The 115343-nt window shown below is 49.9% G+C and carries 108 protein-coding genes and 9 tRNA genes (2 of these 117 running past the window's edge); 65 read left to right on the plus strand and 52 right to left on the minus strand.

Features of this window, described 5'->3' with window-relative positions; genetic code table 11:
- The 7 genes from infB to WG68_RS01080 all read left to right on the plus strand — a co-directional run.
- A protein-coding gene (gene infB / locus WG68_RS01050; protein WP_046555792.1) for a translation initiation factor IF-2 crosses the window boundary here: on the plus strand, window positions 1-1997 show its 3' portion. 688 nt of this gene lie to the left of the window's left edge; only the last 1997 of its 2685 coding nucleotides appear in the window; the start codon falls outside the window, past its left edge; its stop codon occupies window positions 1995-1997.
- A gap of 86 nt (window positions 1998-2083) precedes the next feature.
- Window positions 2084-2500 (plus strand): 30S ribosome-binding factor RbfA, encoded by a 417-nt coding sequence (gene rbfA, locus WG68_RS01055; protein WP_046555793.1) that lies wholly within the window; start codon window positions 2084-2086, stop codon window positions 2498-2500.
- Complete coding sequence (gene truB / locus WG68_RS01060) at window positions 2500-3453, plus strand: tRNA pseudouridine(55) synthase TruB (protein ID WP_046555794.1); 954 nt, start codon at window positions 2500-2502, stop codon at window positions 3451-3453. The genes rbfA and truB overlap by 1 nt, the downstream gene beginning before the upstream one ends.
- 99 nt (window positions 3454-3552) lie before the next feature.
- Window positions 3553-3822: a 30S ribosomal protein S15 gene (gene rpsO, locus WG68_RS01065; protein ID WP_046555795.1), complete on the plus strand. Its 270-nt coding sequence runs from the start codon at window positions 3553-3555 to the stop codon at window positions 3820-3822.
- A 185-nt stretch (window positions 3823-4007) separates the two neighbouring features.
- The gene (pnp, locus tag WG68_RS01070; protein ID WP_046555796.1) at window positions 4008-6137 is read left to right on the plus strand and encodes a polyribonucleotide nucleotidyltransferase; all 2130 of its coding nucleotides are present in this window, start codon (window positions 4008-4010) and stop codon (window positions 6135-6137) included.
- Window position 6138: 1 nt separating this feature from the next.
- The gene (nlpI, locus tag WG68_RS01075) at window positions 6139-7038 is read left to right on the plus strand and encodes a lipoprotein NlpI (protein WP_152663004.1); all 900 of its coding nucleotides are present in this window, start codon (window positions 6139-6141) and stop codon (window positions 7036-7038) included.
- Complete coding sequence (locus WG68_RS01080) at window positions 7025-8218, plus strand: hypothetical protein (protein WP_046555797.1); 1194 nt, start codon at window positions 7025-7027, stop codon at window positions 8216-8218. Before nlpI ends, WG68_RS01080 begins: the two co-directional genes overlap by 14 nt.
- 19 nt (window positions 8219-8237) lie before the next feature.
- Here WG68_RS01080 and WG68_RS01085 read toward each other — a convergent pair whose 3' ends face one another.
- The 17 genes from WG68_RS01085 to leuS form a co-directional block, all read right to left on the minus strand.
- Entirely contained in the window at window positions 8238-8594 is a 357-nt protein-coding gene (locus WG68_RS01085; RefSeq protein WP_046555798.1) for a PilZ domain-containing protein, read from the minus strand.
- A 301-nt stretch (window positions 8595-8895) separates the two neighbouring features.
- Window positions 8896-9432, minus strand: coding sequence for a hypothetical protein (locus WG68_RS01090; RefSeq protein ID WP_046555799.1), 537 nt, complete (start codon window positions 9430-9432; stop codon window positions 8896-8898).
- Between the two features lie 48 nt (window positions 9433-9480).
- On the minus strand, window positions 9481-9897 hold the full coding sequence (locus tag WG68_RS01095) for a hypothetical protein (protein ID WP_046555800.1): 417 nt from the start codon (window positions 9895-9897) through the stop codon (window positions 9481-9483).
- A gap of 10 nt (window positions 9898-9907) precedes the next feature.
- Complete coding sequence (locus tag WG68_RS01100; RefSeq protein WP_161796337.1) at window positions 9908-10843, minus strand: RES family NAD+ phosphorylase; 936 nt, start codon at window positions 10841-10843, stop codon at window positions 9908-9910.
- A gap of 299 nt (window positions 10844-11142) precedes the next feature.
- Complete coding sequence (gene lipA / locus WG68_RS01105) at window positions 11143-12108, minus strand: lipoyl synthase (RefSeq protein WP_046555802.1); 966 nt, start codon at window positions 12106-12108, stop codon at window positions 11143-11145.
- Window positions 12101-12763, minus strand: a complete 663-nt coding sequence (lipB, locus tag WG68_RS01110; RefSeq protein WP_046555803.1) for a lipoyl(octanoyl) transferase LipB — start codon at window positions 12761-12763, stop codon at window positions 12101-12103. Before lipB ends, lipA begins: the two co-directional genes overlap by 8 nt.
- Window positions 12764-12828: 65 nt before the next feature.
- On the minus strand, window positions 12829-13110 hold the full coding sequence (gene ybeD, locus WG68_RS01115) for a DUF493 family protein YbeD (protein WP_046555804.1): 282 nt from the start codon (window positions 13108-13110) through the stop codon (window positions 12829-12831).
- A 132-nt stretch (window positions 13111-13242) separates the two neighbouring features.
- Window positions 13243-14406, minus strand: a complete 1164-nt coding sequence (locus WG68_RS01120) for a serine hydrolase (protein WP_046555972.1) — start codon at window positions 14404-14406, stop codon at window positions 13243-13245.
- A gap of 59 nt (window positions 14407-14465) precedes the next feature.
- Window positions 14466-15281 carry a septal ring lytic transglycosylase RlpA family protein gene (locus tag WG68_RS01125; protein ID WP_046555805.1) on the minus strand — a complete coding sequence of 272 codons (816 nt, stop codon included), beginning with the start codon at window positions 15279-15281 and terminating at the stop codon, window positions 14466-14468.
- Complete coding sequence (rodA, locus tag WG68_RS01130; protein WP_046555806.1) at window positions 15274-16395, minus strand: rod shape-determining protein RodA; 1122 nt, start codon at window positions 16393-16395, stop codon at window positions 15274-15276. Before rodA ends, WG68_RS01125 begins: the two co-directional genes overlap by 8 nt.
- Window positions 16388-18256, minus strand: coding sequence for a penicillin-binding protein 2 (mrdA, locus tag WG68_RS01135; RefSeq protein ID WP_200897515.1), 1869 nt, complete (start codon window positions 18254-18256; stop codon window positions 16388-16390). The genes rodA and mrdA overlap by 8 nt, the downstream gene beginning before the upstream one ends.
- A gap of 2 nt (window positions 18257-18258) precedes the next feature.
- The gene (rlmH, locus tag WG68_RS01140) at window positions 18259-18729 is read right to left on the minus strand and encodes a 23S rRNA (pseudouridine(1915)-N(3))-methyltransferase RlmH (protein WP_046555807.1); all 471 of its coding nucleotides are present in this window, start codon (window positions 18727-18729) and stop codon (window positions 18259-18261) included.
- Between the two features lie 6 nt (window positions 18730-18735).
- A complete protein-coding gene (gene rsfS / locus WG68_RS01145; protein WP_046555808.1) occupies window positions 18736-19056 on the minus strand; it encodes a ribosome silencing factor in 321 nt (106 codons plus the stop codon).
- A 63-nt stretch (window positions 19057-19119) separates the two neighbouring features.
- Window positions 19120-19785, minus strand: a complete 666-nt coding sequence (gene nadD / locus WG68_RS01150) for a nicotinate-nucleotide adenylyltransferase (protein ID WP_046555809.1) — start codon at window positions 19783-19785, stop codon at window positions 19120-19122.
- On the minus strand, window positions 19778-20821 hold the full coding sequence (holA, locus tag WG68_RS01155) for a DNA polymerase III subunit delta (RefSeq protein ID WP_046555810.1): 1044 nt from the start codon (window positions 20819-20821) through the stop codon (window positions 19778-19780). Before holA ends, nadD begins: the two co-directional genes overlap by 8 nt.
- Window positions 20821-21294 (minus strand): LPS-assembly lipoprotein LptE, encoded by a 474-nt coding sequence (locus tag WG68_RS01160; RefSeq protein ID WP_046555811.1) that lies wholly within the window; start codon window positions 21292-21294, stop codon window positions 20821-20823. The genes holA and WG68_RS01160 overlap by 1 nt, the downstream gene beginning before the upstream one ends.
- Window position 21295: 1 nt before the next feature.
- Window positions 21296-23881 (minus strand): leucine--tRNA ligase, encoded by a 2586-nt coding sequence (gene leuS / locus WG68_RS01165; RefSeq protein WP_046555812.1) that lies wholly within the window; start codon window positions 23879-23881, stop codon window positions 21296-21298.
- A gap of 132 nt (window positions 23882-24013) precedes the next feature.
- Between leuS and WG68_RS01170 the strand changes: the two genes are divergently transcribed.
- From WG68_RS01170 to metH, 10 genes are all read left to right on the plus strand, one after another.
- Window positions 24014-24508: a zinc ribbon-containing protein gene (locus WG68_RS01170; RefSeq protein WP_046555813.1), complete on the plus strand. Its 495-nt coding sequence runs from the start codon at window positions 24014-24016 to the stop codon at window positions 24506-24508.
- 292 nt (window positions 24509-24800) lie between these two features.
- The gene (locus WG68_RS01175) at window positions 24801-26285 is read left to right on the plus strand and encodes a SulP family inorganic anion transporter (RefSeq protein ID WP_046555814.1); all 1485 of its coding nucleotides are present in this window, start codon (window positions 24801-24803) and stop codon (window positions 26283-26285) included.
- An 85-nt stretch (window positions 26286-26370) separates the two neighbouring features.
- Entirely contained in the window at window positions 26371-27225 is an 855-nt protein-coding gene (locus WG68_RS01180) for a universal stress protein (protein WP_046555815.1), read from the plus strand.
- Between the two features lie 80 nt (window positions 27226-27305).
- Window positions 27306-28757 carry a sodium:proton antiporter NhaD gene (nhaD, locus tag WG68_RS01185; RefSeq protein ID WP_046555816.1) on the plus strand — a complete coding sequence of 484 codons (1452 nt, stop codon included), beginning with the start codon at window positions 27306-27308 and terminating at the stop codon, window positions 28755-28757.
- Window positions 28758-28794: 37 nt separating this feature from the next.
- The gene (locus tag WG68_RS01190) at window positions 28795-30252 is read left to right on the plus strand and encodes an NAD-dependent succinate-semialdehyde dehydrogenase (RefSeq protein ID WP_046555817.1); all 1458 of its coding nucleotides are present in this window, start codon (window positions 28795-28797) and stop codon (window positions 30250-30252) included.
- A gap of 40 nt (window positions 30253-30292) precedes the next feature.
- On the plus strand, window positions 30293-30901 hold the full coding sequence (gene pnuC, locus WG68_RS01195; RefSeq protein ID WP_046555818.1) for a nicotinamide riboside transporter PnuC: 609 nt from the start codon (window positions 30293-30295) through the stop codon (window positions 30899-30901).
- The gene (locus WG68_RS01200; RefSeq protein ID WP_046555819.1) at window positions 30898-31293 is read left to right on the plus strand and encodes a DCC1-like thiol-disulfide oxidoreductase family protein; all 396 of its coding nucleotides are present in this window, start codon (window positions 30898-30900) and stop codon (window positions 31291-31293) included. Before pnuC ends, WG68_RS01200 begins: the two co-directional genes overlap by 4 nt.
- Window positions 31294-31498: 205 nt before the next feature.
- Window positions 31499-32425: a homoserine O-succinyltransferase gene (locus WG68_RS01205; protein WP_046555820.1), complete on the plus strand. Its 927-nt coding sequence runs from the start codon at window positions 31499-31501 to the stop codon at window positions 32423-32425.
- A gap of 27 nt (window positions 32426-32452) precedes the next feature.
- Window positions 32453-33517 carry a homocysteine S-methyltransferase family protein gene (locus WG68_RS19955; RefSeq protein WP_046555821.1) on the plus strand — a complete coding sequence of 355 codons (1065 nt, stop codon included), beginning with the start codon at window positions 32453-32455 and terminating at the stop codon, window positions 33515-33517.
- Window positions 33517-36138: a methionine synthase gene (gene metH, locus WG68_RS01215; RefSeq protein ID WP_046555822.1), complete on the plus strand. Its 2622-nt coding sequence runs from the start codon at window positions 33517-33519 to the stop codon at window positions 36136-36138. The genes WG68_RS19955 and metH overlap by 1 nt, the downstream gene beginning before the upstream one ends.
- 22 nt (window positions 36139-36160) lie before the next feature.
- Here the strand turns inward: metH and WG68_RS01220 are convergent, their stop codons facing one another.
- The gene (locus WG68_RS01220; RefSeq protein ID WP_235357611.1) at window positions 36161-39727 is read right to left on the minus strand and encodes a hybrid sensor histidine kinase/response regulator; all 3567 of its coding nucleotides are present in this window, start codon (window positions 39725-39727) and stop codon (window positions 36161-36163) included.
- Window positions 39728-39989: 262 nt separating this feature from the next.
- Between WG68_RS01220 and WG68_RS01225 the strand changes: the two genes are divergently transcribed.
- The 14 genes from WG68_RS01225 to WG68_RS01290 all read left to right on the plus strand — a co-directional run bounded on the left by WG68_RS01225 (window position 39990) and on the right by WG68_RS01290 (window position 52850).
- Window positions 39990-40751 carry a substrate-binding periplasmic protein gene (locus tag WG68_RS01225; RefSeq protein ID WP_083981754.1) on the plus strand — a complete coding sequence of 254 codons (762 nt, stop codon included), beginning with the start codon at window positions 39990-39992 and terminating at the stop codon, window positions 40749-40751.
- Between the two features lie 204 nt (window positions 40752-40955).
- A complete protein-coding gene (locus WG68_RS01230) occupies window positions 40956-41702 on the plus strand; it encodes a DUF2189 domain-containing protein (protein WP_046555974.1) in 747 nt (248 codons plus the stop codon).
- Between the two features lie 2 nt (window positions 41703-41704).
- Window positions 41705-42172, plus strand: coding sequence for a regulatory protein RecX (locus WG68_RS01235; protein WP_046555825.1), 468 nt, complete (start codon window positions 41705-41707; stop codon window positions 42170-42172).
- 10 nt (window positions 42173-42182) lie between these two features.
- Window positions 42183-44804, plus strand: a complete 2622-nt coding sequence (alaS, locus tag WG68_RS01240) for an alanine--tRNA ligase (RefSeq protein WP_407637662.1) — start codon at window positions 42183-42185, stop codon at window positions 44802-44804.
- Between the two features lie 244 nt (window positions 44805-45048).
- Window positions 45049-45249: a carbon storage regulator CsrA gene (gene csrA, locus WG68_RS01245; protein WP_046555827.1), complete on the plus strand. Its 201-nt coding sequence runs from the start codon at window positions 45049-45051 to the stop codon at window positions 45247-45249.
- A 160-nt stretch (window positions 45250-45409) separates the two neighbouring features.
- Window positions 45410-45499: transfer RNA gene (locus WG68_RS01250), tRNA-Ser, on the plus strand.
- Between the two features lie 13 nt (window positions 45500-45512).
- Window positions 45513-45589, plus strand: a tRNA-Arg gene (locus WG68_RS01255).
- 32 nt (window positions 45590-45621) lie between these two features.
- Window positions 45622-45698: transfer RNA gene (locus tag WG68_RS01260), tRNA-Arg, on the plus strand.
- A gap of 148 nt (window positions 45699-45846) precedes the next feature.
- Window positions 45847-47175, plus strand: a complete 1329-nt coding sequence (locus WG68_RS01265) for a PqiA/YebS family transporter subunit (RefSeq protein ID WP_235357616.1) — start codon at window positions 45847-45849, stop codon at window positions 47173-47175.
- Complete coding sequence (gene pqiB, locus WG68_RS01270; RefSeq protein WP_046555829.1) at window positions 47172-48845, plus strand: intermembrane transport protein PqiB; 1674 nt, start codon at window positions 47172-47174, stop codon at window positions 48843-48845. Before WG68_RS01265 ends, pqiB begins: the two co-directional genes overlap by 4 nt.
- Complete coding sequence (locus WG68_RS01275) at window positions 48842-49405, plus strand: PqiC family protein (RefSeq protein WP_046555830.1); 564 nt, start codon at window positions 48842-48844, stop codon at window positions 49403-49405. The genes pqiB and WG68_RS01275 overlap by 4 nt, the downstream gene beginning before the upstream one ends.
- Window positions 49406-49658: 253 nt before the next feature.
- Complete coding sequence (locus WG68_RS01280; protein ID WP_046555831.1) at window positions 49659-49901, plus strand: oxaloacetate decarboxylase subunit gamma; 243 nt, start codon at window positions 49659-49661, stop codon at window positions 49899-49901.
- 12 nt (window positions 49902-49913) lie between these two features.
- Window positions 49914-51695, plus strand: coding sequence for a sodium-extruding oxaloacetate decarboxylase subunit alpha (oadA, locus tag WG68_RS01285; protein WP_046555832.1), 1782 nt, complete (start codon window positions 49914-49916; stop codon window positions 51693-51695).
- Window positions 51696-51719: 24 nt separating this feature from the next.
- Window positions 51720-52850 (plus strand): sodium ion-translocating decarboxylase subunit beta, encoded by a 1131-nt coding sequence (locus WG68_RS01290; RefSeq protein WP_046555833.1) that lies wholly within the window; start codon window positions 51720-51722, stop codon window positions 52848-52850.
- 29 nt (window positions 52851-52879) lie between these two features.
- Here the strand turns inward: WG68_RS01290 and WG68_RS01295 are convergent, their stop codons facing one another.
- Both WG68_RS01295 and WG68_RS01300 read right to left on the minus strand, forming a co-directional pair.
- On the minus strand, window positions 52880-53962 hold the full coding sequence (locus tag WG68_RS01295) for an anhydro-N-acetylmuramic acid kinase (protein WP_046555834.1): 1083 nt from the start codon (window positions 53960-53962) through the stop codon (window positions 52880-52882).
- A gap of 12 nt (window positions 53963-53974) precedes the next feature.
- A complete protein-coding gene (locus WG68_RS01300) occupies window positions 53975-55315 on the minus strand; it encodes a peptidoglycan DD-metalloendopeptidase family protein (RefSeq protein ID WP_046555975.1) in 1341 nt (446 codons plus the stop codon).
- A 147-nt stretch (window positions 55316-55462) separates the two neighbouring features.
- On the opposite strand from WG68_RS01300, the gene tyrS reads away from it, so the two are divergent.
- Both tyrS and acnA read left to right on the plus strand, forming a co-directional pair.
- Complete coding sequence (gene tyrS, locus WG68_RS01305; protein ID WP_046555835.1) at window positions 55463-56665, plus strand: tyrosine--tRNA ligase; 1203 nt, start codon at window positions 55463-55465, stop codon at window positions 56663-56665.
- A 178-nt stretch (window positions 56666-56843) separates the two neighbouring features.
- Window positions 56844-59561 carry an aconitate hydratase AcnA gene (gene acnA / locus WG68_RS01310; protein ID WP_046555836.1) on the plus strand — a complete coding sequence of 906 codons (2718 nt, stop codon included), beginning with the start codon at window positions 56844-56846 and terminating at the stop codon, window positions 59559-59561.
- A 44-nt stretch (window positions 59562-59605) separates the two neighbouring features.
- Here the strand turns inward: acnA and WG68_RS01315 are convergent, their stop codons facing one another.
- The 6 genes from WG68_RS01315 to WG68_RS01340 all read right to left on the minus strand — a co-directional run bounded on the left by WG68_RS01315 (window position 59606) and on the right by WG68_RS01340 (window position 65237).
- Entirely contained in the window at window positions 59606-60340 is a 735-nt protein-coding gene (locus WG68_RS01315; RefSeq protein ID WP_046555837.1) for a type 2 periplasmic-binding domain-containing protein, read from the minus strand.
- Window positions 60341-60466: 126 nt separating this feature from the next.
- Entirely contained in the window at window positions 60467-61810 is a 1344-nt protein-coding gene (locus WG68_RS01320) for a DUF4397 domain-containing protein (RefSeq protein ID WP_046555838.1), read from the minus strand.
- A gap of 120 nt (window positions 61811-61930) precedes the next feature.
- Window positions 61931-62749 (minus strand): NAD-dependent epimerase/dehydratase family protein, encoded by an 819-nt coding sequence (locus tag WG68_RS01325; RefSeq protein WP_046555839.1) that lies wholly within the window; start codon window positions 62747-62749, stop codon window positions 61931-61933.
- Window positions 62749-64065, minus strand: coding sequence for a mechanosensitive ion channel family protein (locus tag WG68_RS01330; RefSeq protein WP_046555840.1), 1317 nt, complete (start codon window positions 64063-64065; stop codon window positions 62749-62751). The genes WG68_RS01325 and WG68_RS01330 overlap by 1 nt, the downstream gene beginning before the upstream one ends.
- Before the next feature lie 9 nt (window positions 64066-64074).
- Window positions 64075-64977, minus strand: a complete 903-nt coding sequence (locus WG68_RS01335) for an AEC family transporter (RefSeq protein WP_046555841.1) — start codon at window positions 64975-64977, stop codon at window positions 64075-64077.
- Window positions 64977-65237: a GIY-YIG nuclease family protein gene (locus WG68_RS01340; protein ID WP_046555842.1), complete on the minus strand. Its 261-nt coding sequence runs from the start codon at window positions 65235-65237 to the stop codon at window positions 64977-64979. The genes WG68_RS01335 and WG68_RS01340 overlap by 1 nt, the downstream gene beginning before the upstream one ends.
- 90 nt (window positions 65238-65327) lie before the next feature.
- Between WG68_RS01340 and WG68_RS01345 the strand changes: the two genes are divergently transcribed.
- The 3 genes from WG68_RS01345 to WG68_RS01355 all read left to right on the plus strand — a co-directional run bounded on the left by WG68_RS01345 (window position 65328) and on the right by WG68_RS01355 (window position 67824).
- Window positions 65328-66599 carry a DEAD/DEAH box helicase gene (locus tag WG68_RS01345; RefSeq protein ID WP_046555843.1) on the plus strand — a complete coding sequence of 424 codons (1272 nt, stop codon included), beginning with the start codon at window positions 65328-65330 and terminating at the stop codon, window positions 66597-66599.
- Window positions 66600-66709: 110 nt separating this feature from the next.
- Window positions 66710-67117, plus strand: a complete 408-nt coding sequence (locus tag WG68_RS01350) for an antitoxin Xre-like helix-turn-helix domain-containing protein (RefSeq protein WP_046555976.1) — start codon at window positions 66710-66712, stop codon at window positions 67115-67117.
- The gene (locus WG68_RS01355; RefSeq protein WP_235357618.1) at window positions 67111-67824 is read left to right on the plus strand and encodes an RES family NAD+ phosphorylase; all 714 of its coding nucleotides are present in this window, start codon (window positions 67111-67113) and stop codon (window positions 67822-67824) included. Before WG68_RS01350 ends, WG68_RS01355 begins: the two co-directional genes overlap by 7 nt.
- A gap of 11 nt (window positions 67825-67835) precedes the next feature.
- On the opposite strand, the gene ppiC is transcribed toward WG68_RS01355, so the two are convergent.
- From ppiC to aguB, 3 genes are all read right to left on the minus strand, one after another.
- Window positions 67836-68114: a peptidylprolyl isomerase PpiC gene (gene ppiC, locus WG68_RS01360; protein ID WP_046555844.1), complete on the minus strand. Its 279-nt coding sequence runs from the start codon at window positions 68112-68114 to the stop codon at window positions 67836-67838.
- A 144-nt stretch (window positions 68115-68258) separates the two neighbouring features.
- Window positions 68259-69371 (minus strand): agmatine deiminase, encoded by a 1113-nt coding sequence (aguA, locus tag WG68_RS01365; protein ID WP_046555845.1) that lies wholly within the window; start codon window positions 69369-69371, stop codon window positions 68259-68261.
- The gene (gene aguB, locus WG68_RS01370) at window positions 69368-70255 is read right to left on the minus strand and encodes an N-carbamoylputrescine amidase (protein ID WP_046555846.1); all 888 of its coding nucleotides are present in this window, start codon (window positions 70253-70255) and stop codon (window positions 69368-69370) included. Before aguB ends, aguA begins: the two co-directional genes overlap by 4 nt.
- A 163-nt stretch (window positions 70256-70418) precedes the next feature.
- Between aguB and WG68_RS01375 the strand changes: the two genes are divergently transcribed.
- Window positions 70419-71621 carry an FAD-dependent oxidoreductase gene (locus WG68_RS01375; protein ID WP_046555847.1) on the plus strand — a complete coding sequence of 401 codons (1203 nt, stop codon included), beginning with the start codon at window positions 70419-70421 and terminating at the stop codon, window positions 71619-71621.
- A gap of 35 nt (window positions 71622-71656) precedes the next feature.
- Here WG68_RS01375 and WG68_RS01380 read toward each other — a convergent pair.
- From WG68_RS01380 to WG68_RS01410, 7 genes are all read right to left on the minus strand, one after another.
- Window positions 71657-71731, minus strand: a tRNA-Gln gene (locus WG68_RS01380).
- Window positions 71732-71791: 60 nt separating this feature from the next.
- Window positions 71792-71866: transfer RNA gene (locus WG68_RS01385), tRNA-Gln, on the minus strand.
- Window positions 71867-71892: 26 nt separating this feature from the next.
- A tRNA-Leu gene (locus WG68_RS01390) sits at window positions 71893-71977 on the minus strand.
- An 18-nt stretch (window positions 71978-71995) separates the two neighbouring features.
- Window positions 71996-72072, minus strand: a tRNA-Met gene (locus WG68_RS01395).
- 176 nt (window positions 72073-72248) lie between these two features.
- On the minus strand, window positions 72249-73340 hold the full coding sequence (ychF, locus tag WG68_RS01400; protein WP_046555848.1) for a redox-regulated ATPase YchF: 1092 nt from the start codon (window positions 73338-73340) through the stop codon (window positions 72249-72251).
- Window positions 73341-73377: 37 nt separating this feature from the next.
- Window positions 73378-73980 carry an aminoacyl-tRNA hydrolase gene (gene pth, locus WG68_RS01405; protein ID WP_046555849.1) on the minus strand — a complete coding sequence of 201 codons (603 nt, stop codon included), beginning with the start codon at window positions 73978-73980 and terminating at the stop codon, window positions 73378-73380.
- Window positions 73980-74597, minus strand: a complete 618-nt coding sequence (locus tag WG68_RS01410) for a 50S ribosomal protein L25/general stress protein Ctc (protein ID WP_046555978.1) — start codon at window positions 74595-74597, stop codon at window positions 73980-73982. The genes pth and WG68_RS01410 overlap by 1 nt, the downstream gene beginning before the upstream one ends.
- 285 nt (window positions 74598-74882) lie before the next feature.
- On the opposite strand from WG68_RS01410, the gene WG68_RS01415 reads away from it, so the two are divergent.
- The 7 genes from WG68_RS01415 (at window position 74883) to WG68_RS01445 (ending at window position 81138) form a co-directional block, all read left to right on the plus strand.
- Window positions 74883-75440, plus strand: a complete 558-nt coding sequence (locus tag WG68_RS01415) for a hypothetical protein (RefSeq protein WP_046555850.1) — start codon at window positions 74883-74885, stop codon at window positions 75438-75440.
- A gap of 128 nt (window positions 75441-75568) precedes the next feature.
- The gene (locus tag WG68_RS01420; RefSeq protein WP_046555851.1) at window positions 75569-76966 is read left to right on the plus strand and encodes a c-type cytochrome; all 1398 of its coding nucleotides are present in this window, start codon (window positions 75569-75571) and stop codon (window positions 76964-76966) included.
- Complete coding sequence (locus tag WG68_RS01425) at window positions 76950-78707, plus strand: cbb3-type cytochrome c oxidase subunit I (RefSeq protein ID WP_046555852.1); 1758 nt, start codon at window positions 76950-76952, stop codon at window positions 78705-78707. The genes WG68_RS01420 and WG68_RS01425 overlap by 17 nt, the downstream gene beginning before the upstream one ends.
- Window positions 78704-79402 carry a cytochrome c oxidase subunit 3 gene (locus WG68_RS01430; RefSeq protein ID WP_046555853.1) on the plus strand — a complete coding sequence of 233 codons (699 nt, stop codon included), beginning with the start codon at window positions 78704-78706 and terminating at the stop codon, window positions 79400-79402. Before WG68_RS01425 ends, WG68_RS01430 begins: the two co-directional genes overlap by 4 nt.
- Window positions 79395-80069: a cytochrome c oxidase subunit 3 gene (locus tag WG68_RS01435; RefSeq protein ID WP_046555854.1), complete on the plus strand. Its 675-nt coding sequence runs from the start codon at window positions 79395-79397 to the stop codon at window positions 80067-80069. Before WG68_RS01430 ends, WG68_RS01435 begins: the two co-directional genes overlap by 8 nt.
- A gap of 8 nt (window positions 80070-80077) precedes the next feature.
- Complete coding sequence (locus WG68_RS01440; protein ID WP_046555855.1) at window positions 80078-80398, plus strand: cytochrome C oxidase subunit IV family protein; 321 nt, start codon at window positions 80078-80080, stop codon at window positions 80396-80398.
- Between the two features lie 62 nt (window positions 80399-80460).
- A complete protein-coding gene (locus WG68_RS01445) occupies window positions 80461-81138 on the plus strand; it encodes an SCO family protein (protein WP_161796338.1) in 678 nt (225 codons plus the stop codon).
- 55 nt (window positions 81139-81193) lie between these two features.
- Here WG68_RS01445 and WG68_RS01450 read toward each other — a convergent pair whose 3' ends face one another.
- The 3 genes from WG68_RS01450 to lolB all read right to left on the minus strand — a co-directional run bounded on the left by WG68_RS01450 (window position 81194) and on the right by lolB (window position 83653).
- Window positions 81194-82129, minus strand: coding sequence for a ribose-phosphate pyrophosphokinase (locus WG68_RS01450; RefSeq protein ID WP_019674928.1), 936 nt, complete (start codon window positions 82127-82129; stop codon window positions 81194-81196).
- A 70-nt stretch (window positions 82130-82199) separates the two neighbouring features.
- Window positions 82200-83051 carry a 4-(cytidine 5'-diphospho)-2-C-methyl-D-erythritol kinase gene (gene ispE / locus WG68_RS01455; protein ID WP_046555856.1) on the minus strand — a complete coding sequence of 284 codons (852 nt, stop codon included), beginning with the start codon at window positions 83049-83051 and terminating at the stop codon, window positions 82200-82202.
- Complete coding sequence (lolB, locus tag WG68_RS01460; protein ID WP_046555857.1) at window positions 83048-83653, minus strand: lipoprotein insertase outer membrane protein LolB; 606 nt, start codon at window positions 83651-83653, stop codon at window positions 83048-83050. Before lolB ends, ispE begins: the two co-directional genes overlap by 4 nt.
- 80 nt (window positions 83654-83733) lie before the next feature.
- On the opposite strand from lolB, the gene hemA reads away from it, so the two are divergent.
- From hemA to kdsA, 5 genes are all read left to right on the plus strand, one after another.
- On the plus strand, window positions 83734-84981 hold the full coding sequence (hemA, locus tag WG68_RS01465) for a glutamyl-tRNA reductase (protein ID WP_046555858.1): 1248 nt from the start codon (window positions 83734-83736) through the stop codon (window positions 84979-84981).
- Window positions 84982-84999: 18 nt separating this feature from the next.
- Window positions 85000-86091 carry a peptide chain release factor 1 gene (gene prfA, locus WG68_RS01470; protein WP_046555859.1) on the plus strand — a complete coding sequence of 364 codons (1092 nt, stop codon included), beginning with the start codon at window positions 85000-85002 and terminating at the stop codon, window positions 86089-86091.
- Window position 86092: 1 nt separating this feature from the next.
- Window positions 86093-86932 (plus strand): peptide chain release factor N(5)-glutamine methyltransferase, encoded by an 840-nt coding sequence (prmC, locus tag WG68_RS01475; RefSeq protein ID WP_046555860.1) that lies wholly within the window; start codon window positions 86093-86095, stop codon window positions 86930-86932.
- 74 nt (window positions 86933-87006) lie between these two features.
- Window positions 87007-88563, plus strand: coding sequence for a DUF3369 domain-containing protein (locus WG68_RS01480; RefSeq protein ID WP_046555861.1), 1557 nt, complete (start codon window positions 87007-87009; stop codon window positions 88561-88563).
- Window positions 88564-88637: 74 nt separating this feature from the next.
- The gene (kdsA, locus tag WG68_RS01485; protein WP_046555862.1) at window positions 88638-89486 is read left to right on the plus strand and encodes a 3-deoxy-8-phosphooctulonate synthase; all 849 of its coding nucleotides are present in this window, start codon (window positions 88638-88640) and stop codon (window positions 89484-89486) included.
- Between the two features lie 88 nt (window positions 89487-89574).
- On the opposite strand, the gene WG68_RS01490 is transcribed toward kdsA, so the two are convergent.
- Window positions 89575-92337: an ATP-binding protein gene (locus WG68_RS01490; RefSeq protein ID WP_046555863.1), complete on the minus strand. Its 2763-nt coding sequence runs from the start codon at window positions 92335-92337 to the stop codon at window positions 89575-89577.
- Between the two features lie 200 nt (window positions 92338-92537).
- Between WG68_RS01490 and WG68_RS01495 the strand changes: the two genes are divergently transcribed.
- From WG68_RS01495 to WG68_RS01545, 12 genes are all read left to right on the plus strand, one after another.
- Window positions 92538-92613, plus strand: a tRNA-Phe gene (locus WG68_RS01495).
- 63 nt (window positions 92614-92676) lie between these two features.
- A tRNA-Phe gene (locus tag WG68_RS01500) sits at window positions 92677-92752 on the plus strand.
- 194 nt (window positions 92753-92946) lie between these two features.
- Entirely contained in the window at window positions 92947-95109 is a 2163-nt protein-coding gene (locus WG68_RS01505) for a prolyl oligopeptidase family serine peptidase (RefSeq protein WP_046555864.1), read from the plus strand.
- A gap of 236 nt (window positions 95110-95345) precedes the next feature.
- A complete protein-coding gene (locus WG68_RS01510; RefSeq protein WP_046555865.1) occupies window positions 95346-96554 on the plus strand; it encodes a phosphopentomutase in 1209 nt (402 codons plus the stop codon).
- Window positions 96555-96563: 9 nt separating this feature from the next.
- A complete protein-coding gene (gene deoD, locus WG68_RS01515) occupies window positions 96564-97265 on the plus strand; it encodes a purine-nucleoside phosphorylase (RefSeq protein WP_046555866.1) in 702 nt (233 codons plus the stop codon).
- Window positions 97266-97283: 18 nt separating this feature from the next.
- Window positions 97284-97754 carry a xanthine phosphoribosyltransferase gene (gpt, locus tag WG68_RS01520; RefSeq protein ID WP_046555867.1) on the plus strand — a complete coding sequence of 157 codons (471 nt, stop codon included), beginning with the start codon at window positions 97284-97286 and terminating at the stop codon, window positions 97752-97754.
- A gap of 4 nt (window positions 97755-97758) precedes the next feature.
- Complete coding sequence (locus WG68_RS01525; protein ID WP_046555868.1) at window positions 97759-98328, plus strand: nucleoside deaminase; 570 nt, start codon at window positions 97759-97761, stop codon at window positions 98326-98328.
- A 261-nt stretch (window positions 98329-98589) separates the two neighbouring features.
- Window positions 98590-99702, plus strand: coding sequence for an AAA family ATPase (locus WG68_RS01530; RefSeq protein WP_046555869.1), 1113 nt, complete (start codon window positions 98590-98592; stop codon window positions 99700-99702).
- Window positions 99702-100424 (plus strand): hypothetical protein, encoded by a 723-nt coding sequence (locus tag WG68_RS01535; RefSeq protein WP_046555870.1) that lies wholly within the window; start codon window positions 99702-99704, stop codon window positions 100422-100424. The genes WG68_RS01530 and WG68_RS01535 overlap by 1 nt, the downstream gene beginning before the upstream one ends.
- 272 nt (window positions 100425-100696) lie before the next feature.
- On the plus strand, window positions 100697-100870 hold the full coding sequence (locus WG68_RS20005) for an AAA family ATPase (RefSeq protein WP_407637661.1): 174 nt from the start codon (window positions 100697-100699) through the stop codon (window positions 100868-100870).
- Window positions 100871-101051: 181 nt separating this feature from the next.
- Entirely contained in the window at window positions 101052-102404 is a 1353-nt protein-coding gene (locus WG68_RS01540; protein WP_083981756.1) for a serine hydrolase domain-containing protein, read from the plus strand.
- Window positions 102405-102586: 182 nt separating this feature from the next.
- The gene (locus WG68_RS01545; RefSeq protein ID WP_046555872.1) at window positions 102587-102844 is read left to right on the plus strand and encodes a type II toxin-antitoxin system ParD family antitoxin; all 258 of its coding nucleotides are present in this window, start codon (window positions 102587-102589) and stop codon (window positions 102842-102844) included.
- A gap of 83 nt (window positions 102845-102927) precedes the next feature.
- Here WG68_RS01545 and WG68_RS01550 read toward each other — a convergent pair whose 3' ends face one another.
- From WG68_RS01550 to queF, 8 genes are all read right to left on the minus strand, one after another.
- Complete coding sequence (locus WG68_RS01550; RefSeq protein ID WP_046555873.1) at window positions 102928-103152, minus strand: VF530 family protein; 225 nt, start codon at window positions 103150-103152, stop codon at window positions 102928-102930.
- A 79-nt stretch (window positions 103153-103231) separates the two neighbouring features.
- Window positions 103232-104239, minus strand: a complete 1008-nt coding sequence (locus WG68_RS01555) for an isocitrate dehydrogenase (protein ID WP_046555874.1) — start codon at window positions 104237-104239, stop codon at window positions 103232-103234.
- Between the two features lie 159 nt (window positions 104240-104398).
- The gene (locus tag WG68_RS01560; RefSeq protein ID WP_152663005.1) at window positions 104399-106108 is read right to left on the minus strand and encodes a hypothetical protein; all 1710 of its coding nucleotides are present in this window, start codon (window positions 106106-106108) and stop codon (window positions 104399-104401) included.
- The gene (locus tag WG68_RS01565) at window positions 106056-106454 is read right to left on the minus strand and encodes a DUF3192 domain-containing protein (RefSeq protein ID WP_046555876.1); all 399 of its coding nucleotides are present in this window, start codon (window positions 106452-106454) and stop codon (window positions 106056-106058) included. The genes WG68_RS01560 and WG68_RS01565 overlap by 53 nt, the downstream gene beginning before the upstream one ends.
- Window positions 106451-107269: a flap endonuclease Xni gene (gene xni / locus WG68_RS01570; RefSeq protein ID WP_046555877.1), complete on the minus strand. Its 819-nt coding sequence runs from the start codon at window positions 107267-107269 to the stop codon at window positions 106451-106453. The genes WG68_RS01565 and xni overlap by 4 nt, the downstream gene beginning before the upstream one ends.
- Window positions 107270-108628, minus strand: a complete 1359-nt coding sequence (ppnN, locus tag WG68_RS01575) for a nucleotide 5'-monophosphate nucleosidase PpnN (RefSeq protein WP_046555878.1) — start codon at window positions 108626-108628, stop codon at window positions 107270-107272.
- Window positions 108629-108664: 36 nt separating this feature from the next.
- Complete coding sequence (locus tag WG68_RS01580) at window positions 108665-110218, minus strand: GGDEF domain-containing protein (protein ID WP_235357638.1); 1554 nt, start codon at window positions 110216-110218, stop codon at window positions 108665-108667.
- Between the two features lie 422 nt (window positions 110219-110640).
- Window positions 110641-111486: an NADPH-dependent 7-cyano-7-deazaguanine reductase QueF gene (gene queF, locus WG68_RS01585; protein ID WP_046555880.1), complete on the minus strand. Its 846-nt coding sequence runs from the start codon at window positions 111484-111486 to the stop codon at window positions 110641-110643.
- A 63-nt stretch (window positions 111487-111549) separates the two neighbouring features.
- On the opposite strand from queF, the gene syd reads away from it, so the two are divergent.
- A complete protein-coding gene (gene syd / locus WG68_RS01590; RefSeq protein ID WP_235357619.1) occupies window positions 111550-112113 on the plus strand; it encodes a SecY-interacting protein in 564 nt (187 codons plus the stop codon).
- Here syd and WG68_RS01595 read toward each other — a convergent pair.
- Together WG68_RS01595 and WG68_RS01600 are read right to left on the minus strand one after the other, a co-directional pair.
- Entirely contained in the window at window positions 112101-112877 is a 777-nt protein-coding gene (locus WG68_RS01595; protein ID WP_046555881.1) for a DUF2310 family Zn-ribbon-containing protein, read from the minus strand. The genes syd and WG68_RS01595 overlap by 13 nt on opposite strands.
- On the minus strand, window positions 112864-113175 hold the full coding sequence (locus WG68_RS01600) for a hypothetical protein (protein ID WP_046555882.1): 312 nt from the start codon (window positions 113173-113175) through the stop codon (window positions 112864-112866). The genes WG68_RS01595 and WG68_RS01600 overlap by 14 nt, the downstream gene beginning before the upstream one ends.
- 192 nt (window positions 113176-113367) lie before the next feature.
- On the opposite strand from WG68_RS01600, the gene WG68_RS01605 reads away from it, so the two are divergent.
- The gene (locus WG68_RS01605; protein ID WP_046555981.1) at window positions 113368-113736 is read left to right on the plus strand and encodes a DUF3192 domain-containing protein; all 369 of its coding nucleotides are present in this window, start codon (window positions 113368-113370) and stop codon (window positions 113734-113736) included.
- A 43-nt stretch (window positions 113737-113779) separates the two neighbouring features.
- Here the strand turns inward: WG68_RS01605 and WG68_RS01610 are convergent, their stop codons facing one another.
- Complete coding sequence (locus WG68_RS01610) at window positions 113780-114007, minus strand: DUF2789 domain-containing protein (protein ID WP_046555883.1); 228 nt, start codon at window positions 114005-114007, stop codon at window positions 113780-113782.
- A gap of 170 nt (window positions 114008-114177) precedes the next feature.
- Here WG68_RS01610 and WG68_RS01615 point away from each other — a divergent pair, with 170 nt between their 5' ends.
- Window positions 114178-114840, plus strand: a complete 663-nt coding sequence (locus WG68_RS01615; protein WP_046555884.1) for a GNAT family N-acetyltransferase — start codon at window positions 114178-114180, stop codon at window positions 114838-114840.
- A 13-nt stretch (window positions 114841-114853) separates the two neighbouring features.
- Window positions 114854-115171 carry a DUF962 domain-containing protein gene (locus WG68_RS01620; RefSeq protein ID WP_046555885.1) on the plus strand — a complete coding sequence of 106 codons (318 nt, stop codon included), beginning with the start codon at window positions 114854-114856 and terminating at the stop codon, window positions 115169-115171.
- Here WG68_RS01620 and WG68_RS01625 read toward each other — a convergent pair.
- Window positions 115168-115343 carry the 3' portion of a DUF3301 domain-containing protein gene (locus WG68_RS01625; protein ID WP_046555886.1) on the minus strand. It continues 121 nt past the right edge of the window, so only the last 176 of its 297 coding nucleotides appear in the window; its start codon lies off the right edge, out of view — the gene reads right to left on this strand; its stop codon occupies window positions 115168-115170. The genes WG68_RS01620 and WG68_RS01625 overlap by 4 nt on opposite strands.

Below are 115343 nucleotides of genomic sequence, written 5' to 3' on the forward strand. Positions count from 1 at the left end.
CGACTGAAAAAGACGATTATCACCTGACCAGCAATGAGTTTGCCAAGCAGGCTGAAGATGAAGTTGATGCCAAGGAAGAACGGGCAGGACGTCGTGGCGTAGGTAAAAAGGCGCCACCTGCTAAAGGCAAAAAGAAAGATGACGGGAACGATAAAGAAGCCTTTAACCGCGCTAATCGCCATGCCAAGAAAAAGAAAACCCCAACCAGCATGCAGCATGGTTTTAACAAGCCAGCCCAGCCGGTAGAGCGTGAAGTGAAAATCGGTGAAACCATTACCGTTGCTGAACTGGCTGCGAAAATGGCGGTGAAAGCGTCTGAAGTGATTAAAGCCATGATGAAAATGGGCGCTATGGCGACCATTAATCAGGTAATTGATCAGGAAACTGCGGCCATTGTTTGTGAAGAAATGGGCCACAAGTTTACTCTGACCAAAGAAAATGAATTAGAAGAAGCGGTAATGTCAGATCGCGAAGGTGAAGGGGAGCTGGAGCCGCGGGCACCGGTTGTTACTGTTATGGGTCACGTTGACCACGGTAAAACCTCATTACTGGACTATATCCGTAAAGCCAAGGTTGCTGATGGCGAAGCCGGTGGTATTACCCAGCACATTGGTGCCTACCACGTTGAAACGGACCGCGGTATGGTGACCTTCCTGGATACCCCAGGCCACGCGGCATTTACCTCAATGCGTGCTCGCGGTGCTAAAGCGACTGACATCGTCATTCTGGTGGTAGCGGCTGACGATGGCGTTATGCCACAAACCCGTGAAGCGATTCAGCATGCGAAAGCGGCTGGCGTGCCGATAGTGGTAGCGGTAAACAAAATTGATAAGCCAGAAGCAGACCCGGATCGGGTTCGTAATGAATTATCACAGTTTGATGTTATATCTGAAGAGTGGGGCGGCGATACCCAGTTTGTGCAGGTGTCTGCTAAATCTGGCCATGGTATAGATGACCTGCTGGAAGCCATTCTGAATCAGGCTGAACTGCTTGAATTAAAAGCCGTTCGCAAAGGTCTGGCGCGCGGTGCTGTTATTGAATCACGGCTTGATAAAGGCCGTGGTCCGGTCGCATCAATTCTGGTACAGGAAGGTACCCTGAATCAGGGTGACATCGTCTTGTGTGGCTTTGAGTATGGCCGGGTGCGGGCAATGCGCGACGAAAATGGTCGTGACGTCAAAGTGGCAGGTCCGTCTATTCCGGTAGAGATACTGGGCCTGTCTGGCGTGCCACAAGCCGGTGATGAAGTTACCGTGGTAAAAGACGAGCGTAAAGCACGGGAAGTCGCGTTATACCGTCAGGGTAAATTCCGCGATGTTAAGCTGGCGCGTCAGCAAAAAGCCAAGCTGGAAAACATGTTTGCTAACATGGAAGAAGGTGATGTATCAGAACTTAATCTGGTACTGAAAGGCGATGTGCAGGGCTCTGTGCAGGCGATTTCTGAATCACTGGCTAAACTGTCTACTGATGAAGTTAAAATTAAAATCATTGGTAGCGGCGTCGGTGGTATTACTGAAACGGACGTTACCCTGGCTGCGGCTTCGCAAGCCATTATTATCGGCTTTAACGTGCGTGCTGATGCCTCTGCCCGCAAGATGATTGAAGATGAAGGCCTCGACTTACGTTACTACAGCATCATTTATGAGCTGTTAGATGAAGTCAGAGCGGCGATGACCGGTATGCTGGCACCCGAGTTTAAACAGCAGATCATTGGTCTGGCTCAGGTGCGTGATGTGTTCCGCTCACCGAAGTTTGGTGCGATAGCCGGCTGTATGGTTACCGAGGGTGTCATTAAACGTAACGCACCTATCAGGGTACTGCGTGATAACGTGGTGATCTTTGAAGGTGAGCTGGAATCGTTGCGTCGCTTTAAAGACGATGTCAGCGAAGTTAAAAACGGCTTTGAATGTGGTATTGGTGTGAAAAACTACAACGATGTTCGCGAAGGCGATCAGATTGAAGTATTTGAAACCATTCAGGTTGAACGTACTTTATAAAGTACCGCTGGCCAGGTAAAACATAGTACAGGGGCCTTTAGTGCCCCTGTTGTGTTGTTTCTGGCCCCAAATTGGATTAGACAGTAATGGCAAAAGAATTTTCCCGCGTTGACCGGTTATCCCAACATATTAAGAAAGAAATGGCAGTTATTCTGCAGCGCGAAATTAAAGATCCACGATTGCACACGATGATTACCGTGTCTGATGTAGAAGTATCGCGTGATCTGTCACACGCCAAGGTGTTTGTAACCTTTTTAGGTATGGATGACAGTAAGGTTGAAGATAACCTGAAAATTTTAAATGATGCTGCTGGCTTTGTGCGCAGTTTAATTGGTAAGCGCATTCAAACCCGCATAGTGCCGCATATTCGCTTTGCCTTTGATCAGTCATTAAACGAAGGTATCCGGATGGCCAGTTTAGTGGCAACGGTGCGCCAGGAAGACGAGCGCAAGCGCAAAGACGCCGGGCTGGAACCAACAGATAACGACGGAGCTGATGAGTAATGGCTCGTAAAAATGCCAGAGCAGTTAATGGCATTCTGTTACTGGATAAACCGCTGGAAGTGAGCAGTAACGGTATTTTGCAGCGGGTGCGTTGGTTATATCAGGCACAAAAAGCCGGCCATACCGGCGCGCTGGATCCGATGGCGTCGGGTTTATTGCCCATTTGCTTTGGTGAGGCGACCAAATTCAGCCAGTTTTTACTGGACACCGATAAAACCTATTTAGTGACCGCCTGTTTTGGCGTACGCACCAGCACCAGCGATGCCGAAGGCGAGGTGATCAGTGAACGGCCAGTCAGTTTTACTGACAGCGAACTGGAGCAGGCCCTGCAAACCTTGCGTGGTGATATTCTGCAAGTGCCAACCATGTTCTCTGCGTTAAAGTATCAGGGCCAGCCGTTATATAAATATGCCCGCCAGGGTATTACTATTGAGCGTGAAGCCCGGCCTATTACAATTTTCCGGTTTGAACTGTTACAGCGCAGCGCTAACCATGCCGATTTTATGGTGCATTGTTCGAAAGGCACTTACATCCGCACCCTGATTGACGATTTAGGCGAGTTGTTAGGCTGTGGTGGCCATGTCAGCAAATTGCACCGCACCCAGGTTGGGCCTTTTAACGCAGCGCAAATGGTTAAGCCTGAGCAATTAGATGCACTGGCCGAACAATGCCATAGCAGCGCTGACTTTACCCCGTTAGATGCACTGTTGCTGCCACTGGACGCCGGTATTGTAACCATGCCGGCCATAGCGTTAAGTGCTGAGCAACAGCATCAGCTGCAACATGGTCAAAACTGCACTATAGCAGTGGCTGATATTGCCGCGATTAAGCTACTTGGGCCAGGTGAGGTTTTTATTGGTATTGGTCAGGTGCAGCAGGGCGTGCTCAGTTCGCGTCGTTTACTGAACACCAGTGCCGAACAACAGCCGGCTGGGGCGACAAACGCCTTGTAAAAAAGGTGCAAAGTGCTATTATATGCCGGATTTTCTGGGGTCTGCTGGATGAGTGATCGGCGATTCCCTTATTTTAGTTCACTCACATTGGAGTTAAATATGTCATTAAGCGCTGCTGATAAAGCAAAAATTGTTGCTGACTACGCTGTAAAAGAAGGCGATACCGGTTCACCAGAAGTACAGGTTGCCCTGTTAACTGCGTCAATCACTCACCTGCAAGGCCACTTTGCACAGCACAAGCACGACTTCCATTCTCGTCGTGGTTTGTTACGCATGGTTAGCCAGCGTCGTAAGCTGTTAGATTACTTAAAAGGCAAAGATCAGAGCCGTTACACTACTCTGATCGGTCGTTTAGGTTTACGTCGTTAATCGCTAAGCGATAACGCAAAAAAGAGGCTTTCGAGCCTCTTTTTTTATGGGATTTTTTTAAACACTATTTTTACTGAGCTCTTTACTGAACTATCTTTTGTAACAGGTTACAGAGTATACTGTGCAGGCAGAAAACACAGAGAAAAACATCGCAATTCGGCGATTAAGATTAAGGAAATACACACGTGACTCCCATCGTAAAATCATTTCAGTTTGGCCAACATACCTTTACTTTAGAAACCGGCGTTATCGCCCGTCAGGCAGATGCCGCAGTGCTGGCCAGCCTGGGAGATACTTCCGTTTTAGTAACAGTTGTTGGTAAAAAAGAACCTAAACCTGGTCAGGACTTCTTTCCGTTAACCGTAAACTACCAGGAAAAAATGTATGCAGCTGGCCGTATTCCGGGTGGCTTTTTTAAACGTGAAGGCCGGCCAAGTGAAGGTGAAACCTTAATTTGCCGCTTAATCGACCGTCCTATCCGGCCATTATTCCCGGAAGGCTTTACTAATGAAGTGCAGGTTATTGCCACTGTAGTGTCTGTACAGCCGGAAATTCAGCCAGATATCGTTGCCTTAATTGGTACTTCTGCAGCCTTAGCCTTGTCAGGTATTCCGTTTGCCGGCCCTATCGGTGCAGCCCGTGTTGGCTATATTAACAACCAGTATGTGTTAAACCCGTCAGAAGAAGAGCTGAAAAGCTCGAAACTGGATTTAGTGGTTGCCGGTACTCACAATGCAGTGTTAATGGTCGAATCGGAAGCCAACATTTTGTCAGAAGACGTGATGTTAGGCGCTGTCATGTATGGCCACGAGCAAATGCAAACAGCTATTAATGCCATTAATGAATTAGCCGCTGAAGGCGCAAAACCTGCCTGGAACTGGCAGGCACCTGCGAAGAACCTACCGTTAATCGCCAAAGTAGCAGAACTGGCGACAGCTGATATCAGCAGTGCTTATCAGATCACTGAAAAAGCCAAACGTTACGAGCGGATTGCGGAAATTAAAACCGCACTGCATGCTAAGTTAGCAGCAGAACTGGCAGAAGGCGAAGCGCTGGACCAAAATGAATTTGGCGATATTTTCCATGACCTGGAAAGTAAAGTGGTACGCAGCCGCATTACCAAAGGCGAGCCTCGCATTGACGGCCGTGACCCGGAGATGATCCGTGGTTTAAGCGTGATGACCGGCGTGTTACCCCGTACCCATGGTTCATCATTGTTTACCCGTGGTGAAACCCAGGCGCTGGTTACCTGTACTTTAGGTACTGCCCGTGATGCCCAGAATATCGATGACTTATTAAGTCAGAAAACCGATACCTTTATGCTGCACTATAATTTTCCTCCGTACTGTGTCGGTGAAACCGGTATGGTTGGCTCGCCTAAGCGCCGCGAAATCGGCCACGGCCGTTTAGCCAAGCGCGGTGTGTTAGCAGTAATGCCTGATTTTGAAGACTTCCCGTACACAGTGCGCATTGTGTCTGAAATTACTGAATCTAACGGTTCAAGCTCAATGGCGTCAGTTTGTGGTTCGTCTTTAGCCCTGATGGACGCTGGTGTACCTATTAAAGCCTCAGTGGCCGGTATTGCCATGGGTCTGGTGAAAGAAGGCGACGACTTTGTGGTGTTGTCAGATATCTTAGGTGATGAAGATCACTTAGGCGATATGGACTTTAAAGTAGCGGGTACCACTGAAGGTATTACTGCACTGCAAATGGACATTAAAATCGACGGCATTACTCAGGAAATTATGCAAATTGCGTTAAAACAGGCCAAAGCCGCCCGTTTGCATATTCTGAACGTGATGGACCAGGCGATTAGCGGCCACCGTGAAGAAATGTCTGAGTACGCGCCGCGTATTTACACCATGAAGATTAATCCGGAGAAAATCCGTGAGGTTATCGGTAAAGGTGGTGCTGTTATTCGTCAGATCACTGAAGAGTCAGGTACTACTATTGAGCTGGAAGACGACGGCAGCATTAAAATTGCCGCGACCACAGCCAAAGCTGCCCAGATTGCCATTGATAGAATTAACGCCATTACTGCTGACATTGAAGTAGGTGCGATTTATCAGGGTGAAGTAGTGCGGATTGTTGACTTCGGTGCCTTTGTTAATGTGTTGCCAGGTAAAGATGGCTTAGTGCATATTTCGCAAATCTCTGATGAGCGGGTAAGCAATGTTGCTGAACACTTGCAGTTAGGCCAGAAAGTGGCCGTGAAAGTACTGGAAGTGGACAAGCAGGGCCGGGTACGGTTAAGTATTAAAGAAGCGAATACTAAACCAGCCGAAACGGCGGCCAATGCTGAGCAAGACGCTTAAGATGTTAAGTGTTAAATCTGGTGTAACGGCGCTGATATTGGCGCTGTTAATAACCTTAAGCGGTTGTGCTTCCAGCCAACCGTCATCGTCTGCGGCCTGGCTTACGCCAGAGCCGCTGGCGGTACCTTATCGTACTGAACTGGCGATTGCCCGTTTAACCGAAATTCTACAACGTGCTGAGTTATCAGAAGAGCAGTCGGCACGCTTATACTATGACCGTGGTGTGATGTATGACAGTGTGGGATTGCGCTCCTTAGCCCGGCTGGATTTTATGCGGGCGCTGCGCTTTAAACCTGATATGGCCGATGCCTACAATTTTGTCGGTATTCATTACACTCTTAGCGGTAACTTCGATCAGGCTTATGAAGCCTTTGATTCAGCGCTGGAACTTGCGCCCGATTATGAATATGCCTATTTAAACCGCGGTATTGCTTTGTACTATGCTGGCAGGGCTGATTTAGCAGTACCGGATCTGCAGCAGTTTTTGCAGCTGCGACCGGCTGACCCCTATCGGGTGGTATGGTTGTATCTGGTGCAGTCAGACGTATCGGTTGCCACCGCCAGGCAAGGTTTAGTGGCAAATTTACCGCAATTAGATGCAACTGACTGGGCAACGAATATTCCGCGATTTTATAACGGTGAGCTGACTGAGCAGCAACTGTTACAGTCGGTACTTGATGATTTAACCGGGCCACGGCTACTGGCAGAACGTTTATGCGAAGTGTACTTTTATCTGGCCAAGTGGCATGAAGCTCAGCAGCGCCCGGAGCAGGCATTTGAATATTATAAAAAAGTATTAGCAACCAATGTGTTTGAGTTTGTTGAGCACCGCTATGCCAGGCTGGAAATGGCCAGGTTAAGAGGTGAAGCACTGGCCGGTGAAACCGATGGTTTTCACTAAACCGCGCTTGTGTCGTGTCACTAAAAGCCAGCTAGCTGGCTTTTTTGCATTTTTACTGTTGGGTTGCACCCCGCAGACTGCGAATGACAGCCAGCAACAATTAATACAACAGGCAAAGACCGAACCCACTGCTGCCATGCAACTGGCCCGGCAACGCCTGGCCAGCAGTGAGCTTGACAGCGCGTTACGCTGGTTCCGGCAGGCTGCATTGCTGGGGGACCCTGATGGTTTAAACCATGCTTTGCAGTTGCAACAGCGGCTGCAGGGACGGTTGGCCACGGCGCACTGGCTAGAGCGGCAATTAGTGGCTGAACAGTTAGCTGTAACGGCCATCAACGATAGCCAGCGGGCCACCCTGGGCTTATGGCATACTTCGTCATCCACCCTTGCCAATACCGGCTATCAGGCCGCCAGCGGCTGTCAACTGACGATACAGCCGGTTGTCAGCCAGCAAGCCGGTATGGCGCGGTGGCAGCATTTAAACGCGGCCTGGGCGGTTGATCCGCTGCTGAGTCAGTTGCCGGTGTGTTTTAATGATGTGGTGCAAGTGCGCGCGACTGAGCTTAACTGTAGCGACGATGCCGCTAAGCGCATTGAGTGTGATTATTCGGTATTAACCCGGCAGGTGTTAGCAGGCGAGTTCAGCCAGTTGCTGATTATTGCCGGTCAGGGGCTGGCCAGTTACAACAATGGCATAGTGCAACTGCCGGATACCGCCAGCCTGGCGTTATTGCAACATGAGTTTATGCATGCGCTGGGGTTTATTGATGAATATCCGTTAGCGAAAGCAGCCGCTGAAAAGCTGTGCCAGCCCGGCCATTTTGCCGCTAATTTGCTATTTGATAATAGTCCTGCCACCCTGGCAGCCTGGCAACAACGGTGGCAAGTCAAGACTGCTGCATTGGAACTGACCGCGGTGGATACCTGTCAGGCAACCAGACAGCAGGCGTATCGGCTGGTAGCGGGGAGCAACCCTATGCAGTCGTACCAGGCGGCGATGCCAGAGCTATACCAGCAACTGATGACTCAGGCACTGCAACAGCCGGAGCAAATTATGCCGGTACAGTATTATTTTGCCTATCTGGCGCGGCAGCAAGAGGCCTGGCAACAATGGCATGCGCTGATGCAGCTTGCCGCCAGCCATGGTTATGATGAAGCCATTAGTGCACTGCAGTTGTAAGCAGGTAACTGGCCTGGTGTTAGTCTGCCGATAAATCGGACAGCTCGCGACTCAGCAGCTGGCTGTCACCTAAGTTAAGTTCGATAAGTCGTTTCAGGTGGCCGGCGCTTTCCAAATCAATTTTCACGCAGTGCAGGCCCAGCATATCGTCGTGCTGATGGGCAATACTGACCTGCATACTGAAATCCAGTGGGTAATCGCTTAAATGCACCCGCAAGGTCAGTGGGCCCGACACCGCAGGGCCCCAACTTACCGGTACAGTTACCAGAGCACCTTTTAACGATAAGTCGATAACCTGTGTCGGATAGCTGTAATCAGTGGTTTCTAAATGAGCTTTGCCCTGAAAGTTCACCCGGCTAAAACGTCGTTGCTCCATATATCCCCCTAAGCATTACTGCAGCAAGTGTAGCTGTTATAGCCTTAAATAGCACCGCCAAGCAGACAACTGGATAAATTAAAAAAGGCTGCAATATGCAGCCTTGATCGTTGGTAAGCGTAGCGTATTAACTAACTTCAGTGAATAACATTGCTAATTTGTATTAGTAAGAGTAGTGGTAGTCTTCCTCTACAACCTTTACCCGACGTGTTCCCGCAGATTCAGACCTGGCTCAACAGTTGCTAAGCACTCTGGCCAAAGTAGAACGCTGTTCGTGCAAGATTTGCTAAACTGCATTTGATTATGGTTGTTCACCTGGTTGAAAATGTTTAAGCAGCCATCTTTCGTCAATTGGCCCGGTGATACTCTCCTTCAACGGTTGGCCTGGCTTCCAAAAATCCATAAAAGTCAGGTATATGTTTGTCGCCCGATAATCTGTTTTTTTCCACAGTTCAAAATAGTGATGTTTTAGCTCCGGCTCGATATAGTCCATAAATGCTTCTCGAATGCCGTCCATATCCTTGCTTAGGCTTCTGAAGTTTCCAGCGTCAGCCATAACATAGGAAAAATCACCTTGTCGTGCTTTTTCGAGAGCTTCAAGCATTCCTTGCTTCATCCCTAAAAAGTTTGGTTTGACTTTCAGATGCCATAATTCTGCGTCCTTTTTAACCTCAGCGTAATTTGCAACATTTATTGGTTTTACTGGCAGAGCATCATAGTGCTCGAGTGCTAAAAGACCAGTGTCGATAAACTGTGTAAAGTCTTCAACAAATTGCTCTGTGTATTCAAGTGACGAAAACAACCGGATCAGTAATTTCTCTTGTAATTCAGGTGTCATCTTTAATCCTCCCCTACAGCAAAGAGGGGAGTGAATGAGAGTTGCAAGCTAGTCTAGCCACCATATTAACTCGTTGTTGCGTTCCTCTAATTCAGCTTCCTGGCTTTCATCAAACTCTGTTCCATCTTCAAAACGTGGGAAGTTGACATTATTAACAAACAAGTCGAAATGATCTGAACCGCATTCTGGACAGTTTGGTTGAGAGTTTAAGTAACGAGTAATTTTCTGCTTGTAATAAGCCGTGTAATTTGCACCAGACTCAGGCACATGTGCGGGTTTGGGCTCGTTCAAAATCGAATTTTCTCGCGGGTTTTGCCAGACAATGGCATTACATTTAGAACATTGGGCACCTACAGCATTCGCCGTTTCCCACAAAAAGTAACAAAGGCCATGATTCTTCATACCTTTAACGTATGCAGGTATAACACCAACAGTATTTGCATTAATTTTCTTTAAATGGTTCATTCAAATGCCCTTACTTAATTGGTTTGTTGATGATTGGCGTAATTTTAGCTTTATCGAAGCGGCCGCCAAACAAAACTACAGCTTTGTTGCTGCCTTCTTTTCGGGTGCTGTTATACAGAATTCCTTTGTAGCCTGCATTATAAGCCTGATTAGCTACTTGGTTAGTGTATGCGTAAACCTTTTTCTGTTGTACAGGATTATCTACCTTTTGATTTAACTTTGCTAAATCAACATTCATACTCTTAGCGACTTCTTGGTCTGTTAAATCTAGGATGCCATCAATTTCTACCCCCCCTACAAACAGCGATTTACCACTGATATTTTTTCTGACTTCAAAATAAGATGTAGTTACGTTCTCTCCAAAATAAACGTCATTTCCAGTATTTCTGAATGATGGGTCAGAAAACCGATATTGTGCGGTTGGATTTGTGCTCAATGGGTCAAAAGCGGAATCATATATTTTATGAGCGTCCATTTTTACATTCGCGCCAGTTCCCGAAATTATTTTTGGCTCACCAGTACTAGTGTTCTGGGCCTCATGCACCGCTGCTTTGGCTGCTACTGGCTGGACTGCTGTGGTACTGCCGCCTTTGGGTTTGCTGGCGTTGCTGGTAGTTGAAGGGGCTGCGCTTACACTGCCGCCAGCCGCGGGCGTGCTACCTGCCATTACGTAAGGGCCTGTGTGTTCTGGTGGCTTAGCCCAGCCATCGGTCAGGCGCCAGGCCCGCAATTCGCCGCGCTGAAATAAGTCAATCAGCTCATTGACCAGCCGGTCGGTACTCAGGCCGGATAAATCGGTAACCCAGGGTTTGGCGTAGCGGTACAGGTCGCGCATAATGCTATCTTGCTGCCAGTGGGGTTCTATATCATATAGAAAATAGCGGCCGTAAATATCATCGGCGGCATTTCGTACCCAGGCACTGTCTGGCATATCAACATAGGTCATTGGGTTTTTACTGACAAAAAACAATTCGCCCCATCTGCCATAAAACAATCTGCCGTCAAATAACAGTGGCTTTAAATCTGCAGGGATTTCGGCTTCGATCCACATCCATGTCACCTGTATTTATTTACTGCCAGCATGGCAATGGTTAACGATTATTTAAATAATTGTGCATTTTGTTTTCTTGGGTGCGGTTTGTCAATGGAAAAACGTGACTCAGAAAAAAAGCCAGCGGTGTAGTGCTGGCTTCTAGATGGATAGCATTAGCAATGTAGGCATTAATTCTATGTCGCAGCTAAATGTTAGCTGACTTCTTCGCCGGCTGCCTGGCGGTCGGCATGATAGCTGGAGCGCACGAACGGGCCGCAGGCGGCGTGTTTAAAGCCGATGCTGTTGGCAAAGTGTTTAATCTCATCAAACTCGGCCGGCGGCATATAGCGCTTAACCGGTAAGTGATGTTTGCTCGGTTGTAAGTACTGGCCGACGGTCAGCATGTCCACATCGTGCTCGCGTAAGTCTTGCAATACTTGCAGCAGTTCTTCGGTGGTTTCACCCAGGCCTACCATCAGGCCGGATTTAGTCGATACCTGCGGGTGCGCCGCTTTAAAGCGCTGCAGTAAGGTCAGTGACCATTTATAGTCGGCACCCGGCCGAGCCAGCTTGTACAGGCGTGGCGCGGTTTCCAGGTTGTGGTTAAACACATCTGGCGGGCTTTTACTGAGTATTTCCAGCGCCACATCCATCCGGCCACGAAAATCGGGTACCAGTACTTCAATCTTGATATCCGGGCTGTATTTACGAATGGCACTGATGCAATCAGCAAAGTGCTGGGCACCGCCGTCACGTAAGTCATCGCGGTCTACCGAGGTGATCACCACGTATTTTAATTGCATATCGCGAATGGTCATTGCCAGTTTCTCTGGCTCTTCGGCATTGGGTGGCAGCGGCCGGCCGTGTGCCACGTCACAAAACGGGCAGCGACGGGTGCAAATGGCGCCGAGGATCATAAAGGTCGCGGTGCCATGGTTAAAACACTCTGGCAGGTTAGGGCAGGCCGCTTCTTCGCACACCGAGTGCAGACCATGCTTGCGCATGGCGCCTTTGATCTGATCTATGCGCTCGGTGGTTTTTGGCAGTTTTATTTTTAACCAGGATGGCTTACGCAGCATTTCATCAGGTTCGGTTGGCAGTACCTTTACCGGAATTAACGCCATTTTATCGGCGTCACGTAATTTAACACCAGGTTCCATACGCGCTGTTTTAGTCATATTGCCACTCTAATCCTGTTTTAACACTTAATTCGGATACGGCCAGTAGCCGTTGGAAGATGTTGCTGATCTCAGCTTTGGCCTGGCTAATGCTCTGTGGCCCACCAAAATCTTTACTCTGGACCATTTGCATGCCAGCGTAACCGCAGGGGTTAATCCGGCTAAAGGGGCTGAGATCCATATCGACATTTAATGCCAGGCCGTGAAAGGTACAGCCTTTGCGTACCCTTAAACCGAGCGAGGCCACTTTTTTGCCGTCAATATATACGCCTGGCGCATCAGGCCGGGCGTTGCCACTAATGCCGTGTTGTGCTAACAGTTCAATTAATACCTGTTCCAGCAGGGTAACCAGCTCGCGTACGCCGAGCTTACGGCGTTTAATGTCCAGCAGCACGTAAACCACGAGCTGGCCCGGGCCATGGTATGTTACCTGGCCACCCCGGTCGACTTTAACCACCGGAATATCGCCTGGCAGCAACAGATGTTCGGCTTTGCCAGCCTGGCCCTGAGTAAACACCGCCGGGTGTTCTAACAGCCATAGCTCATCAGGGGTTTGCTCATCGCGTTTATCGGTAAAACGCTGCATCGCATGCCACACCTGGGTGTAGTCCTGGCTACCCAGATCGCGGATCACGAGTTGTTGGCTTAAGCTCACGGTATACTCCGCTGAAAAACGCTCTGCATTATAGCGATTTGTGCTGCCAAAGCGAGTTCAGACCATTAAAGAACGTAACGAACCAGCTCAATTTTGCCAAGCTCAGTGTACAGCAATTCAATATGATCCTTGCTGGTCACCGTGACTTTTACCGACACCGAATGGTAGTTGCCTTTGGTGCTGGGCTTAACATTGGGGCTGTAATCGGTAGCATCAGTATGGCGGCAGATCACGCTCATTACGTCGTCTACCAGCGTCGGTTCTGCCAGGCCTAACACTTTAAAGTTAAACTGACAGGGAAACTCCAGATACTGATCAAATTTGGTGTCTTTTACTTCATTAGCCATACGCTTACTCTCATTGACGCTATTGCTGCTGTTCCGCGCACCCGCTTTATACCCCAGGCACGCTATTAACAGGTGTATTGTAACAAAAAATCCCGGCAGCTGCCGGGACTTGTCGTAAAGCGGGTAACTGGTTTAGTTAAATTGCATTTTAACGTAATCAATCATCCGGCTGAAAAAGCCGCCGCGGCCGACATCTTCCAGCGCTACCAGCGGATATTCAGCGATATCTGCGCCGTCCAGTTTTAAGTAAATGGTACCAACCACCTGGCCTTTTTTAATGGGGGCGACCAGTTGCTGATTCAAGCTGACATCAGCTTTCAGGTTGCGGCGCTGCCCGCGGGTAATGGTAATAGGGGTACTTTGCATCAGGCCCAGCTGAATTAGCTCTTTATCGCCTTGCCAAACCCGTTGTTCTGCAAATTTTTCACCGCTTTGGTAGGGCGAAAAGGTTTCAAAAAAGCGAAAGCCGTACGTTAATAATTTTTTATTTTCACTGGCGCGGCTGCGTTCGCTGTCTGCGCCCATTACCACTGATACCAGCCGCATGCCATCGCGGGTAGCAGAGGTAATTAAGCTGTAACCTGCTTCGCGGGTATGGCCGGTTTTAATACCGTCTACTTCCAGGCTGCGATCCCATAACAATGAATTACGGTTGTACTGACGAATATTGTTGTAGGTAAATTCTTTATCCGCGTAGATGGCATACTCTTCCGGCACATCACGGATCATGGCGATGGATAATTTGGCCATATCCCGTGGGGTGGTGTATTGTTCGGCTACCGGCAAACCATGGCTGTTGCCAAAGCGGGTATTATGCATACCCAGGCGCTGGGCATGAGCATTCATTAAATCGACAAAAGCGCTTTCACTGCCGGCAATATGTTCGGCCATGGCAACGCAGGCATCATTGCCGGATTGAATAATAATACCTTTATTCAGATCAGCTACCGAGACCTGAGTACCCACTTCAATAAACATCAGGGAGGAGCCCGGGAAATTCCTGGCCCAGGCTTTTTCACTAATGGTGACTTTATCGTCCAGACTGATATTGCCGTTTTTTAACTCGGTGCCAATAACGTAACTGGTCATCATTTTAGTTAAGCTGGCTGGCGACAATGACATATCGGCATTTTCTTCTGCCAGTACCTTACCGGTATCATAATCGACTAAGATATGGCCTTTAGCGGCGACGCTGGGAGCCTGGGGAGTAACAACCTGCGCTTGCGCACTGGTGGCAAAGCAAAAGCTGCTGATAGCAAAAATGCCAGAGGTAATGATGCGTTTATAACTATTCATGAGACCCGTTCTTTTATTATAGGTAGTAGCGAAAATACTCTTTAACTGCACATCTAGCTTTAACTGCATACTGCGCTGTCAAAGAAATAGGCTCCAGGATATTGATTAGCTTTTAAGGTTGCCAACCAACTCTGGGCTTGCCGGTTATCCTTACTCGGACCTACTAACAAGCGAAAAATTCCATCTGCCGCCTGAATTTGGGTAGGTACTGCCAGCTTTTTTTCGACGTCAGCACGTAGCTGCTGCAGTTTGCCATTATCACTGCTGGCAAAAATCTGGATAAAACATTGTTCTCTGCTGGTTAAGTCCTGTGCCAGCATGGCCGGAGATTTTATGAGTTCTAACTGAACTCTGGCTGTACCTTGTTGCAACATGCCAATTTTACTCGCCGCTGAATAGGATAAATCGATTATCCGGTCGCGGTGAAACGGGCCGCGATCATTTACCCGGACTATCGCACTCTGGCCATTGTCCAGATTGGTTACTTTAACATAAGACGGCAGTGGCAGGGTCTTATGCGCGGCTGTCATGGCAAACATATTATAGGTTTCACCGTTAGACGTCAGGTGACCATGAAATTTACTGCCATACCAGGACGCGATGCCGCTTTGCTGAAACTCAGTTAAATGGGCCAATGGCGAATAATGCTGGCCAAAAATCTGGTATGGCCGGTTGCCGCCCCGACTGAGCGGCTCAGCTTTGGGGGTCGGATCTATCATCTCCAGCAGGGTAGGTAAGCGCTCTGGAATACTGTCTTGCTGTTGCTGGTAGCGCCCGGCATTCGGAGCAGCCGGTTGTGGTTTGGAACTGCAGCCAGCCAGCACCACTACGCCCAACGTCACTGCCAAGGTTACCACACGAGTATTTTTAAACATTTGCTAGCATCCGTTTATGGGTACTGACTGACATTAATACACCGAAGGCCGCCATCAGGGTGACCATAGAGGTTCCGCCATAGCTCACCAGTGGTAACGGTACGCCAACCACAGGTAACAACCCTGATACCATGCCAATATTAACAAAGACATAGACAAAAAAGGTCAGAATAAAGCTGGCCGCGACCAGTTTACTGAAATTATCCTGCGCCCGGCTGGCAATCAGCAAACCGCGGCCAATGATAAACAAGTAAATGGCCAGCAGGATCACCACCCCAATTAAACCAAATTCCTCACTGAGTACCGCAAAGATAAAATCGGTATGCCGCTCGGGCAGAAACTCCAGCTGCGACTGGGTGCCCTGCAGCCAGCCTTTACCATCGACGCCGCCTGAACCAATGGCAATTTTTGACTGAATAATATGATAGCCAGAACCCAGCGGGTCGGTTTCCGGGTTTAAAAACGTCAATACCCGTTGGCGCTGATAGTCACGCATTAAGAAGAACCACATAACCGGGGCGAAAGCTGACACCAGCAGCGCGATAAAGGTGATTAAGCGCCAACTCATCCCGGCCATAAACAACACAAACAAGCCCGACATAGCAATAAGCAGCGAGGTACCCAGATCGGGCTGCTTAGCAATCAGCAGCGTCGGAATGGCACACATTAAAAAACCAACAAACAAATGCCATAATTTGGGGGGCAAATTTTGTGAGGCAATAAACCAGGCTACCGCCAGTGGCACGGCCAGCTTCATAATTTCAGAAGGTTGGAATTTCATAAAGCCCAAATCCAGCCAGCGCTGCGCACCTTTGCCGACATGGCCAAACAGCAGCACGGCTATCAGCATTAATAAGCCAATACTAAACAGCGCAACAGCCCAGCGCCTGAACGTTTGCGGGCTAAGCTGGGCAACGCCAACCATCACGGCCAGTGCGACACCCAGCCGGATGATCTGGGCTTTCATCATGGCTTCACTCTGGCCGGTCGCGCTATATAAAATCACCAGCCCGAATGCCAGCAGGGCAAGTAACCCCAGCAGTAATGGCAGGTCGATATGAAAGGCTGCCAGTTTGCCGCTGCGCTGATTAGGGCTGACCAGGTTGTCATTCATCAGCATTTACTCCGGCCGAAAAGTAATAATCCAGTAACTGGCGACCTATCGGCGCGGCGGTACTGCTGCCACCACCGGTATTTTCTACCGCCACGGCAAACACAATAGTGGGGTTAACGGCAGGGGCATAACCAATATACATCGCATTGTCTCTGTGGCGCTCATCCAGCGAGTCGGCATCATATTTGGCATCCTGGGCAATAGCGACAATCTGGGCGGTACCTGTCTTGCCGCCTGAAGTGTAGCTGGCTGTTCTAAAGGCATTATGAGCTGTACCTTTGAGGGTGCCGACCGTACGCACCATGGTGTCGGCGATAATATCCCAGTTTTTTTCGTCTATAACACTTACGCTGGGTTTCAGCTTGGGTTGGATTAACTCACTGCTGTTTTCGGAACTTAGCTCGGCTGCCATATGTGGCGTGGGCATCATGCCTTTATTGATAATCACGGCAGTAGACAAAGCCAGTTGGATGGGCGTGGCGGTCCAGAAGCTCTGGCCGATACTGAGTGGCACCGTATCGCCCGGATACCAGGGTTGATTAAAGCGGGCGCGTTTCCAGCCACGTGATGGCATATTGGCGCTGGCCTCCTCGTGAATATCAATGCCTGTGCGCTCACCAAAGCCAAACTGGCGCATATAGTCAGAAATACGGTCAATGCCGAGTTTGATGCCCAGGTCATAAAAATAAATATCGCAGCTTTCCACCACCGCACTGTATACATCTACCCAGCCATGGCCGCCCCTTTTCCAGTCACGAAAGCGGTGATCACTGTTTGGCAGGGTAAAAAAGCCCGGATCCCAGATTTTGGTATCCGGTTTAACGGTATTGGTTTCCAGCCCGAGTAAGGCCAGGTGGGGTTTAATGGTAGAGGCGGGTGGATAAATGCCCTGGGTGGCCCGGTTAATCAGTGGCCGGTCTGGCGAGTGCAGTAAGGCATTGTAGTTGCTGCTGCTGATACCATGCACAAACAGGTTAGGGTCATAACTGGGGTTGGAATAAAACGCCAGCACTGCACCGTCGCGTGGGTCCATGGCGACAATAGCGCCACGTTTTTGCTGCAGGGTTTGCTGGGCGGTAAGCTGTAAGCCCACATCCAGGCTTAACCGGATATTCTGGCCGGAACGCGCAGGCACCGAACGTAATACGCGGATCACCCGGCCACGGTTATTTACTTCAACTTCCTGAAACCCCATCGTGCCATGCAGCTGTTCTTCGTAGTAACGCTCCAGCCCCAACTTGCCTATTTCGCGGCTGGCGGCATAGTTAGGCAAACGCTCCTGCTCATCCAGCCGGCGTAAATCGTCAGTATTAATTTTGCCAATATAACCCAGCGCATGGGTAAATAGATCGCCAAACGGGTAATGCCGGGTTAAACGGGCTTCGACGGTAACCCCGGGCAAACGGTGCAGATTAACCGAAATAATGGCGACTTCTTCCTCGTCCAGCCGCTCTTTTAAGGCAATGGAGTTAAAACGACGCTGTTGGCGCACTTGCTGTAAAAAATCGTCTTGCTGTTCAGCTGAGATGACAATTAATTCGGCAAGCTGCGCCAGGGTACTGTTGATATCGCTAATTTGTTCGGGTACCAGTTCCAGCGAAAATACCGGCCGGTTTTCTGCCAGTAAAATACCGTTGCGATCTGTAATCAGGCCACGGTTCGGTGCCATAGGTAGCACCTTGATCCGGTTACCTTCAGAGCGGATCTGGTAATCCTGATATGAGCGTACCTGCAGGTTGTACATGTTAAGTAAAATGATACTGAATAAGCTGCATACTACCAGCATAGCAACCAGCGCCCGGCTGTTAAATAACCGGGTTTCGGCGGCGATATCCTGCATGGCAATACGCTTTTTTAGCATAGCTACTCGCGATGATAAGGATGGTTAGTACTGATGCTCCAGGCCCGGTACAATGCTTCTGCTAACACTACCCGTACCATGGGGTGTGGCAGGGTTAACGCTGACAACGACCACTTTGCTTCGCTAACAGCGATGCAAGCCGGCGCAAGCCCTTCCGGGCCTCCGACCAGCAGGGCGATATCTCGGCCATCTTGCTGCCACTGTTCCAACCGCTGTGCCAACTGTGGGCTACTCCAGTTATCACCGGTTACTTCCAGCGTCACAACTTTGGCACCTTTGGGCACCGCGGCCAGCATTTTCTCGCCTTCGAGTTCTAAAATGCGCTTGATGTCGGCGTTTTTGCCGCGTTTGCCAGCCGCTATCTCTATTAGTTCCAACGGCATGTCGCGACCAAAGCGGCGGGCATATTCGTTAAAGCCATTTTGTACCCAGTCTGGCATTTTCGTGCCAACGGCGATCAGGCTAAGCTTCATACCGACTCAGGCACTCCAGAGTTTTTCCAGCTGGTAGAAACTGCGGGTTTCGTCCAGCATGACATGTACGACTACCGAGTCTAAATCAAGCAGCACCCACTCGCCGCTGCTTTCGCCTTCTATACCCAAAGGCTGAACCCCGACCTTTTTGCACTCTGCGGCCAGATAAGCGGCAACGGATTTAGCATGGCGGGTAGACGTACCAGAGCACACTACCATAAATTCGGTTACGCTGGATTTACCGCGTACGTCTAAGGTTACGATATCGCGACCTTTCAAATCATCAATTTTGTCTGTGACAAAGGCGACCAGTTCGTTCGTTTGCACCTATTTTCCTCAATGCTGACTAAAAGCGGCTATTTTACCACAGTTTTAGCACTGTTATAGCGCTTAGCTTTGATAGAGTCGATGTTGCTGAATATAGTTCAGTACGCTTGGTGCCAGGGTGCTGATATTTTGCTGCTGATTGGCCAGCGCAGCTCTGATAGCTGTGGCACTGGCGGCAAAATCAGGGTTATCCAGCACAACAATATTGCCATGCGGCCTGCGCCTCAGGGCGCTGATATCAGCCCCGAACCCGGCTAGCAGGGCGGGGCAGTCGCCTTCATTGCTGGTATAGCCCGGGCGCTGGCAGACAATCAGATGGCTAAGGCGTAAGATAGTCTGCCATTGATACCACTGCTTAAGGTAGCTCAGTGAATCCATGCCGATAACAAAGGCCAGAGTGCAGTCTGGCATGGCTTGTTTTAACAACGCCAGACTGTCAGCAGTATAAGACGGACTGCTGCGGTCCAGCTCCAGTGGCTGCAATTGCATGCTGGGCTCACCGGCAATGGCCAGCTCAACCATATTTGCCCGGTGCGCGGCGCTGACCCCGGGGCTGGCCCTGTGGGGCGGCAGGTGGCATGGCATAAACTGCAACTGGTCTAGCGCGCAGTGCTCTAACACATAGCGGGCGCAGGCAAGATGGCCCTGGTGCACCGGATCAAAGGTGCCGCCAAATATCCCTATCAGTGGGCTGTTTGCAGGTGATGTTTGAGACGCGGTATCAGTCATCACGATGCTGCTGCAAACTATAAGTACGTGGCACAGGCTTGATAAATAAACAGACCAGATGACTGAGCGCCGTGCTGATATCCGGTAACTTACCGCCCTTGTACAAGCGGTCAAAGGCGGCCAGTTCTTGCAGTAAGTAATCCAGATAGCCTAACGATAAACGCTGCAGCGCCTGCTGATAAAGTGGCTGGCGTTTGGGCCAGATCGCCAGCTGTTTAAATGCCTGGCTAAGGGCAATGCCTTGTTGTTGGTTGCGTTGTAATTGCTGCAGTTGCTGCACGTCTTTTTGCAATTGCCAGATAATAATGGCCGGCTCCAAATCCTGTTGCAACAAACGTTGCAAACGGTGCAGTGCCTGGCTGCCCTCACCAGCGAGAATCGCATCGCCCAACTGAAACACGGTAAAACTGGAATGGTCTGCCAAAAAGCCTGCCAGGGTATCGGCATCTATAGTGTGGTTGGGGTGAGTCAACGCCAGCTTTTCCAGCTCCTGACGCGCTGCCAGTAAGTTGCCGGCGCTATGGTGTTGTAACAGGGTTAAGGCATCGGCTGTCAGCTGCACGTTCTGTTGGCGGGCGCGCTGGGCCAGCCATTGGCCGGCCTGGCGATCATCTAGCGGATAAATGGCTACTTGCACGGCAACGCTTTGCAGTTGTTTAAACCAGGCCAGTTTACTGACTTCGCCAAAGCCACGCTGGCCATGTAACAGCAGCACAATGTCGGGTGACAGGACGCTGGCTAACTGTTTTAGCTGATCACTGGCAGTTGGTGGCAGTTTCTGGCTCAGCTCCAGTTCAATCAGCCGTTTTTCGGCAAATAACGACATGGCACCCAGCTCATTATGTAGCGCAGACCAGTCAAACTGATTATCCACGGTAAAGCTCAGTCTTTCATCATAACCCTGCGTTTTGGCGGCCTGACGCAGCGCATCGATAGCTTCAATTTTTTGCAGCGGTTCTTCACCAAACACCAGATAACAACCGGCTAACCCTTGCTGAAGCTGGGCAGACAGTTGATTAGCGTAAAGCTTTTGCATTACTCCAACCGGGCCAGTTGACGGATGATCCTATTGGCGGCCTGCTGGCGTAACTCACTTAGCAATAAGTCCAGCTCTCGGGCTTTAGCCAGTGCCTGGTTGGGGTCATCCTGATAGTCTCGATACAGCTCAAACTGGTTAAAGGCCGGTTCGGCACCCGGCATAATCACATAATAGCTGACCTTGTAGATCAGCTCGTATTCCGCTACCTGGCCGCTGGGGAACAGCGACAAGGTGCGCCGCTCCAGGGTATCACTTACCAGCTGAATGCTGGGGGCATCGGCCTGCATACTGCTGAGCAGTTGCACATTGTTCTGACTTAAACGCTTGCTAACCAGCTTGGCCAGTTCAGAGTGGGCTTCGCTTTGCACATAAATAGCCGGAAACTGACTCAGTGGTAAGTTGCCGCGCAGATGAAAACCACAGCTGCTCAGCGCCAGCGCGAACGTGACCACTATCAGCGTTTTCAGCATCTCAGCTGACCACCAGATTCAGCAGTTTACCCGGCACATAAATCACTTTGCGGATACTGCCACCTTCCAGAAACCGCTGGACGTTATCTTCCTGCCTGGCCAGCTCCAGCACCTGTTGCTCGGTGGCGGCAGCGTTAACAGTAACTTTAGCCCGTACCTTACCATTAATCTGTACTACCACCAGTTTTTCGTCTTCTACCATGGCAAGCTGGTCTGCCACCGGCCAGGGGGTTTGTTCAATGCCCTGGCTCTGGCCCATTTGCGCCCATAAGTACTGGGCAACATGCGGGGTGATTGGGTTTAACAGCTGCAATAACGCCAGCACCGCTTCATGCATCACTGCTTTGTCCTGCGCTGTTGCCAGACTGGCCCGCTGCAGTTTATTGCTTAGCTCCATAATGGCGGCGATTGCGGTATTAAAGGTGTAGCGCCTGCCAATATCGTCGCTGACTTTAAAAATGGTTTTATGCAGTTCACGGCGCAGGGTTTTTTGCTCATTGTTCAGCTCACTTACTTGCAGTGGCGCCGGATTACCGGCCGCTTTAACATCCTGCACCAGAGTATACACCCGCTTAATAAAGCGATGAGCCCCCTCGACCGCAGAGTCTGACCATTCCAGGGTTTGCTCTGGCGGGGCGGTAAACATCATAAATAACCGCACGGTATCGGCGCCATACTGGTTAATAACCTGTTGCGGGTCAATGCCATTGTTTTTTGATTTTGACATCTTGCTCATGCCGGCAGACAGCACAGGCAAGCCATCGCTTTTTAAAATAGCCTGGGTAATGCGGCCTTTGTCATCGCGCTCTACGCTGACATCCTGGGGGGATAACCACTGCTTGCCGCCATTGTCAGTGTCGCGGTAAAAGGTTTCAGCCAGCACCATGCCCTGGCATAGCAAGCGTTTAAAGGGTTCATCACACTGCACCAGGCCCACATCGCGCAACAGTTTGTGGAAAAACCGGGCATATAACAAATGCAAAATAGCGTGTTCAATGCCACCAATATATTGGTCTACCGGCAGCCAGTAATTGGCCTTGGCCGGGTCCAGCATGGCTTTGTCATGATCCGGGCTGCAATAGCGGGCATAGTACCAGCTCGATTCCATAAAGGTGTCGAAGGTATCGGTTTCATGCAAGGCCGGCGCGCCGTTATAGTCGGTTTTGGCCCATTCAGGGTCGGCTTTAATCGGCGAGGTCACGCCATCCATCACCACATCTTCTGGCAGGCGCACCGGTAACTGGTCTTCAGGTACCGGCACCACTGAACCATCAGCTAAATTCAACATAGGAATAGGCGTGCCCCAGTAACGTTGGCGTGACACGCCCCAGTCTCGCAAGCGGTAATTTACTTTTACTTCGCCACGGCCCAGGCTGGCCAGTTTGGCGGCAATCGCATTGAACGCCTCGGTAAAGGCCAGGCCGTCAAATTCAGCTGAGTTGATCAGGATACCTTTTTCGGTGTAAGCCGCCAGACTTAGATCGGCAGTATCACCACTGCTGGCAAGCACTACCTGCTTAATAGTAAGGCCGTATTTTGTTGCAAATTCATAGTCGCGCTGATCATGGCCAGGTACCGCCATTACCGCGCCAGAGCCGTAATCCATCAGCACAAAATTGGCAACCCAAACCGGCAGTTGTTCACCGGTTAACGGGTGAATAGCAAAAATACCGGTAGCGCAGCCTTTTTTCTCCATGGTAGCCAGCTCAGCTTCCGCCAGCTTACCGCCTTTGCAGTCTTCAATAAAAGCGGCCAGCTCCGGGTTAGTTGCAGCAGCTTGCCGTGCCAACGGATGCTGCGCCGCAACCGCCAGATAGGTGACACCGTATAAGGTATCCGGGCGGGTGGTGTACACCTCAACGTCGGACTGTTGCCCTGCGATGTCAAAACGGATATTGACGCCCTCAGAGCGGCCAATCCAATTTTTCTGCATGGTGCGCACTTGCTCGGGCCACTCAGTTAACTGCTCTAAATCGGCCAGTAACTCTTCGGCATAGGCGGTAATTTTAATAAACCACTGCGCCAGCTCGCGCTGCTCTACCACCGCGCCAGAGCGCCAGCCGCGGCCGTCGATAACCTGCTCGTTCGCTAATACGCACTGATCTACCGGATCCCAGTTAACCGTGGCCATTTTTTTGTACACCAGGCCTTTTTCATACAGCTTGGTAAAGAACCACTGCTCCCAGCGGTAGTACTCGGGCTTGCAGGTGGCCACTTCGCGGCTCCAGTCATAGCCAAAACCCAGCCGCTTCAGCTGAGTTTTCATATAGTCGATATTTTCGTAAGTCCACTTGGCCGGAGCCGTTTTGTGGTTAATAGCGGCATTTTCCGCAGGCAGGCCAAAGGCATCCCACCCCATGGGCTGCATCACGTTTTTACCCTGCATCCGTTGAAAACGGCTAACCACATCACCTATGGTATAGTTGCGAACATGACCCATATGCAAACGACCACTTGGGTAGGGAAACATCGACAAGCAATAAAACTTTTCTTTGCTGGGATCTTCCGTCACCTTAAAGGCGTTAGTTGCTTCCCACTGTTGTTGCAAAGCGGTTTCAATTTGCTGCGGGTCATATTGTTGTTGCATTGACATCTTCCACGATAAAGTTCTGGCAGGGCCGGCAAGGCCGGAAAAAGTGGCTATAGCATACCGCAGCAAGGTTTTGACAACAATAAGTAAGCGCGTTGTCTATACTGGAAAAACCAACAAGGAGACACTATGAGTGATTTTTATAAAAAGTATCAACGCTGGTTAGCCGAATTTAACCAGAATTTGCAGCAAAACCCGGATAATTACGATAATCAGTTGGTAAAGTTTGTTGATACTTTAAAAGCGTATTTACAAGCCGGCAAAGACTTAAGCGCCTATGAAACCCGCTTATTTATTGAAACCCTGAAACGGCAATGGCACGAACAACAGGAGCAGCAAACCGCAACCGACCAAACCGAGCATGAGCAAACGGTACCGTCGCTGTGGCCTGAGGCTTTATGGCAGGAGCTTAGCGGTATTACCGATAAAACCCAGCTGGAATGGCAGGAGCTCACTGAGGATTTTAAGCACCAGGGGGTGTATTTTCAGGGAGAGATGGTCGGCATGGGCCGCTATCGTTGCAGCAATTGTTATCAGCATACCGATTATACCCATCCGTCGGAACTGCTGGCCTGCAGTGAGTGTGGTGCCGTGCAGTTTTACCGCGAAGGTTTGCCAGTGTAATTTGCCGCTGAAGAGGCCGTTAACATAAAAATACCGATTTCTGATATTTTGTTGGGCTGCAAGCCAGTTTAACGCTGTTTTTGCTGGTTTTGTCGCCTGTAAACCCCTATAATGTGCGCTGTTTTTTTAGCTTAGAACAAAAAGTAACCAATGAGGAAGGGCCGGTGTAACTCCCACAACTATTACTAAATTGCTCATAAAGTTCAGCGTGCAGCCTGGGTAAGTAACTTTAAATGCAGTTTATGCTAAACGTCTGTGCTGAATGTCGGAAATTAACTTGTTGGACATATAAATGATTAACACCATCAAACAGAACTGGTTCTCCAATATTAAAGGAGACGTTCTGGCCGCTATTGTGGTAGCGCTTGCCCTTATTCCTGAAGCTATTGCCTTTTCTATTATTGCCGGAGTCGACCCTAAGGTTGGCCTGTATGCATCCTTTGCTATTTGTTTAATTATTGCCTTTGTGGGCGCCCGCCCCGCCATGATTTCTGCTGCCACCGGCGCCATGGCGTTATTAATGATTACGCTGGTGAAAAACCATGGCCTGGAGTACCTGCTGGCTGCCACCTTATTGTGCGGAGTCATTCAGATTGTGTTTGGCCTGTTTAAGCTGGGCGACTTAATGCGCTTTGTCTCGCGCTCGGTCGTCACTGGTTTTGTTAATGCGCTGGCTATCCTGATTTTTATGGCGCAACTACCTGAGCTAAGTGGCACCTACGGTACCGTTACGGTATATGGCATGACGGCGCTGGGCCTGGCCATTATTTACTTATTTCCTTATGTCACCAAGACGGTGCCATCGCCACTGGTATGTATAGTGGTGCTAACTGCGCTGGCTTTGTATTTTGGCCTGGATATTCGCACAGTGGCGGATATGGGCGAGCTACCAGACAGCCTGCCGATTTTCCTGTGGCCTGATGTACCACTGAATTTTGAGACGTTGCAAATTATCTTCCCCTACTCACTGGCATTGGCAGTGGTGGGTATACTCGAGTCACTGATGACGGCCACTATCGTCGATGATTTAACCGATACCAGCAGTGATAAAAACCGCGAATGTGTTGGCCAGGGTGTGGCGAATTTAGGCTCGGGTTTAATTGGCGGTATGGCCGGTTGCGCCATGATTGGCCAATCTATTATCAATGTTAAGTCTGGCGGCCGTACCCGTTTATCTACCCTGTTGGCAGGTGTTATTTTACTGGTGATGGTAGTGTTCTTAGATAAATGGGTGGGCTTGATCCCAATGGCAGCATTGGTGGCAATTATGATTATGGTGTCGATAGGTACCTTTAGCTGGTCGTCGGTAAAAGACTTGCGTAAAAACCCGAAAAGCTCGTCTGTGGTGATGATTATGACCGTTATCGTGGTGGTGGCGACGCATAACCTGGCATACGGCGTATTGGTTGGCGTGCTGTTAAGCGCACTGTTTTTTGCAAATAAGGTGGGGCAGATTTTATATATTGGCTCTAAGCTGTCGGCCGACGGCCACGAGCGCGAGTACACCGTGGTTGGCCAGGTGTTTTTTACCTCAGCCGAACAATTTATCGGCGCCTTTGATTTTAAAGAAGCAGTAGAGAAAGTAAAAATTGATTTGCACCGGGCACATTTCTGGGACATTACTGCCATTAGCTCGCTGGATAAAGTAGTGCTGAAATTCCGCCGCGAAGGTACCGAAGTAGAGCTGGTGGGCTTAAACGAAGCCAGCGCCACTCTGGTTGATAAATTTGCGGTGCATAATCAGCCCGATGCCGTAGCAAAGTTAATGGGGCACTGATTTCAGATAAGTTGATCTTAGATAATTTGCACTCAGCCGAATTGCAGTAGGCTGAGTCGAATACAGGCAACAGGAGACAATAATAATGACAAAAAAAGTAATGGCATGTATTGATGCCTCACCTTATGCCGAAGCCGTATGCGATTACGCGGTATGGGCTGCTAACCGTCTGTCAGTGCCTATGGCCGTTATTCATGTGCTGGATAAAGCCCAGCATACACATACCCCCGACTTAAGCGGCAGTATTGGTTTAGGTTCGCAAGAGGTATTATTGCAGCAACTGGCCGAGCTGGACGAAAAGCACGGCAAGTTAGCGCTGGAACGCGGCCGTTTAATGCTGGATGCGGCCAGAAGCCGGGCCGAGCAAGCCGGTGTTAATGGGGTAGATGAGCGTTTGCGTCACGGTACCCTGGTAGAAACCCTGGTAGAGTTAGAAGAAGAAACCCGCTTACTGGTAATGGGCAAGCGTGGTTTTAGCAGTGCCGATGCCCATGGCCATATGGGGTTGCATGTTGAGCAGGTAATTCGCCGCCTGCACAAGCCGATACTGTTAACCCAGCAAAGCTACAAAGCACCGCAGCGCATTATGCTGGCATACGATGGCAGTGCCACCGCCCTAAAAGGCCTGGAAATGCTGGCAGCCAGCCCGTTGGGCAAAGGCTTGCCAGTGCATCTGGTGATGGCCGGTGCCAATATTGAAGCAGCTCAGCAGCAAATGGAAACGGCAGCCCAGATTTTACGCAATGCCGGTTTTGATACCAGGGTGGCTATTGTCGGTGGCGAACCAGAAGAAGTACTAAATCAGTATCAGCAGGAACATCATATCGACCTGATGGTAATGGGGGCTTATGGCCATTCCCGGATCCGTCAGTTTATTGTTGGCAGTACCACTACTGCCATGATCAGCAAGGCTAAGTGTTCCTTGTTGATCCTTCGCTGATAAAACAGACAACCCGGCGCCCTGCCGGGTTGTCTGTTTTATTGTTTTACTATTGTTGTTTAAATTTGAAGTAGCCAATCATGTTTAAGTTCAGCATCATCCTGTTAAGTTTATTTGCGTTACTGTGTTCCCCTGTTGCTTTTGCTGCCAGCGGCCCGTTGGCATTAACCGCAACCGCCACTGGTTATATTGCCTTATTTATCTTTATCATCGCTTACATTTTGGTGATGCTGGAAGAGAAAATCCATTTACGTAAGTCGAAGCCGGTATTGGTGGCGGCTGGTATTATCTGGGCGCTGATTGGCTGGCGTTATATGCAGGCCGATTTACCGTCGTTAACCGAGGATGCTGTCCGCCATACCTTGCTTGAGTTTGCTGAGCTGATGTTGTTTTTGCTGGTGGCGATGACCTACATTAATGCGCTGGAAGAGCGCAGGGTATTTGATGCGCTGCGCAGCTGGATGGTGCGTAAGGGCTTCAGCTATAAGTCGTTGTTCTGGATAACCGGTATTTTATCGTTCTTTATCTCTCCCATTGCCGATAACCTGACCACCGCCTTACTGATGTGTGCGGTAGTAATGAAAGTAGCAGAGGGCGACAAGAAATTTATTAACCTGTGCTGTATTAACATTGTGGTGGCAGCCAATGCCGGCGGTGCTTTCAGCCCCTTTGGTGACATTACTACGCTGATGGTATGGCAAGCGGGTGTACTGCGTTTTACCGAGTTTTTGGTGCTGTTTTTCCCTGCGGTGGCTAACTATCTGATCCCAGCTATTATTATGAGTTTTTTCGTAGAGAAGCGTAAGCCTTCGGCAGTCTATGAAGAGATTGAGTTAAAACGTGGTGCTATTCGTATTCTCTGCCTGTTTTTACTGACCATTGCCACTGCCGTAGCATTTCATACCGTACTGCATTTACCGCCGGTGCTGGGCATGATGACCGGCCTGGGTTATTTACAATTTTTCGGCTTTTTCCTGCGGGTGACCTTGCCAGGTTCACTGGCGCGCAAAAAAGCCATGGCCGAACGTGCTGGCGATCAGGAGCGGATTAGAGCGCTGGGGCAGGTAGTGCCTTTTGATGTGTTTAACCGGGTGGCGCGGGCCGAATGGGATACCTTGCTGTTCTTTTACGGCGTGGTGATGTGCGTGGGTGGCCTGGGCTTTATGGGCTATCTGGAGCTGATGTCGAACCTGTTGTATACCCAATGGGATGCCACTTATGCCAACATTGCTTTAGGGGTAATATCTGCCGTAGTGGATAACATTCCAGTGATGTTCGCGGTACTGACCATGATGCCGGAAATGTCGCATGGCCACTGGTTGCTGATTACGTTAACGGCAGGGGTGGGCGGTAGCTTGTTATCCATCGGCTCAGCTGCCGGCGTGGCGCTGATGGGGCAGGCCCGAGGCTACTACACCTTTGCCGGCCACCTGAAATGGACGCCGGTGATTTTACTGGGCTATATTGCCAGCATTGCCGTGCATTTATGGTTAAATGCCGCCAGCTTTACGGAGTATGGCCTGGTGAGTTAGCCATGCCCGATGCCACCGCTATAATAAAGGATGGGTTATGAGTACACTAAACGATCAGGGTTTACTGAAAAACTCATCTTATTGGCAAAGCCAGTGGCATGCGGCTGCTAAGGACTTTACCGTTTCTAACCCAGCCACCGGCAAGGTTATTGCCAGGGTGGCTGATGCCAGTGCTGCCGATGCAGAGCAAGCGGTGGCAGCGGCAGATACCGCTTTTGCTGGCTGGGCTGCCAAGCCAGCGGCAGAGCGCTCATCACTGCTTATGCGCTGGCAGCAATTGATGCTGCAACATCAGGACGACCTGGCGTTGCTGTTAACCCTGGAGCAGGGTAAGCCGTTGGCCGAGGCCAAAGGCGAAATTGTCTATGGCGCCTCGTATTTGCAATGGTTTGCAGAAGAAGCCAGGCGGATTTACGGTGATGTTATTCCAGGTCCTGCCAGCGACAAGCGCCTTCTGGTGTTAAAACAACCCGTTGGTGTCGTTGCCGCTATTACCCCGTGGAACTTCCCCAATGCGATGATTGCCCGCAAAGCGGCTGCAGCACTGGCGGCCGGCTGTACCTTTGTGGTCAAACCTGCGCAGCAAACGCCGTTGTCGGCGCTGGCCATGGCGGAACTAGCAGATCGTGCCGGTATTCCGGCAGGGGTCTTTAATGTGGTTGCCGGTACCGATGCCGCCGGTATTGGCCAAGTGCTGACAACCGATGCACGGATTGCCAAGTTCAGTTTTACCGGCTCAACCAGAATTGGCAAGTTGCTGGCGCAGCAGTGTGCGGACAGCATGAAACGGCTTTCGATGGAGCTGGGAGGCAATGCGCCTTTTATGGTGTTTGCTGATGCTGATTTGGATGCCGCAGTAGACGGTTTAATGGCCTCAAAATTTCGCAATGCCGGCCAAACCTGTGTTTGTACTAACCGGGTGTTAATTGAGCAGACTGTGCTGGCAGCTTTTACTGAAAAACTGCAACACGCCATGGCCAAACTTATTGTTGGTGATGGCACCGTCGCAGGCGTAAACATTGGCCCACTGATTAGTGATGATGCCTGTAACAAAGTGGATGAACTGGTGCAACGCGCTGTGGCACAGGGCGCGACACTGCACTGTGGTGGTAAGCGCAGCGCTGCCGCCAGCCTGTTTTACCTGCCAACGCTGCTGAGCGGTGTCAGTAATAACATGGCCATTGCCCGGCAGGAAATATTTGGCCCGGTTGTGGCCGTGCAAAGCTTTAGCGATGAAGCCGAAGCAATACAGCTGGCCAATGCCACTGAATTTGGTTTAGCCGCTTATTTTTACAGTCGGGATATCGGTCGGATCTGGCGGGTCGCCGAAGGCCTGCAGTTTGGCATGGTCGGGGTGAACGAGGGCATTATTTCCAATGCAGCTGCGCCCTTTGGCGGTGTGAAGCAATCCGGTTATGGCCGTGAGGGCTCGAAATATGGTCTGGATGATTATCTGGACATTAAGTATTTGTGCCTGGGTGGTTTAGATAAGTAATAGCCGGCGCCTTGGTGGAAGGCATTAAGGAGGCAATAACATGGAGCTGACTGGATTTACGCTGCGTTATCTTAACCTGGCCCAGCTGGAATACGCCGCCAATGGTTTTTACTTATTAGCAGTATTTCTGGCGGCACGTAATAGTATTCATACCTGGTGGCTGGGCATTATTGGCTGCAGTTTATTTTCGGTGCTGTTTTTTCAGGTGCAACTGTATGCCGAAAGTCTGTTAATGCTGTTCTTTATTGCTACTAATGTTATTGGCTGGTACCAGTGGGGCCGTCCTGGAGGGATTAAGCAGGTCAGCCGTACCCGCGTCGCCCATCTGTTACTGTTCATTGGTATAGCGCTGGTAGTGACGGTTCTGCATGGTTATTTGCTGCATAACCTGACCAACGCCTATGCGCCTTATGTTGACTCGTCTATTTTAATGTTCAGCCTGATTGCCCAGTTTTTACTGATGAACCGCAAACTGGAAACCTGGTGGTTCTGGTTACTGGTTAATACGATTGCCATACCTTTATACCTGTCGCGCGAGCTGTATGTTACCGCCATTGTGTATGGCGGCTTCTGGTTTAATGCCTGGTATGGCTTGTATCTGTGGCGTAAGCTCAGCCAGCGGCCCGCTATGCTGGTTGCAAGCCAATGAGCAGCGATGCTGACCACCACGCGCAGATTAGGCTGATTTACGATGGTGAGTGCCCGCTGTGTCGTAACTTCAGCCAGGCGGTACGCATACGCCAGAGCCTGGGGCAGTTGCAGTTAGTGAATGCCCGAAACCGGCCCGATATCCGGCAGATGTTACAGCAGCGAGAACTGGATATTGACAAGGGCATGGTGTTGCAACTGGGTGCTAGCTGGTATCACGGCGCGGCAGCGCTGCAGATGCTGGCAATGATCAGCAGCCGCAGTGGCGTATTTAACCGCCTTAACTATTGGCTGTTTAAATCGCCCGGCCGCGCCCGGCTGTTATACCCGCTGCTGCGTGCTGGTCGCAATGTATTGCTGAGGTTATTGCGGATAACCAAAATTAATCAGTAGCGAGCTGTTAGCGGGTGCTGCTATCGTCGGCATTGTCTGTCAGGGTAAAAAGACCAAAAGTTTAAGTTTGAGCAGTTGCCAGCAGGTGTGCTGTATGGCAAAGCTGACAACTACACCTCTTATTTGGCCATCTAAACGTATAGAAGTTGACATTGCCGTAAGTTTTGCGCAAAGTAGCAGCTATGTCAGTTAACCGGATATGGCTATGCCTATTAAAGTGATCGATCAGTTGCCGGCGGTGGAAGCGCTGTCGGCAGAAAATGTGTTTGTAATGACCGAAAGCCGGGCGCAGTCACAGGATATCCGGCCACTGAAAATTGCCATTTTAAACCTGATGCCGAATAAAATTGCCACTGAGGTACAGCTACTGCGTTTGCTGGCCAACAGCCCGTTGCAGGTAGATGTAGACTTGCTGCGGATTGACGATCATGTCAGCAAAAATACACCGCCGAGCCATTTAAACTGTTTTTACCGCTATTTTTCAGAAGTTCAGCAGCAAAAGTATGACGGCTTAATTATTACCGGCGCGCCACTGGGCCTGGTCGATTACGAAGATGTGACCTACTGGGAGCAGTTTGGTGATATTTTGCGCTGGGCCGATCACAACGTCACTTCCACCTTATTTTTATGCTGGGCAGCCCATGCGGCGTTGTATCAGTATTATGGTTTGCAGCGGGAAATACGTGGCGAAAAACTGTCTGGCGTGTATTGGCAGCAGGTTAGCCAGCCGCTGTGCCCGCTGGTGCGTGGTTTTGATGATCAGTTTTTAGTGCCGCACTCGCGCTATGCTCAGGTACCTAAGCAAAAGTATCAACAGCATGATGACTTACATATCCTGGCCGAAGCCGATGTTACCGGTGCCTATTTACTGCAGAACAGCAGTGGCAGCCGGGTATTTGTTACCGGCCATCCTGAGTATGATTTATCTACCCTGGATGAAGAGTATCAGCGTGATGTCGCTGCCGGTGCCGCAGCTAAACTACCAGAAAATTATTATCGTAATAATAACCCAGTGCAGGGGCCGCAAAAGCTGTGGCAAAGTCACGCCTTTTTGCTGTTCAGCAACTGGCTGAACTATTATGTTTATCAGGCGACGCCGTTTGAACTAAGCCAGATTGGCCGCAACGCTTAAGTTACCCAGCATTATAACGAGCACTTTATGACAGCAAGACTCACCCCGGAACATTTTCGTCAGCTGCTATCTGAGCGTATTTTTATACTCGATGGCGCCATGGGTACCATGATCCAGCAGCATCGTCTGGAAGAAGCCGATTATCGTGGCGAGGAGTTTGCCAACTGGCCGAGCGATGTTAAAGGCAATAACGATTTATTAGTGCTGACCCAGCCTGATTTAATTGCCGATATTCATCGCCAGTACCTGCTGGCCGGAGCTGATATTGTTGAAACCAACAGCTTTAATGCCACAACTATCGCCATGGCCGATTACCAGATGCAAGGCTTGTCGGCGCGGATTAACCGTGAAGCGGCTGCTGTTGCACGTAAAGTCTGTGATGAGGTGAGTGCACTTCAGCCCGATAAACCGCGCTTCGTCGCCGGCGTACTGGGCCCGACTAACCGCACGGCGTCTATTTCGCCGGATGTGAACGATCCGGGCTTTCGCAATGTCAGCTTTGATGAGCTGGTCGATGCGTATACCGAATCGACCCATGCATTAATCGCAGGCGGCGCCGACATTATTATGCTGGAAACCATTTTTGATACCTTAAACGCCAAGGCGGCGGCTTTTGCGGTACTAAAAGTGTTTGATGAAGTTGGTTTTAAGCTACCGGTGATGATCTCCGGCACTATTACCGATGCCTCTGGCCGCACCCTGTCAGGCCAGACGACCGAAGCCTTTTACCATAGCCTGGCCCATGTTGAACCGGTGTGTTTTGGCCTGAACTGTGCGCTGGGGCCTGATTTATTGCGGCCTTATGTGGAAACCTTAGCCGGCGTGTCTGAGGCCTATGTCTCGGTGCACCCCAATGCCGGCCTGCCAAATGAGTTTGGTGAATACGATTTAGGGGCACAAGAGATGGCAGCAGAAATTGCCGATTGGGCCAAACAGGGCTTTTTAAATATTGTCGGCGGCTGCTGTGGCACTACGCCTGAGCATATTAAAGCGATAGCGGATGCAGTAAAAGATGCGCCGCCGCGCCAGCCCAAAATAGCCGATTACAGCTTTCATTTAGCCGGCCTTGAAGCCTTTTCGGTGGAGTGGTAATGCGACAACAAGCCCGATTTATCAATGTAGGCGAGCGGACCAATGTTACCGGCTCGGCCAGATTTAAAAAGCTGATTTTAAATGGCGACTATGAGGCGGCGCTCGATGTTGCGCGCCAACAAGTAGAAAGCGGCGCGCAAATCATCGATATTAACATGGACGAAGCCATGCTCGACAGCAAGGCAGCCATGGTGCGTTATTTAAGCTTATTGGCATCCGAGCCTGATATTTCACGGGTGCCGATTATGGTCGACTCGTCAAAATGGGAAGTGATAGAAGCGGCGCTAAAATGCATTCAGGGTAAGGCGGTGGTGAACTCTATTTCGCTAAAAGAAGGCGAAGCACCGTTTTTACAGCAGGCGCGTTTATTGCGGCGTTACGGCGCAGCCGTGGTGGTGATGGCGTTTGACGAAAAGGGCCAGGCCGATACCAAGCTGCGTAAAGTCGAAATTTGCCAGCGCGCTTATAAAATTCTGACCGAACAAATCGGCTTCCCGCCGCAGGACATTATTTTTGACCCGAATATCTTCGCCGTGGCCACCGGTATTGAAGAACACAACAACTACGCGGTCGACTTTATTGAGGCTACCCGTGAAATAAAACGGCTGTGCCCGCACGCGAAAATCTCCGGCGGTGTATCCAATGTGTCGTTCTCGTTTCGCGGCAACGATGCCGTGCGCGAGGCTATTCACTCGGTATTTTTATACCATGCTATTGGCGCCGGTATGGATATGGGTATTGTGAATGCCGGCCAGTTAACCGTATACGACGATATTCCGCCGCTGTTAAAAGAGCGGGTGGAAGACGTTATTTTAAACCGGCGCGACGATGCCACCGAACGCTTGCTGGAAATTGCCGCCCAGTTTAAAGGTGATGGCAGTGTGGCTGAAAAAGTGGATGATGCCTGGCGCAGCCTGCCGGTAAATAAACGGCTGGAACATGCCTTAGTGAAAGGTATTACCGACTTTATTGATATCGACACTGAAGAAGCGCGCCAACAAGCTGCAAAACCGCTACACGTGATTGAAGGGCCGTTAATGGACGGCATGAATGTGGTTGGCGATTTATTTGGCGAGGGCAAAATGTTCCTGCCGCAGGTGGTAAAATCGGCCCGGGTGATGAAAAAAGCGGTGGCTTATCTGCAGCCGTATATTGAGCTGGAAAAAGAAGGCGGCCGCGCCCAGGGTAAGGTGCTGCTAGCCACAGTAAAAGGCGATGTGCATGACATCGGTAAAAACATTGTTGGCGTGGTGCTGCAGTGTAATAACTTTGAAGTGATTGACTTAGGCGTGATGGTGCCCTGTGCCGAGCTGCTCAGGGTAGCCAAAGAGCGTGATGTGGATGTGATTGGCTTATCCGGCCTGATTACGCCATCGCTCGATGAAATGGTGCATGTCGCCAAAGAGATGACCCGCCTGGGCTTTACCCAGCCGCTGTTAATTGGTGGTGCTACCACCTCTAAAGCCCATACTGCAGTGAAAATAGAGCCTAATTACGCCAATGGTGTGGTGTATGTGCCTAATGCCTCGCGCAGTGTGTCGGTGGTGCAATCTTTAATTACCCCCGACAGCAAAGCCGATTATTTAACCCGGATTAAAAACGAGTATGTGGTGGCGCGCGAGCAACATGCCCGAAGCCGCCCAGGTGAAAAACTGCTCAGTTTAGTGGAAGCCAAAGCCAATAAATTTCAGCTCGATCTCAGCAAAGTGGCACCAAAGCCAAAACAGCCCGGTGTGCACTTATGGCCGGATGTTGATTTAAACATTTTGCGTGATTATATCGACTGGACGCCATTCTTTTTAACCTGGCAGTTATCCGGTAAGTATCCGGCGATTTTAAATCATGCCGAAGTGGGCATGGAGGCGCGCCGGGTGTTTAAAGATGCCAATGCCATTCTTGATACCATGATTAACGACGGCCATGTTAAAGGTAAAGCGGTATTTGGCTTATTCCCGGCAAACAGCGACGGTGATGATATCGTGGTGTTTACCGATGAGACGCGCAGCATTGAAAAGGTGCGGCTGTATAACCTGCGCCAGCAATTGCAGCTGAGAAATAATGCTCCCAATTGCAGCCTGGCTGATTTTATCGCACCAATAGGCAGTGGCGTGGCGGATTATATCGGCGGCTTTGCCGTCAGCACTGGTTTTGGCGCGGATGAGTTTGCTGCTAAATTTGCTGCCGAACATGATGATTACAACAGCATTATGGTTAAGGCGTTAGCCGATCGTTTAGCGGAGGCTCTTGCTGAATACCTGCACTTAAAAGTACGGCGCGAGTACTGGGGCTATGCCGCTGATGAAACACTGAGCAATGAGCAGCTTATTCGCGAGCTGTACCAAGGCATAAGGCCGGCGCCAGGGTATCCGGCCTGCCCCGAGCACACCGAAAAAGGCACCTTGTGGCAGTTACTGGATGTTGAGGCACAAACCGGTATCGTACTGACTGAAAGCTACGCCATGTGGCCTGGGGCTGCCGTAAGCGGCTGGTACTTTGGCCACCCCGACAGTAAGTACTTTGCCGTCAGCAAAATTGGTGAAGATCAACTTACTGCCTATGCAACAAAAAAGGGCTGGAGCCGCGCCGAGGCAGAAAGCTGGCTGGCGCCAAATATTCGCTGACAGTCATGCCTTAGCATGGCTGTCAGCGCGCGGTATCAGCAAATGTCTGTTCCAGCTTCGCCGCCAGTACCGACAGTTCAACAGGCTTGGTCAGCATATCGGTAAAACCGCTGTTATGAATTTGCGCGATTACCTCCGCTGAGTGATGCGCAGTGAGTGCCAGGACAGGCACATTGGTCAGCGTTGAGCATTGTCGCAACGCCTTAAATGTGGCAAAACCGTCCATTTGCGGCATTTCAATGTCCAGCAAAATCAGGGCGACACTGTGTTGCTGCAGCCAGTCTAAAGCTTGCTGGCCACCGCTCACCACATGAGCCTGGTAGCCAAGTTTTTCCAGCATCAGTTTTAACAGGTTCTGATTAAAGTAATTGTCATCAATCACTAAAATCTGGCGGTCTGCGTTGGCAGAACCAGGGCTGTTGGTTTTACCGGACCCGGGGCTGTTTGTGTTAGCCGGCTCTGCGGCGGCAGGCACGTTGGCAACAGGCAGGCTTAGTGTAAAACTAAAGGTACTGCCCACACCCGGCTGACTGCTTAGCATCAAATCTGAGCCCATTAATTGTACCAGCCGCTGACAGATAGTCAGTCCGAGGCCTGTGCCGCCGTATTTGCGACTGACCGAATTATCCGCCTGCTGAAACGGCTGAAATAATATGGCTTGTTCTGCTGCGCTGATGCCAATGCCGGTATCGGTTAACGCGAAATGTAGCTGGTCGGCGCCAGCTGCTGTAATTTGTAACTGGATACTGCCGTGTTCAGTGAACTTAATCGCATTACTCAGCAGGTTCATTAATACCTGGCTTAAACGCAGTGGATCGCCGCAGCGGTGGTCGCTAATATCGGCTGCCAGTAATCGCTGGTAGGTCAGCCCCTTACTATTGAGCTGGCCGCTGAACAGATCTTCCACCTGGCTTAGCGTATCGCGCAGTGAAAAATCGGTTTGTTCTAATTCCAGTTTGCCGGCCTCAATTTTAGAGAAATCCAGAATATCATTGATAATACTGAGCAGGATTTTACCGGCAGCACGAATTCTTACCAGGTAATGCTGCTTTTTTTCCACTGCAGCTGTGGCTTCTGCCAGTTCAGCAAAACCCAGTACTGCATTAAGTGGCGTGCGCAGCTCATGACTCATATTAGCCAGGAATTGTGCTTTGGCCCGGCTGGCGCTTTCTGCTGTCTCGCGAGCCAGTTGCAGTTGTTCCATGGTTTGCTCAAGGTGTTTGGTGCGCAATTGAACCTGCTGACTAAGGCGTTGCTGCTCAATAATGGCACTGTGCATCCGCCAACGGTGCAATAAATATAACAGCGCCATCGCCAACAACAGATAACTTAACAGCATGCTCCAATGCCAGTACCAGGGGCTGGCTATCTGAAAATGCAGGGTATCAGCACTGCTTATCTGGCCGGCCATATTTTTGGCTCTGAGCTGAAACTGGTAGCGGCCGCTTTTCAGGTTGGTGTAATCGCGATAATGCTCCAGGCGCCAACTGGACCAGTCATCATCGTGGCCAACCAGCCGCACTTGTAGCTGATCTGGTTGCAGTGGATTGTAATTGGGGCTACTGAACTGAAACCGCAGGTTGCGTTGTTGACTATTCAGGTGCATCACTTCAGGTAACTCGCCGCCACTGTATAAGGCGTGCTGCTGATCGACCAGTATTTTACGCAACACAGGCGGTTTTGGCTGATGCGGCTGATACTGATCGTCGGCAAACCGGAAAATGCCCTCGGCCCCGCCGAACCAGATCAGTGGCAATTCAACCAGAATAGTGTCCAGCGGCACATCCGACAACGGCTGTAACGCTGTGCCTTGCCATTGATAGCGGCCGCTGGCATCGGGCTTGGCTACACTAGCCGAGCGGGTACCATTAACATTATCCCACAATAACATCCAGATCCGGCCTTGCTCATCAAGTGTGGGGTTACGGACCCAAGGCTGCTCGCTGCCAAACAGAGTTTGAAAGGCATCGGCCTGTTCAAATTGCTGCAGGGTTGCGTTATAACTGAGGATGCCGCGGACAGAGGCAACAACCAGTTGCTCGTCAAACAAATGGACAGAGTTCCGGTTCAGGCTGGGTAAGCCCTGCTCTTTGGTAAAGCGTGTTATCGCCAGAGGTAATGATGCGCCACCTTGCCAGGATGCTGGCAATTGCAGCCGGTAAACACCGTGGGCCAGGGTGCCAAGCCAAAGTTGTCCATCAGTCATTTCTACAATGCTGTTTAAGTTGCCTTTGACACCCGGCACCCGGCCTTCATCCTGCCATTGACCATCAACATAACGCATTGTTGCCAGGCCGTCCTGCAGCCCAACGTAAACCCGGTCAGGATCAAACCGGGATACCTGTAATACTTTGCTGGCCTGGGGGGATGGCCGGATAAGAGTTAATTGCTCATCTGCCAGCTGATAAACCCCTTCATTGTTGGCAATCAGCAGCCGTTGCCGGAACGTTGTAAAACCCCAGGTTTGTTTTTGCAGTGGCGCTAGCTGGACAAACTGGCCACTACCATCCTCCCGCCCCTGCAAACGGAATAAGCCCAGGCTGGTGCCGGCATAAAGCTGCTGTTGATAGCGGGTTAAGGCAAGGACATTGCCGGCCAGGCCGCTGGCGCCGTGATGAGCAGTAATAGCAGAATTTAGTGCAATCCGGGACAGCCCATGATCCAGCCCGAGCCAGAGGCCACCCTGATGATCCTGATATAAGGCCCTGACATTTTGATCGAGTAAACCGGAGTTACGGTTATAGTGACCAAGCAGTTTGCCTTGTTTGTTCAGGATGAAAACGCCGTTTTGCACGGTGCCAAGGGCAATATTGCCATTGTTCAGGGTCAGGCCACTGTATAAAACCGCGTCCTTTAGTTGCTGGTCATAAGCGGTGGGAAAGCGCGTAATGCCATTTTCGTTGATTAAATACAAACCTTGTTCCCGGCTACCGGCCAGCAGGGTATTTTCGCTAAAAGGCTCAAGCACAAAAATGCTTTCATTGGCAAAATGTTCGCCGCCTGGTATTAACTGAAAATTGTCCTGATGCATCATCAGTAAGCCAGTGCCCTGTTCACGAATATAAAGCCGCTGATTAACCCAAAACGCTTTTAAAAAACTGCTGTTGCTGCGCCAAACCTCTATTTTTTCATCACGTAACCGGAATACATAGTCGCGACTGGTAAAGTAGACACTGTCTTCGCTGGCAAAGGTCTGCCGGATATCCTGGAAATCACGAAAGCTGGTCGGGATCAAATGCAGCAATGACTGGTAACGGGATTGGCCTGCGCTGTGGTCGATGTAACCGATATCACCTTTAGCTCCAACATACACCCGGCCATCAGCAGCCAGTGCCAGTGAGCGGGCAACTGATTTATTGCTGGTTTGCAGGGTGCGCCAGATCTGACCATCGTATTCCAGCACGCCAACATTGTTGCCGACATAAAGCAAACCCCGTTGGTCCTGCAGCATTGCCCAGTTCTGGGTGCCTGCATGATAATCTTTTGGTTTAAGGTTATGCAGCATTGGCATACCATGTTCAAAAGTGGCGGCTAACGCCGGTACCAGCGAAACCATTATCAGTAGTAGTAAGGTGCCAATGCATCGCAAACAATATCTTTGATGGCATGACAAAATAAGGTCGGGCACTGTGAACTCCATTTCTGTAGTGTTGCCGTCAGACTGACGAGCAAACTATCTTAACGTGAGTAACCAGCCTAGCCAAGCATTCTGCAAGTATTGAGGGGTAGTGCATACTGCGGCCGCAAGCTTTCAGTCAGCTAAGCGGCGCTAATGTGTAGCTGCAAATAAATTCTTTCAGTTTGCTAAAAAAGCGTTATGCTAAATAAAACATCAGCTAAGGAATACATCGGTGCGGCTGACTTGGATGCTGGGTCTATTGTTACTGTTTTGCAGTGCACTGTTATCGGCAGCGCCTTTAACCGTGCTGGTGGGACAACAAAAACCACCTTATATTAATACGGCAAATATCTCTGGTTATGAAGTTGAGTTATTAGCCGAAGTTGTTAGCCGGATGGGCTTTGAGCCGGTTTTTGTGTTTGTGCCTAATGCCAGAATTAAGCATTTACTGGAACAGGGCGAGGGCGATATTGCCAGCTTACAACCGGTTTCAACTGATGAAACGGGGCTGTTTTATTCAAACCCTTACATTCGTTATCAGAACATTGCCGTCAGCCTGGCCAAAAACGAATTGGTTATTAGCCATAGCAGTGATTTAGGCCGCTATTCAGTATTGGCTTTTCAGAATGCCCGGCTGGTATTGGGGCCAGATTACACCGATATGGCGCAAATATCTGGCGAATACCGGGAAACCGTTGACCAGCAAGCTCAGCTAAAGATGCTGTTGCAACAGAGGGTGCAGGTGGTGGTAATGGATCGCAATATTTTTAACCATTACCGGCTGCAGGCAGATAATGCGGATGGGTTTGCCATTCATCCGTTATTCAACACCACTTTGTATCGGGCGGCATTTCGGGATGCCGCAGTGCAGCGGTCGTTTGACCGGGCTCTGCTAAGCGTGATGCTAGATAGCTGGTATCAGCGGCTGCAACGTAAATATTTTGGTGAGGAAAACCAAACTTTACACCACAAGCTGTTATGTTCCGAAGGCTAGAGAGTTACTCCGTTCCAGTGCCTTGGCCTTGTTATTGCGCAGCAGGGTGTCCAGAACGATAAAAACATAACAATGCATCACCCCATTCTTTTTTTTAACGGGTTAGCGAAGTTTCTGCTTAGCTCTCTTATTTTTGGCTGTTTTGCAGTATGATAGCGGGCTTTGGCAGCCGCAGATGCTGCCGGCAGTAAGCAAGAGGTTAGTGTGGAAAAGCCGTTTCAACTGAAACTGATTATCAGGCGGGTAAGTGCAACCGCGTCGTTGCAATGGCTTAAAGCTGCCTGGCAGCTGTTTAAACAAACACCAGCGGTGTTTGTTGCCATGTTCTTACTAACGGCAGCAATAGGCTTGTTGCTGGCTCAGCATCAATTATCGGCGATTGTCGGTGTGTTTCTCAGCCCGTTTTTAACGGCCGGTTTTTACAAAGCGGTCGTTGGCGCCCAGCAGCAGCAAAAAATTGGCATAGACTGGTTGTTTCAGCCATTGGCAGAGCCTGCGTGTCGGCGGGTCCTGATAATGATAGCAGCGCTAAACTATTTGTTAACGACGCCGTTAATGTCCTTTCACCAACATTTGTATCAGACGATGTCTGTCGCCATAGAGGCCCGGGCTGGCATAGATGCTATTGTGCTGCTACAGCTGGTGTTAATGGTTGCGTTGTTTGCGCTGGTGTTTATGTTGTTTGCCTATGCCGTGGCCATCGCCTACTTTTTAAAAGAGCAGCGCATCGTGCTGGTATTACAGGCCAGTTTTATTGCCTGCTGGCGTAATGTAGGGGCGCTGCTGATATTCGGTTTGCTGAGCATTGCGTTGGTGTTGCTAACGTTGCCGACATTCTTTCTTGGTCTAATCGTGGTGGCGCCATTATTAAATATTGCGTTCTTTTTATCCTTTAATGACCTGTTTGCGCTGCAGGTTAATACGACAGATGATGGAGTATTAGAGGTATAGTAATGACAGATCTGGCGCAGCTGAAAAAAAACGCGTTAAACTGGCTCAGCCGACGTGACTACAGCGAGGCCCAGCTAAGCCAGCGCCTGCGTCAGCAAGGTGCTTTGCCAGAGCAGCTGGCTGAGGTGATAGCCTGGTGCAAAGCCCAGCAATACCTTGATGAAAGCCGCTTTTTAACTATGCTGGTACGCAACAGAGCGCGCCAGGGATATGGCTACAATTACCTGTTACAAGAATGCCGGGCGCAGAAAATCAGCGCCGAGCAGTTAAATAGTTGTATTAGTGCACTGGCAATCGATTGGTGGGCGCTGGCAAACATGGTCTATCAAAAGAAATATGGCGACAGCCCGCTTAGTGACTATAAAGAAAAAACCAAACGGATGGCCTTTTTGCAGCGCCGGGGCTTTAGCTCCGAGCAGATTAAGGCGGTCTTTACTGAATTAACGAACCAAACCAACCGGACAGGATAGTTTCATGACGATGACTTCGGCCAAGATCAGGCAGGCTTTTTTTGATTATTTCGCCAGTAAACAACATCAGGTAGTGGCCAGTAGTTCGCTCATTCCGGGTAACGACGCTACGCTGTTGTTCACCAATGCCGGTATGGTGCAATTTAAAGACGTATTCCTGGGGCAGGATCAGCGCAGTTACAGCCGCGCTGTATCAGCTCAGCGCTGCGTGCGGGCAGGTGGCAAGCATAACGATTTAGAGAATGTTGGCTACACGGCACGTCACCACACCTTTTTTGAGATGCTTGGTAACTTTAGTTTCGGTGACTACTTTAAACGCGAAGCCATTGGTTATGCCTGGCAGTTTTTAACGGAAGTGGTCAAGCTGCCGAAGGATAAGCTACTGGTTACCGTGTATGCCACTGATGATGAAGCCTACAATATCTGGTTAACCGAGATTGGTGTGCCAGCGGAGCGCATAGTGCGGATTGGCGACAACAAAGGTGCACCTTATGCCTCAGATAACTTCTGGGCGATGGGGGATACCGGGCCATGTGGTCCCTGTACCGAGATATTTTATGATCATGGTGCGCATATCTGGGGTGGCCCACCTGGCTCGCCAGAAGAAGATGGCGACCGTTTTATTGAGATCTGGAATATCGTCTTTATGCAGTTTAATCGCCAGGCAAACGGCGAGATGCAACCGCTGACCAAGCCCAGTATCGATACCGGTATGGGGCTGGAACGCATCGCCGCTATTTTACAGGGTGTGCACAGCAATTATGAGATAGATACTTTTGTGGCGCTGATTAAAGCTGCGGCTGAGATCACCGGTGCCACGGATTTAACTGATAAATCGCTGCGGGTAGTGAGTGACCACATCCGCAGCTGTGCCTTTTTAATTGTTGATGGTGTGCTGCCTGCCAATGAAGGCCGCGGTTATGTGTTACGCCGGATTATTCGCCGGGCAGTGCGCCATGGCAATAAGCTGGGAGCAAAAGGTGCATTTTTCTATAAATTAGTTAGTGCATTAGTTGCACAAATGGGCGAAGCGTATCCGGAACTGGCTGCCAAGCAAGCCATTATTGAAAAAGCATTGCGACTGGAAGAAGAACAATTCGGCAAAACCCTGGAGCGCGGCCTGACCATTCTGGATGACGAATTGGCAGCGTTGTCTGGCAGTGTGCTGCCTGGCGATTTAGTGTTTAAACTGTATGACACCTACGGTTTTCCGGTTGATTTAACCAATGATGTGGCGCGCGAACGTAACCTGACCATTGATCAGGCCGGTTTTGATGCGGCGATGGCGGCTCAGCGCAAACGGGCGCAGCAGGCATCAAACTTTGGCGCTGACTATAACGCTACCCTCAGTTCGAACCAACGAACCGAGTTTACCGGTTATGAGCATGAATTTGATGATGCCAGCATTGTTGAAATGTTCTCTGATGGCAAAGCGGTCGATACGCTTTCGACCGGAGCCAGTGGCTTAGTGGTACTGGATAAAACGCCGTTTTATGCTGAGTCGGGTGGCCAGATGGGGGACAGTGGTAAGCTGTTATTGGCTGCTGGTGGCGAGTTTGTGGTAGCAGACACCATTAAACTGGGCAAAGCCTTTGCTCATCAGGGCCAGGCAGGAGCAGATTTGAAGGTTGGTGACAAAGTCGCTGCCAGAATTGATGGCGGGCGCCGTGCCGCGATAAAGCAAAACCACTCTGCTACCCACCTGTTACATGCGGCATTGCGCCAGGTATTGGGCGAACATGTTACCCAGAAAGGTTCATTAGTCGGGCCAGATCGGTTGCGTTTCGATTTCAGCCATTTTGAGGCGGTCAAAGCCAGCGAGCTGCAGCAAATAGAGCAGTTGGTTAACCAGCAGGTTCAGGCTAATAATCCGCTGCAAACCCGTTTAATGCCAATAGAGCAAGCGAAAGCGGCTGGAGCCATGGCATTATTTGGTGAAAAGTACGACGAAGAAGTACGGGTGTTGTCGATGGGCGATTTCTCGATTGAGCTGTGTGGCGGTACGCATGTCAGCCGTACTGGCGATATTGGCTTGATCAAAATCGTGGCTGAAGCAGGTATTGCTGCCGGCGTTAGGCGCATTGAAGCGGTTAGCGGCAATGGTGCCCTGCAATATATTCAGCATTTGGAGCAGCAGGCCGCTCAGGCGGCAGCGTTGTTAAAAGGGGATATGTTCAGCCTGGCAGACAAAGTGCAGCAAGCACTGGATAAAAGCCGCAGTTTGGAAAAAGATCTTGAGCAGTTAAAGACAAAAATGGCCAGCCAGGCGGGTTCATCGCTGGAAAGCCAGGTACAACAGCTCTCTGGGGTGAATGTGTTGATTAGCGCGATAGAGCAGGCTGATCCGAAAAGCTTACGCACCATGCTCGATGAGCTGAAAAATAAGTTGGGTTCAGCGGTTATTCTGCTGGCAACGGTAAATGATGCTAAAGTTAGTTTAATTGCCGGGGTTAGCACTGATTTAACTGCTAAGGTGCATGCCGGGCAGCTGGTTGCCTGGGCCGCTGCGCAGCTTGGTGGTAAAGGCGGTGGCCGGCCAGACATGGCGCAGGCTGGCGGTACCGATGCAGGTGCGTTACCTCGGGTGCTTGCTAGTGCTAAACAATATATCAGTGATAAGCTCGGCAGTTGATCGCAGCAGCTTGGTTTGGCGTAAAAGGGTAAAGAGTCGGTTTTGCCGCCTCAAACCTGTGTTATATCGCGAATATAACCGGGCCACTGGCAAAGTTGCTACAATTTGTTGATTAGTGGCCCGGTTCCATTGATAAATATCAGTTGCTGGCTTTTCAAGCAGGGGCCAGCTGGGTTATTATACGGCGTTTTATCGAAAACAACGGTGAAAAGTCACTGTAATTGCAAGGAAAAGGAGCAAGCGAATGCTAATTCTTACCCGTCGTGTTGGTGAGACTCTGATGATCGGTGACGAAGTCACTGTGACCGTATTGGGTGTGAAAGGAAATCAGGTTCGGATTGGTGTTAATGCACCAAAAGAAGTGTCTGTGCATCGTGAAGAAATTTATATGCGGATCCAGGCTGAAAAAGATACTGCTGGTGGCGGCTTTAACGAAACTGAGTAAAAACTACCGGCAGGAAGCCGGTAGTCAAAATGCCAATTTTAATCATTAGCTGGTAAATATTAAGCGAATTGTTTAAAAGGTCGGCAAACAGACTTTACTGTCCTAAAAATTGTTTGACTTATTTTCCTGAGACATTAATATACACGCCGCAACATAGTGCGGAGAAATGGCCGAGTGGCTGAAGGCGCACCCCTGCTAAGGGTGTATAGGGGAAACTCTATCGAGGGTTCGAATCCCTCTTTCTCCGCCATTTTTTATAGAGCGGACGCATAGCTCAGCTGGATAGAGTACTCGGCTACGAACCGAGCGGTCGGAGGTTCGAATCCTCCTGCGTCCACCATCTATAAAAACGTAAGATTAAGCAATACCCCTGGATGCATAGCTCAGCTGGATAGAGTACTCGGCTACGAACCGAGCGGTCGGAGGTTCGAATCCTCCTGCGTCCACCATATACGAAAAACCCGCTTTGGCTAACGCCTGAGCGGGTTTTTTTATTTTCGTTCAGCGCCAGCTTATCTGAGAAGTGATATATACTGCTGATTATATAAGGTAACTTTATTAGTGCTGTTACCTCTGAATTACAGCGTAGGGTAGCCCGTGAACACTACTGCCGGTATAGAATCATTGCAAAATAGCAGCAATAGTAATGTTGATACTATGTCAGAAGCCGAGCTGGTTTTATGCCCGCATTGCGACTTATTGCAGTATTTACCGACACTGGCGCCTGGCGAAGAAGCGCATTGCAGCCGCTGTCAGTATCAGTTAGATGCCCGGCAGCATGAACCGGTATTGCGCCCTGCGTTGTATGCCGGTTCGGCATTATTGATGCTGTTGCTGGCTAATCTGTTTCCGTTTGTCAGTATGGCGATAGCGGGCAACCGCAGTGAAATCCATTTTTTTGATACTTCAGCGGTGCTGTTCAGTGAGTATCAGCAAGTACTGGCCATTTTAGTCTGGCTGTTTATTCAGGCGGTGCCGGCTTTTTGTATGTTGGCTGTTATTTACCTTAAAGTGGGGATGTGGTACCGCTTACCTGCCATGATCTGGGTGGCCAGGGTGCTCTATATGCTTAAGCCCTGGAGTATGGTTGATATTTTTCTGATGGGTTTGTTAATCAGCTTTGTGAAGCTGGTGGCCACTGCCGAAATTTCACTGGGTATGAGTTTCTGGGCCTTTTGCTTATTTTGTCTGTTACATTTACGTACCTTTCAGGTGTTAGACCGCCATGCATTGTGGGCCAGTATTGCGCCGAGCCCGCAGCCTGATTGCGCGGTGCAGGTGGGTAGTACCGGTTTGGCCCAGCAATTAAAGCTATGCCATTGTTGTACGGCGGTGTTGCCACTGCACCAGGCGCATTGTAGTCGTTGTCATACTAAAGTTACCCCACGCCAGCCCGCCAGTTTACAGAAAACCATGGCGCTGTTGCTGACAGCTTGTGTGTTGTATATTCCGGCTAATTTATTACCGATAATGCGTACGGTGTCGTTTGGTAATGTTACTGACTCCACCATTATCGGTGGTTTTATTATGATGTGGCAGGATGGGGAATATCCGGTAGCGATTATTATCTTTTTAGCCAGTGTGGTGATCCCTATTATTAAAATGCTGGTGATGTTCTGGTTATGTTATCTGGCCAGCACATCAAAACAGACCAATAGCAAGCACAGTGGCACTGTATACCGCTTAGTTGACTGGGTGGGGCGGTGGTCAATGGTGGATGTGCTGGTAGTGGCTTTTATGGCTGCCATCGTGCGCTTCGGGCTGCTGGCCAGTGTTTATCCGGGCATTGGTGCCGTTTTATTTGCCGCCGTAGTGGTTACCACTATGCTGGCGGCAGTGAGCTTTGATCCCCGGCTGCTGTGGGATGCGCAGGGGCAAACGGATTATCAGCAACATCAGCCAAATACAGAAGGAATAGCAAGGTGACTGAGTCGGCGCAAGTTCAGGCTAACGTTCGGGTAATAAAGCAGTGGTCGCCTATCTGGGTCGTACCCATAGCTGCAGTGTTAATAGGGCTGTGGATGCTATTTAGTCATTTTCAGCAGCAAGGGGTCATGTTGTTGCTTGTTGCCGAAGATGCTGAAGGCATTGTTGCCGGCAAAACCCAGATTAAGAATCGCAGTGTTGATGTTGGCCAGGTGGTATCGGTGGAACTGAGTGATGATTTAACCCAGGTGTTGATCCAGGCACGGATGAAACCGAATATGACACCGTTGCTCAACGCTGGCTCTCAGTTTTGGGTGGTGAAGCCCCAGATTGGCCGTGGCGGGGTCACCGGCTTAAATACGTTATTGTCAGGCGTATATATCGAATTGCAGCCCGGTGATGCCGGCACCACTGAACTGACCCATCCGTTGTTAAATGCTCCCCCGGTGGCGCCGGCAGATGCACCTGGGATCAGAGTTAAATTGAACTCAGCAGATACCACCGGCTTGGCGGTGGGCGATCCGGTGTTATATCGCGGCTACGAAGTGGGCACCGTTGAACTACGGGATTTTAATCTGGAGCAACGTAATACTCAGTTCCAGCTTTATATTCGCGAACCCTATGACGATCTGGTCAGTGATAATGTTCGGTTTTGGTTAAGTAGTGGTGTCGCCTTTGATCTGTCTGCAGAGGGCTTAAGTGTGGATATTGGTTCAGCCACCACACTGCTAACAGGTGGGGTGAGTTTTGATTTAATGGACGGCTGGCCTGTTGGCGAGCGCGCTGCTGATGGCAGTGAATTTCAATTGTTTCCTGATAAGCAAAGTATTCAGGAAGGCTTATATAGTCACTATATTGAATACCTGGTGTTTTTTGATGAATCTGTGCGTGGCTTAAAAGCGGGTGCGCCAGTCGAGTATCGAGGGGTACGGGTAGGGACGGTGGCCACGGTGCCATTTTTCTTCGCAATTGATAAACCCTTTGAAGTGTCGCTGCAGCAGGGTATTCCGGTTCTTATCCGGATAGAGTCGGGCCGGCTGTACGAAAAGCTGAATTTAAAGCAACTGGATATCGAGCTGCAAGACGCCATTAGCCGTGGCCTGCATGCAGTATTAAAAACCGGTAGTTTAATTACCGGCGCCTTATATGTTGATTTGGACATTAATAGTAGTTGGCTGGATGATGACAAACATCAACAGTTATTTGCTGAGCAGCAGCAGCTGAGCACTTCGGCAGGTTATCCTGCATTGCCTTCTGCTCGCAGTGGTTTTAGCAATATGGAACAAAAACTACTGATGGCGCTGGATAAAATTAATAATTTGCCAGTTGAATCAATGTTAGCTCAGGGTGAGCAAACCCTGGCTGCTACCAACCAAGTGATGGCAAACGCCCAGCAGCTGGTACTGAGCATGCAATCATTAATGGACCAGCCGCAGTTGCAACAATTGCCTGCTGATATCCAGCTGAGTTTGCAGCAGTTACGTGCAACATTGCAGGGATTTAGCCCAGATGCCGCAGCCTACGGTAGTGTCAGTGCTAACCTGCAGGCACTGGAGCAGGTACTGCGGGAGTTACAACCTGTGATAAAAACATTGAACCAGCAGAGTAACTCGTTAATTTTTAATGCCAGTGATTCAGCTGAACCTGAACCAAGGAAAGCCAGACCATGAAATTATTGCTGCCGTTAGTTGCAATCACCCTGCTTAGCGCTTGCGCTGGCAACGCCCAGGTTAACTATTATCAGGTATCGATGCCGCTGGCAGCTGCTACGGCAGTAAGTGAAACACAAGGCACCCTGCCGTTGCAGCTACAACCTGTCAAAGTGGCCAATTACCTCAATGGCGCTGGCCTGGTAATGCAACGCTCTGAGGTTGAACTGGTTGTTGCCAGCCGCAATTTATGGGCGGATGCGTTGGATCAGCAACTGTACCGGTTGCTGGCAGAGCAAATACGGGCAAGGCTGCCAGGGATACCGGTAGCCACAGCGACTGACCCCGCGGCCATCAGGTTACACCTTACCATTGACCGGTTTCATGCCCAGGCCAACGGCAACGCCGTGATTAGCGGCTTTTACAGCTTAGATGCGCCAAAGGGCCGGATCACGCAGTCTTTCAGCTATCAGCGGCCGCTGGACGCAGATGGTTATCCGGCATTGGTCAGGGCACTTAGCCATAGCTGGCAACAGCTGGTTAGCGATCTCATCGTACATATCGAGCAGCAATACTTGTAATCTGTTTTGCTTCAAGGTATCTTTCTGGACGGCTAGACGTTAAAAAGTCTTTGTTGATTCGCTGGCGAAATGGCTGGTATCACTCAGTTTTATTATTAAGCTGGCGTGCTTCACTCCATAATGGCTGGATTAAAGCAGCAGCGCGCTGGTGTTTAAACTATGCTGTTTGCAATGGTTTTAATGAGATAAAACACTGGTCGGGCTGCAGGCGCGCTTGCTGCTGTAACAGCGCTACGCAAAGGAGAACAGGCAGATGATAACTGATTTATTGCTTGAAGCAGCGAACCTGATGCTAATTGGGATGGCAACAGTTTTTATATTTTTACTGCTGCTGGTATTGCTGATGACGCTTATGAGCAAGGTATTACGCCGTTTTACGCCGGTAAAGCTAGCCGATAAAGTTATTAAATCTGACGTCAATAATACAGGGGTGTCGCCCGCTATCGTTGCCGCTATCAGCGCTGCGGTGCACCAGTATCGCCAACAACATAAATAAGAGGAAGCTGGCATGACCAAGCCTTTGTTATTAACAGAGTTAGTGTTGCGCGACGCGCACCAGTCTTTACTGGCCACCCGTTTACGGCTGGCTGATATGCTGCCCATCGCCAGTAAGCTAGATCAGGTTGGTTATTGGTCAGTGGAGTCGTGGGGCGGTGCTACCTTTGATTCCTGTATCCGTTATCTGGGGGAAGACCCCTGGCACCGTATTCGCGAGCTGAAGAAAGCGATGCCCAATACCAAACAACAAATGTTACTGCGTGGTCAAAACTTGCTGGGATACCGCCATTATGCGGATGATGTGGTAAAGGCCTTTGTGGAACGTGCGCATGCTAATGGTGTGGATGTGTTCCGTATTTTTGATGCCATGAATGACATCCGCAATTTACAAACCGCGGTGCAGGCTGCCATCAGCATCGGTGCTCATGCGCAGGGCACTATTTCCTACACCGTGAGTCCGGTGCATACCATTGATATGTGGGTGGATATGGCTCGCCAGCTGGAAGACATGGGCTGTGACTCTATCTGTATTAAAGATATGGCCGGCTTACTGAAGCCGTATGTTGCCGAAGAGCTGGTCACCCGGATTAAAGAAGCGACTAAAATTCCTTTAGCGATGCAGTGCCACGCCACTACTGGCCTTAGCACTGCAACCTACCAGAAATCGATTGATGCTGGCATTGACATGCTTGATAGTGCAATTTCGTCGATGAGTATGACTTATGGCCATAGTGCTACCGAAACCATGGTAGCCATTACCGAGGGTACGGAGCGTGATACCGGCCTGAATTTAGAATTACTGGCTGAAATAGCGGCTTACTTTCGGGACGTTCGCAAAAAATATGCCCGCTTTGAAGGTTCATTAAAAGGGGTAGATGCCCGTATTTTACTGGCCCAGGTACCAGGCGGTATGTTAACCAACATGGAAAGCCAGTTAAAAGAGCAGGGTGCGCTGGATAAACTGGATGAAGTACTGAAAGAAATTCCGCGGGTACGGCAAGACTTAGGCTTTTTACCATTGGTTACCCCAACCTCACAAATTGTCGGCACTCAGGCAGTGCTGAATATCCTGACCGGCGAGCGCTACAAGAGCATAACCAAAGAAACCGCAGGCGTATTAAAAGGTGAATATGGCGCTACTCCGGCACCCGTGGACAGTGAGTTGCAGCTAAAAGTATTGGCCGGCGCCAAGCCGATAACCTGCCGTCCGGCTGATTTGCTGGAACCTGAATTAGATAAATTACATACCGAGTTGCTGGATTTAGCCAAAGCCGAATCGATCGACTTAGCCAGAGATACCATTGATGACGTGCTGACTTATGCATTGTTTCCGCAGGTCGGTTTGAAGTTCCTGAAAAACCGCAACAACCCGGCTGCTTTTGAGCCGGTGCCAGATGACAATGAGGATGATAGTTCGCCCAAGTCGGTTAAAACAAGAGCCGTGACAACCGGCCCTGCAGCTTATAGCGTGCGGGTAGATGGTAAAGCGTATGAAGTGGAAGTGGCACCTAGCGGCGAATTAAGCAGCATTAAACCGGTAGTGTCGGAAAATATTCCGGGCAGCGCCTCCGTGACAGGCAGTGCGACGCTAAATGCGCCACTGGCTGGCAATATCTGGAAAATTACCACCAAAGTGGGCGCTACGGTAAAGCGTGGTGATGTGGTGATTATTATGGAAGCGATGAAAATGGAAACTGAGGTGCGTGCCGTAGCGGATGGCACTATTGCGAGTATCCATGTTGCAGCGGGTGATGCGGTCAGTACCGGCGACGTACTGATCAGCTTTGAGTAATGCAGCCGGCACTAAGGAATTTACATGGACGCGCTTAATACTCTGATTGCTTCAACCGGTATAATGCACTTTACGGTGGGCCAGGTAGTCATGATGCTGGTTGGCTTTTTGCTGCTGTATCTTGCTATCGTTCGTGGCTTTGAACCACTACTGCTGCTGCCGATTGGCTTTGGCGCCATTCTGACTAATATTCCGCTGGCCGGGATGGGAGAGCCGGGTGGCTTGCTGTATATGATCTATGAAGTGGGCATTGGCACTGGCTTTTTCCCGCTGTTGATCTTTATGGGCGTCGGCGCTATGACCGACTTCAGTGCGCTGATAGCGAATCCGCGTATGTTGTTTCTGGGCGCTGCAGCGCAATTTGGTATTTTTGCTACCTTATTTGGTGCTATTGCCCTGAACTGGGTGCCAGGCTTAAGCTTTACCCTGCAAGAAGCTTCAGCTATTGCTATTATTGGCGGGGCAGATGGCCCAACTGCCATTTTCCTGGCGTCGAAGCTGGCACCAGACTTACTGGGTGCTATTGCGGTGGCCGCCTACTCTTATATGGCATTAGTGCCGATAATTCAGCCGCCTATTATGAAAGCCCTGACCACTAAAGCTGAACGGGAAGTTCAGATGACCCAGCTTCGCCCGGTTGGCAAACGCGAGAAAATTATTTTCCCGTTAATGTTGGTCTTTCTGACAATATTATTATTACCCACTGCAGCGCCATTGATTGGCATGTTTTGTCTGGGTAACCTGATGCGTGAATCCGGCGTGGTGGAGCGGCTTAGTAAAACCGCCCAGAATGAGCTGATTAATATTGTGACAATTTTCCTGGGGCTGGCGGTCGGTTCCAGATTAAGTGCTGATAAGTTTTTAACGGCTCAGACCTTAGGTATTTTGATCCTCGGCATGGTGGCGTTTGCTATTGGCACTGCCGCCGGGGTACTTATGGCTAAGTTGATGGCTAAGCTGTCGAAGCAACCAATTAACCCGCTAATTGGTGCCGCCGGTGTGTCGGCCGTACCGATGGCCGCGCGGGTAGTGAATAAAGTAGGCTTGCAGGCTAATCCACATAACTTTTTGTTAATGCATGCCATGGGGCCTAATGTGGCGGGGGTGATTGGCTCGGCAGTTGCCGCGGGCATTTTACTGGCATTAGTGGGATAGTATTTATTTAACAGTAGCGTATTGGCTTATCAGGGCTTATACGCTACGCCCAGCACGCAGGCCTTGCTGGCCCCGGTAACCTCAGGCAGGTTGCCGGGTACCTGATGCTGATAGGCCCAAGCCAGCCAGGCGAATGCCAGGGCTTCCACCCAGTCTGGCGCTACGCCCAGTTTAGCGGTACTGCTAATCTGACAAGCAGGAAATAGCAGTGCTAAGTCAGCCATCAGTACCGGGTTGTGCGCACCACCACCACAAATAAATACCTGCTGCGGCTGGCTGGTTCGCAGGCTGTCGGCAATGGTGTGGGCTGTTAGCCGGCAAAGGGTACGTTGCACATCGGCGGGGAGGTATTGCTCTGGCTGAAATTGCTGTAGCCAGTTCAGGTTGAAATATTCCCGGCCAGTACTTTTCGGCGCAGGCCGGCTAAAGTAAGGATCGGCCAGCATGGCGGCCAGCAATGCCGGTATCAGCTGGCCTTGCTGACAAAACTCACCGTCCATATCGTAATCTTTCGCCAGACACTGCATCACCCAATTATCAAGCAGAGCATTGCCCGGGCCGGTGTCAAAGCCGCTTACCGGCTGGTCGGGTACTAACAGGGTGACATTGGCAATGCCGCCAATATTAACCACTGCACGCCTGGCATCCGCTGTTGCAAATACCGCATCATGAAACGCCGGCACCAGCGGCGCGCCCTGACCGCCATAGGCAATATCTTTGCGCCGGAAATCGGCGATCACCGGAATTTGGCACAACATTGCCAGCTTGTGCATATCGCCAATCTGGTAACTGAAAGGCAGCCGGGCATCGGGTCGGTGACGAATGGTCTGGCCGTGGCAGCCAATGGCAGCAATGGCAGCTGCTTCAATACCGGCCTGGCTAAGCAGAAGCTGCACTCCTGCAGCATAGCTATAGGCTAGTTGTTGCTCAGCCAGACCAAGCAATTCAATTTCATTATCGCCGGGCTGGCAAAGTTGCTGTAGCTGTTGTTTTAGCTCAGCGGGGAAAGGCTGGAGTAAGCTGCTGATAATTCGCGGTTGTGGGGTAAAACCGGCCAGCACCAGGTCGATGCCATCGAGGCTGGTGCCAGACATAATGCCAATATAGTACATAGGCTTGCTGCTTTAAGAGGCCGTTTTCGCTAACAGTACCCGTTCTTTTGTTTGCAGCTCGGCCAGGATAGGCGCCGTAGTAGCTACAAAGCTGTCGCGCTCAGCACCCTGTAACGGGGTGGCTTGCGGTAATTTAACGGTACGCGGATTACGGTGTACGCCATTGACTAAAAACTCATAGTGTAAGTGGGCGCCCGTCACTCTGCCGGTTGCACCAAGCCTGCCAATGGTTGCACCCTGTTTTACCCGATCACCGGTTTTTACGTTGCGCCGGGACAAATGCAGGTATTTAGTCACAATGTTGTTGGCGTGCTGAATAAACACATAGTTGCCATTTAAGTTGTTATAACCGGACTGGGTAACCCGGCCATCGCCAGCTGCCATAATAGGGGTACCGACCGGGGCCACATAATCTACGCCATTATGGGCGCGAACTGTACCTAATACCGGATGTAGGCGGCGCGGATTAAAATTAGAACTTACATATTGAAAACTGACCGGCGCACGCAAGAACGCCTGGCGCATACTGGCACCATCAGGTTTGTAGTAATTGCCATCGGTGTGGCGGATGGCCTGAATAACCTGGCCCTGATTCTGAAATTGGGCAGCGATTATAGTGCCATAGCCAGCAAAGTCACCATCAACATAATTTGCCTGATACAGCACACTAAAGCTGTCGCCAGAGCGTAAATCCAGGCCAAAATCTATATCCCAACCAAAAATACCGGCCAGATTCATAATCTGCGCTTCAGATAAGCCGGCTTCAATACCGGCGCGCCAAAAGCTGGTTTGTATTTCTGCGCTGGCAAATTGCTGGCGGTGTTCAATCTCTTTCTCTAACTCTGTGGCAGTATACTGTCCCTGCGCATCACGGCTGATTATTAGGGTTTTAAGTTTGTTGATAGCGTAACGCAGTTCAGCAAGTTCACCCTGATCGTCCAACCCAAACTCAAGGGTTTCACCGGGGAACAGTCTGGTCAGGGTTTTAGTGTTGTCGCCAAGTGCCAGAATAGCCAGCATGGTTTGCTGACTGACATTGGCTTTACGAAACAAACTGGATAACACATCGCCGCGTTGGACCTGCAGGCTGGCCCATTGCAGCTTGTGCTCTGGCTCTGGCTCAAAGGCAATTTCCAGTTCAGATATGTCGGCTGACATGCCCTGCGCTAATTGTTGTTCAGTATGCGGAATATCAAGGCTGTAACGTTTACCCACTTGAAGGGCTGAACTATTACTGCTTTTCGATGCAGAAGCCTGCTCAGAGGGAAGTAACAAAATTACGGCTAAACCTACCGATATCGCAAGGATCAAAGCACGGTGTCGAGAAGGAATTTTTGCTACCAGTTGCCGCATAATACCTGTCATCTGCTTAAAATGTACAAAAACCGAGCATAAAGGTTTTTTTTCGAAGATACCAGACTTTTGTGCGTTTCCCCTGGCTGGAACATGCTATAGAATGGCCGTTGTTTAAGCAAAATTGCACTATGTCAGGAGTGAAAAATGGCCGATTGGGCACAGGCGTTAGCTGAATTAAAACGCGGCTGCGAGGAAATCTTGCTGGAAGAGGAGCTAATTGCCAAGTTGAAGACCGGCAAGCCTTTAAAAGTAAAGGCCGGTTTTGATCCAACGGCACCTGATCTGCATTTAGGCCATACCGTGCTGATTAATAAATTGCGCACTTTTCAGCAGCTTGGTCATGAGGTTATTTTCCTGATCGGTGATTTTACCGGCATGATAGGTGACCCCAGCGGCAAAAACGTTACCCGCAAGCCGTTAAGCCGGGAAGATGTGCTGGCAAATGCAGAAACCTATAAAGAACAAGTGTTTAAAATACTCGATCCGGCGAAAACACGGGTAGCCTTTAACTCTGAGTGGATGGGTGAGCTCGGTGCTGCCGGCATGATAAAACTGGCATCACGTCAAACCGTGGCCCGGATGCTGGAGCGGGACGATTTTAAAAAGCGTTTTGCCGGTAATCAGTCTATTGCAATCCATGAATTTCTGTATCCCTTGGTGCAAGGCTGGGACTCGGTAGCACTGGAAGCCGATATTGAAATGGGTGGCACCGATCAGCGCTTTAACCTGCTGATGGGGCGCGAGCTGCAAAAAGAAGAAGGCCAGCGGCCGCAAACGGTAATGATGGTGCCGTTGTTGGAAGGGTTGGATGGCGTGCAGAAAATGTCTAAGTCGTTAGGTAATTATGTCGGCATTACTGACGCCCCAACAGAGATGTTTGGCAAAATTATGTCCATTTCGGATGAGCTGATGTGGCGTTATTATGACTTACTCAGCTTCCGGCCATTAGCGGACATTGCTGAGTTAAAGCAGCAAATGGCCGCCGGTACCAACCCGCGTGATATTAAAATTGCGTTGGCGAAGGAAATTATTGCCCGGTTTCACGATGACGCAGCGGCAGAAGCTGCACATCAGGATTTTACCCAGCGTTTTAGTAAAAATGCGCTGCCGGAAGATATTCCAGCGCTTAGTCTTAGCTGCGACGGCAACAGCATGCCGATTGCCAACCTGTTAAAAGAAGCCGGTTTAGTGGCCAGTACCTCAGAGGCACTGCGGATGATTAAACAAGGTGCGGTAAAACTAAACGGTGAAAGCCGGATTGACGACAGCAAGCTGGAAATCGCCAAAGGGAGCAGTGACATTTACCAGGTGGGTAAACGCAAGTTTGCCCGGGTTACCCTGAATTAAGCGCGATCCGGCTTTCACGCCATGATGTTACCGAACAGGGCCGCTATTGCGGCCCTTGTTGTTTTGCCGGTCAGCGTAAACTGAGATAACTGAGTGTTGATTGGGATCTTGCCTTGCTTTTTCGCATCTGCGCCCTGATGCACTACACTTGGATAACACGCAAAAACCGAGGAATGTTATGAGCCAGAGTAATCCCTATGCTGAGGTACTGAAAGTTGCCGGGCAGGAATATCAAATCTTCAGTTTAGCTAAAGCCGCAACCTTACACGGTACCATTGACCGTTTACCCTTTTCCTTAAAAGTATTGCTGGAGAATCTGCTGCGCAGTCTGGACGCTGATACCGTGACCACGGATGATATACAGGCGTTGGTCGACTGGCAAAAGCATGGCCATGCTGACCGGGAAATTGCCTTTCGACCTGCCCGGGTATTGATGCAGGACTTTACCGGCGTGCCGGCGGTGGTTGACCTGGCCGCAATGCGGGCAGCCGTGGCAGAGTTAGGTGAAGATCCGCAAAAGATTAATCCACTATCCCCGGTCGACCTGGTGATAGATCACTCTGTCATGGTAGATCATTTTGCCAGCGACGATGCCTTTGGCCAGAATGTGGCCATTGAAATGGAGCGCAACGTTGAGCGCTATACCTTTTTGCGTTGGGGGCAGCAGGCTTTTGCCAACTTTAAAGTAGTGCCCCCCGGTACCGGCATTTGCCATCAGGTGAATCTGGAATATCTGGGGCAAAGTGTCTGGGCAAAAGCCACCGATGACGGTGAGCAGGCGTACCCTGACACCCTGGTCGGCACAGATTCCCACACCACCATGATTAATGCATTGGGCGTATTGGGCTGGGGGGTGGGGGGCATTGAAGCTGAAGCCGCGATGCTGGGTCAGCCAGTATCGATGTTGATCCCGGAAGTGGTTGGCCTGGAGTTTACCGGCAAGCTGGCAGCTGGTATTACTGCTACAGATCTGGTGTTAACCGTCACCGAATTGCTGCGTAATCACGGCGTGGTAGGCAAGTTTGTCGAATTTTTTGGTGATGGTCTGGATCATTTAAGCCTGGCTGATCGGGCGACTATCGCCAATATGGCGCCTGAGTATGGTGCAACCTGTGGCTTTTTCCCGGTTGATCAAATTACTCTGGATTATATGGCACTGACCGGGCGCGATGAAAAAGTTATCGCCCGGGTCAAAGCCTATTGTCAGGCTCAGGGGTTATGGCGCAAGCCTGGTCATAAGGCGATTTATACCGACGTGCTGCACCTGGATTTGAGCTCTGTCGTGCCATCACTGGCCGGGCCAAAACGGCCACAAGATAAAGTCGGCTTAGCGGATTTAAAGCAACATTGCGATGATGTGTTGGCGCTGCAGCTAAAAATGGTGGCCGAGCGTGATGCGAAAATGGTGGATGAAGGGGGCGGCCAGCCGCAACCTGACAGCGATGAGCAGCATGTTGAGCTTGATGGCCAGAAAATTAAACTTAATCACCATGCTGTCGTAATTGCTGCTATTACCTCCTGTACGAATACATCTAACCCAAGTGTGTTGATGGCGGCCGGTTTGCTGGCGCGCAATGCCCTTGCCAGAGGCTTACAGCGTAAGCCCTGGGTGAAAAGCTCGCTGGCACCAGGTTCTAAGGTGGTAACGCGCTATCTGGAGCAGGCAGGCCTAATGCAACCTTTAGAAAGGCTGGGTTTTCATCTGGTTGGTTATGGCTGTACCACCTGTATCGGTAACTCCGGGCCCTTGGCCAAAGCTGTTGAAGACAAAATACACCGCGCTAATCTGAATGTATCAGCAGTGTTATCCGGTAATCGTAACTTTGAGGGGCGAATTCACCCCCTGGTGCAATCAAACTGGCTGGCATCGCCACCGCTGGTGGTGGCTTTTGCGTTAGCGGGTACAGTAAATATCGATTTAAGTAAGGATCCGATTGGCAATGATAAGCAGGGTAAGCCAGTTTATCTGCAAGATATCTGGCCCAGTAATCAGGATATTGCCAATGAGGTTGCCAAAGTACATAGCAGCATGTTTAAAAGCGAATATGCCGATGTGTTCAGTGGGGATGCCAGTTGGCAAGGTATAAAAGTACCGCAAGATAAAACCTATACCTGGCCGGATTCAAGCTATATTCGCCAGCCCAGCTTTTTTAAGGACATGGGGCGCGAGCCTGCGCCGGTGCAGGATATCAAAGAGGCCCGCATGCTGGCGTTACTGGGCGATTCTGTCACCACTGACCATATTTCACCCGCTGGCGCCATTAAGGCCAGCAGCCCGGCGGGGCGTTACTTAACAGGGCTGGGCGTAGCAGAAGCTGATTTTAACTCCTATGGCTCACGTCGTGGTAACCATGAGGTGATGGTTCGCGGTACCTTTGCCAATGTCCGTATTCGTAACGAAATGGCACCCGGTACTGAAGGCGGGGTCACCACGCACCAGCCATCGGGCGAGCAAATGGCTATTTATGATGCAGCTGAGCGTTACCTCGAGCAAAAAACGCCGCTAGTGGTGGTAGCGGGTAAAGAATATGGTACCGGCTCATCCCGCGACTGGGCCGCTAAAGGTACTTTATTGCTGGGGGTGCGGGCAGTACTGGCGGAGTCTTACGAGCGTATTCATCGCTCTAATCTGATTGGTATGGGGGTATTACCATTGCAGTTTCTGCCAGGAGTTGATCGTAAGCATTTGCAATTAACCGGCGCGGAAACCTTTAGTATCAGCGGATTAAATACCTTGAAACCAAAACAGAAAGTGTCGGTGCTGATTACGTACCCTGACGGTGATCAGCAAAAAATTGAGATGCTGTGCCGGATCGATACCGGTAACGAGCTGGCCTATTATCAACATGGTGGCATTTTACATTATGTACTGCGACGGATGATTGGTAGTGCCTGAAATCTGTTAGGTGAGTAATAAAGCTGATGATAACGTCAGCTTTTTTATTTTATGGCGGTAACGGTTTTTACGAATTGACGGCATTGCTCTACGGCATTGTTCATTTTACTTAAATGGCTACTGGCAAACGCAGGTGCCAGGTAAAAACCTGCATCACGGGTATAGTAGTTATAAAGCTGTAAAGTATGCTGGGCTTGCTCTGCGATCAATTGCGCTTGCAGCTGTTCAGCTAAAGGCTGTGGCACCGCCAGCATTTCCACCCGGTCCATTAATAGCAAGGGTAATAATTGCGGATACTCGTAAATCTGATGAATATTCTGATAGCCATGGCTTTGCAGGTAGTGTTGTTGTGGTGAGCCACGTTTGACACCTATGGTGCGGTTTTTTGCCTGGTCAGTGGCGCCAACGGTATTTGTCTTAAAAACAAAGTAATCATCGTCTTTGGTTAACCAGACCGTTGGCTGCAGGTAATTATTGCGCTCTTCGGTATATCCCATGGGGTAAATCAGATCGAGTTGATTTTCCCGGGTCAGTTTTAATAAACGATCAGTCGGCAGGCTTTGCCATGCTATCTGCACATCCAGTTTGCTTTCAATACAGCTGATAATTTCAGCATGGCCGTAATCAGATTCGGGGGCTATGATACCGTCTACGACGTTAATGCCGGGAAAGGATTGCACAATGCCACCTTGCAGCAGTTGCCCGGCAGCGAAGCACGTGCCCGCCAGCATAATACCGACTGACAGCACACCATAGTTCACGGTTTTTAACACAGCCATAAATATACGCTAGCCTGATAATACGTTGTAATTCGGGTTAACTGCTAAGTATTCACCAAAAATCGGCTGTTGTCAGTAATATCGCGCCAAAACCCCGGAATTTGCCGGGGTTTAAGCAAGAAGGGGTTAGAAATTCAGCTTTAAGCGGTAACCTGATGCTGCAGTGTCATCTTGCTCTGCGGTTAACAAATAACGCTGACCAGGTTGTAGCATCATACTATTAGTTTTATCCAGTAAGGTGGTGCTGCCATTATCTGCAACATGCACCAGCGCAATAGCATAGTAGTCTTTGGGTAAATTCAGGCTTTGCTGCTTTTTAAATGCCAGGTTTTTGATGTTATGTCGTGCCGTGGCAATGGTTTCGTCCTGACGAATAAAGTAGTAATGCAACTTGTCAAAGTCGGCCACTAAATTGCTGACAATAACATCGTTCGATTGCAGCTGCGGTTTGTCGCTTTCTTTTACGGCCAGCGCTTCCAACGCATTACTGGCGTTCTGGTACAGGATAACCAGCTGGCTTTCCCCGGCCGTTGCCGTCAGTAAGGCACTGTTCAGCAACAACTGATGGTCACTGTCGCGGATAGACAAACTGTAGTCGCCTTTGCTCAGTGTCTGGTAATTACTCAGGGTGTCAGCATTTAAGCTGGCAAGCGGGCTGTTATCCAGCGCCGCTTGCAACGGCTGCGCTAAGCTGTTGTACAGACGAAACTGCGCCTGAGCATCCTGATGCATATAACGGCCAACACTGCTTGAGTTTAAAATAACGTCGACTGCCAGCTGGTTGGCAATAGGACCATGCTGGTCTCGTACCACTAATACGTAAGTATTTTCAAAGGCAAAATCGAGGTTTTTACCGACAAACAACGGCGCGTCGGCACCGGCTTCTGCCAGGTATAAATTGTATTTACCTGTGTTATTGCGGCTGGGAGTGCTGCTTATTTCATGCAGGGCCAGCTTATCCAGTAAGGTTGCGTCAGTGAAAGACTCATCGGCGGCGCTAAGATAAATATCGAGGTTTGGTTGGCTTATGGCTAAGTTGCTCAGATATAAATCAAATTGATCGTCTAACTGTTTTTCCCGGGCGAAGCTCAGGCTGAGATAGGAAAATTGTTGATCGGTGCTGGTAATAATATACAGGTGCTTCTGATCCTCGCTTAAGTTCACATCTGCCGATAGCAGTGGGCTGCTGGCACCGGTTTCTTGCACTGCCAGGGTATAACTTGCGCTGTCCAGGGTAATAACATTGCTGGCATCACCAAAGCGGGCGCTACCGACACTTTTATCATCAAAGCGGAAGTTTGGATTAGCACTGTCGGCAGCGCCATTATAAAACTGCACATAGCTTTTGCTGACTGCCTGGTCGTCACTGCTGCCGCCACAGGCTGTCAGACTTAACAGAGCGCCAAGCGCCAGAGTGCACGCGAGTTTTGAGGTGAAGGATAAAGGTGACGCAGATAATGCTGTTTTCATATCAGTTTCCATGCTGGTGAGGTAAACCGGCACAGCCTAAGGAAATAGCGGCGGGATAGCTATGGCGCTTTACTAATGCAGACAGTTGGTTACGTTTAGTCACAGCTTCGTTGTAAGCCGTTACAACATGGCCATATAACCAGCGCGATAATCAGGATAGTGCCAGCTAAAGCCGGTTTGCTGTAAACGGTGGGCGCTGACTCTTTTACTGCCACGGCTAAGGTGCTGCGCGGTGCCTGCGGCTATCTGCAATTGTTGTTGCAAAAAGTGAATAACGTCGCAGTAGCGGGCGGGCGCCAGGTCACAGAGGTTGTAGGCATTTGCCAGCGCAAGGCTCTGCCGGCGGCGGTTAATCAGGTGCACGATGGCCCGGGCACAGTCTGAAATTTGGATCCGGTTGGTATATATCGGCTGGTTTTCAACAATCTGCTGGCCGCTGCTGGCGATGCGCAGCATCATCTCTCTGCCAGGGCCATATATACCGGCCGGGCGTAGCATGGTGCAGGGCAGGCCACTTTGCAGCCAGAAATCTTCAGCCGCCACCAGAATCTTTGCACTGCTGCGTTCGGGCCGACGGGGGCTGTCTTCGTCAACCCATTCCCCATGTTGCTGGCCATAAACGCTGGTAGATGACACCAGCCAGACATGGATAGCCGTTGCTCGCAGCTGCACCCAGCGCATGGCTTGTTCGGCGATGCTAAGATAGGCTTGGCGGTATGCGCTATCGCTACTATTATCGGGCGCTACGCACAACACCACATCGGTAACATCGCCGGCAATGTCCGGCCAGGGCGTGCTGGCATCGTGCTGCAGCATATTAACTCCGGCCAGTCCCTTCGCCTGGCGGCGCATAGCGCTGACCGCAAGGCCTGTGTGCAGAGCCTCTGTGGCAATGGCCGCCCCTAAATCACCCAGGCCAATTATTAATATACTGGCCATTAATCTTGCTCAGGCGTTTTTACAGTGTCCACAGCCGCAGTTGGCCAGCCCGATTTAATATGCAGGTCACGTTGCGGATAAGGAATAGTTATATTATTTTCTTTAAAGGTGCGCCAAATCGCCAGATTAATATCTGATTTCACTGCCCCAGTGCCTTTTTCCATATCTTCTATCCAAACCCGCAATTGTAATTCTATACCACTGTCAGCAAATTCAATTAGACGAACGGTAGGCTCAGGCGTTTTTAACACCCGTGGCGATGAGAAAGCGCAGGCAAGCATTAACGCCATGGCTTGCTCAGGATCATCCTCGTAACTAATTTGTACTCTCACAATGATCCGAACATTCCGATCAGCATAACTCCAGTTAATCACCTCTGAAGTGATCAGGTTTTCGTTAGGGATCAGGGTGTCTACCCCTTCGCGGTTTCGCACCACCACATAACGGGCGTTTAGCTGCTCTACCCAGCCAAATTTGTCGCCGACGGTAATAATATCGCCGGGCTTGATCGAACGGTCAAACACCAGAATAAAGCCACTGATAAAGTTCGAGGCAATGCGCTGCAAACCAAAACCTAAACCTACCCCCAGCGCGCCGCCAAATACCGCCAGCGAGCTTAAATTAATGCCAACTGCGTTTAATGCCACCAGAAACGCGATGGTGATTAATAAAAACTTACTAAACTTGGCAAAGCCGACCTGCATACTGGGGCTAATGTGCGCTGAACGCTGTACCCGCTGACTGATAAATTCGGCCAGCCAGATAGCCAGGGTAAAAGCCAGTGCGATCATGAAAACCAGCTTGATGACGGCCAGCACCGAAATCCGGGTTTCACCGACTGTGGTGGCCAGACTGTCCAGCACCGCCAGTACCCCTGGCAGCCAACCGGCTAAATGCAGCAGCACTCCAAACCAGATAATCCCGGCTAATAGGTTTTCAGACGACTTAAGCAGTGGGCTGACACTGAACGCTTTGCGCAGGATATACACCACCAACCTGATCACGGCCAGTGCCACCAGCACAGGTACCGCAATGGCCAGAATTTGCGCTGGTAAATCATTCATTTCAAAAATAATTTTTACCGGAACTAGAATTGCCAGCGCGGTAAGCGGCCACAACAAGCGCTGAATACTGCGCACCGCCACATGTCGCAGGCCCGTACCTCTTATATTCTGCGCTGCCACTAACAGCTGCAACCGCCGGTTGGTTAACGAGGCCAGCAACAGGGCAAAGGCTAAAGCCAGCAGCTGCCACCAGAAATCGAGCTGTTGCACACTAAGCCAGACGGCAGCAGTGATTTCATCAAACTTTTCCATAATTATCCTTTAACGTAATAACCAATAAACCAGTGGCAAACTGACTAAGCCAATTAGAATGCCAAAACCGACAATACCGCTAACCAGCCGCGGGGCCAGGCCGGCCATAATGGCAATAGCGCCGGCCGAGATCATCGGCGGCATCGCCGCCTGGAAAATACTGATATCAACCGCCATGCCGCTTTGTCCCAGGCTGCGCCAGATAGCCCAGGCTAACAACGGCATCATTAATAATTTAATGGTCAGTGCTGACAGCAGTGGCGATATTTCGCTTTTACTGAAGCGAAAGCTTAGCTGAAAACCAACGGCAATCATCACCACCGGCACCAGGGTGGCAGCCAGGTTGTTAATCAGCGCATCGGCCAGCGGCGGAAAGCTGACATTGCGCAGCAGTAAACCCAGTGCCAGGGCAATAAACGACGGGAAACTGATTATTTTAAGCAAAATGCTTTTGGTTGTGGGTTTGCTTACCTGTGGGCTGTAAATGGCGGCCACTATGGTGACATAGGTAGCCAGAGCAATAAAGGAACCGACCTGATCGTATACCACAGCATAAGGCATAGCGCTGCTGCCAAACAGCGCCTGGGTCATCGGAAAGCCTAAAAACGAGGTATTGCCAAGTGGTAACACAATCAGCAAAGCGCCGGTGACGTCCCGCGACCAGCCAAATACCTTACTTAGCAGTAACACCGTTGCGACCACGGCAATAAGCAGCAGCCAGGGCGTTAATGCCGGGATCAGCAATGCGCTGGAAAACTGCAGCAGTGGCACGCTTTTTAAAATAAGCGCCGGCAAGGCGACGTACAGCACATAAATGTTCAGGACAATGCCGCTGTTTTCGGGCATAGCCGGTAGCCGGCGTAGCACAACGCCAATCACCAGATAGGCCAGCACCAGGTAAAAATTTTCCATTACCGCTCGCTTATTCGCTGCTCTTTTGCAGCTTTTGAAAGTTGTTTTAACTGATACTCAGCTTTACTGGCTTCAGCCCGGTTAGCCATAACTTGCTGATATACAAGCGTCAGCGGCCCTTTCCCACGAAGTGCTTTCGCACCGCCGCGAAGCTCGCCTTTATGCTGGCGCAGCCGGCGTACCGGATCGGTGCTAATGCCGGTATAAAGCTGGCCGCTGGCAGTACGAACCATGTATAAAAACCAGGTGGCTGCTGTCATGCTGCTGAATATCTTGTTTTGGACGTATCTGTTATAATCACGCTTTATTTAGCCTTTGCCGACCGGGTGCAGGCGCAGTCAGGATCATCAATGTCGTTTCAATCTTTAGGGCTGGCAGAGCCTATTTTACGGGTGCTAACCGAGCAGGGTTACACCGAGGCCACGCCGGTACAACAACGCAGTATTCCGCTTATTCGCTCAGGTAAAGATGTGTTAGCCGGTGCCCAAACCGGCACTGGTAAAACCGCAGCCTTCACTTTACCACTGCTGCAGCACTTGCTCAATGCGCCTAAAGTTCTAAGCGCCGGTCAGGTAAGAGTATTAGTGCTTACTCCCACCCGCGAGCTGGCGCAGCAAGTGCACGACAGCGTACTGACCTACAGCCGCCATGTTAATTGTCGCAGCGCGGTATTTTATGGCGGGGTGTCGATCCGGCCGCAATATGATGAAGCAGAGCAGGGGCTGGATATTCTGGTCGCCACGCCGGGCCGCCTAATTGACCACCTGCATCAGCAAACTGTCGATTTAAGCCAGCTGGAAGTACTGGTGCTGGACGAAGCGGACCGCATGCTGGATATGGGCTTTGTGGTTGATATTAAACGTATTATGGCGAAATTGCCGCCAAAACGGCAAACCTTGCTGTTTTCAGCAACCTACTCCAACGACATTAAAAAACTGGCAGACGAGTTGTTAGATAACCCGGTGCTGGTTGAAGTGGCTGCGGCCAACGCCACGGCAGACCGGGTTACCCAGCAGGTGTATCTGGTGGATAAACATCGCAAGCGCGAAATGCTGTCGCATTTAATCGGTGCCCGCAACTGGCCGCAGGTGCTGGTGTTTGTGCGTACTAAGCATGGTGCCGACCGCTTAGCCAAACAGTTTCAGAAAGACGGTTTAAAAACGGCTGCCATTCATGGCGATAAAAGCCAGGGGGCCCGTACTAAAGCCTTGGCCGATTTTAAAGCCGGTTCGGTAAGGGTGTTGGTGGCTACCGATATCGCCGCCCGCGGCCTGGATATCAGCGAGCTACCCTATGTGGTGAACTACGATTTGCCGCAAATAGCCGAAGACTATGTGCACCGGATTGGCCGCACCGGCCGCGCCGGCATGAGTGGTATAGCTGTAACTCTGGTAACGCCGGAAGATTTAGGCGCCTTGCAGGATATTGAAAAGTTAACCCAGCAAGTACTCAGCACTACAGTGCTACCCGGCTACGAGCACGACCCCAGTTATCAGGCACCAAACGAGGCTGTCGCCCGCACCCCAGGCCAACGGCCAGGGCGCAATGACGGCGCAGCTAAACGCCAGGCGCAGGGTAAGTTAAAAGCTAAATTGCGGGCGAAGGCGCTGGGTAAAGCATAAGCTGAAGCAGACCAGAGAGTCTGCTTTTTCAGTTGAGCAGCTGTCTCAGTGTGGATTTAATTTTATTATTGGTCTACACTGATAAATATTCGTTCAGGCACGAGGTTGTTATGCAGACAGCACAGATAATACAGCCAGACAGGCAAAGCCAGCGGCAAGTCGCGGCCACAGGGCTGAAAGCGGTATTTGCTATTCTGGCTAAATGGCAGTGCTCGCCGGAGCAAATTCAGCGTATTTTACAAATCTCTAAAGCGGCCTACTACAAGTATCGCCACGATCCTTATTGCGCCAGCCTGACGCAAGACCAGATAGAACGCATAAGTTATCTGTTGAACATCCACAGCAGCCTGCGGTTGCTATTTGACAACCCGCAAAACCTGTATGGTTTTATGGCGCTGCCAAACCATAACCCTTACTTTAATGGTAAAAGCCCGCTGGATATTATCAGCAGTGGCCAGTTTGCCGCATTATATGAAACCTTTAAGCATATCGATGCGCTACGTGGTGGCATGTGGTAGCAGATGTAGAAACAACAGCGGATGACTTACCCCAAATTATGCTGCGGCGCCAGCAAAGCTATCGCCTGATAAATTCCAAGTTTCCACCGGTATCGGTATTTGATGATGTGGCTGATGCCGATGAGTTTGACGCCTTATTTGCACTGCAGGCGTTAACCAACCCCAGGTTACAGGCCCAGGCCGGGAATTTAAGTTTGCTGCCCCGTACCGAGATCCCCTTTGGTATTGCCGGTTGCTCTTATGCGGTAGCGCCTTTTACCCATATCAACCCGGCAGGCAGCCGTTTTTCGGATGGCCGCTTTGGTGTGCTGTATCTGGCTGCTAACGTGCAAACCGCTATTTGCGAGGTGGCGTATCATCAGCACCGGTACTGGAGCCGGGTACCGGGGCTGTCGTATGAACGTTTTGTATTTCGGGCGTTAAGCTGCGACTTTACTGAGATCAGCCTGACCGATCTAACCGGCTTACTGTCACAGCATGCCATTTACCATTCAGACGACTATAGCGCTGCGCGCTTGCTGGGGATCCGCTTACGTGAGCAAGGCTGTGCCGGTGTGCAGTATGGCTCGGTGCGTAACAAGGGGGCACTGTGCTGGGGTTTGTTCAGCCCCAAATATGTGACGCAAATGCTGCAGAGCGGCCACTATGAGATGATCTGGCAAAACGGCAGGATCAGCGCCATAAACCAGATTGTTAGCTGCAGTTAGTTAAGTATCCGTTAGCTGCGATACAGGGTTTTAATCAGGTGATAGCCAAACTGAGTTTTTACCGGGCCATGTACTTCTAACACTGCCAGTTTAAACACCACATCGTCAAAGGCTTTGACCATCTGGCCTTTGCGAAATTCGCCTAAATCACCGCCTTTTTTACCAGACGGGCACTGTGAGTGCTGTTTGGCCAGTTTGCCAAAGTCAGCACCTTTGGCCAGTTGCTGTTTTAGTTTTTCGGCTTCTTCCCGGGTTTTAACCAGGATATGTAACGCGCAGGCTTTGGACATTGGTACTCTCTCGATACTATGAAGCGAAGGTTGGAACCCCGTTCCGGTCGACACAGAGTGTCTGAGCGAGTGCGCAGACACTCGCGAGTTGCTGTGGCGAGCCGGGGCGGGTGTTGCAACCGCAGCTACACCCTTACAGCAGAGTTAACCGGCCGGTTGCTGCTGGGTTATACAGTGAATATTGCCACCGCCCAGTAAAATTTCCCGGCCCGGCACTTTCACTACCTGATGGTCCGGATACAGTCGTTGCAATATTTCAGCAGCAACCTCATCATTCGGATCGTCAAAGGTAGGCATAATCAGGCCGCCATTGCATAAATAAAAATTGATGTAAGAGCCAGCCAGCCGGGCATTAGCCTCGCGCGGAATGGCCGTCAAAGTAGCATCTACTGTGGCGTATTCTTCAGCGTTGGCAATAATTGGCTTGGGCAGCGGCAGCTTATGCACTTTAATTTTCCGGCCTTTGGCGTCGGTGCTGGCTTCTAAGTAATCCAGTGCCGCTTTGCTGCGCTCGTACTGCGGGTCGTTCTGATCATCAGTCCAGGCCAATACCACTTCGCCGGGTTTAACAAAGCAGGCCATGTTATCGACGTGGCCATCGGTTTCGTCGTTAAAAATACCGTCTTTTAACCACAATACTTTACTGATCCCCAGATATTCGGCCAGCTTGGCCTCAATTTGTGCGCGGCTTAAGTTGGGGTTGCGGTTGGCATTGAGTAAACACTCTTCCGTTGTTAATAACGTGCCTTCACCGTCCACATGGATGGCGCCGCCTTCCAGCACAAAGTCTTCAGTGCGGTAGCGTGGCAGCTGTTCAATACCCAGAATTTTACTGGCTACCTGATCATCAAAATGCCAGGGAAAATACAAACCACCATTCAGGCCGCCCCAGGCGTTAAAGGTCCAGTCGATACCGCGCACTTCTCCTTTACTGTTTGTCACAAACGTCGGGCCGGTATCACGGCACCAGGCGTCATTATTGGATATTTCCACTACCCGCACCGGGTATAAGGCGCCGGCTTTACTAAGCTGCGCTTCAGCATTGGCATATTGCGCAGCTGAAACACCTACGGTTACCGGTTCAAAGCGGGCGATAGCGGCAATTACTGCACAAAAGGCCTGTTGTGCAGGCTTGGCGCCCAGCCGCCAGCTGTCGGTGCGCTCGGGCCATACCATCCAGGTTTGTTTATGCTCGGCCCATTCGGGGGGCATAACAAAACCATCATGTTCAGGGGTAGTGGGTAGTAAGCGGCTCACTTGCTGTTCTCCGGGTTAACTTTACCGTCTTTGGTCAGGATGGTGTCGTAAATATCAATCCGGCGGTCACGGAATAAGCCCCAGGCCCGGCGATTAGCGGCGACGGCATCTAAATCAAAGGTATGCACCAGCACGGCTTCTTCGGTTTCATTGGCTTCCTGTACTTTGGCGCCACTGGCATCAGCGATAAACGAGCTGCCATAAAAGGTAATGTGGAAGTCGTCTTCGGTTTCGGTACCAATCCGGTTGGAGGCAATCAGTGGCATTAAATTCGCGGCGGCATGGCCCTGCTGGGTGCGTTGCCAGTGATCGCGTGAGTTAATCGTCGCATCATGCGGCTCGCTGCCAATGGCGGTAGGGTAAAACAGCAACTCAGCGCCCATTAATGCCATGCTGCGGGCACATTCCGGAAACCACTGGTCCCAGCAGATGCCTACGCCAATTTTGGCATAACGGGTTTGCCATACTTTAAAGCCGGTATCACCCGGGGTGAAATAGTACTTTTCACTGTAACCCGGGCCATCCGGAATATGGCTTTTGCGGTAGGTGCCGAGGTTTTCACCGTCTGCATCGATAATCACCACACTGTTATACAGGCAGTTACCGGCGCGCTCATAAATGCTGATTGGGAGCACCACATTCAGCTCTTTGGCAATTTTAGTGAAATGCTGCACTGCCGGGTTTTCTGCTACTGTGGTGGCAAACTCGAGGTAAGCAGGCTTTTGCTTCTGACAAAAGTAGTTACGTTCAAACAGTTCCTGCAGCAGAATAATCTGGGCGCCTTTGGCGGCGGCATCACGCACCAGCTTTTCGCCACGGGCGATGTTTTCTTCTACATTCCAGCCGCCCACCATTTGAGTCGCAGCAACGGTTACATTACGCATCAGATATCTCCAGCAGAGGATTCAAACCAACAGGCTAGCACTCCTTAGAATACTTGCCAAACAGGGCGCGCAAAATGCCGGATTTTTATGCTGTCGTCAACGATTTTCGCTTTTTTATGAGGCTGGCGTACAATAGTGCCACGCGGGAGAATAGAGGCCAGAAATGACAAACGAAACGTTGGCAAATAATACCGCTGAGCTACTAACTGTCGATGTGACTGTAGTGGGCGGCGGCATGGTGGGTGCTGCTATTGCGCTGGCATTAAGCCAGGCAGGTTTGCGGGTAGCACTGGTTGAAAAGCAAGCTCCGGCGCAATTTGACCCCGGCAGTGCGCCGGATTTACGGGTGTCGTCGATTAACCTGGCCAGTGAAGCCTGGCTAACGGCATTGGGGGCCTGGCAACCATTACAACAGATGCGGCTTTGCCCGTATCAGTATTTGCAGGCGTTCGAGCAGCCGCAAAGTGTGGTGACGTTTGATGCGGCAACAATTAAGCGCAGCCATCTGGGCCATATTGTCGAGAACAATTTACTGCAGCTGGCGTTGTGGCAGCAATTGCCGGCTGAGCTGACACGGTTTTGTCCGGATTCAGTGGTAAAGCTAAGCCAAACGTCCGACAGCGCCATATTAACGCTGGATAGCGGCGCGCAGCTGCATAGCAAATTAGTGATAGCGGCTGACGGTGGCAATTCACAGCTGCGCCAGTTAGCCGGTATTGGCACTAACGGCTGGCAGTATCAGCAAGCTTGTCTGGTGGCATTAGTAAACACGCCGTACCCGCAACAAGATGTTACCTGGCAGCAATTCACCCCAACAGGCCCCAAAGCCTTTTTACCTTTGCCTGGCCCGCAGGGCAGTATTGTCTGGTATGAAGACGCAGCCCGGGTAAAACAGCTAGCCGCGTTAAGCCCGCAGCAACTTACTCAAGAGTTGCTAAAAGCATTTCCCGCGCAACTCGGTAAAGTAGAGGTAGAGAGTAGCAGCTGGTTTCCGCTGGCGCGAATGGATGCCAACAGCTATTACGCTGGCAGGGTGGTACTGGCAGGCGATGCTGCCCATACCATTAACCCGTTAGCGGGGCAGGGGGTAAACCTTGGCTTTGCCGATGCAAAGCTGCTGACTGAACTGATTATCAGCGCCCACCAGCAACAGCAGGATCCAGGCAGTGCTGCATTGCTAAGCCGCTATCAGCGCAAACGTAAACCAGCTAATTTATTGATGATGAGCACGATGGATGGCTTTTATCAGCTGTTTGGCAATGATATCGCCCCGCTGCGCAGCCTGCGCCAGCTGGCCCTGACAGTTGCGTCGCGCAGTAGCATGCTGAAAGCGCTAGTTGCCCGCTATGCAGTTGGTAGCGAATAAAGCAAAAACCCAGCCGAGGCTGGGTCTTTTAAAGATGGCAGGGGCGCCAGGATTCGAACCTGGGCGTGGCGGGATCAAAACCCGCTGCCTTACCGCTTGGCTACGCCCCTAAAAGGTAAATTGCAGTTCAGTTAAACACAGGTGAGATATAATCAACTACCGTGAGTTAATGGCAGGGGCGCCAGGATTTGAACCTGGGCATGGCGGGATCAAAACCCGCTGCCTTACCGCTTGGCTACGCCCCTGCAGAAACTGCTGCACTTGCTAAGTATGGTGCGGAAAGAGAGACTCGAACTCTCACGCCTCGCGGCGCTGGAACCTAAATCCAGTGCGTCTACCAATTCCGCCATTCCCGCATACACAGGCAAGTTAAGTGGTGGCTACAGCGGGAATCGAACCTGCGACCCCAGCATTATGAGTGCTGTGCTCTAACCAGCTGAGCTATGTAGCCACGCTAACTTGTCCTAAGCAAGTGGCGCGTATTATGCTGATCTGACATATTAGCGTCAACCGTTTTTTTGCGATTAGTGGCGACTAAGGGCGTGTTTGCTGGTTTTATACGCAATAGTACGACAGTTATAAAAAAGCCGCTGCAATAGCAGCGGCTTTTTCAACAACAAAATAAGGTTACACGTTAAAACGAAAATGCATTACATCGCCATCTTTTACGATATAGTCTTTACCTTCCAGGCGCCATTTACCGGCTTCTTTAGCGCCGGCTTCGCCTTTAAAGTTAACAAAATCATCGTAGCCAACTACTTCCGCGCGAATAAAGCCTTTTTCAAAGTCGGTATGAATAACGCCTGCCGCTTGCGGTGCCGTAGCGCCAATAGCGACTGTCCAGGCCCGTACTTCTTTAACACCGGCAGTAAAATAGGTGTGGAGGCTTAACAGCGAATACCCGCCACGAATAACCCGGTTTAAGCCTGGCTCTTCCAGACCCATGTCGGCCATAAATTCGGCTCTCTCATCGTCTTCCAGCTCAGCTATTTCTGACTCAATAGCCGCACAAACGGGCACGACGATAGCGCCTTCTTTATCAGCAATGGCCTGCACGATATCTAAGTACGGATTATTTTCAAAGCCGTCGTCCATCACGTTAGCAATGTACATCGTGGGCTTGATAGTTAAGAAGTTCATATAGGCAATCAGGGCTTTCTCGTCCTTGTCGAGCTCCAGCTGACGCAGGGTATTACCTTGCTCTAAATGGGCTTTTACTTTTTCCAGCACCAGCATTTCCGCTTTGGCGTCTTTATCGCCGCCTTTGGCTTTTTTACTTACCCGGAAGATGGCGCGTTCAGCGCTGTCCATATCAGATAACACCAGCTCCATATTAATGGTGTCAATGTCATCGGCTGGGTCTATTTTGCCAGCAACGTGAATGATGTTTTCATCATCAAAGCAGCGTACCACGTGGCCAATGGCATCGGTTTCGCGAATATTGGCCAGAAACTTATTACCCAGGCCTTCACCACGCGAGGCGCCTTTTACCAGGCCGGCAATATCCACGAATTCCATGGTGGTAGGAAGCACCCGTTGTGGTTTGACAATCTCTGCCAGTTTATCCAGCCGTAAATCAGGTACTGGCACGACACCGGTGTTGGGCTCTATGGTACAAAACGGGAAGTTAGCCGCTTCAATGCCTGCCTTGGTTAACGCATTAAACAAGGTAGACTTACCGACGTTAGGCAGGCCGACAATACCACATTTGAAACCCATAATAATTTTCCTTTACGCTGTGTTGCTGGCCAAAAGGCTAGCTGGCTTTAAAACTGTGTAAGCGGTGCTGGGCTTTAATTAAGCCATCACGCGCCAAAATAGCAAAGCAACTGACGGCTTCATCAATACAGGCGTCAATTAATTTTTGTTCGCTGGCCGGGGCTTTACCCAGCACAAAACCGGTTACCTGATCTTTATGGCCCGGGTGACCAATGCCTAAGCGTAACCGGTAAAAATTCGGATTGTTACTCAGCCGCGCCATAATATCACGTAAGCCGTTATGGCCGGCATGGCCGCCACCGAGCTTAAACTTAGCAATACCTGGATCAAGCGCCAGCTCATCATGCGCTACCAGAATTTGCTCTGGTGCCAGTTTATAAAACTGTGCCATGGCTAACACGGCTTTGCCGCTAAGATTCATAAAAGTATTGGGAATAAGTAATTTGAACTCTTGTCCGGCTAAGATGAATTTGCCGGTCAGGCCAAAGAATTTGGCGTCATGCTTCAGGTTAACCTGATATTGCCGGGCCAGTTGCCCGACAAACCAGGCCCCGGCATTGTGCCGGGTATGCTGGTATTCGGGGCCTGGATTTCCCAGACCCACGATTAACTGAACTGTGGCAGGTAATGCGTCAGACATTACTCAGCAGTTTCAGCGTCTTCTTCTGTATCAACGGCTTTACCTGCTGGTTTGTTAACCGATACCACTGGCAAGTCATGGCCTTCACCTTTGGTTAACTGGACAAAGGTCACACCTTTAGGTGCTTTAATGTCAGTCAGGTGCAGGGTTGTACCTACTTCAACATTAGCAAGGTCTACTTCGATAAACTCTGGTAAGTTTTTTGGTAAAACACTGATTTCAATTTCGTTCAGAGCATGGATGACCACGCCGCCTTTTTTGATAGGCATTTCTTCGTTTAAGAAGTGAACCGGAACGATGGTAGTCAGCTCGTGGCCAGCTTCAACGCGTTGGAAGTCAACGTGCATGATCTTTGGCTTGTACGGGTGACGTTGCATATCTTTAACGATAGCCTGGATTTTCTCTTTACCAACAGTAATTGTCAGGATGTGAGAGTAAAACGCTTCAAAGCTTTGTGCTTTTAACAGCTTAGAGTGCTCTAAAGTAATAGATAAAGCATCTTTGTGACCGCCATAAATGATAGCTGGTACTTTGTCTTCGTGACGCAGGCGGCGGCTCGCACCTTTCCCCAGGTCAGTACGGACTTCTGCAGTTAACGTGAAAATTGCATCAGACATGATGTACTCCAATAAAGTGATTTTTGTTGCGGCTTGCGACCAGCCCCAACCTGATTGCCCCTTCAAAAGGCGCGACATATTACCACCAGCACCCGATAGCTGCAAATGCTAAATCGGTGGCTCTGCTGCTGGCACAGTTCACTCTATTTGCTATTTATCAATTACGACTATACTAAGTTGGTGACCTGTACAAAAAACATACTGCTCATTTGCGGTTGGAACTATCAGGTCAGTTGTCATTTACTAATTGTCAGTTACTCATTTCAGCCCTGTTGGAGGCGCTTTATGTTACGACGTTATTTTATTAGTGATGACCTTGATGATCTGGAAGCGGTTGAACAGGAACTGGAGCAGCAGGGACTGGTTACGCCGCAAATCCATATATTAAGTGAACAGGATGCCAATGTTGAGCTTCACCATCTGCACGAAGTATCACCGGTGTTGAAAAGCGACGTGGTGCGTGCCACTGAAGTGGGGGCGGTAATTGGGGTAATTGGGGCGGCACTGGTGTTAATTGTTGCTTATGCGATGGGCTGGACAGCATCGGCCGCAGGCTGGGTGCCTTTTGTTTTTCTGGCAGTAGTGGTGCTGGGCTTTTGCACCTGGGAAGGTGGCTTTATTGGTATTCAGGAACCGAATATCCACTTTAAGCGGTTTCAGGAAATCTTGAAACAAGGCAAACATGTATTGTTTGTCGATGTTGCGCCAGAGCATGAAAGGGTCCTGAAAAAAGTAGTTCGCCGTCACCCAAGACTGCAGCTTGCCGGCACTGGTAAAGCAACCCCAGGTTGGGTAATCCGGGTGCAGGTGTATTTCCGGCGATTTATGAAGGCCATGCCATAAAAGCCTTTTTTTAGCCTATAGTTAGTGGCGTGAACAAGTTGTGTGCTGTGTAACGTTGTATGTTCTGAAGCCTTTTTGATGTGTTGAAGTAGAAACAGGTACTTTACAGATTAAGGAATCACAACTTTATGGCGATCACCCTGATTATTCTGTTGCTGATTGCAGGCTCAGTTATCTTCCATTTTACCAGTGTCTGGTGGTTTACTCCCCTTGCATCTCACTGGTCGGCTATTGACACCACCATCAATATTACTATCTGGATTACCGGCGTGGTGTTTATTGCGGTGAATCTTTTTCTGGCATACGCCATTTATCGTTATCGCTATAAAGCCGGTGCACGTGCCGACTATCAACCCGAAAACAAAAAGCTGGAAGGCTGGTTGCTACTGGTTACCAGTATTGGTATTGCAGCGATGCTGGCGCCGGGTTTGTATGTATGGGGGCAGTTTGTCAGCCCGCCAGCTGACGCCACGGTGGTTGAGGCGGTAGGCCAGCAATGGCATTGGCGTTTCAGATTGCCCGGTGCGGATGGCCAGTTGGGTAAAGCCGATGTCAGGGCCAGCAGTGAGCTTAACCCACTAGGGCTGGATCCGAATGACCCGGCTGGCATGGATGACCTTATTATTGATAGTCACGAGCTGGTGCTGGAGCTGAATAAGCCGGTAAAAGTGTTACTGCGCTCAAACGATGTGTTGCATAACTTTGCGGTGCCGCAGTTTAGGGTGAAAATGGATTTGGTGCCTGGAACCGTGAGTTATGTCTGGTTTATCCCGACTGTGGTTGGTCAGTTTGACATTTTATGTGAAGAACTCTGTGGCATTGGTCATTTTGCTATGCGCGGCCGGGTGCTTGTCAAAGAGAGCGATGATTATCAGCAATGGCTGGCACAGCAACAAAGCTACCGCCAGTATCAGGCCCGCCTGGCTGGCGACCCTGAATTTGGCAAGGCGCATTACCAGGTATGCGCCAGTTGCCATGGTGCTCAGGGTGAGGGCAATCAGGCATTACATGCGCCGGCACTGGCCGGCCAGAGCGGTTGGTATCTGAAGCGGCAGTTACGTGCATATCAGCAAGGTTTGCGCGGTAACGCCGAGGGAGATGTGTTTGGCGCCCAGATGATAGCAATGGCGCAATTGGTGCGGGACGAGCAGGCGATAAATCACTTATTGGCTTATATTGGCAGTTTTAACCCTAACCTGGTGCAGGCAGAGCCCGGCAACCTGCATAATGGCCAACGGCTATATCGTAACTGCAGCTACTGTCATGGCCGTAATGGCGAAGGTATTTTTGCGATGAATGCGCCTATGCTGCATAGCCTGGAACCCTGGTATTTAACGCGACAGCTTGATTATTTTAAGCGGCAGATCCGAGGTAATCATCCGCAGGATTTTTACGGCGCCCAGATGAGTTTAATGGCGCAGTCACTGCACTCAGAACAGGATATTGCTGATGTGGTGGCTTATATCAACAGTTTGCAACCCAAGGCGGGTTTGACGCAAGGAGACTCGAATGACAGCGAGCGCTGATATAGCACATCAGGAGCACAGCAACAGTTTTCTGACTAAATACGTCTGGAGTCAGGATCATAAGGTTATCGCTATTCAGTACGGGGTTACTGCCATAATGGTTGGGGTGGTAGCATTAGTGTTATCGGCCCTGATGCGGCTGCAACTGGGCTTTCCTGATCAATTCTCGTTCATTAACCCTGCCAGCTATCTGCAGTTTGTCACTATGCATGGCATGATTATGGTGGTGTATTTGCTGACGGCCTTGCTGCTGGGTGGCTTTGGTAATTACCTGATCCCCTTGATGCTCGGCGCCAGAGATATGGTATTTCCTTATCTGAATATGCTGAGTTACTGGACCTATCTGCTCTCTGTTTTGGTGCTGATGGCCAGTTTTTTTGTGCCTGGCGGCCCGACCGGTGCCGGCTGGACCTTATACCCACCACAAGCCATATTACCGGGTACCCCGGGAAGCGAGATGGGCATTTTAATGATGCTGGTATCCTTGGGTATCTTTATTGTCGCCTTTACCATGGGCGGCCTGAACTATGTCTGTACGGTGTTGCAGGCCAGAGCCCGCGGCATGACCCTGATGCGGATGCCTCTGACCATCTGGGGTATTTTTGTTGCGACCATTATGGGCTTACTGGCGTTTCCGGCATTATTGGTCAGCGCCATTATGATGTTTCTGGACAGCGTAGCGGGTACCAGCTTTTTTATGCCGGCGATAATGTCGCTCGGTGAACAACTGGACCACGGTGGCGGCAGCCCTATTTTGTTTCAGCACTTATTCTGGTTTTTTGGCCATCCTGAGGTGTATATCGTGGCGCTGCCGGCCTTTGGTATGGTGTCGGATGTGTTGGCTACCCATGCCCGGAAGAATATTTTCGGCTACCGGATGATGGTCTGGGCTATTGTGATTATCGGCGGCCTGAGCTTTGTGGTGTGGGCACACCATATGTATGTCAGTGGCATGAACCCATACTTCGGCTTCTTTTTTGCCACCACCACATTAATTATTGCCGTGCCAACCGCCTTAAAAGTGTACAACTGGATCCTGACCTTGTGGCGCGGCAATATTCATCTGACCGTCCCCATGCTGTTTGCCATCGGCTTTATTTTTACCTTTGTCCACGGTGGCCTCAGCGGCTTGTTTTTGGGGAACGTGGTGATTGATTTGCCGTTGTCCGACACCTACTTTGTGGTCGGCCATTTTCATATGGTGATGGGGGTATCGCCAATTATGGTGCTGTTTGCCGCTATTTATCACTGGTTTCCGAAAATAACAGGCCGGATGCTGCATACCGGTATGGGCAAATTTCATTTCTGGGCGACCTTTGTCGGCACTTATCTGGTTTTTTTACCGATGCATTACCTGGGTTTTCTGGGTGTGCCGCGCCGTTACTTTGCCATGGGCGGCACTGACTTTATTCCAGCATCAGCCCAGTCGCTCAATGCCAGCATTACCGTGTCTGCCCTGGTTATTGCGGTCGTGCAGCTGGTATTTATTTATAACGTGATCTGGAGTCTGCGCCATGGTAAAGCGGCAGGGCATAACCCGTGGCAGGCAACGACGCTTGAGTGGCAAACGCCGGACACCCCCCCTAAGCATGGTAACTGGGGGCCAAGCGAGCCGGTGGTATATCGCTGGGCCTATGATTACAGCGTGCCAGGCGCGCGCGATGACTTTATTCCGCAGAATGTGCCTGATAGCGAGGTGGTTGTCACCGATAAACTGGCATTTGCTAAGGCGGGCACATGAATATCTGGCAGAAGCTAACTGATAAACCCTGGCTGGCCCAGCCAGAGGGCATGGACCCCGCCTTGCTGCAAAGTCCTGAACCCTATTGGCCGGAACGCATAGCGCTGCGCTTTTTCCTGGTGACGGCCAGTGTGGTGTTTTCACTTTTTGTGATGACACTGCTGGGCCGTTCGCAACTGCCAGATTTTCATGCGTTAGCCGGTGAGCCCTGGTTGCCGTTATCTGAGCCCCGTCAGCTATGGTGGAACAGCGCTATTTTGTTGCTCAGTAGCATAAGCATGCACCTGGGGTTGGTGTTTGCACGGCGTAGCAGGTTACACCAGGCTATGCTGGCAACGGCCTGTTCGTTACTTTTGATGCTGCTGTTTTTACTGGCGCAGTATTTGGTATGGCAGCAATTAGCCTTTGCCGGCTTTGGCTTTACGTCAAACCCTGCCAGCAATTATTTCTATTTGCTGACCGCCGTGCATGGTGTGCATCTGCTAGGAGGTATTGTGGCCGCCTGTTGGGTGTTGTGGTATTTCTGGCAACAGCAAGCTGCCAGTCATATCATCAGCAAGCTTAGCCTGAGCGTGACCTACAGCCACTTTATGCTGGTGGTTTGGTTGCTGCTATTTGCTTTACTAACCAGCCCGGCGTCCACCATCGATACGCTGGCAGCCTTATGTGGCTTTAGTGGAGGCCGCTATGACTAACCCGGATAAACTTAAACTGGCTGATAGTCCCTGGCAAAGTGTGGTCGCCGATTGGTCGGCCGATCAGCGCGCCTTTAAGTTGTCGTGGGGCAAGCTGATGATGTGGGTATTTCTGCTTGGCGATACTTTTATTTTCAGTATTTTCTTAATTGGCTATATGACGGTACGTATTTCAGCCACTGATAGCTGGCCAAATACCAGTGAGGTATTCGAGTTGGTCGTGTTCGGCCACACTGTGCCTTTGTTTCTGATTGCCATTATGACCTTTGTACTGATTACCAGCAGTGGCACCATGGCGATGGCAGTGAGTTGTGCTTACCGGCAGCAGAAACGCTTTGCAGTGTGGCTGATGTTATTAACGGCGCTGCTGGGGGCGTTGTTTGTTGGTATGCAAGTGTTTGAATGGAGCAAACTGATTGAAGATGGGGTGCGGCCCTGGACCAACCCGATGGGAGCTGAACAATTTGGCGCGGCCTTTTTTATGATTACCGGCTTCCATGGCCTGCATGTGACCGGCGGGGTAATTTATTTGCTGGTGGTGGCATGCAAACTGGCACGCGGTGATTACGATAAAAAGGGCTATGAAATCGTCGAAATAACCGGTTTGTACTGGCACTTTGTTGACCTGGTGTGGGTATTTATTTTTGCCTTCTTTTACTTATGGTGAGCTAAATTATGAGTGTTGAATCAGCCCAGCAGCATCCGGTCAGCCTGTATTTAAAAGTATGGGGCTGGCTGTTTGTGTTAAGTTTTTTCTCTTATATGGTTGACTATCTGCAGTTGCAGGGACCATTGCGCTGGACCCTGATTCTGGTTTTCATGGTGGCAAAAGCCGGCCTGATTCTGAGTATTTTTATGCATGTGCGCTGGGAGCGGTTAAGCCTGAAGCTGGTGTTATTTTTGCCGATGTTTGCCATAGCGGTGTTTATTATTCTGATGGCCATTGAAGGCGATTACACCCAGGCTAGCCGCTTGCTGTATTTTTATAACGAGTAGTGACCTTATGCTAAGAGCAAAGCGTGGCGTTAACATCTGCAGTTTAAACTAGGGAGGTGAACGTGGCCAGAAGCTGGACGCTTCGGCATAGCATAGTGCTGACCCTGTTGCTCTGCCTGGCGCTAACTGGCTATGCAGGCTGGCAGCTACTGTCGGCGCCGGCAATACCCCGCTTACAGCAGGCCAGCCTGTTACAGCGGCCGTTGCCACTGGCTGAGTTTGAGCTACTGGATCATCAGCAGCAACCCTTCACTAATGCTAATTTACTGGGCCACTGGCATTTAATCAGTTACGGTTACAGCTATTGTCCGGATATCTGCCCGTTAACCCTGGCCAAATTAAGTAGTTTACAGTTGCAGCTGGCTCAGTGGCCAGAATTCTCCCCGTTGCAGTTGGTTTTTTATAGTGTTGACCCTAACCGTGACCGGCCGGACGTGCTGGCGCAGTATGTCGACTTCTTTGCCGGTGAGATAACAGGGGTAGTGGCTAATCCCCGCTTGCCAGCGCGCGCAGCGGCCTTTGAGCACAGTTTAGGCTTGCAGGTGCAGATTGATGCGCTGGATATAGCCCGTGGCGATTATCCGGTTAATCATGGTGTGCTGCTGTATTTACTGAATCCGCAAGCCGAGCTACAGGCTGTTTTTACCCCAATACGGCAATACAACAAAGTACCCGAGTATGACGCTGAGTTGCTATTACAGGATTACCTGAGTATCCGACGCTATGTAGCGGCTCAGTAAGGTGATGTGATAAAAAAGGCGCCACCAGGCGCCTTAATAAAACCGGATAAGGGTTTTAGTCAAACATGGACGATATAGATTCTTCGTTGCTGATCCGGCGAATACATTCAGCCATCAGCTCACTTAACGTTAACTGCCGCACCTTGCTGACCGCTTTCATCGCTTCCGACAATGGGATAGTATCGGTGATAATCAGCTCATCAATCACCGAATTGCTGATAATTTCCGGAGCATTGCCAGAGAACACGGCATGGGTAGCGTAAGCAAATACCCGTTTGGCGCCTTGTTCTTTTAACGCTTCAGCTGCTTTACATAAGGTGCCGCCGGTATCAATCATATCGTCAACGATAATACAGTCGCGGTCTTTGACGTCACCAATTATATGCATAACCTGCGACACATTGGCTTTTGGCCGGCGTTTATCAATAATGGCTAAATCGGCGTCGTTTAACAACTTGGCCACTGCACGGGCACGCACTACACCACCGATATCCGGCGATACTACCACCGGCGATACCAATGATTTCTTGCGCATGTCTTCCAGTAATACCGGGCTGGCAAACACGTTGTCTACCGGCACATCAAAGAAACCCTGAATTTGCTCGGCGTGTAAGTCAACGGTTAACACCCGGTCAACACCGACACTGGACAGAAAATCGGCAACTACTTTTGCGGTAATAGGTACCCGGGCTGAACGCACCCGACGATCCTGGCGGGCATAACCGAAATAAGGAATAACAGCAGTGATCCGGCCGGCCGAAGCGCGCCGTAATGCATCTACCATCACGATTAATTCCATTAAATTGTCGTTAGTTGGCGCGCAGGTTGACTGAATAATAAAAACATCAGAACCACGAACATTCTCATTGATTTGTACGCTAACTTCGCCATCACTGAAACGGCCAACATCGGCATCTCCCAGTTTGATATACAGACGGCTGGCGATTTTGTTAGCAAGTTCTGGTATGGCGTTACCAGCGAAAACCTTCATGTCGGGCACAGTAGGATCCTCAGGGCGGTGGTGAGTCCGGTTAAATCATTAAATGCCGGTGTAACAGGCATCAGTTGTTGAATTCCGTATCTGCCAACGCCGCCAATACAGGCGACTGGTTGACTCCCTTAGCAATAAACCCTCGACAGGCTACCGGTAAATTGGCTAGGGCATGTTGAGCACTGGCCGCGTCCGGAAATTCGGCAAACACACTGGCGCCAGTACCCGTCATTCGACACGGCGCATATTCTACCAACCACTGTAAGGTTATTGCAACAATCGGCTGCAGCTGTTCGACCAGCGGCTGGCAATCATTGCGCCAGGGGCGGCTAAACAAGGTCTCTAAACTCAGCAGTGGACTGTTTCTGATCAGATCCGGGTGCTGAAAAATCTCTGCGGTACTGATATGGCAAGGCGGCGTCACCACTAAATAGGTTTTTTCCGGCAACTGTACCGGCACTAATTTTTCGCCCACGCCCTCGGCAAAGGCCGTGTGGCCAGCAACAAACAACGGCACATCGGCGCCCAGTTTTAGCGCCAGGGCAGCCAATTGCTGATTACTTAACTTAAGTCGCCACAAAGCATTTAATGCCAGCAAGGTAGTGGCGGCATCAGACGAGCCACCACCCAGGCCACCGCCCATCGGCAAAACTTTATCCAGCACAATATCGCAACCCAACTGACAACCAGTGTGCTGTTGCAATAAGCGGCCGGCTTTTATAATCAGATTATCCGGCCCTTGCAGGCTGCTATCGTTACACTGCAAATTAAGCTGCTTATCAGTGCGCGTTGTAAAATGCAGCTCGTCGCCGACATCCAGCAACTGAAACAGGGTTTGCAAATTATGATAGCCATCGGCCCGGCGGCCGGTAATGTGCAAAAATAAATTAAGTTTAGCTACTGCAGGCAGGCTTAGCGTCATAATTGCCAGCTCCGGATATGAAAACGAATTTGAGTGTCATCGCTGGTTAAATGAATTCTTTGCGGTAAGGCCAGTTGATCGGCAAAAAAACGCTGATAGTGCAGTTGCCAGATAATACCGGTGCTGTCTGTTAGCTGAAACGCCCTGACCCGGCCAAGCTCATCATACTCGATGGCTGTTGCAGCGTCTCCCGGAATGCCTTTTAGCCACAGCGGCATATCGGCCAGTGGCATTGACCAGCCGGCCAGCTGCCATAACAAAGTACTGCTATCGACCGCCTGATAGCGTTCACCACGCAGTAAGATACTGCTGCCTTGCTGGTTATTAGTCAGCTCAAATAAACTGATCCCGAGCGCATTAGCCAGCCGCGCTTTATAGTGTTCAGTGTTATGCTGTTGCCAGGTCAGATTACCACTGAGCGATTCGTCTGGCGTTTTAATGCCAACGGTGGCTTGTACGGTATACTGTTCGATGGCGGTTATCTGGGCCAGCCGGCTTTTGTTGTCCAGCGCCGGTGCCGGTACTGGCTGTGAGAGCAAGCTGCAACTGCTGGTTACTAGCAGTAATCCGGCCACGGTTAACCACTTAATTATCGCTGACACGCTGAAAGTCCTTAGTTACGCTTTTCTTAATATGGGCTTTTTCGTACAATTCGCCCCTGACAAACTTGATGATACAGGTGATGGCCATCTTTGCACTAGGCATTAATCATAAAACAGCACCGGTTAGTTTACGGGAAAAAGTGGCATTTGCCCCGGAACAGGTGCATGAAGCCTTGCGAGAACTGGCCACTGCCACGGCAGTCACCGATGCGGTTATTTTGTCTACCTGCAATCGTACCGAGTTGTATTTTAACGGTACCAACAGCCAGGCAGAGCAAGTTGTGGCCTGGTTGGCGCACTTTCATCAACTAACGATTTCTGAGCTGCAACCGCATTTGTATTTGCATCATGACCGTCAGGCAGCCGAGCATTTAATGCGGGTGGCGGCCGGGCTTGATTCACTGGTATTGGGTGAGCCACAAATATTTGGCCAGGTGAAGCAGGCCTACAACCAGTCCCGTCAGGCGGGTACCATTAATCCGCAATTTGAGCGCTTGTTCCAGAAAACCTTTGCTGTGGCCAAGGATGTGCGCACTAACACCGACATCGGCGCCAATGCGGTGTCGGTGGCCTTTGCGGCGGTAAGTTTAGCCAAACAAATTTTTGGTAAGCTGGAAAAAGTACAGGTGCTGCTGATTGGTGCCGGGGAAACTATCGAGCTGGTGGCGCGCCATCTGGCCGAGCAGGGCGCGCGTGAGCTGACCGTGGCCAACCGCACCTATGAGCGGGCGGTGACACTGGCAGAACAATTTAACGCCAAAGTGATCACCTTATCGCAGGTGCCGGCACAATTGCCGCAGGCCGATATTGTGATCAGCTCAACCGCCAGTACCTTGCCAATAGTGGGCAAGGGCATGGTAGAGCAAGCACTGAAAAAACGTCGGCATAAACCGATGTTTCTGGTTGATTTAGCGGTGCCGCGTGATATAGAACAGCAGGTAGGCGAGCTGGAAGATGCTTATTTGTATACGGTAGATGACTTGCAAAGTATAGTGGCACAAAATGTCAGTTCGCGTCAGCAAGCCGCTGAGCAGGCGGGGGGGATTATTCGCCTTGGTGCTGATGACTATCTGCAGTGGCTGCAGTTGCAGGGCAACGTCGACTGGGTTCGTGATTACCGCCAGCGTTGTGAACAAATTAAAACTGAGCTGCTGAGCCGGGCACTGAATCAACTGGCCGCCGGCCAGGACGCTGAAAAAGTACTGGCCGAATTGGCTACCAAACTCAGTAACCGGCTGATGCACAGCCCAACCAAGACTATCCGTCAGTTGTTGCAACAAGAGGCCAGTGAGCCGCAAGCACTGATCAACAGTTTATTAGATATTTAATCAGGTAACAGACCCAAGATGAAAGAATCGGTATACCGCAAGCTGGAAGGCTTAGTGGAACGGCACGAAGAAGTGCAGGCATTATTAAGCGACCCGGGTGTGATTGGCGATCAAAAGCGCTTTCGTGAACTTTCTAAAGAATACAGTCAGTTAGAAGGTGTTAGTAAAGCATTTAATGACTTTCGACAGGCGCAGCAGGATTTAGCCGCTGCCGAAGAGATGCAGAAAGACAGTGATCCAGATATGCGGGAAATGGCACAGGAAGAATATAAAAGCGCCCGTGCAGCCATTGAGCAACTGGAAAAAGACTTGCAGCTATTATTATTACCTAAAGATCCCCACGACAGTAACAACTGCTTTATTGAGATCAGGGCCGGGGCCGGTGGTGACGAAGCGGCCATTTTTGCCGGCGACGTATTCCGGATGTACAGCCGCTTTGCCGAGCGCCAACGCTGGAAACTGGAAGTGATCAGCGCCAGCGATGGTGAGCATGGCGGTTTTAAAGAGGTGATAGTCGGTGTTCAGGGCGAAGGTGCCTACGGCGTGCTGAAGTTTGAATCGGGTGGCCATCGGGTACAACGGGTACCTGCCACCGAATCGCAGGGCAGAGTACATACCTCGGCTTGTACTGTGGCGATAATGCCGGAAATTCCGGAAAGCGAAGCCATTGAAATTAACCCAGCCGACTTAAAAGTCGATACCTTCCGTGCCTCTGGCGCCGGTGGTCAGCACGTTAACCGCACCGACTCGGCTATTCGGATCACCCACTTGCCAACCGGCATAGTGGTAGAGTGTCAGGATGAACGCTCGCAGCATAAAAACCGGGCCCGGGCGATGAGTGTGTTGCAATCACGTATTCAGGCGGCAGAGGATGAGAAGCGCCGGCTGACGGAAGAGTCGACTCGCCGCTCGCTGGTCGGCAGCGGTGATCGCTCCGAGCGGATCCGCACTTATAACTTCCCGCAGGGCCGGCTGACTGACCACCGGATAAACCTGACCATTTATCGCTTAAACGAAGTGATGGAAGGGGATCTGGAATTAGTGCTGGAGCCGCTGAACCAGGAACATCAGGCAGACTTACTGGCTGCGCTGGCAGACGAAAACCGCTGATATGACGTTGGCGCAATGGCTGCAGCAGGCGGCAAGTCAGCTGCAGACACTTTCCCCGATGGCTGCTGATGACGCCCGGCTGCTGCTATGTCATCAGCTTAATGTCAGCAGCAGTTACTTGTATAGCCACGCTGACGAGTGCCTGAGTGAGGCCAATACCGCGGCGTTAGCAGCATTGCTTAAGCGGGCTGTGCAGGGCGAGCCGCTGGCTTACATTATTGGCCGCTGGCCATTTTGGAATATTGAACTTGAGGTAGCACCCTGCACCCTGATCCCCAGACCCGATACCGAGCTACTGGTTGAGCAAGCGCTGGCGCTGGCATTGCCAGCTAACGCAAGAGTATTGGATTTAGGTACGGGCACCGGCGCTATTGCCCTGGCCCTGGCCTGCAACCGGCCGTTATGGCAGGTTACTGCGGCCGAAAAGGTTACTGCAGCGGTAGAGCTGGCCCGGCGTAATGCGCAGCAACTGGCCGCAGCAAACTGTACTGTGCTGCAAAGTAACTGGTTTAGTGCTGTCAGTGGCCAGCAGTTTGATTTGATTGTCAGTAACCCCCCTTATATTGAACCCGACGACCCGCACTTACCCGCGCTGAAACATGAACCCCTGTCGGCGTTAGTTGCCCCGGAACACGGTCTGGCCGATATAGCTATTATTTGCCAGCAGGCCCCTGCCTTCCTGACTGCACAAGGTTGGTTGTGGCTGGAGCATGGCTATAACCAGGCCGAGGCGGTACGTCAGTTATTAACCACTGCTGGTTTTAGCCAGGTGCAGTCGCGTAAAGACTACGGTGGTAACTGGCGGATCAGCGGCGGTTGTCTGTACCAGGCTGAGCATTAGCAACAAAGCTTTGACCAGCAAGCCATTAACGCATATAACTATTTATAGTTATAAAATGTTTCGGGGTGGCTGTTATGAATGATGCGTTTCTGTTCGCTGATGAATCTGAACCCACAGCAGTGGTGAATCATGGCCACTGGAAAGTATTGATCGTTGATGATGAACCGGAAGTTCATACCGTTACTAAGCTGGCACTGAGTGACTTTAGTTTTAACAATAAAAGTCTGCAGTTTTTAAGTGCTTATTCCGGGGCTCAGGCACGGGAGATCATTGCCGCCAATCCTGATACTGCCATTATTTTGTTAGATGTGGTGATGGAAACGGATGACGCCGGTTTACTGGTAGCCAGGTATGTGCGCGAAGAGTTGGGGAATGAGCATGTCAGGATTATTCTGCGCACGGGGCAGCCTGGGCAGGCACCTGAGCGGCAGGTGATCGTCAATTACGATATTAATGACTATAAATCAAAAACTGAACTGACTGCACAAAAGCTTTTTACCGTTATCATGTCCAGCCTGCGTTCGTACCGCGATATCTTGTCGTTAGAGCAGAGCCGCAAGGGGCTGGAGAAAATCATTACAGCCTCTATCGATTTGTTCTCGGCACACTCTATGGAGCAATTTATTGACGGGGTGTTGCAGCAGCTCACCTCCATTTTAGGTTGCCCTGAAAATGCCTTGTTGGCCAGCTCATCATTGGTGGCCGGTAGTGTGCGAGCTGACGCTGATCCGCATGATTTAGTGGTGTTTGCCGGGCAAGGCCAGTTTGCTAAAAAAGAAGGCAAGCCAGTGCAGGAAGTGCTGGATACTGAATTGTTGGCAGCTTTTGACAGTGCTCTGCACAGTCGCAGTATTGTATACCGGGATAACTATTTGGTGGCCTACTGTTGCAGCAAATTTACCCATGGTTCTTTGCTGTATATTTCCGGTTTACCGGGCCTGATTAGTGAAAATCAAAAGAAATTAATTGAACTGTTTGCCCAGAATGTACAGATAGCCTATGAAAATGTGCAGTTACAGCATGAAATTGAAGATACTCAGCGTGAAATTGTTTACCGCTTAAGTGAGGCGGTAGAGCATCGCTCGATTGAAACCGGCAATCATGTGCGGCGGGTGGCTTTTATTTGCTATGATCTGGCAAAAGCCTATGGCCTGAGTGAAGAGGAAGCAGAGCGTTTAATGTTTGCCTCACCCTTGCATGATGTTGGTAAGGTGGGCATTCCCGATGGTATTTTGAATAAGCCGGCTAAGCTCAGTAGTGGTGAATGGGAAGTGATGAAAACCCATACCAGCATAGGTTACGATATTCTGAAAAACTCAAAACGTGTTATTATTCAAGCCGGTGCCATTATCGCTCAGGACCATCATGAAAAATGGGACGGTAGCGGTTACCCTGCTGGCAAAAAGGGGGAAGAGATCCATATCTACGGCCGGATTGCGGCGCTAGCCGATGTATATGATGCCTTGCGCCACCGGCGTTGTTACAAGCAGGCCTGGAGCCTGGATGATGTGCTGGCGAAAATTGTGGCCGAGTCAGGCAGGCAGTTTGAACCTAAGCTGGTTGAATTATTTAGCCAGCGGGTCGACACACTTGAAGCGATTTTGCAAAAATACCCCGATACTCAAGATTAACTACCGGCACAGCGAGTACCCTGAAATAACAGCCGGTAATTTTACCCTATTAATTGACAGATAGCTGGAACATTATGGAACATAAAACCGTCACGGTCGGCAACCTTACCGTTAACAACGCTAAGCAATTTGTACTATTTGGTGGCATGAACGTGCTTGAATCGCGTGATATGGCCATGCGCATCGCTGAGCACTACGTTACCGTATGCGCTAAGTTAGGTATTCCTTATGTGTTTAAAGCCTCATTTGATAAGGCAAATCGTTCGTCTGTGCATTCATACCGGGGCCCTGGCCTGGACGAAGGGCTAAAGATTTTTGCCGAGATAAAAAACACTTTTAATGTGCCGCTTATTACTGATGTGCATGAGCCCTGGCAAGCGGCGCCCGTGGCCGAAGTGGTGGATGTGATTCAGTTACCGGCTTTTTTAGCCCGGCAGACGGATTTAGTGGTAGCCATGGCTAAAACCGGCGCGGTAATTAATGTCAAAAAACCACAGTTTCTGGCGCCACATGAAATGCGGCATATTATGGCCAAGTTTGCTGAGGCCGGTAACGATAAGGTTATTTTATGTGAGCGCGGCAGCTGTTTTGGTTATAACAACCTGGTTGTTGATATGCTGGGTATGGATGAAATGAAACAATTTGGCCCGGTAATCTTCGATGCCACGCATGCCCTGCAAAAGCCCGGTGGCCGCACAGATTCTGCTGATGGCCGCCGTGCCCAGGCCGCACAGTTAGCCCGCTCAGGCATGGCACTTGGCCTGGCGGGCTTGTTTATTGAAGCGCACCCTGAACCTGATCAAGCCAAGTGTGACGGGCCTTGTGCATTACCGCTGGCTAAGCTGGAAGGTTACCTGAGCCAGATGCAACAGCTTGATCAGTTAGTGAAAAGCTTTGCGCCGCTTGATACATCTGCCAGCTAGCATTGGCAGCAACTTAGCGAAAAAAACCGGTACTTGCTACCGGTTTTTTGTTGGACATGAAATCTGCTTGTTACCCGATGCGTTATTTTTAATAACGCTGACGTACATAACTGACCACATCCTGATACTTCTCTTGCATTACCCGCACATACTCATTGATTACAGACCAGTCACTGTTTTCAGCAGCTTGTTCCAGCTTTAACGCTTCAGCTGCCAAGCTGACCGCACCGACACTTTTGGCCACCGATTTAAACTGATGGGCAATAGCCCGGGCGCCACTGCGGTTCTGGGCCTTAGCTTGCGTGGTCAAATCGGTTAGCAATTCTTTGGCATGTTTGACAAAGTAATTCAGATACTCTTCATGCTTTGCCGGATCATTGCCAAGGAAGTTGGCAATGGTGGTAAAACAAATGGGCGAGGGTTGTTGCGCCGGCTCTGCATTATTGCCTGCCGTACCTTTTGTGCTGGCTTCGACCAACGGTAGCCAGCGCTTAAGCATAGTTTCAAGCGTCACCAGCTCTAACGGCTTGGTTATGTAGCCATCCATGCCGATACTGATACACTTTTGCTCCTCGCCTTTTAAGGCATTAGCGGTAACGGCAACAATCCGGCTGAAATTGGTGTCATCCTGGCGGTTTAAGCTCTCTTTGCGAATGGCGATAGCTAAATCATACCCGCTCATATTTGGCATATGTAAGTCGGTCAGCACCAGTGGATAGTGATAACGGCGCCACATATCCAGCGCAATAGCTCCATCATCTGCTACTTCAACCGCATAACCCAGCGCATTCAGTTGCTCTACGATAACCCGTTGGTTCATCATATTGTCTTCAGCCAGTAAGATCAGCTGACGATTGCGCTTGGCTGTCTCAATATCCGGTGCGCCTTTACTCAGGTTGAGGTGAGAGGTTTGCTGCGGCTTGGGTTTCTCTTTGCGCTTAGCCGCTACTAAAATGGCGTCATATAAGTGGCTGCGGCAAATGGGTGAGCTGTGCAGATAGTACAGCCGGTCATTGCTATGTTCCGATAGTTCCACCTGGTTGGTGATCACAATAAATTGCACCCGTTCCAGTTCAGGAACCTGTTGCAGTTGCTTAATTTGCTCGGCTGATATTTGCTCATAAGTGGCATCAAGCACCCATACGGCTGCCTGCTTCGGCGGTAACGGCTTTTGTTGGCGGGCGCGTTGCTGCAGCGCTTCAAAACTGTTCACTACATCCAGCTCAGCCCTGGCGTGCCGGAAATAGTGACTCAAATGATCCTGGTTATCACTATCCTGAGTAAATAAACAGATATGGATATCGCGCAACAGTTCGCTGCTGACGTAGTCAATTTCGTCAGAACGGCGCATCGGGATCCGTACTTTAAACTCAGTGCCTTTGCCCACTTCGCTTTGCACGTCAATATCACCGTACATCAGGGAAGTTAGTCGCTGGCAAATCGATAAACCCAAACCTGTGCCACCAAATTTGCGGGTAATCGAGCCTTCTGCCTGATTAAACGGATGAAATACATAATTGATTTGGCGCTGAGTCATGCCGCGACCGTTGTCAATGACACTGAACTGGATCTGGCTGAACTCCATATTCTCTTCCAGTAGATCAGCGCGGATCACCACTACGCCCGTTTTCAGCGGGGTAGTTTCGGTAAATTTAATGGCATTGCCCGCCAGATTATACAAAATTTGCCGTAACCGCACCGGATCGCCAAATAAACCATTGGGGATTTTCGGATCGATATACAGTTTTAAATCAATTTGCCGCTGATACGCCACTGACACTAAAATACGGCCAACTGCTTCGATAATATCAACCAGCGATACCGGAATATTTTCCAGCTCCAGTTTGCCGGCTTCTATTTTAGAGAAATCCAGAATATCGTCCAGAATACGCAACAACGAGAATGACGACTCGCGGATGGTATCGGTCATCCGGAATTGCGAGGTTGATAACTGGGTTTTTCTGAGTAAATCGATAGTGCCAATGATGCCATTCATCGGTGTGCGAATTTCATGGCTCATGGTTGCCAAAAAGGTAGATTTGGCCTCATTGGCGCGTTCTGCGGTAAGTTTTGCCGTTTCCAGCGCATCAGTGCGCTCTTTAATCCGGGTATCAACTTCCTGTTTTAACTGCGCAATATCGGTTTCTGAGGTTTTAAGAGCTAATTGGCCTTGCTCAATGCGCCGAAACAGTTGGTTAATGTAACTGCCTAACACACCAAAGCCATCGTGGGCATGGCTCTCAACACTGCCATCAAACTGGCTTTTGTCCAGGGCGGTTTTGGTGTTACTGATCAGTGGCATTAATTTACGGTTGAAATACACCGAAATGGTATAAGCAAAGCTTAAACTCAGTAAAATAGCTGCAATAGCGCTTAACAGGAAAGCCAGCAATATGGGTAACTGACTGGTGGGCTGAATATACTGAACGTGGATCAGTAAGGTGTTGCTATTACTATTAACCAGGCGGCTGACAACTAAAAAGTTGCCCAGGCGGCGTTCCTGATTAAGCAGTTCGGGTTGTGGTACAAAGTTAGCCAGATTGACGGTGTTAGCAACCAGTTCAAGTTGTTGATTGGTCTGGCGGTATAGGTATAGTGCCCGGTTGCTATCGGCATTGCGCGCTTGTAGCAGCAACTGCTCAGCAGTGTTGAGGTTGTCACTACGAAGTGGCGCACTTAAGGCGCTGGCTAATATAGTGGTTTCAGCCGTTAAACGGGCCAGCTGATTAGCATCTTTATTTTGTTCGGGCAGCGTAAACAAGGTAAACAGCGCTGCTTGCAACAACAGAATAATAACGGCCAGTAGTGTCAGGCGACGAAACATCGGTTTGGTATAAGAGGTTTTTTCCATCAGCTGTCCATTTAAATGCGTTGTACGGCATGCCGCTTAACTGAGTATAGTGTAACAAGTTTTTTGAAGCTGGCGCAGTGTTAATTTTTACAGTTGGCCAGCAAAACAGCTGGCATTGGTTAATCCCTAGCCGGTCGCAAGGCTTTTATAAAAAATCTGTTGACTTAGCTTGGCAAAATCCGTTTAATACGACCCGCATTGCCCAGATAGCTCAGTCGGTAGAGCAGCGGATTGAAAATCCGCGTGTCGGTGGTTCGATTCCGCCTCTGGGCACCAACTTTTGGTGTCTTGTTCAGTTAACTGCCAACAGCAGAATAATTTTACCAGCACAACGTTTATGCCCAGATAGCTCAGTCGGTAGAGCAGCGGATTGAAAATCCGCGTGTCGGTGGTTCGATTCCGCCTCTGGGCACCATTAAAATAAAAACGCCAGCTTAATGCTGGCGTTTTGCTTTTTTGCAACATTTCGCCTTGAGTCTACATAAATTTCAGTTGGTTGAAATAGGCAGCAGCACTGATCTTTGTTAAGCTCAGTTGCAGTATGATCAACCCTGCCACAACCTATTGCAAAACCGTGTCTAAAAACTATAACTACGGAGTTTACTTTTAATGAAATACGCTATTACCCTGTTAGCGGCTGCCATGCTAAGCGCATGCGGTGGCGCTAAACAAGATGTCACGACCAGCCAGGATGTTACCTTGAGCACTGAACAACGCCAGCAACTAACGTACCCGGCTACCCGCCAGGGTGACACTATAGATAGCTATTTTGGTAACAGCGTGGCTGATCCTTATCGTTGGCTGGAAGATGATCGCAGCAGCGAAACCGAAGCCTGGGTAAAAGCGCAGAACAAGGTCACCTTCTCTTACCTCAACCAAATTCCGTTTCGGGATGAGGTTCGTGCTAAGTTGGAAAAATCATGGAATTTTGAACGGGTAGGCGCGCCCTTTAAAGAGGGAGACTATCACTATTTTTACAAAAATGATGGTTTGCAAAATCAGTTTGTGTTGTATCGGCAAAAGGATGGTGCTGAGGCGGAAGTATTTTTAGACCCAAACACCTTTAGTGCAGATGGCACTACGTCACTGGCTGACATTAAGTTTTCACGTGATGGCAGCCTGGCTGCCTACGCCATTTCTGAGGGTGGCAGCGACTGGCGTAAAATTATCATTATTGATGCGCTGACTAAACAGCAGTTAGAGCCCACCTTAGTTGATATTAAATTCAGCGGTATTGCCTGGGTAGGCAATGATGGTTTCTTTTATTCCAGCTATGACAAGCCAGTGGGCAGTGAACTGTCGGCCATGACCGATCAGCACAAGCTTTATTATCATAAACTGGGTACTGCGCAAAGCGACGATAAAGTGGTGTTTGGTGGTGTTGCCGAGCAGAAACATCGTTATGTTGGTGCCTCAGTTACCGAAGATGACCGTTATCTGCTGGTTTCAGCTGCGGTATCTACTTCCGGCAATAAACTGTTTTTGAAAGACTTAACCAAAGAGAATAGCCAGTTTTTGACTATTTTGGATCATACTGATTCTGATACCAATTTATTGGATAACGACGGTGATAAGTTATTTCTGGTTACCAACTTAAATGCCCCAAACCGCAAAGTGGTGGTGACCTCTGCCGCTAAGCCTACACCCGATAACTGGCAGGAACTTATTCCGGAAACTGACAACGTGCTGCGGATCAGCAAAGGTGCCGGTTACTTATTTGCCAATTATATGGTTGATGCGATTGCCAAGGTAAAACAATACGATTACAGCGGTAAACATATCCGGGATATCGGGCTGCCAGGTGTCGGCAGTGCCGGTGGTTTTAGCGGTAAAAAAGACGCAGACACGCTGTACTACTCGTTTGCCAATTACACTACACCCAGCAGTATTTACGCCTTAGCGCCAACTAGCGGCGAGTCTGAATTATATAACTCGCCTAAAATAGAGTTTAACCCGGAAAACTTTACCTCAGAGCAGGTATTTTACACCTCAAAAGATGGCACTAAAGTGCCGATGATTATCAGCTATAAAAAAGGCCTGCAGCAAGACGGCAGCAACCCTACCATCTTATATGGTTATGGTGGTTTTAACGTTAGCCTGACGCCGTCATTTAGTGTTGCTAATGCGGTGTGGATGGAAATGGGAGGCATTTATGCGGTTGCCAACCTGCGCGGCGGTGGCGAATACGGTAAAGCCTGGCATACTGCCGGTATTCAGTTACAAAAACAAAATGTGTTTGATGACTTTATTGCTGCAGCGGAGTATTTGCAGCAACAAAAGTACACGTCTGCCAACAAACTAGCGCTGCGCGGTGGCTCTAATGGTGGTTTGCTGGTAGGCGCAGTGATGACCCAGCGGCCTGAGCTGTTTAAAGTAGCGCTGCCCGCAGTGGGCGTGCTGGATATGCTGCGTTACCATACGTTTACAGCCGGTGCAGGGTGGGCCTATGACTACGGCACGGCTGAACAGTCTGCTGAAATGTTTCAGTATTTAAAAGAGTATTCGCCACTACATAACGTGCAGCAGGGTGTGGTGTATCCTGCAACTATGGTAACAACGGCCGATCACGATGATCGGGTGGTACCTGCCCATTCCTTTAAATTTGCCGCTGAATTACAAACCAAGGCGGCGCCAGCTAACCCACAGCTGATCAGGATTGACGTGAATGCCGGCCATGGTGCGGGCATGCCGGTATCCATGGTGATTGATCAGGCGGCTGATATTTTCAGCTTCACCCTCTACAACATGGGCTATCAGCAACTGCCACAGTAAAGCTGATATCAGAACAGAGCAAAAACGGCGCAGATTGCGCCGTTTTTGTTTGAAGACTTTCAAACGCTAACGCTTGATAAAAGCGGCAACAAGCGCCAAAGTATCAGTTAAACTTGTAAAACGTTGGGGGGCATATTAAAGTGCGTGCCCTTTTATTTTTCTGGTTCTGAGTAGCGGGCGTTATCGTTCGTGGTTTTCAGCATCGGCTAATGCTTTTTTGTTGTGGGAGCCACATTATGGCTAAAGCAGTAATTCTGGTTCTGGATAGTTTTGGTATCGGCAGCACGCCTGATGCAGAGCGCTTTGGTGATGTTGGCGCTAACACATTTGGTAGCATTGCCCGTGAATTTGTGAAACAAAAAGGCCGCCAGTTGGTGTTACCTAATCTGGCACGGTTGGGTCTGGTAAAGGCGGCAACGGCGGCAGCCGGCAAAGCCCCTGCCGTGGCCGATAGTGCAGAGCCGATTGGAGCCTATGGTTATGCCCGAGAGCTTAGCAGCGGTAAAGATACCCCCAGTGGCCATTGGGAAATGGCCGGCGTACCGGTTTTGTTTGATTGGGGCTATTTTGAACAAAAAACAGACAGCTTTCCAGCAGAGTTGATTACTGAATTATGCCAGCGCACCGGGGTGCCGGGCATTTTGGGTAATTGCCATGCCTCGGGTACCGATATTCTGGTAAAACTGGGCGATGAACATATTAAAAGTGGTATGCCGATTTGCTATACCTCGGCCGACAGCGTGTTTCAGGTTGCGGCCCATGAACAGCATTTTGGCCTGGAAAAGCTGCTGAGCTTTTGCCAGGTGGCCCGCGAATTACTGGATGACTACAACATTGGCCGGGTCATAGCGCGACCATTTCAGGGTGATAGCCCGGACAACTATGCCAGAACCGGCAATCGCCGCGATTACTCGGTGCTACCGCCGGCACCCACTGTGCTGGATAAGTTAACTGCTGTAGGGGGCAAGGTTATCAGCATTGGTAAAATTGCCGATATCTACGCCCATCAGGGCATAACTGAAAATATCAAAGCCACCGGTTTAGCGGCACTGATTGACACCACGATAACCCAGATGGCAACACAGCCGGATCGTAGCCTGGTGTTTACCAATCTGGTTGATTTTGATCAGAATTATGGCCATCGCCGTGATGTGATTGGCTATGGCGAGGCACTGGAATACTTTGACAGCCGCTTACCAGAAATCATTAATGCCTGTAGTAGCGACACCTTACTATTGCTGACAGCAGACCATGGCTGTGACCCGACCTGGCCAGGTACTGAGCATACCCGCGAGTATATCCCGGTGCTGGCCTACCAGCCCGGTTTAGCCAGCACTGATTTAGGCGAGCGGATGAGCTTTGCTGATATCGGCCAGACCCTGGCAGATTATTTTAAGCTGGACGCCATGGCGCACGGCGAATCTTTTATTACTAAATTACATTAAGAGAGATTTATGGCTACTCCTCATATTAACGCTGCTGACAATGCCTTTGCCCAGACGGTACTGATGCCCGGCGATCCGCTGCGGGCCAAGCATATCGCCGAAACCTTTTTAACCGACGCGGTGTGTGTCAATACAGTGCGCAATATGTTTGGCTATACCGGCAGCTATCAGGGCAAGCCCGTTAGTGTGCTGGGTTCTGGTATGGGCGTTCCGTCCATGTCGCTGTATGCCACTGAGCTGGCAAAATTTTATGGTGTGAAGAATATTATCCGGATAGGCTCTTGTGGCGCCTTGCCGTTAGCGGTAAAAGTGCGCGATGTGGTGATTGCGATGGGTGCCAGCACCGACTCTAATGTCAACCGCAACCGCTTAGCCGGCATGGATTTTGCCGCTATCGCCAGCTACGACTTACTGGAAAAAGCCGTGCATGCTGCGCGCGCAAAGCAGATTAACGTTAAAGTAGGCAATGTCTTTACCTCTGATTTATTTTATAACCCCAGTGAAACTCTGTTCGATACGTTGGAAAAATACGGCGTACTGGCAGTGGAAATGGAAGCGGCGGGTTTATATGGGGTGGCGGCTGAATATGGCATCAACGCTTTGGCCATTTTAACGGTGAGTGATCATATCCGTACCGGCGAAGCACTGGATGCAGATTTACGCCAGACCAGCTTTAACGAGATGGTTGAAATTGCTTTATCAATAATTTAACGACTGTCCGGAAAAAGTATGTCACTAACTACCAATAAAATGTTTTATGTATCCTGGGAAGCCTTCCATCGCGCGACAAAAGAATTGGCGCATCAGCTATTGGGCCGTGACTTTACTGCCATAGTGGCGGTTAGCCGCGGGGGCCTGGTACCGGCCGCTATTTTGGCGCGTGAGCTGAATATCCGGGTGATAGACAGTATTTGTGTCGCCAGTTACGAGCATGATAAGCAGGGCAGTTTGCGTATTTTAAAAGATGCCAGCCTGGAGGATAATGCCAAATTGCTGATTGTGGACGATTTAGTCGATACCGGAGAAACCGCCCGCGCGCTACGCGAGCATTTTCCACAGGCGTGTTTTGTCACCGTTTATGCCAAGCCACAAGGCAAGCCTTTGGTTGACCATTACGTGACCGACATTGAGCAGGATACCTGGATCCAGCTACCCTGGGATATGGAGCTGGCGTACAGCAAACCCTTGGCGGAGCATTAATTCTATGGCAGCAGTACATCAGGTTACCATTGCCTTGCCCGACTGGATTAACGAGGTTGTCGACTGGCAAAAAACCTATGCCGATGATCAGCAAAAGATGGCACTGGCAGTAGAGCTGTCAAGGCAAAACGTGCTGCGCGGCACGGGTGGCCCTTTTGGTAGTGCTATCTTTGCTGCCGACAGCGGCAAGCTGATAAGTGTTGGCGTTAACCGGGTAATGCCAATGCACAACTCCAGTGCCCATGGTGAGATGGTGGCTATTATGCTGGCAGAGCAGCGCATACAAAGCTTTAGCCTGGCCGCTGATGGCGTCAAGCGTGAGCTGTTTACCTCCTGTGAGCCCTGCGCCATGTGCTTAGGCGGCACCTTATGGAGTGGTGTAAAGCGGCTGGTTTGTGCCGCTACCGCTGAGGATGCCCGAGCCATCGGCTTTGACGAAGGCCCGGTAGAGGCCAGCAGCTATCAGTACTTAGCTGATGCCGGGGTAGAAGTAGTGCGGTTAGTACAGCGTGACGCTGCCGCCAAAGTATTAAATGATTATCTGAATCATGGCGGGACTATTTATAACGGCTAGTTACAAAAGCTAGTTACAACGGCCAGCGCTTATACCTTACAGGGGGATTCATTCCAGCTCTATTGCTATCCCTATCCTTAAGCAATATCACTTCACGACTTCGGTACGCTAGCGCACCGGAGTCACGCTTTGCGCGATTAAATAGCTCTTGAATCCGGTATATCATTCACAGTTTTACCACTTTTTAAATGGCGCCGTAGTTTTTGTACGGCAAGCTAAAATCTGTTATGCTCGTGCCACAACTGACAGGGGTAAGACACCATGCTGCATAAGTTTTCCGTAAAAAACTTCCGAAATTTCGCCGATTGGTTGACACTTGATCTGTCTAGCCAACAGTACGAATTTAACGGTCAAGCGGTGCACGATGGGGTCGTCGAGCACGGCATGATCTATGGGCCCAACGGTGGGGGAAAATCCAACCTTGGGCTTGCCATGGTTGACCCGGTTCTACACCTTGTGGACTCTCCCAGCTACCTCAGCAATCTGGACAACAACTACTTGAACGGTGGTCCAGGAGTCAAGATGGCTGAATTTGTCTTTGAGTTTCGTATTGATGGTGTTGATATTGTCTACTACTACGGGAAAAAGTCCCTAGACCAGTTGGTGTATGAGACGTTAACTATTGATAACAAAAAGGTGCTTGAAATTGACCGGCGCCAATCCACTAAAGCAAGTATTAAATTACAGGGTGCTGAATCACTGAAGTCTGATGTTGGTGACTCCAATATCTCGCTGTTGAAATATGTTCACAATAACGCGTTGTTAGACGACACGCCTACAAAGAGGCAGTTTGAAGCACTGCTCGACTTTATTGAGGGCATGGTTTTTTTTCGCTCACTCAGTACAACGCGTACCGGCGAGTACGTTGGGAAGAGTATTGGTGTCAAAAGGCTCTCGCAAAGCATCATCGATTCAGGATCTGTGAAAGACTTTGAAGCCTTTCTAAGAATGGCAGGCATTGAATGCTCACTCATCGTTGATATCACCACCAACGGTGAGAAAGGCATCTATTTTGACTTTGGCGAAACCAAACTGGAATTTGGTATCGCCGCCTCTACCGGCACTTTGTCGTTGGGTATTTTCTATTTCTGGTGGTTGCGTTTTCAAAGCAAAGAAATTACCTTTGCATACATCGACGAGTTTGACGCATTTTACCACCACGCACTGGCTTCGAGCATTGTCGTAAAGGTCACCGAATCCGATTGCCAAACTATTATGACCACCCACAACACTGGTGTTATGAGCAACGACTTGCTTCGGCCAGATTGTTATTTTGTACTGGATAAAGACATTAAGCCTATTACCGCTTTAACAGGTAAAGAGCTACGAAAAGCGCACAACTTGGAAAAAATCTATAAAGGCATGTCTAGCTAATGGAACGCACGCTGTTTGTATTTGAAGGAGAAGTACGCGAAAAGCAATATTTCAAAAGCCTTGAACGTGTTTTTTTCAGCGGTGAAGAAAATCATATTTTGGTCAGCTTTCAGAATGATATTTACGAGTTATACCAAAAACTCTCCAACGATGAAGATTTAGACCCATTTGAGCTTATTAGGGAACTGAACCCAGCCGCACAGAATCAGGAAGAACTTGCTAAATTAAGACGTGATCAAATTGGTCAAATCTATCTTTTCTTTGACATGGAACCCCGCGACAACCTCTACTCCGGCCAAAAATTACTGAATATGCTAGAGTTATTCAACAATGAAACTGAGCACGGCAAGTTGTTTGTCAGCTACCCTATGGTCGAAGCCTTGCGAGACATTGATGACCATAACGAGTACCTCACTCGAACTGCTTATCTATCTGATTGCATAGGGAAAAATTATAAAGGTCTATCCGCTAGACGTGGTAGCGCAATTTACCAAGATGCAAGAAAAATCGACAAGCCACTTTGGCAAGGCTTAGTAGAGGCTAATGTAAAAAAAGCAAACGGTTTAGTTAGCGGTGAGTACAGCCCTGCACCTATTCTAGACGCGCTACCTATTGCTCAACGTCAGCTAGCGAATTACTTGCCAAATGAGCAAGTAGCGGTATTGAGCGCTTTTCCAATATTTTTGGCGGATTATTTTGGAAAGAAAGTTTACGACCTTTAATCATTTTTGGTTGATTACGATTAAGTCATTGATTATCCTTTATTAAAATAAAGGACCTTACTTTAAATGGGGAACTATTTGTTGATTTAACGTTAAAGGACGGATGATAGTTAATCGTAAAACTGGGGTCGTAACAGAATTTAAGCCGCTCAGATCACATCCACTCGTTTTAGTTTATTGCTAAATTTCATTCATTGAAGTTCTAATTTTACTTCTGTTGACTTCTAATTTTACATGGATTAATTTCTAAGCTTTCGCAGCAGAAATTCCCCATGTTTAAGCGCTTTATCACGCCTCGGGTGACAGAGGCCCTTACTGACAACCCCGTGGTACTGATTGTTGGGCCGCGCCGCGCGGGCAAGACGACATTGGCGCGACAAATGACAACCGCCGGACGACGCTATATCACACTTGATGATCAAACCGTAATATTCTGGGGCAGATAATATTCGGGGTCTAATATTCGGGGTCAGATAAAAATTAAATCGAATCCTCTAATATTCGGGGTCAGATAAAAATTAAATCGAATCCTCTGCTTTTCACACCGATCTGCCGTTAGAGTTTATGCAATAATTCGCCAAAAGCAGCAATTTCCTTCCCTAAAAAGAATTTCCTAAGTGAGATGTTATGTCCATTATTAAAAGAACAACAGGTCATTGTATTAGCATGATGTTGCTGTGTTTTCACGCTAGTGCTGCTGAGGTGACTGCATTTGAGTCTTTTGTTCAGTTGCAGCTCAAAAGCGATGGGCCGGGTTTGGCATACATTGTCACTAAAAATGGCGAGACTATTTATTCTGGTGCCTATGGTATGGCTAATGTTGAGACGAGAGCAGTGCTTAGCCCCGACAGCACGTTTAATATCGCTTCTGTGACCAAGCAATTTACCGCTGCGGCCATTATGCAGTTGCAGCAGCAAGGCAAATTAAACGTTAAAGACAATATCAACAAGTACCTGCCTGAATTTCCGACTGCAGGGCATGTTATTACTATCGAACACTTATTAACGCATACCTCAGGTTTGGCCAGAAACCCCGGCACTGGTAATCAACAGACCACGGAGGTCATCGATTCAGAGCAAATGCTGGTGTTATTTGCTAAGGAGCCTATGCAATTTGCTCCAGGTGAAAAAATGCAGTATTCCAATATGGGATATAAGCTGTTAGGGCTAATCATCGAAGTGGCAAGTGGCCAGCCTTATGGCGACTATATCGAAAAAAACATCTTTGCTAAGCTGGGTATGAAGCACAGCAACTATGGCAATCGGCAAAGCGGAGCCCTTAAAGCTGACGGGTATTATCAAAGTTGGCAGCATGGCTACCAGCGGGCGAGAATACAAGATGTTTCCTGGACTTATGCAGGTGGTGGCCTGGCTTCCAGTGCCAATGATTTAGCCCTGTGGTACCGTGCTTTGCTGGATGGCACCTTTATTAGCCAGGACAGCTATCGACAAATGATCACGCCGTTTAGCCTGAATGATGGCAGCAGCTCAAATTATGGCTATGGTCTTAATAACATAAGACTGCATAACCGCAGTGCCGTGATCCACCAGGGCTCATTACCAGGCTATAAAGCCAGTGCCGTCTATTTCCCTGATGAAGGTATTTACGCCACTGTGCTTAGCAATCTTAGCAGTGTAGAGACGTTTGAATTTTTCTCAGTATTGACCGGCGAGCTGTTTGGCCTGTCATACCCGAGCTTTGAGCCGGTACAGCTTACGGCATCACAGCAAGAGCAGATTATGGGGGACTATCAAACCAGCTCAGGTGCCATTCGAAAAATATTTATGGAAGAGGGGTTAATGTATTCCAGATTGGGTAATGCGTTAGTCTATGCGGTAACGCCGCTGGTCAATAATACATTTTTATATGGTCAATCAACCAGTTATTTCACCATTAAACAAGATACTACGGGCCGTCAAATTCTCAGCTACTACCCAAGTGTTACGGCTAAACCGGAAATAGCCGTTAAGTTGCAGTAGAGATTTGAGGAAAAGGCTCATTGTTTAGCCATCAGAATACTCGGTGCTTGACTGAGAAAAGACCGTTTAGTTCAGCAAGTCTATTGCTTGAATGGCTAAACCGAACCATAAATACAAACATTGACAATCTTTGCACTGGAGCCTAGCATCATCGATATCAATGTTTACCCTTGGAGGTCATTATGCATGTATCCCTGACTGCCGAATTAGAGTCTCGCGTTAAAGCCAAGGTGGCAAGCGGGTTATATAACAATGCCAGCGAAGTTATCCGCGAAGCATTACGTTTTATGGATACTCACGAAGACTGGATCAAAGAAGTGAAACTGGCTCGCTTACGCGAACAATTGAAAGTGGCTACCGAACAACTGGACCGTGGCGAAGGTATTGCGATTGAATCAAAGGCTGCTCTGGATTCACTATTTGACGAGATAAAAGGCTAAACACCTGCCAGCCTACAAGCTGGTCATAGCGCCTGCTACATGGCCGCCAAGACCCTCTACGTCACCTAAAATAGCTTTTCAAGCTATTCCTGATGTAACTTAGTGGCAATAAACAGTGCTTCGGTTTTTTCGCGGGCCCAGGGCGTGCGGCGTAAAAACTTCAGGCTGCTTTTTACCGAAGGGTCGGTTTTAAAGCAGTTAATATCTATCCGGTTTGCCAGTTCCGGCCAGCCGTAGTGATCAACCAGGGCTGTAACGATTTGCTCCAGCTTAATGCCATGCAAGGGGTTGTTTTGTTGTTCGCTCATTCTCGCTCCTGCCGGTAGCTAAAAAAATAGCCACGTTAAGTGGCTATTTTATCTGTAATGTCAGCTATTACCAGCGCAATTATAAACGCTCAAGCATGGCCTGAGTAAAATCGGTAGTGCCAAAGCTGCCACCCAGGTCGCGGGTGGTGCGGTCGCCACTGGCAATAACATCGGCCAGTGCGGCGCGGATTTTCTCTGCTTTGTCCTGCATTTTCAGGTATTCCAGCATTTGAATCGAGGCCAGAATAACCGAGCTGGGGTTGGCCAGGTTTTTGCCGGCAATATCCGGCGCACTGCCGTGTACCGCTTCAAAGATAGCACAATCTTTGCCGATGTTAGCACCTGGCGCCATCCCTAAGCCACCGACTAAACCGGCGCATAAATCAGACAAAATATCGCCGAACAGGTTAGTGGTAACAATAACGTCAAACTGCTGCGGGTTCATTACTAACTGCATACAGGTGTTATCAACAATCATTTCCTGCGTTTCAATGTCCGGGTAGCGCGTGGCGACTTCCCGCGCGGTTTTCAGAAATAAACCAGAGGTAGACTTCAGAATATTGGCTTTATGCACAATAGTCACTTTTTTGCGGTTTTCGCGCCGGGCGGTCTCAAAGGCAAATACTGCAATGCGCTCGGCACCTTCGCGGGTAATAATGCTGCTGGCTTCGGCAATCAAACCATCCTCAGATACCTGCTGCCGGTGGCCTGAGTACATGCCCTCAGTATTTTCACGAATGGTGATAATGTCGATATTCTCGTAGCGGGCTTTGGTGCCTTTAAACGAAATAACCGGCCGCACGTTCGCATACAAGCTGAACTGCTTGCGCAGGGTTACGTTAATCGAGGTAAAGCCATCGCCCACCGGGGTAGTTAACGGGCCCTTTAAGGTGATCTTGTTGCGGGCAATCGCATCCAGAGTGGCCTGCGGCAACAACTCGCCGGTTTTCTCCAGCGCTGTCAGGCCTGCATCAACATATTCGTAGTCAAAATCACAACCGGCTTTGGCTAATACTTCAATAGCAGCCTCGACAATACTCGGGCCAATGCCATCGCCTTTAATGACAGTAATGGTTTGCTTACTCATGGGGATCCTCAGGGTTTTAAAGGGGGAAAATAGGCAGGCATTAACCGCCTGGAACCGCCGGAATATAGCATTTTTGGCCCTGTTTCGCCAGTTTGGTGGAAGTTTACGATAGAAGCAGCGCTTATAGTGGCTATAAGGCTGCTGAATGATGTAATTAAACTACATTTCTGGCAAAGGATAATAACATTCACTGCTGGCCATCAGTTGTTGCTGCCACCAGATGGCAGGTTGCTGCGCCAGGCCTAAGTGCGCTGAGGCTACTGGCAATAAGTTGCTAAGCCGTTGCTGGTTTTGTTCACTGGCACAATACACCGACAGGCAAAGTTGCCAGCTAAAGCGTAGCAGAACTGTCAGCTGTGCTGGCTGTCTGTGCTGCCAGTCGTTGGCAGCTTTGGCCCACTGCGGCTGCTGATAGTGGCTGAGTAGTTTGCTGACAGTCTGAGGGTAGTCAGCAGCTTGCCAGATATGTTGTTGGATGATCTGACCAAGAAGTTGCTGGCCCTGCACATGGCGACCGAGCGCAATGTTAACTGTTGCCGGCTGTTGCCACAGGCTGAGTGAGGCGCAGCGGGTAATCAGGCCGGCAGTGCTGCTGGCCATAGGTTGCCGCATATTGTCGCTAACCAGCAATAAGGCGTGTTGTAAGCAGCGTTGCAGTTGTTCCAGCCAAGGCTGATGCGGGTGGGCGAGCTGACAGCAAAACTGGTGTAACTCGGCCTGAGCCAGCCAGTCACTTAAGGCATCCTGACCTAACATGCTGATGGCATGCCGCAGCCGGGAAACCGGTAATTGCTGGCGGCTGATTTGCTGCGCCGCATGCAGCAGAAACTGGCTGATAAGCGGCAGATCTGCCAGTGCATTAACCTGGGCCGTTAAACTCAGCACGGCCAGCCGGGGATATAATGAATTTTCCAGGCAGGATTCCAGCTTTACTTCAGTAACACGCGGCAGCAACTCAGGCGCTGGCTCTAACAACGCCAGCCAGGCCGACTCCCGAAAGTACTGCGGGCCTAATAGTGTAAGTTCTGACAGCGGTAATTGCGTTACATCGCGGCCAATGGTTTTAGCAGCCGGGTCAAACTGCCGTACATACACTGTTGCCGGTGCTTGCTGCTCAGTGGCCGCAATACCACTGATAAACCAATAGCTTTGAGCCTGCCTGGCGGTGGGTAACGCTTTGGCAAACCTACCGGGCAGGGCTTGCGCTGCACAGAGCTGCTGCAGCAGGCAAAACCAGTGCTGCTGCGAGCTGTCAGCTTGTCCGCTCTGGTATTTTAGTAACAGTTGTTCCAAAGCCAGCTGATTGCCTGCGGCTGGCAACAATTGGGCTGCCAGCTGGTTGGCCAGATTAAGCAGCGGGCCGTCAGGGTGCAGCTGCCAGGGCGGCTGCTGGCGCACATTGCAAGCGGCGATCAGTAGCGGCAATAATGGGTGTTGTCTGTTAGCGTGCTGCAACGCTTTGGCCGTTAGCAGCTGCGCTTGTGCTGAGCTATTAGCTTGCGGTGTAAACACAGCAGGCAGGATAATAGCTTGTAAAAATAACTGGCTGCGCGCTGCCTGCCAACCGTAGCTGCGGCTGAAGATTAAACCCAGGGTCAGGGCTTTTACAGCGCGAGCCTGACCAGGTGACAGCTGACGCGCAGTCAGATTCAGTTGCGCAATAACGCTGGCGGGATTGTGCTGTGCCAGCTCAATAAATAATACTGCTAGCTGGACACTGTGCTGCAATGCAAGCTCAAGAGTGTCGCCGTCAGCAAGGTGCTGACCTGGCTGAGCGAGTTGCTGCATGCCCAGATAAAACCGAGGCCACTGGCTATCAGCTGTTGCCATTTGCAGCGTATTGTTGATATTGACTGATAGCATCTTCACCTTTTGCCACCAGTAGCCGGTTGGCAAACAACAAGGCGGTGCATTCATCCTCAGTGGTGATGCCATCGGCTAATTTACGGTGCGTCCGGTAGTACAACAGTTGGTAAATTGCACCATTTACCTCGATTGCTTTGGTAATGTCTGGCCCACCAAGCCGCTTGATCACATCGTCTTGCAGGTTGTTATCAGTAATCTTATAGCGACCTATAACTTTAGCATTAAAGTTTTCACGATGTTGCCAGCTCATTTGCGCCGGATCATCTTTATAAAATAGCAGCACAGCCAGAGTTAACAGCACATACAAAACGAAACCGCCGGCAAATAAGGCCACTGCTTTTATTTTCATGCGTGCTCTCGCTTAGCGTCGGTCAGGCGCAGTTCCTGCAAATTAAGCCCCAGTTCCAGGCTGGTCTGTAAACTCAGTACCTGCATAAAGCTGACGATGGCTTCTTTATGACTGACGATTTTATCGCGTAGCTTTTTAGGGCAGTCGGGGTGTGCGAGTGCGTCGGTCAGGGTATCGCCCAAAGCCATCAGTTCCAGTGCGGTTTTTGGCCCCACACCCGGTACTCCGGCAATATTATTGGTACTATCACCGGTCAGGCTCCACAACCGCACCAACTGTTCGGGAGCCACGCCAAACTTATTTTTGACGTAGTCTGCGCTAAGTTGCTGCCGGGCAAAAGGGTCGTAGATGCTAATGCCCTGGCAGAGTAAAGGCAAAAAGCCCTTGTCGGTAGAGACGATAGTGACCTGCTGCTGGTGTTGGTTAAGTTTGCTGGCAATGCTGGCAATCACATCATCTGCTTCCAGCGCGTTGTCAGTAAAACAGGCAAAACCATGTTGCTGCGCCGCTTGCTCAAGACCCGGTAATGCCTCAGCAAGAATGGTTGGCATCGGCTTACGGTTAGCCTTGTATTCAGGGCAACGCTGTTGTCGCCATTGGCTGTTACGACCATCAAATACCAGGAGTGCATGGCTGGGTTGCAGCTCCTGGCGCAGGCGCTGCAACGCTTGTTGCAACATAGCTTGGGTATTGCTGATAATTTGCTGGCGGGTACCCTCAGTTACCTGTTCAGGTAACGGCAGGTAGGGACGCTCTTGCACCGCATACAGCCGGCGGATCAGGTTCAGCGCATCAACCAGCAACAGGTGCATCATTCAGCGTAATATCCTGTAGCAAGGTTCATAGGTCGTGCCGGGAAGTTTCATCCTGCCCTGATCGACAAAGGCTTGTAACAGGGTATCCATCATTTGCATCAATACCGGCTCTCCGGATAATTGAAAGGGCCCATGTTGGCGGATTGCCCGGATCCCTTCATCTTTAACATTACCGGCCACTATGCCGGAAAATGCCCGTCGTAAATTGGCTGCCAGTTTGGCTTTGTCTTGTTCCAGGTGCAAGTTAAGTGCGGCCATATTATGATGATTCGGGACAAAAGGTAGCTGGAACTGCGGGTCAATATCTAAGGTCCAGTTAAAGTGGTAGGCATCTCCTACCGATTTGCGGTATTGGCGTACCTCAGCGCAGCCTTGTTTCAGTTTGCGCGCAACGCCAGCAGGGTCGTCAATAATAATGTCAACCAGCTGCAGAGCTTCTTGTCCCAGAGTATTTTCGATAAAGCGGGCGATCTCGTTAAAGTATGCCTCAGACTGACGTGGCCCAGTCAGAATAATAGGCAGCTGTTGTTCGGCGTTGGTTTTTTTCAGCATAATGCCGAGTAAGTACAGCAGCTCCTCTGCCGTACCGGCGCCGCCAGGAAACACGATGATACCATGCGCCACCCTTACGAAGGCTTCCAGGCGCTTTTCAATATCGGGCAGGATCACCAGCTCATTGACAATAGGATTCGGCGGTTCGGCAGCAATAATGCTGGGCTCCGTTAGGCCGAGGTAACGGCCGCTGCGGATCCGCTGCTTATTATGACCAATAGTGGCGCCTTTCATTGGACCTTTCATGGCGCCCGGGCCACAGCCGGTGCAAATATCCAGCCCGCGTAGCCCTAGTTGATAACCCACTTCCTTGGTGTAGTCGTATTCTGTTTCATTGATAGAATGACCACCCCAGCAGACGATCATGCTTGGCACGCAGGTCGCGTCTATGGCTCTGGCATTGCGCAGAATATCAAATACGGTGTGGGTTAACTGGCGCGGATCATTAAGTTCCAGCGCTTTAACATCTGCAGCGCGGCGGGTATGGTAAAACAAAATATCCCTGAGCACGGCAAACAGGTGTTCGTGGATGCCCTTGATGATCTGGCCATCAACAAAGGCACTAACCGGTGGGTTTGTCAGCTCAATTTTTATACCACGCTCGCGAGACAGCAAATTAACACTGAAATCTTTATATTGTTCATAAATTTCAGCTGAACTATCGGTGTGGCTGCCGACATTAAGTACTGCCAGACAACAGTTGCGAAATAACGCAAATGCTTCTGACTCGGTGTTATTTTTTAGTCGTTCAACTTCAAGTTGCGACAGTAAATCCATGGCGCCCAGCGGGTTTAAATGCACCTGCATCTGCAAACTCCAATAATTATTTATGCTATGTCAGGGTCAGGTTTTAATAATAACGCGGTCGCGACCGGCTTTTTTCGCTTCGTACAGGGCTTCATCTGCCCGATCAAAAACCTGACGGCTGGTATCTTCAGTGGTTAATTGGCTAGCCCCAATAGAGATGGTAATTGGGACTTTCTGACTTTTAAAAGTAAAAACAATACTTTTAATTTTTTCTCTTAATTTATTCAGTGGCCCATCGAGTTCATCAAGCGCGGTTTCCGGAAACAAGATCACAAACTCTTCACCGCCGTAACGGGCAATAAAGTCGGTTTCACGCAGGCCTTGCTGTAGCGCCTTCGCAATCACTTTCAGGGTTTTATCACCGGCGCTATGGCCGTAGTTGTCGTTAATGTGTTTAAAATGGTCAACATCGGCCAGGGCGATACACAACGGCTTTTTATAGCGCTGCCAGCGTTTTACTTCCAGCGCCAGGCGCTCGTCAAAGGCTGCCCGGTTAGGTATTTCAGTTAATGCATCCTGCAGGCTGCGAAAATTTTGCTCGGCCAGTTTAGTCCTGAAAATACTGGCCTCAGCTTCCAACTCTTCCAGTCGTGATTCCATACCGTTTAAAGTTTGCAGCATGGCACTACGTTCTTCTGCCTCAAGTATTTCTTTTGATTTTAGTGAACTGCTGATGCTTTGCAGCCGCTGCGTTACTAACTCTTTCAATTGTTCCAGCGAAGTGGCACTTTTCGTGCTGTGACCCAACTGGGTAATCTGCTGCTCAATTTGCTGATTAAGAATATCCAGCTTTACATGCAGCTGGTCGGCATTCTTTAATGTCAGGCTGACAGCCTGCTGCACCGATGATAGTGCATCATTCAGTTTTAACAGGAAGTGCTCTGCAGATTGGCGTTCTTCATTAATGCTGGACACAATAATGGTAATGGTTTGCAGGCAGGCATCAAGTAACGCTTCTATCGACAAATTGTTCAGCAGGCTCTGGCGGATCAGCGCAATTTTCGGCGCGCTTTTCTCAGCAAAGGCCAGCTCGCTAAGCAAATTGGTCAGCTCGACACTGATTTGCCGGCAAATATGGCCGTAGCGTACTTCATCATTATCACTGGTATTGGCTAACTGCTGCTTGGCTTGTAACGCGCTTTGGTACAGCGCTGTCAGGCTGGTTAAATGCGGTAAAAATGCCTGCACTGTAGCTGGTGGCTCGGCTACCTTAGTCAGCAACGCCCTCAAATCCCGGCGTAACTGATCAGGTAAGCCTTTTTGTTGCTGCAGTAACTTACCCGCCTGATTCAGTTCGTGCTGAACCTGTTTTATATCATGCTGTTGCTTAGCTTCCAGTAACTGCAAGCTCTGATTGGTGTCGTTGATAAACGGGATCAGTTTTTCAAGATCGGTACCTTTGGCTAACTCGTTGCGCAGTTTGGCCAGCCGGTTGTCCAGTTCAATGTCGACACCTTTACACACCAGTGACAAGCGTGAAACAAACTGAGCCAAAATTTTAAACTGACTTTCGTAGGCGTCTTCCAACGATTTACGGGCTTTAATCGCATTGGCCAGTTGCTGCTTTTGATCACTTTGCAATGGTGGCACCTTAAACATTTAAATGTTAAAAAATCTGTTTAGATTTAAGTATATCCGTAAATAACACAAATGCGATCACTGTTTTGCAGATTTTACTGTTGATACAAAAACAGCGAGCCGGAGCTCGCTGGGGTAGGGGACTATTTTTATGTCAGATTGCGTTATTTGTAAAGATAATAAGGCAACCAGGATGTTTCTTCGTCAGAGGTAAGATATTGCATAATTGGCGTTCCTTCATGCTACCACTGCGGGCTAGTCCATCTAACCTGCGTTGCTATTAAAACAGAAACTGTCTTTTTTGAAAGTTGGTGTGTAATGTTTCATGGTGACTTTCATTAGTGGTAGCTGTATTGGCAGCTTTACAGCATGAATCGGCTATATAAAGCCGATTTTTAGCGGGTTTTCTGAAAGTCTGACTGAAAGGTTACCGGTTATTGCCGGCTCAGCCGTAAGTTGGGTAACTTATAGCTGGCACTGGCTCGTACCGGATTGATATCCAGACCGCCACGGCGGGTATAGCGGGCGTACACCAGCAGATAGTCAGGCTTACAGCGCAGCCAGATATCCAGAAAAATGCGTTCAACACATTGTTCATGAAATTCGTTGTGGCTGCGAAAACTGATCAGGTATCGTAGTAAAGCGGCATGATCAATGGCCTGGCCACGATAATGTATATAAACACTGGCCCAGTCAGGTTGCGAGGTGATCAGGCAATTTGATTTCAGTAAATGCGAGTGTACTTTCTCATCAACGATGTCAGCTGAGCCAGCCAGCTGGAGCAAGGTGGGATCATACTGATAGCTGTCGATACTGATATCAAGATCATCAATGCAGTGTCCGGGGATCCAGGTTGGCTGGAACACCATAATTTCATTAACGTTATGCAGGGTAACTCTTACCGGGGCGCCGGCACAGGCAGACAAATCCCGTTGCAGCGCCTGATACACCTGACGCAAATCGTCAAAGCGACTCTGATTGAAACTATTCAGGTACAGCTTAAATGATTTAGATTCAATCAGATGCGGTGAGCTAAGCGGCACCACAAAAGTAGCTAATGCCACCATTGGCTTGCCTTTGGCATTAAGCCATGACAGTTCGTAACCGTGCCAGATATCTTCGCCTATAAAAGGCAGTGGCGTGGTGTGATCCAAACCCAGGTTATCACGACCCAGAGACCTGGGTACCGGTTGTAGAAGGCTGGGATCGTACTGCTCAGCGTAGGCAGTCGTTTTGCCAAGGCTTAGCCCGGCCATAATTTCTGAGTGGCTTTTTGTCATCTGGCTGCTAATCCGGTTAGAATGCGCCAGATCTTAGCATAACTTCATGTCAGAGTAGAGAGGATGTCTGTGTTGTCATTAGCTGAAAGTTATCAAAATTTTATTGAGCAAACCCTGAGCTGGCATCAGCAGCATAATCTGACCTTACAAGCCTGGTCGGCAGACCCTGCAACAGCGGCGCCTTGTCAGTTGGCGGTGTTAGATGAGCATCAGGTTAGCTGGCAGCCGGTAAAGCAGCAGCCACCAGCCGACTTTAGCAACGTAGAGCAAGCACTGGAGCTGGAACTGCACTCCGATATTAAGCAATTTTACAGCCTGTTCTACGGGGCCGGGCTCGGCGCCAGCCACTCCAGAGGCATGCTGCAATTACTGATGGTATGGGATCAGGCCGATTTGGCCAGATTACAGGAAAACCTGATTGGCCATATTTTAATGAAACGACGTTTAAAGCAGCCAGAAACGGTGTTTTTTGCCTTAACCGATGATGACAGCATTGTATTGTCGGTCTTAAATCACAGCGGCGAAGTGTATCTGGAGGCAGTAGGTAAAGATGTCAGTGAAAAACTGGCTGATTCGTTGGCTGCATTTTTTAGCCAGATCAGCCCGGCAGCTTATCAGGGGGTTTGACATTCCCAGGCAATATTACTAACCAGACAACAGCTGTCACATTTAAAGTCGAATAACGCCAGTAACGGTGTTGACAGCTGCCAGTCTGCACCACAGCCCGGGCAGCGTTTAGTGGCATCGGCATGGCAGTCGGTGCTGCTACCACTGTATAGCGCATAGTAAACAGGCAGCGTATTGCGCTGGCTGATTTTTGTGGCCAGTTGCCGGCCCTGGCGGTTTAGGACGCTATGGTACTGCTGCAAGCTGTTCTCAGCAGTTTTCTGCAGTACCCGCTGTTGTTGCTGCTGAATTTCATCCAGCGCCTGAAACTGAATTTGCCAGCGGATCAGGTTTTCGTGATCACCGCCGTCAGCCGGCTGCCATTGATACAACGGCAGCGGCGCCAAATCAGCCATATTGCGCAGAGGCGAGCAGTTATCACTGAAGGTGGTAAACAGTAGCAACGCCTCGACGGGCTGATTGCTGGTATGCTGCGACATTATATCCATGCCCAATACTTGTAGCTGCGGGTAAGCAAGCCCTGCCGCCATCAGCTGTTGTTCAGCCTGCAGTGCCCTCGAACTCAGGTTAGTGCGCTGCAGCGCATCGGTTGCGGGGATCACCAAGCGGCTGCTAAAGCGGTCCTGCTGCCAGGCAGTAGGCATCTCCCGCCCTAACATATTACCGTTGAAGATCAGCGCTTCGCTAAAGGCGCGAATAGCGGCCTCGGCGCGGCTGAAGTGCGTATTGGCTATGACTTTATAAGTGAGCTCAGCCAGATACATTTTGCTGTTCCAGTAACGCCAGGATCTTGTCCAGCTTTGCTTCAATCCGCTGCAGCTGGGTACTATCAATAGCTGCTGTTACGTTTAGCGCCGGGTTAGCCGCACTGGGCGGTGGCACACTGTCAGGCCCGGCGGCGAGGTTACCGGCGTGCTGGCGCCACTGCTGATAAGCTGCAAACAGTGCCGGAGCGGTTAACTGGCTACCTAAACGGGCTTTGAATAAGGCCAGACTGGGAGTTTTACCTTCTTGTCGTAGCCGGGTGGCTGTTTGCTGCAATAGTTCACTGGCAGAGTTCATGGTAGTTGCTTATATTTGACCACTATTTAGCGAAATTTAGCATCTGGCCGCTTAGATAGATAGAGCGAAAATCTTAAGTTCATGATTTATAAATTTAATAATTTTGGTATTGATTTTGCTTGGGTAGACAATATACCGCAAAGCGTAGCCGGTATAGAATCAACCGAAAATAATAAACAACGGAGTAACAATATGATAGTAAGAACCCTGGGTCTGTTGGCCATTACCGGCTTGTTAAGTGGTTGTGTGGTAGCAATTGGCGATAAAGATTATAGCAGCGCTAAAGATTCAGATAGCCAGTGGCGCAAAAAACAGCAGGAAAACCAGGCTCAGATAAACCAGTTCAAGCCAGGTATAGCGTTTAATGATGTTATCGCATTGATGGGCAATCCGGATTTTACCGAGTTCCTGGTCAAAGACGAGCAGCAAGTTCAGGTATTGTTTTACCGCACTCATCACAAGCGCAGTGATGGTAAAACCACCAAAGATGAATGCACCCCTTTAGTGTTTATTAATGGTCAGTTACATAGCTGGGGCGATAAAGCTTACCAGCAGTTGTAAAACGCTGTACTAAATAACGTCTACCCGGTTACGCTGGATATTATCAGCGCAACTGGGTGTTTAGCTCGTCAATGATTTCCGACCAATCGGCGTCTTGTTTTAAAGATTCCCGGATAAAACTGGCCTGCGCCTGGTTCCAGAACGGTGCATCTGCCAGTGCTATATGCCCGGCTAATTTATGCTTAGCCAAAAAATCTGCAATATCTTGCGGCTGATTTGCCAGCCCCAGTTGCAAAAATAAGGTTGCCATACTGTGGTTTGAGGTATCCATTGCTGACTCCTTTGCCGCGTTCTGACACCGGTTGCCAACGCCTTGTTCTAAGCATAGCCTGTTGCAGGCAATAACCCCAGTAACCTATGCAAACTAAGCGTAAAATGCCGCTTGGCAACAACAGTAGCGGCTGCTATTGTGGGCGAAAAAACAACAATAAGAGATACGCGATGACCGCAATACTGAGTACCTTTAATCCGGAACAATTAAAGGCAGCGTTACTAACCGGCGAGGAGCTGAAACTCGCTGCCTCATTACTTTATCAGTCTTACTATGATGACCCGCTGTTTTTAACCATTTTTCGAGGTGACGCCCCTGATTATGAGCAACGCCTGCGCTCAGCCATCCGGGAAGAACTCAATACATTTTGGCAGGCTGAGCAGCCGGTAGTCGGTTTGTTTCATGCTGAACAATTACTGGGCGTAGCCTGCGTGATTGGACCGGACTCCGGTATTGGCAGCAGCCGGCTGTGGCACTGGCGTTTAAAAATGCTGCTGACCGCCGGTTTTGTATCTACCCGGCAAATGCTGGAAAAAGAACAACGTATTCATGCCGCTATGCCCAACGAGCGTTATCATATGCTGGCGTTTATCGCGGTATCGCCTAAGTATCAGCACCTTGGGCTGGGTCATTATCTGATTCATGCAGTCGATAGCCTGGTAGACCAGGATACCAGCTCAAGCGGTATTGGTGTCTTTGTAACCCTGGCTAAATACCAGGCTTTCTTTGCCGGAGATCAGTATCAACACGTCACTGATTTAGCCTTTGGCACCGTCAGTGGCAGTCTGATGTTCCGGCCGCGGCAACAGCAAGGCGAGCCTGTATTAGCGTGAAGGAGCAAACATAATGGCACGCTTTCGCAGTTTTCAGGAGTTTTACCCTTATTACCTGAGTGAGCACCGACATCCGGTGTGCAGAGCCTTGCATTATATTGGCAGCAGCCTGGTTATCGCCTTGCTGCTGTTTGCGGTGCTGATGCAACAATGGCACTGGTTATGGCTGTTGCCGGTTATTGGTTATGGTTTTGCATGGTTAGGCCATTTGTTATTTGAACATAACAAACCGGCGACCTTTTCATACCCGCTGTACAGTCTGGCCGCGGATTGGGTGATGTTCAAAGATTTTCTGACCGGGCAGCTTAAACGAAAACTGCCAACGGCCTAAATACGATGGGCAGGTAAGTTAAATGCGGCCAGGCGCATACCGTTTAACAGCAGCTCGGCCTGATATCGACTCTCACCATCGGCACTAAAATCGACCTGATATAAGGTGATAAACCGTCTGCGATTGTTGATTTTGCGAAAGCTATGGCCATTGCGGCCGCAGTCCAGCATTT

Origin of the sequence: Arsukibacterium ikkense (assembly GCF_000987775.1) — a bacterium.
GTDB lineage: Bacteria > Pseudomonadota > Gammaproteobacteria > Enterobacterales > Alteromonadaceae > Alishewanella > Alishewanella ikkense.

Excerpts from the sequence above, each read along its gene's own strand:
- rbfA (WP_046555793.1), top strand. The coding sequence starts at position 2,084 with ATGGCAAAAGAATTTTCCCGCGTTGACCGGTTATCCCAACATATTAAG.
- truB (WP_046555794.1), top strand. The coding sequence starts at position 2,500 with ATGGCTCGTAAAAATGCCAGAGCAGTTAATGGCATTCTGTTACTGGAT.
- rpsO (WP_046555795.1), top strand. The coding sequence starts at position 3,553 with ATGTCATTAAGCGCTGCTGATAAAGCAAAAATTGTTGCTGACTACGCT.
- nlpI (WP_152663004.1), top strand. The coding sequence starts at position 6,139 with ATGTTAAGTGTTAAATCTGGTGTAACGGCGCTGATATTGGCGCTGTTA.
- WG68_RS01080 (WP_046555797.1), top strand. The coding sequence starts at position 7,025 with ATGGTTTTCACTAAACCGCGCTTGTGTCGTGTCACTAAAAGCCAGCTA.
- WG68_RS01085 (WP_046555798.1), bottom strand. The coding sequence starts at position 8,594 with ATGGAGCAACGACGTTTTAGCCGGGTGAACTTTCAGGGCAAAGCTCAT.
- WG68_RS01090 (WP_046555799.1), bottom strand. The coding sequence starts at position 9,432 with ATGACACCTGAATTACAAGAGAAATTACTGATCCGGTTGTTTTCGTCA.
- WG68_RS01095 (WP_046555800.1), bottom strand. The coding sequence starts at position 9,897 with ATGAACCATTTAAAGAAAATTAATGCAAATACTGTTGGTGTTATACCT.
- WG68_RS01100 (WP_161796337.1), bottom strand. The coding sequence starts at position 10,843 with ATGACCTATGTTGATATGCCAGACAGTGCCTGGGTACGAAATGCCGCC.
- lipA (WP_046555802.1), bottom strand. The coding sequence starts at position 12,108 with ATGACTAAAACAGCGCGTATGGAACCTGGTGTTAAATTACGTGACGCC.
- ybeD (WP_046555804.1), bottom strand. The coding sequence starts at position 13,110 with ATGGCTAATGAAGTAAAAGACACCAAATTTGATCAGTATCTGGAGTTT.
- WG68_RS01120 (WP_046555972.1), bottom strand. The coding sequence starts at position 14,406 with ATGAATAGTTATAAACGCATCATTACCTCTGGCATTTTTGCTATCAGC.
- WG68_RS01125 (WP_046555805.1), bottom strand. The coding sequence starts at position 15,281 with ATGTTTAAAAATACTCGTGTGGTAACCTTGGCAGTGACGTTGGGCGTA.
- rodA (WP_046555806.1), bottom strand. The coding sequence starts at position 16,395 with ATGAATGACAACCTGGTCAGCCCTAATCAGCGCAGCGGCAAACTGGCA.
- mrdA (WP_200897515.1), bottom strand. The coding sequence starts at position 18,256 with ATGCTAAAAAAGCGTATTGCCATGCAGGATATCGCCGCCGAAACCCGG.
- rlmH (WP_046555807.1), bottom strand. The coding sequence starts at position 18,729 with ATGAAGCTTAGCCTGATCGCCGTTGGCACGAAAATGCCAGACTGGGTA.
- nadD (WP_046555809.1), bottom strand. The coding sequence starts at position 19,785 with ATGACTGATACCGCGTCTCAAACATCACCTGCAAACAGCCCACTGATA.
- holA (WP_046555810.1), bottom strand. The coding sequence starts at position 20,821 with ATGCAAAAGCTTTACGCTAATCAACTGTCTGCCCAGCTTCAGCAAGGG.
- WG68_RS01160 (WP_046555811.1), bottom strand. The coding sequence starts at position 21,294 with ATGCTGAAAACGCTGATAGTGGTCACGTTCGCGCTGGCGCTGAGCAGC.
- leuS (WP_046555812.1), bottom strand. The coding sequence starts at position 23,881 with ATGCAACAACAATATGACCCGCAGCAAATTGAAACCGCTTTGCAACAA.
- WG68_RS01170 (WP_046555813.1), top strand. The coding sequence starts at position 24,014 with ATGAGTGATTTTTATAAAAAGTATCAACGCTGGTTAGCCGAATTTAAC.
- WG68_RS01175 (WP_046555814.1), top strand. The coding sequence starts at position 24,801 with ATGATTAACACCATCAAACAGAACTGGTTCTCCAATATTAAAGGAGAC.
- WG68_RS01180 (WP_046555815.1), top strand. The coding sequence starts at position 26,371 with ATGACAAAAAAAGTAATGGCATGTATTGATGCCTCACCTTATGCCGAA.
- nhaD (WP_046555816.1), top strand. The coding sequence starts at position 27,306 with ATGTTTAAGTTCAGCATCATCCTGTTAAGTTTATTTGCGTTACTGTGT.
- WG68_RS01190 (WP_046555817.1), top strand. The coding sequence starts at position 28,795 with ATGAGTACACTAAACGATCAGGGTTTACTGAAAAACTCATCTTATTGG.
- pnuC (WP_046555818.1), top strand. The coding sequence starts at position 30,293 with ATGGAGCTGACTGGATTTACGCTGCGTTATCTTAACCTGGCCCAGCTG.
- WG68_RS01200 (WP_046555819.1), top strand. The coding sequence starts at position 30,898 with ATGAGCAGCGATGCTGACCACCACGCGCAGATTAGGCTGATTTACGAT.
- WG68_RS01205 (WP_046555820.1), top strand. The coding sequence starts at position 31,499 with ATGCCTATTAAAGTGATCGATCAGTTGCCGGCGGTGGAAGCGCTGTCG.
- WG68_RS19955 (WP_046555821.1), top strand. The coding sequence starts at position 32,453 with ATGACAGCAAGACTCACCCCGGAACATTTTCGTCAGCTGCTATCTGAG.
- metH (WP_046555822.1), top strand. The coding sequence starts at position 33,517 with ATGCGACAACAAGCCCGATTTATCAATGTAGGCGAGCGGACCAATGTT.
- WG68_RS01235 (WP_046555825.1), top strand. The coding sequence starts at position 41,705 with ATGACAGATCTGGCGCAGCTGAAAAAAAACGCGTTAAACTGGCTCAGC.
- alaS (WP_407637662.1), top strand. The coding sequence starts at position 42,183 with ATGACTTCGGCCAAGATCAGGCAGGCTTTTTTTGATTATTTCGCCAGT.
- csrA (WP_046555827.1), top strand. The coding sequence starts at position 45,049 with ATGCTAATTCTTACCCGTCGTGTTGGTGAGACTCTGATGATCGGTGAC.
- WG68_RS01275 (WP_046555830.1), top strand. The coding sequence starts at position 48,842 with ATGAAATTATTGCTGCCGTTAGTTGCAATCACCCTGCTTAGCGCTTGC.
- WG68_RS01280 (WP_046555831.1), top strand. The coding sequence starts at position 49,659 with ATGATAACTGATTTATTGCTTGAAGCAGCGAACCTGATGCTAATTGGG.
- oadA (WP_046555832.1), top strand. The coding sequence starts at position 49,914 with ATGACCAAGCCTTTGTTATTAACAGAGTTAGTGTTGCGCGACGCGCAC.
- WG68_RS01290 (WP_046555833.1), top strand. The coding sequence starts at position 51,720 with ATGGACGCGCTTAATACTCTGATTGCTTCAACCGGTATAATGCACTTT.
- WG68_RS01295 (WP_046555834.1), bottom strand. The coding sequence starts at position 53,962 with ATGTACTATATTGGCATTATGTCTGGCACCAGCCTCGATGGCATCGAC.
- WG68_RS01300 (WP_046555975.1), bottom strand. The coding sequence starts at position 55,315 with ATGCGGCAACTGGTAGCAAAAATTCCTTCTCGACACCGTGCTTTGATC.
- tyrS (WP_046555835.1), top strand. The coding sequence starts at position 55,463 with ATGGCCGATTGGGCACAGGCGTTAGCTGAATTAAAACGCGGCTGCGAG.
- acnA (WP_046555836.1), top strand. The coding sequence starts at position 56,844 with ATGAGCCAGAGTAATCCCTATGCTGAGGTACTGAAAGTTGCCGGGCAG.
- WG68_RS01315 (WP_046555837.1), bottom strand. The coding sequence starts at position 60,340 with ATGGCTGTGTTAAAAACCGTGAACTATGGTGTGCTGTCAGTCGGTATT.
- WG68_RS01320 (WP_046555838.1), bottom strand. The coding sequence starts at position 61,810 with ATGAAAACAGCATTATCTGCGTCACCTTTATCCTTCACCTCAAAACTC.
- WG68_RS01325 (WP_046555839.1), bottom strand. The coding sequence starts at position 62,749 with ATGGCCAGTATATTAATAATTGGCCTGGGTGATTTAGGGGCGGCCATT.
- WG68_RS01330 (WP_046555840.1), bottom strand. The coding sequence starts at position 64,065 with ATGGAAAAGTTTGATGAAATCACTGCTGCCGTCTGGCTTAGTGTGCAA.
- WG68_RS01335 (WP_046555841.1), bottom strand. The coding sequence starts at position 64,977 with ATGGAAAATTTTTACCTGGTGCTGGCCTATCTGGTGATTGGCGTTGTG.
- WG68_RS01340 (WP_046555842.1), bottom strand. The coding sequence starts at position 65,237 with ATGACAGCAGCCACCTGGTTTTTATACATGGTTCGTACTGCCAGCGGC.
- WG68_RS01345 (WP_046555843.1), top strand. The coding sequence starts at position 65,328 with ATGTCGTTTCAATCTTTAGGGCTGGCAGAGCCTATTTTACGGGTGCTA.
- WG68_RS01350 (WP_046555976.1), top strand. The coding sequence starts at position 66,710 with ATGCAGACAGCACAGATAATACAGCCAGACAGGCAAAGCCAGCGGCAA.
- ppiC (WP_046555844.1), bottom strand. The coding sequence starts at position 68,114 with ATGTCCAAAGCCTGCGCGTTACATATCCTGGTTAAAACCCGGGAAGAA.
- aguB (WP_046555846.1), bottom strand. The coding sequence starts at position 70,255 with ATGCGTAATGTAACCGTTGCTGCGACTCAAATGGTGGGCGGCTGGAAT.
- WG68_RS01375 (WP_046555847.1), top strand. The coding sequence starts at position 70,419 with ATGACAAACGAAACGTTGGCAAATAATACCGCTGAGCTACTAACTGTC.
- ychF (WP_046555848.1), bottom strand. The coding sequence starts at position 73,340 with ATGGGTTTCAAATGTGGTATTGTCGGCCTGCCTAACGTCGGTAAGTCT.
- pth (WP_046555849.1), bottom strand. The coding sequence starts at position 73,980 with ATGTCTGACGCATTACCTGCCACAGTTCAGTTAATCGTGGGTCTGGGA.
- WG68_RS01410 (WP_046555978.1), bottom strand. The coding sequence starts at position 74,597 with ATGTCTGATGCAATTTTCACGTTAACTGCAGAAGTCCGTACTGACCTG.
- WG68_RS01415 (WP_046555850.1), top strand. The coding sequence starts at position 74,883 with ATGTTACGACGTTATTTTATTAGTGATGACCTTGATGATCTGGAAGCG.
- WG68_RS01420 (WP_046555851.1), top strand. The coding sequence starts at position 75,569 with ATGGCGATCACCCTGATTATTCTGTTGCTGATTGCAGGCTCAGTTATC.
- WG68_RS01425 (WP_046555852.1), top strand. The coding sequence starts at position 76,950 with ATGACAGCGAGCGCTGATATAGCACATCAGGAGCACAGCAACAGTTTT.
- WG68_RS01430 (WP_046555853.1), top strand. The coding sequence starts at position 78,704 with ATGAATATCTGGCAGAAGCTAACTGATAAACCCTGGCTGGCCCAGCCA.
- WG68_RS01435 (WP_046555854.1), top strand. The coding sequence starts at position 79,395 with ATGACTAACCCGGATAAACTTAAACTGGCTGATAGTCCCTGGCAAAGT.
- WG68_RS01440 (WP_046555855.1), top strand. The coding sequence starts at position 80,078 with ATGAGTGTTGAATCAGCCCAGCAGCATCCGGTCAGCCTGTATTTAAAA.
- WG68_RS01450 (WP_019674928.1), bottom strand. The coding sequence starts at position 82,129 with ATGAAGGTTTTCGCTGGTAACGCCATACCAGAACTTGCTAACAAAATC.
- ispE (WP_046555856.1), bottom strand. The coding sequence starts at position 83,051 with ATGACGCTAAGCCTGCCTGCAGTAGCTAAACTTAATTTATTTTTGCAC.
- hemA (WP_046555858.1), top strand. The coding sequence starts at position 83,734 with ATGGCCATCTTTGCACTAGGCATTAATCATAAAACAGCACCGGTTAGT.
- prfA (WP_046555859.1), top strand. The coding sequence starts at position 85,000 with ATGAAAGAATCGGTATACCGCAAGCTGGAAGGCTTAGTGGAACGGCAC.
- prmC (WP_046555860.1), top strand. The coding sequence starts at position 86,093 with ATGACGTTGGCGCAATGGCTGCAGCAGGCGGCAAGTCAGCTGCAGACA.
- WG68_RS01480 (WP_046555861.1), top strand. The coding sequence starts at position 87,007 with ATGAATGATGCGTTTCTGTTCGCTGATGAATCTGAACCCACAGCAGTG.
- kdsA (WP_046555862.1), top strand. The coding sequence starts at position 88,638 with ATGGAACATAAAACCGTCACGGTCGGCAACCTTACCGTTAACAACGCT.
- WG68_RS01490 (WP_046555863.1), bottom strand. The coding sequence starts at position 92,337 with ATGGAAAAAACCTCTTATACCAAACCGATGTTTCGTCGCCTGACACTA.
- WG68_RS01505 (WP_046555864.1), top strand. The coding sequence starts at position 92,947 with ATGAAATACGCTATTACCCTGTTAGCGGCTGCCATGCTAAGCGCATGC.
- WG68_RS01510 (WP_046555865.1), top strand. The coding sequence starts at position 95,346 with ATGGCTAAAGCAGTAATTCTGGTTCTGGATAGTTTTGGTATCGGCAGC.
- deoD (WP_046555866.1), top strand. The coding sequence starts at position 96,564 with ATGGCTACTCCTCATATTAACGCTGCTGACAATGCCTTTGCCCAGACG.
- gpt (WP_046555867.1), top strand. The coding sequence starts at position 97,284 with ATGTCACTAACTACCAATAAAATGTTTTATGTATCCTGGGAAGCCTTC.
- WG68_RS01525 (WP_046555868.1), top strand. The coding sequence starts at position 97,759 with ATGGCAGCAGTACATCAGGTTACCATTGCCTTGCCCGACTGGATTAAC.
- WG68_RS01530 (WP_046555869.1), top strand. The coding sequence starts at position 98,590 with ATGCTGCATAAGTTTTCCGTAAAAAACTTCCGAAATTTCGCCGATTGG.
- WG68_RS01535 (WP_046555870.1), top strand. The coding sequence starts at position 99,702 with ATGGAACGCACGCTGTTTGTATTTGAAGGAGAAGTACGCGAAAAGCAA.
- WG68_RS20005 (WP_407637661.1), top strand. The coding sequence starts at position 100,697 with ATGTTTAAGCGCTTTATCACGCCTCGGGTGACAGAGGCCCTTACTGAC.
- WG68_RS01540 (WP_083981756.1), top strand. The coding sequence starts at position 101,052 with ATGTCCATTATTAAAAGAACAACAGGTCATTGTATTAGCATGATGTTG.
- WG68_RS01545 (WP_046555872.1), top strand. The coding sequence starts at position 102,587 with ATGCATGTATCCCTGACTGCCGAATTAGAGTCTCGCGTTAAAGCCAAG.
- WG68_RS01550 (WP_046555873.1), bottom strand. The coding sequence starts at position 103,152 with ATGAGCGAACAACAAAACAACCCCTTGCATGGCATTAAGCTGGAGCAA.
- WG68_RS01555 (WP_046555874.1), bottom strand. The coding sequence starts at position 104,239 with ATGAGTAAGCAAACCATTACTGTCATTAAAGGCGATGGCATTGGCCCG.
- WG68_RS01565 (WP_046555876.1), bottom strand. The coding sequence starts at position 106,454 with ATGAAAATAAAAGCAGTGGCCTTATTTGCCGGCGGTTTCGTTTTGTAT.
- xni (WP_046555877.1), bottom strand. The coding sequence starts at position 107,269 with ATGATGCACCTGTTGCTGGTTGATGCGCTGAACCTGATCCGCCGGCTG.
- ppnN (WP_046555878.1), bottom strand. The coding sequence starts at position 108,628 with ATGCAGGTGCATTTAAACCCGCTGGGCGCCATGGATTTACTGTCGCAA.
- queF (WP_046555880.1), bottom strand. The coding sequence starts at position 111,486 with ATGACAAAAAGCCACTCAGAAATTATGGCCGGGCTAAGCCTTGGCAAA.
- syd (WP_235357619.1), top strand. The coding sequence starts at position 111,550 with ATGTCTGTGTTGTCATTAGCTGAAAGTTATCAAAATTTTATTGAGCAA.
- WG68_RS01595 (WP_046555881.1), bottom strand. The coding sequence starts at position 112,877 with ATGTATCTGGCTGAGCTCACTTATAAAGTCATAGCCAATACGCACTTC.
- WG68_RS01600 (WP_046555882.1), bottom strand. The coding sequence starts at position 113,175 with ATGAACTCTGCCAGTGAACTATTGCAGCAAACAGCCACCCGGCTACGA.
- WG68_RS01605 (WP_046555981.1), top strand. The coding sequence starts at position 113,368 with ATGATAGTAAGAACCCTGGGTCTGTTGGCCATTACCGGCTTGTTAAGT.
- WG68_RS01610 (WP_046555883.1), bottom strand. The coding sequence starts at position 114,007 with ATGGATACCTCAAACCACAGTATGGCAACCTTATTTTTGCAACTGGGG.
- WG68_RS01615 (WP_046555884.1), top strand. The coding sequence starts at position 114,178 with ATGACCGCAATACTGAGTACCTTTAATCCGGAACAATTAAAGGCAGCG.
- WG68_RS01620 (WP_046555885.1), top strand. The coding sequence starts at position 114,854 with ATGGCACGCTTTCGCAGTTTTCAGGAGTTTTACCCTTATTACCTGAGT.